The sequence below is a fragment of the Antarctobacter aquimaris genome, from assembly GCF_900184945.1.
Lineage (GTDB): Bacteria > Pseudomonadota > Alphaproteobacteria > Rhodobacterales > Rhodobacteraceae > Maliponia > Maliponia aquimaris.
Genome location: NZ_FXYF01000011.1, coordinates 54,659 through 166,000, shown reverse-complemented (window position 1 = coordinate 166,000; position 111,342 = coordinate 54,659). Strand labels below are relative to the sequence as shown.

Annotated in this window: 108 protein-coding genes (1 of these 108 running past the window's edge); 48 read left to right on the top strand and 60 right to left on the bottom strand. The window is 66.3% G+C overall.

The window, feature by feature from the left end; all coding sequences use genetic code 11:
• Window positions 1-566: 566 nt before the first annotated feature.
• Window positions 567-932: a hypothetical protein gene (locus MAA8898_RS25890; RefSeq protein ID WP_141194889.1), complete on the top strand. Its 366-nt coding sequence runs from the start codon at window positions 567-569 to the stop codon at window positions 930-932.
• Here the strand turns inward: MAA8898_RS25890 and MAA8898_RS18540 are convergent.
• Window positions 866-2,389: a class I adenylate-forming enzyme family protein gene (locus MAA8898_RS18540; RefSeq protein WP_094022518.1), complete on the bottom strand. Its 1,524-nt coding sequence runs from the start codon at window positions 2,387-2,389 to the stop codon at window positions 866-868. The genes MAA8898_RS25890 and MAA8898_RS18540 overlap by 67 nt on opposite strands.
• Before the next feature lie 167 nt (window positions 2,390-2,556).
• On the opposite strand from MAA8898_RS18540, the gene accB reads away from it, so the two are divergent.
• From accB to aat, 3 genes are all read left to right on the top strand, one after another.
• Window positions 2,557-3,054, top strand: coding sequence for an acetyl-CoA carboxylase biotin carboxyl carrier protein (gene accB / locus MAA8898_RS18535; RefSeq protein ID WP_094022517.1), 498 nt, complete (start codon window positions 2,557-2,559; stop codon window positions 3,052-3,054).
• Window positions 3,055-3,058: 4 nt separating this feature from the next.
• Window positions 3,059-4,408, top strand: coding sequence for an acetyl-CoA carboxylase biotin carboxylase subunit (gene accC, locus MAA8898_RS18530; RefSeq protein WP_094022516.1), 1,350 nt, complete (start codon window positions 3,059-3,061; stop codon window positions 4,406-4,408).
• Between the two features lie 129 nt (window positions 4,409-4,537).
• A complete protein-coding gene (gene aat / locus MAA8898_RS18525) occupies window positions 4,538-5,185 on the top strand; it encodes a leucyl/phenylalanyl-tRNA--protein transferase (protein WP_094022515.1) in 648 nt (215 codons plus the stop codon).
• Between the two features lie 2 nt (window positions 5,186-5,187).
• On the opposite strand, the gene MAA8898_RS18520 is transcribed toward aat, so the two are convergent.
• From MAA8898_RS18520 to MAA8898_RS18510, 3 genes are read right to left on the bottom strand one after another with little or no spacing between them, the layout of a single operon-like run.
• A complete protein-coding gene (locus MAA8898_RS18520; protein WP_094022514.1) occupies window positions 5,188-5,568 on the bottom strand; it encodes a DUF2155 domain-containing protein in 381 nt (126 codons plus the stop codon).
• On the bottom strand, window positions 5,565-6,014 hold the full coding sequence (mlaD, locus tag MAA8898_RS18515; RefSeq protein WP_094022513.1) for an outer membrane lipid asymmetry maintenance protein MlaD: 450 nt from the start codon (window positions 6,012-6,014) through the stop codon (window positions 5,565-5,567). The genes MAA8898_RS18520 and mlaD overlap by 4 nt, the downstream gene beginning before the upstream one ends.
• Window positions 6,011-6,394, bottom strand: coding sequence for an NADH:ubiquinone oxidoreductase subunit NDUFA12 (locus MAA8898_RS18510; protein WP_094022512.1), 384 nt, complete (start codon window positions 6,392-6,394; stop codon window positions 6,011-6,013). The genes mlaD and MAA8898_RS18510 overlap by 4 nt, the downstream gene beginning before the upstream one ends.
• A gap of 201 nt (window positions 6,395-6,595) precedes the next feature.
• Here MAA8898_RS18510 and MAA8898_RS18505 point away from each other — a divergent pair, with 201 nt between their 5' ends.
• Entirely contained in the window at window positions 6,596-8,371 is a 1,776-nt protein-coding gene (locus tag MAA8898_RS18505; protein WP_094022511.1) for an FkbM family methyltransferase, read from the top strand.
• A gap of 95 nt (window positions 8,372-8,466) precedes the next feature.
• Here MAA8898_RS18505 and MAA8898_RS18500 read toward each other — a convergent pair whose 3' ends face one another.
• Window positions 8,467-8,682 (bottom strand): hypothetical protein, encoded by a 216-nt coding sequence (locus MAA8898_RS18500; protein ID WP_094022510.1) that lies wholly within the window; start codon window positions 8,680-8,682, stop codon window positions 8,467-8,469.
• 154 nt (window positions 8,683-8,836) lie between these two features.
• On the opposite strand from MAA8898_RS18500, the gene MAA8898_RS18495 reads away from it, so the two are divergent.
• From MAA8898_RS18495 to MAA8898_RS18480, 4 genes are all read left to right on the top strand, one after another.
• Window positions 8,837-9,094: a DUF2312 domain-containing protein gene (locus tag MAA8898_RS18495; RefSeq protein WP_094022509.1), complete on the top strand. Its 258-nt coding sequence runs from the start codon at window positions 8,837-8,839 to the stop codon at window positions 9,092-9,094.
• 172 nt (window positions 9,095-9,266) lie between these two features.
• Window positions 9,267-10,694 carry a circularly permuted type 2 ATP-grasp protein gene (locus MAA8898_RS18490; protein ID WP_094022508.1) on the top strand — a complete coding sequence of 476 codons (1,428 nt, stop codon included), beginning with the start codon at window positions 9,267-9,269 and terminating at the stop codon, window positions 10,692-10,694.
• Window positions 10,695-10,706: 12 nt separating this feature from the next.
• Window positions 10,707-11,648, top strand: coding sequence for an alpha-E domain-containing protein (locus MAA8898_RS18485; RefSeq protein WP_094022507.1), 942 nt, complete (start codon window positions 10,707-10,709; stop codon window positions 11,646-11,648).
• 43 nt (window positions 11,649-11,691) lie between these two features.
• Window positions 11,692-12,489 carry a transglutaminase family protein gene (locus MAA8898_RS18480; RefSeq protein ID WP_094022506.1) on the top strand — a complete coding sequence of 266 codons (798 nt, stop codon included), beginning with the start codon at window positions 11,692-11,694 and terminating at the stop codon, window positions 12,487-12,489.
• Window positions 12,490-12,507: 18 nt separating this feature from the next.
• On the opposite strand, the gene MAA8898_RS18475 is transcribed toward MAA8898_RS18480, so the two are convergent.
• The 3 genes from MAA8898_RS18475 to MAA8898_RS18465 form a co-directional block, all read right to left on the bottom strand.
• Window positions 12,508-12,873 (bottom strand): RidA family protein, encoded by a 366-nt coding sequence (locus MAA8898_RS18475; RefSeq protein WP_094022505.1) that lies wholly within the window; start codon window positions 12,871-12,873, stop codon window positions 12,508-12,510.
• 83 nt (window positions 12,874-12,956) lie between these two features.
• Window positions 12,957-14,222 carry an ATP-dependent Clp protease ATP-binding subunit ClpX gene (gene clpX, locus MAA8898_RS18470; RefSeq protein ID WP_094022504.1) on the bottom strand — a complete coding sequence of 422 codons (1,266 nt, stop codon included), beginning with the start codon at window positions 14,220-14,222 and terminating at the stop codon, window positions 12,957-12,959.
• A gap of 175 nt (window positions 14,223-14,397) precedes the next feature.
• Window positions 14,398-15,030 carry an ATP-dependent Clp protease proteolytic subunit gene (locus tag MAA8898_RS18465; protein ID WP_094022503.1) on the bottom strand — a complete coding sequence of 211 codons (633 nt, stop codon included), beginning with the start codon at window positions 15,028-15,030 and terminating at the stop codon, window positions 14,398-14,400.
• 144 nt (window positions 15,031-15,174) lie between these two features.
• On the opposite strand from MAA8898_RS18465, the gene MAA8898_RS18460 reads away from it, so the two are divergent.
• Window positions 15,175-16,389, top strand: a complete 1,215-nt coding sequence (locus MAA8898_RS18460; protein ID WP_094022502.1) for an FAD-binding domain-containing protein — start codon at window positions 15,175-15,177, stop codon at window positions 16,387-16,389.
• A 13-nt stretch (window positions 16,390-16,402) separates the two neighbouring features.
• On the opposite strand, the gene MAA8898_RS18455 is transcribed toward MAA8898_RS18460, so the two are convergent.
• From MAA8898_RS18455 to MAA8898_RS18400, 12 genes are all read right to left on the bottom strand, one after another.
• Window positions 16,403-17,314 carry a cation diffusion facilitator family transporter gene (locus tag MAA8898_RS18455; RefSeq protein ID WP_094022501.1) on the bottom strand — a complete coding sequence of 304 codons (912 nt, stop codon included), beginning with the start codon at window positions 17,312-17,314 and terminating at the stop codon, window positions 16,403-16,405.
• A gap of 273 nt (window positions 17,315-17,587) precedes the next feature.
• Entirely contained in the window at window positions 17,588-18,850 is a 1,263-nt protein-coding gene (locus MAA8898_RS18450) for an NAD(P)/FAD-dependent oxidoreductase (RefSeq protein ID WP_094022525.1), read from the bottom strand.
• Between the two features lie 400 nt (window positions 18,851-19,250).
• Window positions 19,251-19,967: a c-type cytochrome gene (locus tag MAA8898_RS18445; protein WP_094022500.1), complete on the bottom strand. Its 717-nt coding sequence runs from the start codon at window positions 19,965-19,967 to the stop codon at window positions 19,251-19,253.
• 6 nt (window positions 19,968-19,973) lie between these two features.
• The gene (locus MAA8898_RS18440) at window positions 19,974-21,239 is read right to left on the bottom strand and encodes a c-type cytochrome (protein ID WP_094022499.1); all 1,266 of its coding nucleotides are present in this window, start codon (window positions 21,237-21,239) and stop codon (window positions 19,974-19,976) included.
• Window positions 21,223-22,500 carry a sulfite dehydrogenase gene (gene soxC, locus MAA8898_RS18435; RefSeq protein WP_094022498.1) on the bottom strand — a complete coding sequence of 426 codons (1,278 nt, stop codon included), beginning with the start codon at window positions 22,498-22,500 and terminating at the stop codon, window positions 21,223-21,225. The genes MAA8898_RS18440 and soxC overlap by 17 nt, the downstream gene beginning before the upstream one ends.
• Window positions 22,501-22,593: 93 nt before the next feature.
• Window positions 22,594-24,294, bottom strand: a complete 1,701-nt coding sequence (gene soxB, locus MAA8898_RS18430) for a thiosulfohydrolase SoxB (protein ID WP_094022497.1) — start codon at window positions 24,292-24,294, stop codon at window positions 22,594-22,596.
• Between the two features lie 98 nt (window positions 24,295-24,392).
• A complete protein-coding gene (soxA, locus tag MAA8898_RS18425; RefSeq protein ID WP_094022496.1) occupies window positions 24,393-25,244 on the bottom strand; it encodes a sulfur oxidation c-type cytochrome SoxA in 852 nt (283 codons plus the stop codon).
• A gap of 62 nt (window positions 25,245-25,306) precedes the next feature.
• Window positions 25,307-25,636: a thiosulfate oxidation carrier complex protein SoxZ gene (soxZ, locus tag MAA8898_RS18420; protein ID WP_094022495.1), complete on the bottom strand. Its 330-nt coding sequence runs from the start codon at window positions 25,634-25,636 to the stop codon at window positions 25,307-25,309.
• Between the two features lie 32 nt (window positions 25,637-25,668).
• Window positions 25,669-26,103 carry a thiosulfate oxidation carrier protein SoxY gene (gene soxY, locus MAA8898_RS18415; RefSeq protein ID WP_094022494.1) on the bottom strand — a complete coding sequence of 145 codons (435 nt, stop codon included), beginning with the start codon at window positions 26,101-26,103 and terminating at the stop codon, window positions 25,669-25,671.
• 23 nt (window positions 26,104-26,126) lie between these two features.
• Window positions 26,127-26,606, bottom strand: coding sequence for a sulfur oxidation c-type cytochrome SoxX (soxX, locus tag MAA8898_RS18410; protein WP_094022493.1), 480 nt, complete (start codon window positions 26,604-26,606; stop codon window positions 26,127-26,129).
• A gap of 412 nt (window positions 26,607-27,018) precedes the next feature.
• Window positions 27,019-27,603 (bottom strand): thioredoxin family protein, encoded by a 585-nt coding sequence (locus tag MAA8898_RS18405; RefSeq protein ID WP_094022492.1) that lies wholly within the window; start codon window positions 27,601-27,603, stop codon window positions 27,019-27,021.
• Window positions 27,604-27,666: 63 nt separating this feature from the next.
• Window positions 27,667-28,404, bottom strand: a complete 738-nt coding sequence (locus tag MAA8898_RS18400) for a cytochrome c biogenesis CcdA family protein (RefSeq protein WP_094022491.1) — start codon at window positions 28,402-28,404, stop codon at window positions 27,667-27,669.
• 138 nt (window positions 28,405-28,542) lie between these two features.
• Here MAA8898_RS18400 and MAA8898_RS18395 point away from each other — a divergent pair, with 138 nt between their 5' ends.
• The 3 genes from MAA8898_RS18395 (at window position 28,543) to MAA8898_RS18385 (ending at window position 30,412) form a co-directional block, all read left to right on the top strand.
• Window positions 28,543-28,863, top strand: a complete 321-nt coding sequence (locus tag MAA8898_RS18395; protein WP_370738630.1) for a thioredoxin fold domain-containing protein — start codon at window positions 28,543-28,545, stop codon at window positions 28,861-28,863.
• A gap of 15 nt (window positions 28,864-28,878) precedes the next feature.
• Window positions 28,879-29,223, top strand: a complete 345-nt coding sequence (locus MAA8898_RS18390) for an ArsR/SmtB family transcription factor (RefSeq protein ID WP_094022489.1) — start codon at window positions 28,879-28,881, stop codon at window positions 29,221-29,223.
• A 130-nt stretch (window positions 29,224-29,353) separates the two neighbouring features.
• Window positions 29,354-30,412, top strand: a complete 1,059-nt coding sequence (locus tag MAA8898_RS18385; RefSeq protein ID WP_094022488.1) for a YeeE/YedE family protein — start codon at window positions 29,354-29,356, stop codon at window positions 30,410-30,412.
• Window positions 30,413-30,427: 15 nt separating this feature from the next.
• Here the strand turns inward: MAA8898_RS18385 and MAA8898_RS18380 are convergent, their stop codons facing one another.
• Both MAA8898_RS18380 and MAA8898_RS18375 read right to left on the bottom strand, forming a co-directional pair.
• Window positions 30,428-32,611 carry a hypothetical protein gene (locus MAA8898_RS18380; RefSeq protein ID WP_094022487.1) on the bottom strand — a complete coding sequence of 728 codons (2,184 nt, stop codon included), beginning with the start codon at window positions 32,609-32,611 and terminating at the stop codon, window positions 30,428-30,430.
• 132 nt (window positions 32,612-32,743) lie between these two features.
• Window positions 32,744-33,331 carry a riboflavin synthase gene (locus tag MAA8898_RS18375; protein WP_094022486.1) on the bottom strand — a complete coding sequence of 196 codons (588 nt, stop codon included), beginning with the start codon at window positions 33,329-33,331 and terminating at the stop codon, window positions 32,744-32,746.
• A 97-nt stretch (window positions 33,332-33,428) separates the two neighbouring features.
• Here MAA8898_RS18375 and MAA8898_RS18370 point away from each other — a divergent pair, with 97 nt between their 5' ends.
• From MAA8898_RS18370 to MAA8898_RS18360, 3 genes are all read left to right on the top strand, one after another.
• A complete protein-coding gene (locus MAA8898_RS18370; protein WP_094022485.1) occupies window positions 33,429-34,721 on the top strand; it encodes a capsule polysaccharide biogenesis protein in 1,293 nt (430 codons plus the stop codon).
• A gap of 98 nt (window positions 34,722-34,819) precedes the next feature.
• Window positions 34,820-35,971 (top strand): polysaccharide biosynthesis/export family protein, encoded by a 1,152-nt coding sequence (locus tag MAA8898_RS18365; RefSeq protein WP_094022484.1) that lies wholly within the window; start codon window positions 34,820-34,822, stop codon window positions 35,969-35,971.
• A 6-nt stretch (window positions 35,972-35,977) separates the two neighbouring features.
• Window positions 35,978-38,014 (top strand): capsule polysaccharide biogenesis protein, encoded by a 2,037-nt coding sequence (locus MAA8898_RS18360; protein WP_094022483.1) that lies wholly within the window; start codon window positions 35,978-35,980, stop codon window positions 38,012-38,014.
• A 123-nt stretch (window positions 38,015-38,137) separates the two neighbouring features.
• Here the strand turns inward: MAA8898_RS18360 and ribD are convergent, their stop codons facing one another.
• The 5 genes from ribD to MAA8898_RS18335 form a co-directional block, all read right to left on the bottom strand.
• Window positions 38,138-39,241 carry a bifunctional diaminohydroxyphosphoribosylaminopyrimidine deaminase/5-amino-6-(5-phosphoribosylamino)uracil reductase RibD gene (gene ribD, locus MAA8898_RS18355; RefSeq protein ID WP_281252897.1) on the bottom strand — a complete coding sequence of 368 codons (1,104 nt, stop codon included), beginning with the start codon at window positions 39,239-39,241 and terminating at the stop codon, window positions 38,138-38,140.
• A complete protein-coding gene (gene nrdR, locus MAA8898_RS18350; protein ID WP_094022482.1) occupies window positions 39,238-39,705 on the bottom strand; it encodes a transcriptional regulator NrdR in 468 nt (155 codons plus the stop codon). Before nrdR ends, ribD begins: the two co-directional genes overlap by 4 nt.
• Before the next feature lie 134 nt (window positions 39,706-39,839).
• A complete protein-coding gene (locus tag MAA8898_RS18345; protein ID WP_094022481.1) occupies window positions 39,840-41,378 on the bottom strand; it encodes a zinc-binding metallopeptidase family protein in 1,539 nt (512 codons plus the stop codon).
• Window positions 41,379-41,380: 2 nt separating this feature from the next.
• Window positions 41,381-42,142, bottom strand: a complete 762-nt coding sequence (locus MAA8898_RS18340) for a DUF1353 domain-containing protein (RefSeq protein ID WP_176445219.1) — start codon at window positions 42,140-42,142, stop codon at window positions 41,381-41,383.
• Between the two features lie 87 nt (window positions 42,143-42,229).
• A complete protein-coding gene (locus MAA8898_RS18335; protein ID WP_094022479.1) occupies window positions 42,230-42,658 on the bottom strand; it encodes a secondary thiamine-phosphate synthase enzyme YjbQ in 429 nt (142 codons plus the stop codon).
• A 95-nt stretch (window positions 42,659-42,753) separates the two neighbouring features.
• On the opposite strand from MAA8898_RS18335, the gene yghX reads away from it, so the two are divergent.
• The gene (yghX, locus tag MAA8898_RS18330) at window positions 42,754-43,659 is read left to right on the top strand and encodes a YghX family hydrolase (protein WP_094022478.1); all 906 of its coding nucleotides are present in this window, start codon (window positions 42,754-42,756) and stop codon (window positions 43,657-43,659) included.
• Window positions 43,660-43,678: 19 nt separating this feature from the next.
• Here the strand turns inward: yghX and MAA8898_RS18325 are convergent, their stop codons facing one another.
• The 15 genes from MAA8898_RS18325 to MAA8898_RS18255 all read right to left on the bottom strand — a co-directional run bounded on the left by MAA8898_RS18325 (window position 43,679) and on the right by MAA8898_RS18255 (window position 61,201).
• Window positions 43,679-43,903: an RND transporter gene (locus MAA8898_RS18325; protein ID WP_094022477.1), complete on the bottom strand. Its 225-nt coding sequence runs from the start codon at window positions 43,901-43,903 to the stop codon at window positions 43,679-43,681.
• A gap of 5 nt (window positions 43,904-43,908) precedes the next feature.
• Window positions 43,909-44,193, bottom strand: coding sequence for an HlyU family transcriptional regulator (locus MAA8898_RS18320; RefSeq protein ID WP_094022476.1), 285 nt, complete (start codon window positions 44,191-44,193; stop codon window positions 43,909-43,911).
• Window positions 44,194-44,199: 6 nt separating this feature from the next.
• A complete protein-coding gene (rpoD, locus tag MAA8898_RS18315; RefSeq protein WP_094022475.1) occupies window positions 44,200-46,185 on the bottom strand; it encodes an RNA polymerase sigma factor RpoD in 1,986 nt (661 codons plus the stop codon).
• 124 nt (window positions 46,186-46,309) lie between these two features.
• Entirely contained in the window at window positions 46,310-48,262 is a 1,953-nt protein-coding gene (gene dnaG, locus MAA8898_RS18310; RefSeq protein WP_094022474.1) for a DNA primase, read from the bottom strand.
• 141 nt (window positions 48,263-48,403) lie between these two features.
• A complete protein-coding gene (locus MAA8898_RS18305) occupies window positions 48,404-48,691 on the bottom strand; it encodes a hypothetical protein (RefSeq protein ID WP_141194888.1) in 288 nt (95 codons plus the stop codon).
• A 33-nt stretch (window positions 48,692-48,724) separates the two neighbouring features.
• Window positions 48,725-49,276 carry a sarcosine oxidase subunit gamma gene (locus MAA8898_RS18300; RefSeq protein ID WP_094022472.1) on the bottom strand — a complete coding sequence of 184 codons (552 nt, stop codon included), beginning with the start codon at window positions 49,274-49,276 and terminating at the stop codon, window positions 48,725-48,727.
• Window positions 49,269-52,205: a sarcosine oxidase subunit alpha family protein gene (locus tag MAA8898_RS18295; protein ID WP_094022471.1), complete on the bottom strand. Its 2,937-nt coding sequence runs from the start codon at window positions 52,203-52,205 to the stop codon at window positions 49,269-49,271. Before MAA8898_RS18295 ends, MAA8898_RS18300 begins: the two co-directional genes overlap by 8 nt.
• Complete coding sequence (locus MAA8898_RS18290) at window positions 52,195-52,461, bottom strand: sarcosine oxidase subunit delta (RefSeq protein ID WP_094022470.1); 267 nt, start codon at window positions 52,459-52,461, stop codon at window positions 52,195-52,197. Before MAA8898_RS18290 ends, MAA8898_RS18295 begins: the two co-directional genes overlap by 11 nt.
• A 4-nt stretch (window positions 52,462-52,465) precedes the next feature.
• A complete protein-coding gene (locus tag MAA8898_RS18285; protein ID WP_141194887.1) occupies window positions 52,466-52,975 on the bottom strand; it encodes a hypothetical protein in 510 nt (169 codons plus the stop codon).
• 22 nt (window positions 52,976-52,997) lie between these two features.
• Window positions 52,998-54,251, bottom strand: a complete 1,254-nt coding sequence (locus MAA8898_RS18280) for a sarcosine oxidase subunit beta family protein (protein WP_094022468.1) — start codon at window positions 54,249-54,251, stop codon at window positions 52,998-53,000.
• A gap of 122 nt (window positions 54,252-54,373) precedes the next feature.
• Window positions 54,374-54,934, bottom strand: a complete 561-nt coding sequence (locus MAA8898_RS18275) for a TadE/TadG family type IV pilus assembly protein (RefSeq protein WP_094022467.1) — start codon at window positions 54,932-54,934, stop codon at window positions 54,374-54,376.
• Window positions 54,935-54,939: 5 nt separating this feature from the next.
• Window positions 54,940-55,476 carry a TadE/TadG family type IV pilus assembly protein gene (locus MAA8898_RS18270; RefSeq protein WP_094022466.1) on the bottom strand — a complete coding sequence of 179 codons (537 nt, stop codon included), beginning with the start codon at window positions 55,474-55,476 and terminating at the stop codon, window positions 54,940-54,942.
• On the bottom strand, window positions 55,473-57,332 hold the full coding sequence (locus MAA8898_RS18265; protein WP_094022465.1) for a pilus assembly protein TadG-related protein: 1,860 nt from the start codon (window positions 57,330-57,332) through the stop codon (window positions 55,473-55,475). The genes MAA8898_RS18270 and MAA8898_RS18265 overlap by 4 nt, the downstream gene beginning before the upstream one ends.
• 252 nt (window positions 57,333-57,584) lie before the next feature.
• Window positions 57,585-59,489 (bottom strand): TadE/TadG family type IV pilus assembly protein, encoded by a 1,905-nt coding sequence (locus tag MAA8898_RS18260; RefSeq protein ID WP_094022464.1) that lies wholly within the window; start codon window positions 59,487-59,489, stop codon window positions 57,585-57,587.
• Window positions 59,490-59,746: 257 nt separating this feature from the next.
• The gene (locus tag MAA8898_RS18255; RefSeq protein WP_094022463.1) at window positions 59,747-61,201 is read right to left on the bottom strand and encodes a Glu/Leu/Phe/Val family dehydrogenase; all 1,455 of its coding nucleotides are present in this window, start codon (window positions 61,199-61,201) and stop codon (window positions 59,747-59,749) included.
• Window positions 61,202-61,534: 333 nt separating this feature from the next.
• Here MAA8898_RS18255 and MAA8898_RS18250 point away from each other — a divergent pair, with 333 nt between their 5' ends.
• The 3 genes from MAA8898_RS18250 to MAA8898_RS18240 are packed head-to-tail and all read left to right on the top strand — an operon-like array spanning window position 61,535 to window position 64,268.
• Window positions 61,535-63,181: a TadE/TadG family type IV pilus assembly protein gene (locus tag MAA8898_RS18250; protein WP_094022462.1), complete on the top strand. Its 1,647-nt coding sequence runs from the start codon at window positions 61,535-61,537 to the stop codon at window positions 63,179-63,181.
• Window positions 63,178-63,711 (top strand): TadE/TadG family type IV pilus assembly protein, encoded by a 534-nt coding sequence (locus MAA8898_RS18245; protein WP_094022461.1) that lies wholly within the window; start codon window positions 63,178-63,180, stop codon window positions 63,709-63,711. Before MAA8898_RS18250 ends, MAA8898_RS18245 begins: the two co-directional genes overlap by 4 nt.
• Before the next feature lie 11 nt (window positions 63,712-63,722).
• On the top strand, window positions 63,723-64,268 hold the full coding sequence (locus MAA8898_RS18240; protein WP_094022460.1) for a TadE/TadG family type IV pilus assembly protein: 546 nt from the start codon (window positions 63,723-63,725) through the stop codon (window positions 64,266-64,268).
• A 52-nt stretch (window positions 64,269-64,320) separates the two neighbouring features.
• Here MAA8898_RS18240 and MAA8898_RS18235 read toward each other — a convergent pair whose 3' ends face one another.
• Together MAA8898_RS18235 and MAA8898_RS18230 are read right to left on the bottom strand one after the other, a co-directional pair.
• The gene (locus MAA8898_RS18235; RefSeq protein WP_094022459.1) at window positions 64,321-64,800 is read right to left on the bottom strand and encodes a hypothetical protein; all 480 of its coding nucleotides are present in this window, start codon (window positions 64,798-64,800) and stop codon (window positions 64,321-64,323) included.
• Between the two features lie 265 nt (window positions 64,801-65,065).
• Window positions 65,066-66,142 carry an NAD(P)-dependent oxidoreductase gene (locus MAA8898_RS18230; RefSeq protein WP_281252896.1) on the bottom strand — a complete coding sequence of 359 codons (1,077 nt, stop codon included), beginning with the start codon at window positions 66,140-66,142 and terminating at the stop codon, window positions 65,066-65,068.
• An 8-nt stretch (window positions 66,143-66,150) separates the two neighbouring features.
• Here MAA8898_RS18230 and MAA8898_RS18225 point away from each other — a divergent pair, with 8 nt between their 5' ends.
• Complete coding sequence (locus tag MAA8898_RS18225) at window positions 66,151-66,606, top strand: methylated-DNA--[protein]-cysteine S-methyltransferase (RefSeq protein ID WP_094022457.1); 456 nt, start codon at window positions 66,151-66,153, stop codon at window positions 66,604-66,606.
• Window positions 66,607-66,614: 8 nt separating this feature from the next.
• Here MAA8898_RS18225 and MAA8898_RS18220 read toward each other — a convergent pair whose 3' ends face one another.
• Complete coding sequence (locus tag MAA8898_RS18220) at window positions 66,615-67,448, bottom strand: prephenate dehydratase (RefSeq protein ID WP_094022456.1); 834 nt, start codon at window positions 67,446-67,448, stop codon at window positions 66,615-66,617.
• A 125-nt stretch (window positions 67,449-67,573) separates the two neighbouring features.
• Between MAA8898_RS18220 and MAA8898_RS18215 the strand changes: the two genes are divergently transcribed.
• The 6 genes from MAA8898_RS18215 (at window position 67,574) to MAA8898_RS18190 (ending at window position 75,635) form a co-directional block, all read left to right on the top strand.
• Window positions 67,574-68,089, top strand: a complete 516-nt coding sequence (locus MAA8898_RS18215) for a c-type cytochrome (protein ID WP_094022455.1) — start codon at window positions 67,574-67,576, stop codon at window positions 68,087-68,089.
• 272 nt (window positions 68,090-68,361) lie between these two features.
• Window positions 68,362-70,236, top strand: coding sequence for an extracellular solute-binding protein (locus MAA8898_RS18210; RefSeq protein ID WP_094022454.1), 1,875 nt, complete (start codon window positions 68,362-68,364; stop codon window positions 70,234-70,236).
• 6 nt (window positions 70,237-70,242) lie between these two features.
• The gene (locus MAA8898_RS18205) at window positions 70,243-71,403 is read left to right on the top strand and encodes a microcin C ABC transporter permease YejB (RefSeq protein WP_094022453.1); all 1,161 of its coding nucleotides are present in this window, start codon (window positions 70,243-70,245) and stop codon (window positions 71,401-71,403) included.
• Window positions 71,404-71,406: 3 nt separating this feature from the next.
• Window positions 71,407-72,588 carry an ABC transporter permease gene (locus tag MAA8898_RS18200; protein WP_094022452.1) on the top strand — a complete coding sequence of 394 codons (1,182 nt, stop codon included), beginning with the start codon at window positions 71,407-71,409 and terminating at the stop codon, window positions 72,586-72,588.
• The gene (locus MAA8898_RS18195) at window positions 72,585-74,177 is read left to right on the top strand and encodes an ABC transporter ATP-binding protein (RefSeq protein WP_094022451.1); all 1,593 of its coding nucleotides are present in this window, start codon (window positions 72,585-72,587) and stop codon (window positions 74,175-74,177) included. The genes MAA8898_RS18200 and MAA8898_RS18195 overlap by 4 nt, the downstream gene beginning before the upstream one ends.
• Window positions 74,178-74,183: 6 nt before the next feature.
• The gene (locus tag MAA8898_RS18190; RefSeq protein ID WP_094022450.1) at window positions 74,184-75,635 is read left to right on the top strand and encodes a radical SAM protein; all 1,452 of its coding nucleotides are present in this window, start codon (window positions 74,184-74,186) and stop codon (window positions 75,633-75,635) included.
• Window positions 75,636-75,659: 24 nt separating this feature from the next.
• Here the strand turns inward: MAA8898_RS18190 and hemN are convergent, their stop codons facing one another.
• Complete coding sequence (hemN, locus tag MAA8898_RS18185; protein WP_094022449.1) at window positions 75,660-77,015, bottom strand: oxygen-independent coproporphyrinogen III oxidase; 1,356 nt, start codon at window positions 77,013-77,015, stop codon at window positions 75,660-75,662.
• A gap of 65 nt (window positions 77,016-77,080) precedes the next feature.
• Here hemN and fnrL point away from each other — a divergent pair, with 65 nt between their 5' ends.
• Window positions 77,081-77,830, top strand: coding sequence for a transcriptional regulator FnrL (gene fnrL / locus MAA8898_RS18180; protein WP_094022448.1), 750 nt, complete (start codon window positions 77,081-77,083; stop codon window positions 77,828-77,830).
• Entirely contained in the window at window positions 77,831-78,736 is a 906-nt protein-coding gene (locus MAA8898_RS18175) for a PhzF family phenazine biosynthesis protein (protein WP_094022447.1), read from the top strand.
• A 13-nt stretch (window positions 78,737-78,749) separates the two neighbouring features.
• On the opposite strand, the gene MAA8898_RS18170 is transcribed toward MAA8898_RS18175, so the two are convergent.
• Complete coding sequence (locus tag MAA8898_RS18170) at window positions 78,750-79,589, bottom strand: universal stress protein (RefSeq protein WP_094022446.1); 840 nt, start codon at window positions 79,587-79,589, stop codon at window positions 78,750-78,752.
• 194 nt (window positions 79,590-79,783) lie between these two features.
• On the opposite strand from MAA8898_RS18170, the gene ccoN reads away from it, so the two are divergent.
• Genes ccoN through ccoP form a run of 4 tightly spaced genes read left to right on the top strand, consistent with a single transcriptional unit; the run spans window position 79,784 to window position 83,296 of the window.
• A complete protein-coding gene (gene ccoN / locus MAA8898_RS18165; RefSeq protein WP_094022445.1) occupies window positions 79,784-81,394 on the top strand; it encodes a cytochrome-c oxidase, cbb3-type subunit I in 1,611 nt (536 codons plus the stop codon).
• Between the two features lie 12 nt (window positions 81,395-81,406).
• Complete coding sequence (ccoO, locus tag MAA8898_RS18160) at window positions 81,407-82,168, top strand: cytochrome-c oxidase, cbb3-type subunit II (RefSeq protein ID WP_094022444.1); 762 nt, start codon at window positions 81,407-81,409, stop codon at window positions 82,166-82,168.
• Window positions 82,169-82,179: 11 nt separating this feature from the next.
• Window positions 82,180-82,374 (top strand): cbb3-type cytochrome c oxidase subunit 3, encoded by a 195-nt coding sequence (locus tag MAA8898_RS18155; RefSeq protein WP_094022443.1) that lies wholly within the window; start codon window positions 82,180-82,182, stop codon window positions 82,372-82,374.
• 13 nt (window positions 82,375-82,387) lie between these two features.
• Window positions 82,388-83,296, top strand: coding sequence for a cytochrome-c oxidase, cbb3-type subunit III (gene ccoP, locus MAA8898_RS18150; protein ID WP_094022442.1), 909 nt, complete (start codon window positions 82,388-82,390; stop codon window positions 83,294-83,296).
• 445 nt (window positions 83,297-83,741) lie between these two features.
• Here the strand turns inward: ccoP and MAA8898_RS26340 are convergent, their stop codons facing one another.
• Window positions 83,742-83,894 (bottom strand): hypothetical protein, encoded by a 153-nt coding sequence (locus MAA8898_RS26340; RefSeq protein WP_176445218.1) that lies wholly within the window; start codon window positions 83,892-83,894, stop codon window positions 83,742-83,744.
• 99 nt (window positions 83,895-83,993) lie between these two features.
• Between MAA8898_RS26340 and MAA8898_RS18145 the strand changes: the two genes are divergently transcribed.
• The 5 genes from MAA8898_RS18145 to ccoS all read left to right on the top strand — a co-directional run bounded on the left by MAA8898_RS18145 (window position 83,994) and on the right by ccoS (window position 89,219).
• Window positions 83,994-84,869 carry a LysR family transcriptional regulator gene (locus tag MAA8898_RS18145; protein WP_094022441.1) on the top strand — a complete coding sequence of 292 codons (876 nt, stop codon included), beginning with the start codon at window positions 83,994-83,996 and terminating at the stop codon, window positions 84,867-84,869.
• A gap of 93 nt (window positions 84,870-84,962) precedes the next feature.
• Window positions 84,963-86,396: a cytochrome c oxidase accessory protein CcoG gene (gene ccoG, locus MAA8898_RS18140; RefSeq protein ID WP_094022440.1), complete on the top strand. Its 1,434-nt coding sequence runs from the start codon at window positions 84,963-84,965 to the stop codon at window positions 86,394-86,396.
• Window positions 86,396-86,860 (top strand): FixH family protein, encoded by a 465-nt coding sequence (locus MAA8898_RS18135; protein WP_094022439.1) that lies wholly within the window; start codon window positions 86,396-86,398, stop codon window positions 86,858-86,860. The genes ccoG and MAA8898_RS18135 overlap by 1 nt, the downstream gene beginning before the upstream one ends.
• A gap of 1 nt (window position 86,861) precedes the next feature.
• A complete protein-coding gene (locus MAA8898_RS18130; protein ID WP_094022438.1) occupies window positions 86,862-89,048 on the top strand; it encodes a heavy metal translocating P-type ATPase in 2,187 nt (728 codons plus the stop codon).
• 12 nt (window positions 89,049-89,060) lie between these two features.
• The gene (ccoS, locus tag MAA8898_RS18125) at window positions 89,061-89,219 is read left to right on the top strand and encodes a cbb3-type cytochrome oxidase assembly protein CcoS (RefSeq protein ID WP_094022437.1); all 159 of its coding nucleotides are present in this window, start codon (window positions 89,061-89,063) and stop codon (window positions 89,217-89,219) included.
• 3 nt (window positions 89,220-89,222) lie between these two features.
• Here ccoS and MAA8898_RS18120 read toward each other — a convergent pair whose 3' ends face one another.
• Window positions 89,223-90,218: a Hint domain-containing protein gene (locus MAA8898_RS18120; protein WP_094022436.1), complete on the bottom strand. Its 996-nt coding sequence runs from the start codon at window positions 90,216-90,218 to the stop codon at window positions 89,223-89,225.
• A 112-nt stretch (window positions 90,219-90,330) separates the two neighbouring features.
• Window positions 90,331-90,789, bottom strand: coding sequence for an Lrp/AsnC family transcriptional regulator (locus MAA8898_RS18115; protein WP_094022435.1), 459 nt, complete (start codon window positions 90,787-90,789; stop codon window positions 90,331-90,333).
• Window positions 90,790-90,927: 138 nt separating this feature from the next.
• On the opposite strand from MAA8898_RS18115, the gene ald reads away from it, so the two are divergent.
• Window positions 90,928-92,046, top strand: coding sequence for an alanine dehydrogenase (gene ald / locus MAA8898_RS18110; protein WP_094022434.1), 1,119 nt, complete (start codon window positions 90,928-90,930; stop codon window positions 92,044-92,046).
• Between the two features lie 158 nt (window positions 92,047-92,204).
• Here the strand turns inward: ald and MAA8898_RS18105 are convergent, their stop codons facing one another.
• The gene (locus tag MAA8898_RS18105; protein WP_094022433.1) at window positions 92,205-93,092 is read right to left on the bottom strand and encodes a cation diffusion facilitator family transporter; all 888 of its coding nucleotides are present in this window, start codon (window positions 93,090-93,092) and stop codon (window positions 92,205-92,207) included.
• 72 nt (window positions 93,093-93,164) lie between these two features.
• Window positions 93,165-93,590 carry a large conductance mechanosensitive channel protein MscL gene (mscL, locus tag MAA8898_RS18100; protein ID WP_094022432.1) on the bottom strand — a complete coding sequence of 142 codons (426 nt, stop codon included), beginning with the start codon at window positions 93,588-93,590 and terminating at the stop codon, window positions 93,165-93,167.
• A gap of 220 nt (window positions 93,591-93,810) precedes the next feature.
• On the opposite strand from mscL, the gene MAA8898_RS18095 reads away from it, so the two are divergent.
• Window positions 93,811-95,334, top strand: coding sequence for a hypothetical protein (locus MAA8898_RS18095; protein WP_094022431.1), 1,524 nt, complete (start codon window positions 93,811-93,813; stop codon window positions 95,332-95,334).
• Between the two features lie 12 nt (window positions 95,335-95,346).
• On the opposite strand, the gene MAA8898_RS18090 is transcribed toward MAA8898_RS18095, so the two are convergent.
• The 3 genes from MAA8898_RS18090 to MAA8898_RS18080 form a co-directional block, all read right to left on the bottom strand.
• Window positions 95,347-95,796, bottom strand: coding sequence for a YtoQ family protein (locus MAA8898_RS18090; protein ID WP_094022430.1), 450 nt, complete (start codon window positions 95,794-95,796; stop codon window positions 95,347-95,349).
• A 198-nt stretch (window positions 95,797-95,994) separates the two neighbouring features.
• Window positions 95,995-98,499 (bottom strand): GcvT family protein, encoded by a 2,505-nt coding sequence (locus MAA8898_RS18085; protein WP_094022429.1) that lies wholly within the window; start codon window positions 98,497-98,499, stop codon window positions 95,995-95,997.
• A gap of 200 nt (window positions 98,500-98,699) precedes the next feature.
• The gene (locus tag MAA8898_RS18080; RefSeq protein WP_245853476.1) at window positions 98,700-99,017 is read right to left on the bottom strand and encodes a hypothetical protein; all 318 of its coding nucleotides are present in this window, start codon (window positions 99,015-99,017) and stop codon (window positions 98,700-98,702) included.
• A 326-nt stretch (window positions 99,018-99,343) separates the two neighbouring features.
• On the opposite strand from MAA8898_RS18080, the gene MAA8898_RS18075 reads away from it, so the two are divergent.
• The 8 genes from MAA8898_RS18075 to gph all read left to right on the top strand — a co-directional run bounded on the left by MAA8898_RS18075 (window position 99,344) and on the right by gph (window position 107,432).
• On the top strand, window positions 99,344-100,390 hold the full coding sequence (locus MAA8898_RS18075; RefSeq protein WP_094022427.1) for a rod shape-determining protein: 1,047 nt from the start codon (window positions 99,344-99,346) through the stop codon (window positions 100,388-100,390).
• 103 nt (window positions 100,391-100,493) lie between these two features.
• Window positions 100,494-101,414: a rod shape-determining protein MreC gene (mreC, locus tag MAA8898_RS18070; RefSeq protein ID WP_094022426.1), complete on the top strand. Its 921-nt coding sequence runs from the start codon at window positions 100,494-100,496 to the stop codon at window positions 101,412-101,414.
• On the top strand, window positions 101,407-101,946 hold the full coding sequence (locus MAA8898_RS18065; protein ID WP_094022425.1) for a rod shape-determining protein MreD: 540 nt from the start codon (window positions 101,407-101,409) through the stop codon (window positions 101,944-101,946). The genes mreC and MAA8898_RS18065 overlap by 8 nt, the downstream gene beginning before the upstream one ends.
• The gene (gene mrdA, locus MAA8898_RS18060) at window positions 101,943-103,886 is read left to right on the top strand and encodes a penicillin-binding protein 2 (protein WP_094022424.1); all 1,944 of its coding nucleotides are present in this window, start codon (window positions 101,943-101,945) and stop codon (window positions 103,884-103,886) included. Before MAA8898_RS18065 ends, mrdA begins: the two co-directional genes overlap by 4 nt.
• Window positions 103,883-105,022, top strand: a complete 1,140-nt coding sequence (gene rodA / locus MAA8898_RS18055) for a rod shape-determining protein RodA (RefSeq protein ID WP_094022423.1) — start codon at window positions 103,883-103,885, stop codon at window positions 105,020-105,022. Before mrdA ends, rodA begins: the two co-directional genes overlap by 4 nt.
• A gap of 121 nt (window positions 105,023-105,143) precedes the next feature.
• Entirely contained in the window at window positions 105,144-106,076 is a 933-nt protein-coding gene (locus MAA8898_RS18050) for a 2-hydroxyacid dehydrogenase (RefSeq protein WP_094022422.1), read from the top strand.
• Between the two features lie 25 nt (window positions 106,077-106,101).
• Window positions 106,102-106,791, top strand: coding sequence for a ribulose-phosphate 3-epimerase (rpe, locus tag MAA8898_RS18045; RefSeq protein ID WP_094022421.1), 690 nt, complete (start codon window positions 106,102-106,104; stop codon window positions 106,789-106,791).
• Window positions 106,788-107,432, top strand: a complete 645-nt coding sequence (gene gph / locus MAA8898_RS18040; RefSeq protein WP_094022420.1) for a phosphoglycolate phosphatase — start codon at window positions 106,788-106,790, stop codon at window positions 107,430-107,432. The genes rpe and gph overlap by 4 nt, the downstream gene beginning before the upstream one ends.
• Window positions 107,433-107,449: 17 nt before the next feature.
• Here the strand turns inward: gph and MAA8898_RS18035 are convergent, their stop codons facing one another.
• The 5 genes from MAA8898_RS18035 to MAA8898_RS18015 form a co-directional block, all read right to left on the bottom strand.
• On the bottom strand, window positions 107,450-107,845 hold the full coding sequence (locus tag MAA8898_RS18035; RefSeq protein WP_094022419.1) for a PaaI family thioesterase: 396 nt from the start codon (window positions 107,843-107,845) through the stop codon (window positions 107,450-107,452).
• Complete coding sequence (locus MAA8898_RS18030; RefSeq protein ID WP_094022418.1) at window positions 107,838-108,860, bottom strand: phosphotransferase family protein; 1,023 nt, start codon at window positions 108,858-108,860, stop codon at window positions 107,838-107,840. Before MAA8898_RS18030 ends, MAA8898_RS18035 begins: the two co-directional genes overlap by 8 nt.
• A 48-nt stretch (window positions 108,861-108,908) precedes the next feature.
• Window positions 108,909-110,141, bottom strand: coding sequence for an acyl-CoA dehydrogenase family protein (locus MAA8898_RS18025; RefSeq protein WP_094022417.1), 1,233 nt, complete (start codon window positions 110,139-110,141; stop codon window positions 108,909-108,911).
• Window positions 110,142-110,238: 97 nt separating this feature from the next.
• Window positions 110,239-110,676: a MaoC/PaaZ C-terminal domain-containing protein gene (locus MAA8898_RS18020; protein ID WP_094022416.1), complete on the bottom strand. Its 438-nt coding sequence runs from the start codon at window positions 110,674-110,676 to the stop codon at window positions 110,239-110,241.
• Window positions 110,666-111,342: the end of a long-chain-fatty-acid--CoA ligase gene (locus MAA8898_RS18015; protein ID WP_094022415.1), read on the bottom strand. 958 nt of this gene lie beyond the right edge of the window; 677 of the gene's 1,635 nt are visible here — the last part of the coding sequence; its start codon lies beyond the right edge, outside the window; the stop codon is at window positions 110,666-110,668. The genes MAA8898_RS18020 and MAA8898_RS18015 overlap by 11 nt, the downstream gene beginning before the upstream one ends.

Below are 111,342 nucleotides of genomic sequence, written 5' to 3'. Positions count from 1 at the left end.
GCCCAAGACCCGCTCGGGCAAGATCATGCGCCGCATCCTGCGCAAGATCGCCGAAAACGACTACGGCGCCCTCGGCGACACCTCGACCCTCGCCGACCCCTCCGTCGTCGAAGACCTCATCGAAAACCGCATGAACCGGTGACGCCTGCGGCCCGAGAACGACCGCAATCGGACATGCCAGCCGCCGGACGTCCCGGCGGCTGGCTTCGTTTCGGGTGCCGAGCCCGGCGGCGCGTCCAAGGCCGGTCCGCCGAGGTGGCGATGCGGTCGAAGATTTTCAGCCCGTAGAGGTCGTGGATGGCCCCGGAGAGATCACCGGCCAGGTTTTCCCCTTCGATCATGAACACGAAGACTGTGATCACGGCCCGGCGGAAGCGCCGAGAATCTGGACACAATTGAAGCCAACCCGCTGATCATCGCCGCGGGACGTGGTATGTTGGACAAGTTGGGGGCGCTCTGGACGGAGCAGCCAAATGCCTATGTCAGTTTCCCCGTTGCTGACCGCACCGCAGGTCACGGGCCACCCGCACGGGTTGCCCGAGCCGCAAGCCGACCGCGGTGACCGAATGCGCGTCAAACCCATCGCCGACGCCCGCAACCCCGAGGCGCGGCTGAAGGACGGTCAGGCACCTACCCAGTTCTGGCGCGCCGTCAACGGCGAACCGGATCCCAGCACCCATGCGGCGCCGCCCTCGATCATGCAGATCACCATCAGCCGGATGCTGGACGCCCAGGCGCCCAAGCCGGACGCGGCTCAAGAACCGGAGCCTGCTCCGCCCACGACCAGGGTTGAAGCAGGACAGCCCGCGCACCAGACAAGTCCCGCCGAGACCGATCCCAAGGCCGAACCAATGCCCCGCGCCGCTCAGGGGGCCGATCCGCCCTCGCCGGAAAAACCGGCGCGCAGATCGGTCTTCAACACCTTGCCGTAGTTGTTCTTGGGCAGCGCCGGCACGGCAACATAGCTCTTGGGTCGCTTGAAGCGCGCGATGCGGTCCAGGCAATGCGCGTCCAGTGCCGCCGGATCCAGCGGACCGTCGCTGACGACGAAGGCGACCACTTCCTCACCCCATTCGGGGTGCGGGCGGCCGACCACCGCGACCTCGAGCACCGATGGGTGCTCGAGCAGCGCCTCCTCGACCTCGCGCGGGTAGATGTTGGTGCCGCCGGAGATGATCAGGTCCCTGGAGCGGTCCTTGAGCGTGACATAACCCCCGGCGTCCATCTCGCCCATGTCGCCGGTCCAGAGCCAGCCGTCCTTCAGCGTCCTGGCCGTGGCCTCCGGGTTCTGCCAGTAGCCGGGCATGACGATGTCGCCGCGCACGCATATCTCGCCCACCGTGCCGGGCGGCAGGGTCTCTCCGTCCTCGCCCGCGATGCGCACCTCGACCGCCGATTGCGCCCGCCCGACCGAGCCGAGCCGTTCGCGCCAGCGCGGGTGCGTCCGGTCCGTGACGTCATGGCGCGACAGCGCCGTGATGCCCATCGGGCATTCGCCCTGCCCGTAGATCTGCACGAAGACCGGGCCGAACTGGTCCACCGCCGCGATGATGTCGGCGTTGTACATCGGTCCGCCGGCATAGACGATCGTGCGCAGCCCCTCGCCGCGCCGCCCCGATGCCCTGGCAAACCGCGCCAGGCGCTGCACCATGGTCGGCGCCATGAACATGTGTGCGCCGCCAAAGGCCTCGGCCAGGTCCAGCACCTCGCCCTCGTCAAAGCCGCCGGAGGGTGGAAAGACATGCCGCGCCCCGGCGCGCACGTGCATCATGTTGTACAGCCCCGCGCCATGGCTGAGCGGTGCGGCGTAAAGGGCAGCGTCCTCGGCGCGCACCAGCTCGCAGTCGGTCTGGTAGCACAGCGACACGATCGTCAGCATCCGGTGCGTGATGATCACCCCCTTGGGCCGGCCCGTGGTGCCGGAGGTGTAGAACAGCCAGGCCAGATCGTCGGGTGCACGATGCACCGGCGCTGCGATAGGCGGGGTGTCCAGCAGCGCAGCCCACGCCGCCGCGCCGCTTTCGATCACCGGGACCTGCGTGACCTCGGCGAGATCCGGCGCAAGGTCCGGCGTGGCAAAGACCAGCGAAGCCCCCGAGTTTTCCAGGATGAAATCCACCTCGCGCGGATGCAGCTTGGCGTTGATCGGCACCACGGCCGCCCCGGCGTACCAGGCGCCGTACTGCGCCACCAGGTAGTCGGGGACGTTCTTCATGAACAGGCCCACCCGGTCCCCCGGCGCAACCCCGCGCGCCACCAGTCCCGCCGCCAGCCGCAGCGTCGATGCGTGGAACTGGCCGTAGTCGGCCACGAGGTCCCTGCCCAGGTGCAGCGCCGGGCGCTCCGGCGTCAGCTGCGCCACCCGCGCCAGCCAGGTCGAGATGTTCATGTCCGCTCCTCCCCCGGCGGGATGCTAGGCCCGGCCGAGGGCCCCTGCAACCGCGCCGCCGCGCAAAGCTGTTCAGCATCGCTTTTCACCGCCCGCGCCTTCCCCTATAAGCCTCGCACGCCCCGCCTGCAGGCAGGCAAGGGGACCGATGACATGGCGAGGATGGCATGAGCGACAAGAAGACCGAGGCAGACGTGGCCTTCATCAAGGCCCTGGCGGAACTTCTCAATGAAAACGACCTGACCGAACTCGAGGTCATGCGCGAATACGGCGACGACGACAGCCTTCAGGTCCGCATCAGCAAGCAGGTCACCGTGGCCGCGCAGGCGCCCGCGCAGATGATGCCGCACTACGCCGCCCCCGCTCCGGCCGCCGCGCCCGCGCCGGCAGCCGCGCCGGCCGCGGAAATGCCCGAGGACCCCGCCGCGCATCCCGGCGCCGTGACCTCGCCCATGGTGGGCACCGTCTACATGCAGGGCGAGCCGGGCGCGGATCCCTTCATCGCGGTCGGCAAGCAGGTCAAGGAAGGCGACACGCTGCTGATCGTCGAGGCGATGAAGACCATGAACCACATCCCGGCCCCGCGCAGTGGCACGGTCAAGCGCATCCTCGTCGAAGACGGTGCGCCGGTGGAATACGGCGCCCCGCTCGTGATCCTCGAGTAAGCCGATGTTTGACAAGATCCTCATCGCCAACCGGGGCGAGATCGCGTTGCGCGTCATCCGCGCCTGCCGCGAGATGGGCATTCCCTCGGTCGCGGTGCATTCCACCGCCGACGCCGACGCCATGCACGTGCGCATGGCGGACGAGACCATCTGCATCGGGCCCGCGCCTTCGCCCGACAGCTACCTGTCGATCCCGGCGATCATCTCCGCCTGCGAGGTCACCGGCGCCACGGCGATCCACCCGGGTTACGGCTTCCTGTCGGAAAACGCCCGGTTTGTGCAGATCGTCGAGGATCATGACCTGACCTTCATCGGCCCCTCGGCCGAGCACATCCGCACGATGGGCGACAAGATCACCGCCAAGGAGACCGCCAAGGCGCTGGGCATCCCCGTCGTCCCCGGCTCCGAAGGCGGCGTGGCCAGCGTCGAGGACGCCAGGAAGATCGGCGCCAGCTTTGGCTACCCGGTCATCGTCAAGGCCACCGCCGGCGGCGGCGGGCGCGGCATGAAGGTGGCCCGCACCGAAGACGAGATGGAGCGCGCCTTTCAGACCGCCCGCGCCGAGGCCAAGAGCGCCTTTGGCAACGACGAGGTCTACATCGAGAAGTACCTCCAGCGTCCGCGCCACATCGAGATCCAGGTCTTTGGCGACGGCAAGGGTGGCGGTGTCCACCTGGGCGAACGCGACTGTTCGCTCCAGCGCCGCCACCAGAAGGTGTTCGAAGAGGCCCCCGGCCCCAGCATCACCCCCGAGGAACGCAGCCGCATCGGCACGATCTGCGCCAATGCCATCGCCAAGATGGGCTATCGCGGCGCGGGCACCATCGAGTTCCTCTATGAGGACGGCGAGTTCTACTTCATCGAGATGAACACCCGCCTCCAGGTTGAACACCCGGTGACCGAGGCGATCTTTGGCGTCGACCTGGTGCGTGAACAGATCCGTGTGGCCGCCGGGCTGCCGCTGTCGTTCTCGCAGGAGGACCTGAAGATCAACGGCCACGCCATCGAGGTGCGCATCAACGCGGAAAAGCTGCCGCAGTTCCGGCCTTCTCCCGGCAAGATCTCGCATTTCCATGCGCCGGGCGGCCTCGGCGTGCGGATGGACTCGGCGCTGTATGACGGCTACCGCATCCCGCCCTACTACGACAGCCTGATCGCCAAGCTGATCGTGCACGGCCGCGACCGCCCCGAGGCGCTGGCCCGGCTGAACCGCGCGCTGGGCGAATTGATCGTGGACGGCATCGACACCACCGTGCCGCTGTTCCACGCGCTGTTGCGGGAAAAGGACATCCACACCGGCGCCTACAACATCCACTGGCTGGAAAAATGGCTGGAGGCCGGCGGACTGGAATGAACGGGCGCATCGCGCCCCGGCCTTGCGCCGGGACCTCTGTCCAGGCCGGTGGCCCCGGCGCACGGCCGGGGCGGGGTCGCGCGGGCGAAACACTCCGGCCACCCTGCACAAGTCGTCTGTCCTGATCCGATGTCCGTCACCCCTGACCTCCTGCTTCACGCGTACCGCACCGGCATCTTTCCCATGGCGGAACGGCGCGACGACCCGGAAATCTTCTGGGTCGATCCGCGTCGGCGTGGGGTGCTGCCGCTGGACGGGTTTCACATCTCGCGCAGCCTGGCCCGCAGGTTGCGGCGCGGCGGCTACTCGGCGACATTGAACGCGGATTTCCTGGGGGTGATCGACGGCTGCGCCGAGCGCCAGGAAACCTGGATCAACGCCGAGATCCGCGCGCTGTACCACGCGCTGCACGTCCAGGGGCACGCGCATTCGCTCGAAGTCTGGATGGACGGCGCGCTGGTCGGCGGGGTCTACGGCGTGACGGTCGGCGCGGCTTACTGCGGCGAGTCGATGTTCTCGCGCCGGACGGACGCGTCCAAGATCGCGCTGGCCTGGCTGGTGGACCACCTGCGGCGCACCGGCTTCACCCTGTTCGACACGCAATTCCTGACGCCGCACCTGGCGAGCCTCGGCGCGGTCGAGATCACCCGGCAGGACTATCGCAGGCAGTTGGCCGAAGCCCTGGCGCGGGAGGCCGATATCCTCGCGCAACCGTTGGCCACTTCCGGCGCCGAGATCGTGGCCCGCAATGCCGCCTCGTCACGCGGCAAAGGCTGACTTCAGTTCGATCCGGTCGGAAGCCCCGTGCAGCGCAGCACCCAGACGTCGTAGCGCGGGTGGTCCAGCGGGTTCAGCGCCGGAGAGGCGGCGACCATCCAGCCGCTGAACACCGGCCGCGCCACGCCCGCCTCGCGGATGGTGAGAAAGGCATAGGCGTTGCCGGTGGGGTCGTCCTGCGGATAGCGGCATTCCTGCAACTGGACCTCCATCAGGCCCATCACCGAAGACTCGCCGTTCTGCAACGTCAGGTCGCTGACCTTGGCGTTCAGCTTGTCCAGCGCCCGAAGCACGGCGCCGCTGCCTGCCTGCACCGCCTCCTGCGCCACGCCCGGCCCCGCCAGCACAAGCGCCAGCACCGCGCCGACCGCCAGCGCCCTCATTCCTCGCTGCCTCCGCCCACATACTTGAGCAGCAGGTTCAGCAGGCTTACCGCCCCTTGGGTGTCCAGGATCTCTTCGCCCGCCTCGTAGTAGAACAGCGACCCGCCCGGCGAAATCTCGACAAAGTTGCCGCCCAGCAGGCCCTCGGACGCGATGGCGATCACGCTGTCGTCCGGCACCAGCACCCCGTCGTCCACGACCACCACGGTATCGGCACGGTACGTCTCGGTGTTCAGGGTGACGCCGGTCACGGTGCCCACCTTGACGCCGGCCAGCCTTACGTCGGTGCCGACGCTGACCCCCTCGATCGACCGGAACGAGGCGCGCAACTCGTAGCCGGTCGCGCCCAGCGCAAAGCCGGTGCTCTGCACGGTATAGGCGCCAAAGGCGATGGCGGCGGCCAGGACGGCGCCGCCAACGGCAACTTCCGCCATCGAATGGGTCATTCCGGCGACCAGGCCTCGTAATCGCGGCGCTCTGCCGGGGCCGCGCGGCGGATCGAGCCGGCCGGCGCATAGGCCAGAGCCGTGCCGGTCAGGTTTTCCACGTGGGGCTTTTCCCAGGATTTGCGCGGCAGCGGCCGGTCGGTTGGCAGGTCATCGAAGGTGTGGTGCAGCCAGCCGTGCCAATCCGGGCTGACCCGGCTGGCCTCGGCCTCGCCGTTGAAGATCACCCAGCGCCGCTTGCCGTCGCGGGTCTGGTAAAAGGCGTTGCCCTGCTCGTCCTCGCCGACCTTCACGCCTTTGCGGCTGGTGTAGATCAGGGTGTTGAGCGTGGCGCCATTCCACCAGGTCACGGCGCGCAGAAGGGTGTTGAGCATGCCCATGGACGACTCCTCGTGTCACTTGCGGCCCTGTATGGCGAATTCCCCACCCGGGGTCCAGTGTGCGGCATGACGCATCCTCCGGATCGGCACATTTACCGCGATCGCCAAAGGGTCTGGCCGGAGCCGCACCGTCAACATATTGTTAACACAAATGACTGCCACGCTAACCACGATTGGACGGGACAGGACGGGCGGACCGTGATGGATGAATGCGAGGCGGCGGTGACCTGCCACGGCGTTGGCATACCGGCATCGCCCTTTCTGACCGAGACGCGGCAGCGGCGCATCGCCGAAGGCCGCTACGAGGCCGACGAGATCGCCGGTGCGCTGGCGGTGGTCCGTCCCGGCGACCGCGTGCTGGAACTGGGCGCCGGGCTTGGCGTGGTCGGCGCGGTCATCGCGGCGCGCGCCCGGCCCTCCGCCGTGCTGTCCTATGAGGCCAACCCCGAGCTGATCCCGCACATCCGCGCCCTGCATGCCGCCAACGACCTGGGCGACCGTATCGAGGTACGCCACGCGGTGCTGACGGCCGGGCCGGACCGGCCCCCGACCCGCACCTTTCATCTGCGGAACTCCTTTCTCGGGTCGTCTCTGATCGACGTCGACAACCGCGAAACCCGCCCCGTGGAGGTGCCCACCGCCGATTTCGACGCGGTGCTGGCAGAGTTCCGACCCGACGTGCTGATCATCGACATCGAAGGCGGCGAACTGGAACTGCTGACCCAGACCCGGCTGCAAGGCATCCGCGCGGTGGTCATCGAACTGCACCCGAAGGTCTACGGCACCGAGGGCACCAAGACCTGCAAGGACCGGCTGCGCGCGCTGGGGTTCCGGCAGGTTGACAAGGTCTCGACCCGCTTCGTCTGGACCTGCACCCGCGCGGTGACGCGGCTCGAGGCGCCCAACCCCTCGGGCGGCTGGTCGGTCCAGATCGCCCGGCTGCGGCAGCCGGTGGTCGTGCCGCCCACCAGGCGCGCCCATGTTCAGCCCTCCGGCGTGCTGACCGCCGAGGGCAATATCGTTCCCCACGCGACGACCTGGCGCAACGGCCGCCTGCTCACCCCCACCCCCGACAAGCCCGCACAGGCCGAACGGCTGCCCGGGCGCTGGCTCTGGGGCGGCGTGCTCTGGCGCTACTTCCCGCACTTCGTGACCGAAAGCGTGACCCGGCTCTGGGCGCTGGAACACCTGTCCCAAAAGGACTTCGACGGCATTCTCTTCACGCCCAAGAATCCCCTGCTCGACGAGCCGCTGCCCGGCTTCCAGCGCGACTTCCTGCGGCTCATGGGCTGTGATCTCCCCATCCGCGAAGCCCGCACGCCCTGCGTGCCCGACGAGTTGATCGTGCCGGGCCAGGGCTTTGGCCTGGGCCAGATCAGCCGCGGCACCGACCGGTTCATCGCCGCCATGGCGCTACGCTTCGGCCAGGACATCGCGCCCGAAGGTCCGGAGCGGCTTTACATCTCGCGGTCGAGGCTGGGACCAAACCGCGGTGCGCTGCTGGGCGAGGAACGGCTGGAGGAGCGCCTCGCCGCCGAAGGGTACGAGATCTTCCACCCCCAGGCCCACCCGCTGGAGGTGCAAGTCGCCCGCTACAAGGCCGCGCGCGAGATCGTGGCCGCCGAAGGCTCCGCGCTGCACCTCTATGCCTTCGTCGGGCGCCCCGACCAGCGGGTGGCGATGATCCTGCGCCGCCGCTCGGGCGCGACACAGCACATCTCCTCCCACATCGAAAGCTTTACCGGACGTGCCCCGGTCTGGATCGAGACCCTGCGCCGCAGTTGGATGCCCGCGGGCCAGGTCCGTCGGCGCCTCGCGATCGGCGAGCCGGATTTCCCGGCGATGCAGGCGGCCCTGGTCGCGGCCGGCTTTGTCGCCCCCGGCGCAGCCTGGTCCCAGCCGGACGAGGCCGAGGTGCAGGCGGCGCTGGGCCCGGACTTCAGACCGGCCGACACGGAGACGCGGCTGGCCGGCTGAGCGCGCGCCGGGGCTTCTTCTCTGTCGAAATACCTCCGGGGGAGTCGCGCGCAGCGCGGCGGGGGCAGCGCCCCCTGCCTCCGGCGAAACAGCGATCAGCCCAGGAAGATCCCCAGGATCACCATCATCAGCCCGATGACCGACAGCATCAGCGCGCCCATGTTCAGCGGCACCACCTTGCGCACCACCTCGCGCAGTTCCTCGTCCGGCAGCCGGGCGCGGCGCGCCTTCCAGACCCGGACGATGCACCAGACAAGCCCGGCCAGTCCCGCCAGCGACACCGCTGCGCCACCCCAGATCAATGCCGCCATCGTCTTGTCCCCCTGCCTTCGGATGCAGCCCGCGCCTAGCGCCCCGCGGCCCGCCGCGCAACCCCCCGCGTGTCCGTCGCAAGCGCCCTTGATGGCGCGGCGCGGCTTGGGGTATCGAAGGGCTTCACCGGTCACGAGGTCAAAGAGGCAGAGCATGCAGGACACATCTTCGGACAACTACGGGGTCGCCGCGGGCGAGCTCAAATCCTTCATCGAGCGCGTCGAGCGCCTGGAAGAGGAAAAACGGGACATCGCCGAGCAGATCAAGGAAGTCATGGCCGAGGCCAAGGGCCGCGGCTACGACACCAAGGTGATGCGCAAGGTGATCGCCCTGCGCAAGCGCGACGCCGACGACATCGCCGAAGAAGAGGCGGTGCTCGAGATGTACAAGGCCGCGCTGGGCATGTCCTGACGGACGCGGGCGGGCAGGCCCCCCTGTCCGCGCGCAACCCTGCACAGGACTTGAGCACACAACCCCGGCGATCGGATGCGCTGGCCGTCGCCGACATTGCATGCCCCGTCGCACACCGCTAGCCTGATCGCGACAGGCAGTCGGACAAGGCTGCGGTAACGGGCACGCGGGAATGAGCGACCAGACAAATTTCGACGAGATGTGGGGCACGGAGCCGGGCGCGATCCGGGAACCCTACCAGCCCTTCGATGCCTGGTTCGGCGGCGAGGACCCCAAGCGGCTGCGCGCCAAGCAGCGCGAGGCCGAGGACCTCTTCCGCCTGACCGGCATCACCTTCAACGTCTACGGCCGCGCCGAAGCCGAGGAACGCCTGATCCCCTTCGACATCATTCCGCGGATCATCTCGGGGCGCGAATGGCAGAAACTGTCACGCGGCATCGAACAGCGGGTGCGGGCGATCAACGCCTTTCTCTACGACATCTACCACGGCCAGGAGATCGTGAAGGCCGGCCGCCTGCCTGAACGCATGATCAGCCGCAACATCGCCTTCCTGCCCGAGATGATCGGGGTCAAGCCGCCGGGCAACGTCTACACGCACATCGTCGGCATCGACCTGGTCCGCACCGGGCCGGACCAGTTCTATGTGCTCGAAGACAACGCGCGCACGCCCTCCGGCGTCAGCTACATGCTGGAAAACCGCGAAACCATGCTGCAGATGTTCCCCGAGCTGTTCTCGGAGAACCGGGTGCAGCCGGTCTCCACCTACCCGACGGACCTGCTGAACTCGCTGGCGGCATGCGCGCCCGAGGGGCTGGACCGCAAGCCCACGGTCGGTGTGTTGACGCCCGGCATCTACAATTCCGCCTATTTCGAACACAGCTTTCTCGCTGACGAGATGGGCGTCGAACTGGTCGAAGGCCATGACCTGCGGGTGGTCGACGGCCACCTCGCGATGCGCACGACCCAGGGGTACAAGCCCATCGACGTGCTCTATCGCCGGGTGGACGATGATTATCTCGATCCGCTGACCTTCAATCCCGAAAGCGCGCTGGGCGTGCCGGGGATCATGGACGTCTACCGCGCCGGCCGGCTGACCATCGCCAATGCGCCCGGCACCGGCATCGCCGACGACAAGGCGGTCTACAGCTACATGCCGGAAATCGTCGAGTTCTACACCGGCGAACCCGCACTGCTGGAGAACGTGCCGACCTGGCGCTGCTCGGAAAAGGACTCGCTCGCCTACGTGCTGGACCATCTCGACGAACTGGTGGTCAAGGAGGTGCACGGATCGGGCGGCTACGGCATGCTGATCGGTCCCGCCGCCTCGAGGAAGGAGCTGGCCGAGTTCCGCCGCAAGCTGGAGGCCCGGCCGAGCAACTACATCGCCCAGCCCACCCTGTGCCTGTCGACGGTGCCGATCTTCACCAACAAGGGCCTGTCGCCCCGCCACGTGGACCTGCGGCCCTACGTCCTGGTCAGCCCAAGGGGGATCAACATCACGCCGGGTGGGCTGACCCGCGTGGCGCTGAAAAAGGGATCCCTGGTGGTGAACTCCAGCCAGGGCGGAGGCACCAAGGACACCTGGGTGCTGCAGGACTGAGGGGGCCGGGACATGCTGGGCAAGACTGCAAACGGCCTCTTCTGGATGTACCGGGGGCTTGAGAGGGCGGAGAACACCGCGCGGCTGATCGAGACGGGGCAGCGCATCGCGCTGACGCGGCTGGGCAGTTCGGAAGGCGAATGGAAATCGGTGTTGCAGACCGCCGGAACGCTGGACGGGTTCCTGAAGCACAACGAGACCGTCACCAAGGAGGCGGCGATCGACTGGCTGCTGCGCTCCAAGGAGAACTCCTCGTCGGTGCTGTCCTGCATCGAGCGGGCGCGGATGAACGCGCGCATGGTGCGCACCGCGATCACGCTGGAGGTCTGGGAGGCGATGAACGGCACCTACATGCGCGCCCGCGATGCGCTGGCGCGAAAGGTGTCCGAACGCGACCTGCACAACGCGCTGGGCATGATCCGCGAGCGCGCCGGGCTGGTGCGCGGGGCGACGCATGGCACCATGCTGCGCAACGACATCTACGATTTCGCCCGGCTGGGCACCTTTCTGGAACGGGCCGACAACACCGCGCGCATCCTCGACGTGAAATACTACGTGCTGCTGCCCTCGGCGACGGCGGTGGGCAGTTCGATCGACAACGTGCAGTGGGAAACCATCCTGCGGTCGGTGTCGGCGCGGGGCGGGTTCCGCATGGAATACGGCGCCTCGACCGAGCCGCGCGACATCGCGCAGTTCCTGATCCTGAACCCGCGCATGCCCCGCTCGCTGGCCTTCTGCACGCGCAAGCTGCTGGACAACCTGGGGTATCTGAACTCGGACTACGGGTTGCGGACACCCTCCTACACCATGGTCGATCACATCGAACGCGCCTACCTGAGCTTCGACATCGACGCGGTGTTCGAATACGGGCTGCACGAATTCATCCAGAAACTTCTGTTCCACCTGGGCGATGTCGGGCGGCAGATCGAAATCGACTACCGGTTCTACGAATGACCGGGCGTTTCCGGGCGCGGCCCGTGACCATCGCGAGAGACCCATGCAGCTGACGATCCGCCACACCACCCGCTACCGCTTTGAGGAGCCGGTCAACTTTGGCCTGCAACAACTGCGCAAGACGCCGAAGTCGCGCCACAACCAGAAGGTTCTCGACTGGAAGACCGAAGTCAGCGGTGGCCAGAAGGAATTGCAGTACGTCGATCACCACCAGAACACCGTCGAACTGATCGGCCTCGCAAAAGGCACGCAGGAGCTGACCATCACCTGCGAAGGCACGGTGGAACTGGGCGAAACGCATGGCATCGTGGGCAGGCACCAGGGGCCGGGGCCGCTGTGGCTGTACCTGCGCCCCACCCCGCGCACCAAGCCGGGGGCTGCGTCGCGTGCGTTGGTGCGCGGACTGCCCGAAGGGACCGAGCTGAGCCGGGCGCACGCCCTGATGGCGGCCATCGCCGAGGCGGTCAGTTACGAGGTGGGCGCGTCAGAGGCGGACTGGACCGCCGAGGATGCGCTTGCCGAGGGCAAGGGCGTCTGCCAGGACCACACACACGTCTTCCTGGCCTGCGCGCGCGAGATGGGGCTGCCGGCGCGCTATGTCTCGGGCTACCTGTTGCTGGACGACCGGGTGGACCAGGACGCCATGCACGCCTGGGCCGAGGCGCATATTCCCGAGCTGGGCTGGGTCGGCTTTGACTGTTCGAACTGCATTTCGCCGGATCGGCGCTATGTCCGCGTGGCGACCGGGCTGGACTACCACGACGCCGCTCCGGTGCGGGGTACGCGGCAGGGCGGCGCGGGCGAGGTGCTGGACGTGGCGATAGAGGTCGCGCAGCAGTAGCGCTGCACGTCACCGCCCTCAGGCCCCGGGAGCCAGCACGGTCAGTTCGATCTCGATGCGGTACTTTGGGTCGATCAGCGCGCATTCCACCATGGTGGCAGCGGGCGGGTTGGCGCCGAACGCTTCGCGCAGGATCGGCCAGCAAGGTTCGAATTCGTGCCGGTCCGGCAGGTAGTAGGTGACGCGCACCGCGTCCGACAGGCTGGCGCCCGCCTTGTCCAGCGCCGCCTGGATGGTTGCCAAAGCGGCGCGGCACTGGTCCTGCACGGTCTCCCCCTGCCCCACCGTCCCGGCGACATGCACGAAACCGCCCGCAACAACGGCACGGCAATAGCCGATCCTTTCCTCGAAGGGGCTGCCCGAATGGATGCGGGTGATGGTCATCTGGCTGTCCTGTAACAATTGGTCTGCGGCAAAAGGAAAGGCGGGGAAAAACCCCGCCTTACGGTCGTGACATGCGCCCTGGCTTACCCGGCAGAAGCGCCCTCTTTCTTCTGATCGGCGTAGATCATCAGCGGCTTGGCATCCGAATTCACCGCCTCTTCGTTCACCACCACCTCGATCACCTCGTCCATGCCCGGCAGTTCGAACATGGTGTCCAGGAGGATGCCCTCGAGGATGGAGCGCAGCCCCCGCGCGCCCGTCTTGCGCGCGATGGCGCGCTTGGCGATGGCGGCCAGCGCGTCCTCGGTGAAGGCCAGCTTGGTGTCCTCCATCTCGAACAGGCGCTGGTACTGCTTGACCAGGGCGTTCTTGGGTTGGGTCAGGATGGTGACAAGCGCATCCTCATCCAGATCCTCGAGCGTCGCGATCACCGGCAGGCGGCCGACGAATTCCGGGATCAGGCCGAATTTCAGCAGGTCCTCGGGTTCGAGATCCTTGAACATCTCGCCGACATTGCGCTGGTCATTGTCGCGGACATCGGCGCCAAAGCCCATGGCCGACCCCTTGCCGCGCTGCGCGATGATCTTTTCAAGACCGGCAAAGGCGCCGCCGCAGATGAACAGGATGTTGGTGGTGTCCACCTGCAGGAACTCCTGCTGCGGATGCTTGCGCCCGCCCTGCGGCGGAACCGAGGCCACCGTACCTTCCATCAGCTTGAGCAGCGCCTGCTGCACGCCCTCGCCCGACACGTCGCGGGTGATCGAGGGGTTTTCCGACTTGCGGGTGATCTTGTCGACCTCGTCGATGTAGACGATGCCGCGCTGCGCGCGCTCCACGTTGTATTCCGACGCCTGCAGCAGCTTGAGGATGATGTTTTCCACGTCCTCGCCCACATACCCGGCCTCGGTCAGCGTGGTGGCATCGGCCATGGTAAAGGGCACATCCAGGATGCGCGCCAGCGTCTGCGCCAGCAGGGTCTTGCCGCAGCCGGTCGGGCCGATCAGCAGGATGTTGGACTTGGCCAGCTCGATGTCCGAGGACTTCTGCGCGTGGTTCAGCCGCTTGTAGTGGTTGTGCACGGCGACGGAGAGCACGCGCTTGGCCTTCTGCTGGCCGATCACGTAGTCGTCCAGCACATTGCAGATCTCGCGCGGCGTGGGGACGCCGTCGGCGGACTTGAGCCCCGCGCCCTTGGTCTCTTCACGGATGATGTCCATGCAGAGTTCGACGCATTCGTCACAGATGAAGACGGTGGGGCCTGCGATCAGCTTGCGCACTTCGTGCTGACTCTTGCCGCAGAAACTGCAGTAGAGGGTGTTCTTGCTATCGCCGCCTGAATTCGTTGCCATAGTGAACCTTTCCCGGTCTCGATCCCGGTTATTCCGCTTCGCCGACGGTCGGCTTTGCGCCCCACATCACCACCTGCCGCCAGTATCCGGTCAGCTTAGGCCACGTCACCGGGCGCGACAATCCGAAAATTGGCCCCGCGCCGGTCATCGGAGCGGGGCCGCTCGACACAGCGCCTTACTTGTCACCGCCTTCGCCTTCGGGCACGCGCGAGGTCACGATTTCGTCAATCAGGCCCCACTCCTTGGCCTTTTCGGCATCCATGAAGTTGTCGCGCTCCAGCGCGGCCTCGACCGTTTCGTAGGGCTGGCCGGTGTGCTTGACATAGATCTCGTTCAGGCGCCGCTTCAGCTTCAGCGTCTCCTCGGCGTGAATCATGATGTCCGTCGCCTGGCCCTGGTAGCCGCCCGACGGCTGGTGGACCATGATCCGCGAGTTGGGCAGCGAGAAGCGCATGCCCTTGGCCCCGGCGGTCAGCAGCAGCGAACCCATCGACGCCGCCTGCCCGATCACCAGCGTGGAGACCTTCGGCTTGATGTACTGCATGGTGTCGTAGATCGACAGGCCCGAGGTGACGACACCACCGGGGCTGTTGATATACATCGAGATTTCCTTGGACGGGTTCTCGGCCTCGAGGTGCAGCAACTGCGCGACCACCAGCGACGACATGCCGTCATGCACCGGCCCGTTCAGGAAGATGATCCGTTCCTTCAGCAGGCGCGAGAAGATGTCGTAGGCGCGTTCGCCGCGGCTTGTCTGCTCGACCACCATGGGCACGAGGTTCATGTAGGTCTCATACGGGTCTTTCATCACGGCCTGCCTGCTCTGCTACTTCTGGGAATGTCGTAACGCGTGTTGGTTACCCGAGTCTTAGTATCGCCCCCCGGGGGCCGCAAGGGGCGGGCGCGAAATGGGTAGCCTTGCAGGACGGCGGGACCGCCCTACCCTCGCGGCATGAGCGAACAGACAGAATTCCAGCCCACCCGGGCCGCCGCGCTGGAGACGCTGAGCCGGTTCGTGCCCCACGCCGGCCGCAGCTATGCCGCCCGTCGCAACCATGACATGGGTCCGGGGCGGCACAATGCCGTGTCGGGCCTGTCGCCCTACATCCGCCACCGGGTGCTGACCGAGGAAGAGGTGCTGGCGGCGGTCCTGGGACGGCATTCCGCGCAGGCAGCCGAAAAGTTCCTGCAGGAGGTCTATTGGCGGACCTACTGGAGGGGCTGGCTGGAAATGCGGCCCGCAGTCTGGACCGCCTACCAGGCCGACCTGCGCCGCGCGCTGGACGCGGTGCAGACCCAGGGCACGCTACGCGCCCGGTGGGAGGACGCCTGCCTGGGACAGACCGGCATCGACTGTTTCGATGCCTGGGCGCGGGAACTGGCACAAACCGGCTACCTGCACAATCACGCGCGGATGTGGTTCGCCTCGATCTGGATATTCACGCTGCGGCTGCCGTGGGAGCTGGGCTCGGATCTCTTCTTGCGCCACCTGCTGGATGGCGACCCTGCGTCGAACACGCTCAGCTGGCGCTGGGTGGCGGGTTTGCAGACGCCGGGCAAGACCTACCTCGCGCGCCCCGACAACATCGCCACCTATACCGAGGGCCGCTTTCGACCCGCCCCAAGCACGCTGGCGACCACTGCCCCGCCTGTCGACGGCCCGCCGCCCCCACCGCGCCGGGCGCTGCCGTCCCCGGCCCGCTTCGATCCGGCCCGCCGCACCGCTTTCGCGCTGCACGAAGACGACCTGTCGCCGGGTTGGCTGCTGGACCAGGGTCTGAGCCCCGCCGCTACCGCACTGCTGGGCGCCAGCGCCCGGTTGTCACCGCTGCTGGTCGCGCCGCAAGTGACCGACTTCCGCCGCGCCCTGCTGCAAGAGACCGCGACCCGCTGGCACGACCGCCTCGGCCCGCTTTCCGGTCCGGTCGAGACAGCGGAGCAGATGACGGACTGGGCACGGAACCTTGGGGCCGAGCAGATCGTCACCGCCTACGCCCCGGTCGGCCCGGTGGCCGAGGTCTTGTCGCAGGTGACAGACGTGCCAATTGTGCAGGTCATGCGCCCCTACGACGCGCAGGCTTGGCCGCATGCCACAGCCGGTTTTTTCAAGTTCAAGGACCAGATCCCGCGCCTGCTGGGCCAGATCAAGGGGTTGACCCTGGCCTGAACTGGCAATCCGCTCAGTGCCCGATCCGCCGCGCACCCGTGCAGACATGGGCGGAGCATTCCATTTCCAGCGTCACATGAGTCAGCCCGTGACGTTCCGCGAGGATAGTCTTCACCGCATCCTTGATCGCGTCGGCCCGCGCCCAGGCCCCGGTCTCGATCACCATGTGCGCCTGCAACGCGGTCTGATGCTCGTCCATCAGCCACAGGTGCGCATGGTGCAGCCCCTGCACCCCCTCGACCGCTTCGGCCGTTTCCAGGACACGCTCGGCCGACAGCCGCGGCGGGCTGCCCAGCATCAAGATGCGGATCACCCCGCCAATCTCCGACCAGGCCATCCACAGGATGTAGCCCGCGATCAGCAGGGTGATCGCCGGATCCACCCAGGTCCAGCCAAAGGCCCAGATCAGCGCCCCCGCCAGGATCACCGCCAACGACCCCAGCGCATCCGCCATGTTGTGCATGAAAGCCGCGCGGATGTTCACGCTGGTCTTCGACAGGCTGTAGGTCAGCGCCGCGGTCGCAAGGTCAACCACCAGCGCCACCGCCGCGATTGCGATCACCAGCCAGCCGATCACCTCCTGCGGATCGAAGAACCGCAGGACCGCCTCGTAAACCAGGTAGAGCCCGATCACGATCAGTGTGGTCAAGTTGATCAGCGCGGCCACGACCTCGGCGCGCGCATAGCCGAAGGTCATCACGTCGTCCGATGGCCGCCGCGCGATCCGCCGCGCCCAGGCGGCGATGACCAGGCTCGCCGCGTCGGAAAAGTTGTGCAGGGCATCGGCGATCATGGCGAGCGAGCCGGACAGGAGGCCCCCCGCGACCTGCGCGACCGTCAGCAGCAGGTTGACGCCGATGGCCGCCGCCATGCGCGTGTCGCCGGCTTCGGGGTCTACAGGGTGATGGTGGTGATCGTGGGGCATGGACCGAGGAGGCGCGGTTTTCCCGGCAGGGTCAAGCGGTGCGGAGGCGCGTGCATGCGGCAGGGCGACGCGCCGATCCACATCGGTCCTGAACGCCTGCGCGCTTTGCCGGGGTCATCGAGACTGTCCCGGGCTTCTTCTCTGTTGAAATACCCTCGGAGGACATATGCCGCCCCCGTGCCGAGGATCGAACAGGCAAACGGCGGCGGGCGCAGCCCGCCGCCGCCGGTCGCCGCGCGCCAGCGCGGCGAAACCCCTTTCATCAGGCCGGCGTCAGCCGAACATGTCCGAGGTGATCCCCGCGTACCAGCCCAGCGATTCCTCGTAGGTCGCCTTGCGCATCGCCGCGTCCTCGCCGGTCTGGCTGACAAAGCTCGACACGCTGGCGATCTTCTCCTCGGTGGGCTCATAGGCCGCGCCCACCTTCACCCCGTCGTCGGTCGCGATCAGCGACCAGCAGGTGTTGGAGTATTTCGCCGGGAAAACGCGGCTGCCGGTCAGCGCGCCGCGTACCGCCATGGCCGCCACCTTGGCCTGCGAATTGGCCGAGTAGCCGGACTTCGGCATGTCGCCCTGGTTGGTGGCGTCGCCCAGGATGTGGATGTTCTCATCCATCCGCGACACCATGCTGTGCCCGTCCACCGGCGCCCAATTGCCGTCGGTCAGCCCGGCGGCGTCGCAGATCAACCCGGCCTTCTGCGCCGGGATCACGTTGCAGACGTCGGCCTTGACGATCTCGCCGTCGATGTCGACCTCCATGGTCGCCGGGTTCACCGTGACGTTGCCGCCGCCGAAATCCGGGCCGAGCCGCTCGATCATGCCGCCATAGTGGTTCTGCCAGCCTTCCTCGAACAGCGCCTGCTTGGAATACTTGTCCTTCGGGTCGGCGATGATGATCTTGGCGGTCGGGTTCTTCTCCTTGAGCACATGCGCCACCATGCTGATCCGCTCGTAGGGGCCGGGCGGGCAGCGGTAGGGGTTCGGCGGCGCGATCATCACATAGGTGCCGCCCTCGGGCATGCTCTCGACCTGCGCCCTCAGCAGCGCGGTCTGGGTGCCGGCCTTGTAGGCGTGCGGCATGACGGTCTGCGCCGACAGATCCCAGCCCGGCACCGAACCTTCGACAAAGTCGATGCCCGGCGAGATGATCAGCCGGTCATAGGGCACCCGCCCGCCCCCGGCCAGGGCCACCGTCTTGGCATCGCGGTCCACACCCGTCGCCCAGTCGTGCACCACGTTGATGCCGTGGTCCGTGGCCAGCTTGGCATAGCTGTGCGCGAGGCTCTCCAGCGTGCGAAAGCCGCCGATGTAGAGGTTCGAGAAAAAGCAGGTGTAATAGCTGCGCGTCGGTTCGATCAGCGTGACGTCGATCTCGCCGTTCGAATCCTTGGCGACGTAGCGGGCCGCTGTCGCGCCCCCGGCCCCGCCGCCGATCACCACCACGCGCGGCTTGCCCTGCGCGCGCACCATGGGCGCCGAAAGCGCGGCCGCCGCCGCCGTGGCGCTGCCGAGAAAAGCTCTTCTGTTCAATGTCATGTCCATCTCCTCCTTGTGGGACAGTCGGTCTGGCTCCTGGGCCCCGGCTGGTTGAAGGTCCCGGGGTCGCAGGCAGGCTGGGTCGTCAAAACGAAAACCCCGCGCGGCACGGGGCAGCGCGGGGGTCTCTTCGTTTGGAAAAAGTCTTGATGGGCGTCAGGCCGCCGCGTCAGGCCGGCAACAGGCCGAGGAACGCCGCCAGCGCCAGAAGGGCGCCCAACATCACAATCCGGGTGGCAAAGGTCATCTGCATGAGTTTCCCCAAAATCGCCCGGGGCACGCGCCCCGGCTTCAAAACCGCGCGCCCGGACCTGGCCCGGACACAGGGGCGAAGCGCCCCTGACAGGCAATCTTGCTGCGAAACGGGTCTCTCTCAATTGCGGAATACCCGACCCTCCGGTCATTCGATGGTGGCGAAATAGGCGGCCAGCGCCGCGATCTCCTCGTCAGACAGTCTTCCTGCCATCATCTGCATGACCGGGTGCGGACGCAACTTCCGTTTGTAGGCGTGCATGGCGACGACGAAATCTTCCTCGTGCCATTTGACGATCGAGGGAATGCCCTCGTCCGCGCCGTCCCGCTTGTGGCAGGTCAGGCACTCCGAGGCGAGGTATTCACCGTAAGCCACGTCGCCGACGATGGCGAGGGTATCGGGCGCAAGCTCCACCTCGCGGCGGATGGCGGTCGGTGCGGATTCCGGGATGTCCTGCGGGCTGGCAGTGAAGCTGCGCAGGTAGGCCAGCACGTCTTGGCGGTCCTGCGGGTCCTTGATCCCCCGGAAAGACATGCGCGTGCCAGAGACCAGCGCACGCGGGTTCTCGATGTAGGCGTCAAGATTGCGCAGGGTCCAGGTCAGGCCGTCATTATGCGCGCGATCCATCGAGTCAGAGTAATCAAACCCCTCGATGCTGCCGGCGCGGCGACCGAAGAGGCTGTTGAGATGCGGACCGGCGCGGTTCTCCGCGCCCGGACCGACCTGGTGACAGCCGCTGCACTTCTGAAAAATTTTCGCCCCGCGATCGGCGTCACCGATCAGCTGGGCGTTCTCCTCAGCCTGTGCGGCCCCCCAGAAGAGGGGGGCCAGCGAGACGAGGGCTGTCAAGACCAGCCTCTTCATCGTGTCTTACTGCGAAAAGGACTTCAGGTAGGCGATCATCGCCGCCACGTCGCTGTCCTTCCTCAGCCCGGCAAAGGCCATCTTGGTGCCCTTCACCTCGCCCTTGGGGTTGGCCAGGAAGGCGGCCAGCGTGGCGTCGTCCCAGACGCCGCCGTGCTCGGCCATGCCGCTGGAATACTTGAAGTCATCGAGACCGCCGACCGCGCGGCCCACGATGCCGTTCAGCTGCGGGCCGACGCGGTTCGCGGCACCTTCGCCGATCTGGTGGCAGGCCTTGCACTTGCCAAAGACCTTCTCGCCGGCGGCGACAAGTTCCGGGTCCAGCGCATCGGCGGCGGGTTCGGCGGCGGGGGCCGCGGCCGGTGCCGCCTCGGCCGCGGGGGCCGCTTCGGCTGCCGGAGCAGGCTCGACCGCGGCCACAGCCTCGGGCTCCGGCGCCGGGTCGGCGGCGGCGCCCTCTTCCTGCGGCGTCACGTCCAGCACGGTGGCGCGCATGGTGATCTCGACGCTGTCCTTGCAGTTTTCCATGCAGGGCTCGGTGCGCCAGACCGTGTACTCGGTCTCGGCGCGGTCGTCGACGATGAAGCCTTCGGCGTTGGGCAGGGTGACCTGCGGCAACGTCTCTTGCGTCAGGTCAAAGTCATCCTCGATCACGTCGTTCATGTAGAGGATGTAGGCGACGATGGCATAGGTGTCGTCGACCGTCAGCGACTGCGCGTTGCCGAAGGGCATGGAGCGGTGGACGTAGTCCCAGACCGTGCTGGTGTAGGGCCAGTAGGACCCCACCGTCTTCAGCGGATCGTCGCGGTCGAGCGTGTCCATGCCGCCGGCCAGCTTGGGCCAGTTGTCGACCCCCTCGGCAAAGGAGCCGTGGCAGGCCGCGCAGTTGTCCTCGAAGATCGGCTCGCCGTCCAGCGCGTTGCCGGTGCCGACCGGCAGGCCGGTGCCGTCCGGGCTGACGTCCAGGTTCCAGGCGGCGATTTCCTCGGGCAGGGCCTCGCGGCCCAGGCCAAAGCGCAGGCCCTTGGAATCCCCGTTGTCGGCATGCGCGGCGCCAACCAGGCCGCCGTCGGCCGCCGCCGGGTCCGCAGCCGGGGCCTCGGCCGTCTGGACCGGGGCCGCGGGTGTCGGGATCGGCGCGGGCAGTTCGCCCAACATCTGCGGCTTGTCCGGGAAATGCGCGACATTGCGGTCGGCAAAGTTGTAGGCGCCCAGCAGAAGAAGGCCGATGCCGCCAACGGCTCCGCCGAAAAGATTAAGAGACTTCGACATTTTCGGCCTCCCCGTTGGTTTTCACATGCCAGGTCTGGATGCAGTTGTTGTGATAGATCGAATTCAGCCCGCGGACAGAGCGCAGCTGCGCCTTGGTCGGCTGGACATAGCCGGTCTCGTCCATCGCGCGCGACTGGATCAGCATGTCCTCGCCGTTCCAGGTGGTGTCGAGGTAGAAGCGGGTCAGCGCCTTGTCCTCGCCCGGGGCCGCGAGGCGCGCGGTCTCCCAGGTCTTGCCGCCGTCCTTGGACACGTCGACGCGGGTGATCTTGCCGTGGCCCGACCAGGCCATGCCGGTGATGACCAGCGGCCCTTGGCCATGGGTGATGGGGGCCTGCGGGCTGGGCGAGGTGATGACGGACTTGGCGTCCATCACCCAGGTCCACTTGCGCGAGGTGCCGTCGGCCAGCGTGTCGGTGTATTTCGAGGTCTCTTCGCGGCTTTCGACCGGGCCGTCGAGGACCTCGACGCGGCGCAGCCACTTGACCCACATGTTGCCTTCCCAGCCGGGAACCACCAGGCGGACCGGGTAGCCGTGCTCCTTGCGCAGCGCCTCGCCATTGGCCTTGAAGGCGACGAGGACGTCGTCCATCGCCTTTTCCATCGGGATCGAGCGGCCGTTCGACGAAGCGTCGGCGCCCTCGACATAGACCCACTTGTCCTTGAGGTCGCCCGCCGCATCCAGGCCGGCTTCGGCCAGCAGGGTGCGCAGCGGCACGCCGGTGTATTCCATGTTGTGGATCATGCCGTGGGTGAACTGCGCGCCGTTCAACTGTGCGCCCGCCCATTCCATCCCGGTGTTGGCCGCGCACTCGCAGAAATAGACGTGCTGTTCACGCGGGAACCGCTCCAGATCGGCGTAGGAAAAGACCAGCGGCTTGTCGACCAAGCCGTTGATCATCAGCCGGTAATCGTCTTTCGACAGCTCGATCGCGCCCGAATGGTGCCGCTCAAAAGCGCAGCCCTGCGGGGTGATCGTGCCGTCCAGCGCGTGGATCGGCGTGAAGTTGATCGACGAAATGGTGTCGGCGGTCAGCCATTCCACGTTGCGGCGGATGACATCGCCTTCGAACTTGATCGGCAGGCCGTAGGGCGTGGCGTCGACTCCGTCGCCAAAGCCGCTGGCCCAGGGCTGGACCTCGGTGATCAGCGGATCGGGGGTGGCGGCGCGGACGCCGGTGGCGGCCACCGCCCCTGCGCCAAGTGCCGCGGCACTGGTCAGGAACTGGCGGCGGGAGGGGCCGTTGCTTTCCTTGCTCATTGGGTTCTCCTTACGGATCATTTCATTCATCTATGTGAATGACTTGGCGAGAATTTCGGCGGGCCAAGGCCCGCCGGAAAGACGTGGGTGCGTTCAGGCGTTGACCACTTCGACGGTGTCGCGCGGTTGAACCGACACGGTCCCCATCTTACGGATGTGGCTTTCGACCACGTCCCAGATTTGCGGCCCCTCGGTGCCCTCGTTGACCGAGGCCCAGCCCGCGACGACGTAATTCTTGGCCGGGTCGATGGCCTCGCCGGTCTTGAGCAGGGTCATATTGGTGATCCGCTCGCCCTGCGGCTTGGTCACGTCGCAGCGGTAGCCCATGCCACCGATGCGGACCATGTCGCCGCCCTGCTGGTAGTACGGGTCGGGGTTGAAGATGTTGTCGGCCACGTCCTCGAGGATGATCTTGATGAACTCGCCGGTCATCTCGGTGCGGTAGGCCGCGCCGTAGGTCATCGAGGTGACGTTCCAGATGTCCTCGCGCGTGATGTCGTCGCCGGGGATCAGCGACGGACCCCAGCGCACACCCGGCGACATGGCGATGTCGGCCTCACGCTCGGACAGCAGCGCGTCGCAGATCAGGTCGTCCCAGGTGCCGTTGAAGTTGCCGCGACGGTACAGCAGCGAGTCGGTCTTGCCGATCACCTCGGACAGCTCGGCGGCATAGGGCGCGCGCTGTTCGTCGATCAGGGCGGCCATCTCCGGGTCCGGCGCGATCACGTCCGAGAAGATCGGGATCAGCTTGTGCCGGAAGCCCATCATGCGGCCGTCGCGCACGTCCAGATCGACGCGGGAGACGAATTTGCCGTTCGACCCCGAGGCGATCAGGATGGTTTCGCCCACCAGCACCGGTTCGGGCAGCGCGTCGTGGGTGTGGCCGGTCAGGATGATATCGATGCCGGTGACCTTGGAGGCCATCTTCTTGTCGACGTCAAACCCGTTGTGCGACAGGCAGACCACCAGGTCCGCGCCCTGCTCGCGGACCTCGTCCACCATGGCCTGCATGTTCTCGTCGCGGATGCCAAAGGAGAACTCGGGGAACATCCAACGCGGGTTGGCGATGGGCATGTAGGGGAAGGCCTGGCCGATGACGGCGATCTTGGCGCCGCCACGCTCGAAGAAGGTGTAGGGCGGGAAAAGATCCAGCAGCGGTTCGTCCCACTCGGCGTCAAAGATGTTCTGGCCCAGCGCGGCGAAGGGCAGGCCTTCGACCAGTTCCCTGACCCGGTCGGTGCCCAGCGTGAATTCCCAGTGGAAGGTCATCGCGTCGGGCTTCAGCCCGTTCATGACGTTGACCATGTCCTGCCCCTGCGTGTGATAGCAGGTGTAGGAGCCGTGCCAGGTGTCGCCGCCGTCCAGCAGCAGCGCGTCGGGACGGTCGGCGCGGATGGCTTTGACCACGGTCGCCACGCGGTCCATGCCGCCGACCTTGCCGTAACCGCGGGCGAGCGCCTCGAAATCGCCCGAGCTGAGCGCGTAATGCGAGGGCGAACCGTCCTCGATGCCGTAGAGCTTGCGAAAATCCGCGCCCGTGACGTGGGGCACGGCGCCGCGGTTGCCGCCGACACCGATGTTGACCGAGGGTTCGCGGAAGTAGATCGGCTTCAGCTGCGCATGGATGTCGGTGACGTGGATCAGGCTCACGTTGCCGAAGGTGTCGAATTGCAAAAGCTGGTCCTGGGTCAGCTTCTGCTGCGCGGCCAGCCGCGCCCAGTTGCCGAAGCCGGAGCCCCCGAGCATTGCGGAGGCCGCCATGGACACTTGCAGGAAATCGCGTCTTGAGATCATGGGGAGGGTCTTTCTATCTCATGACACACATGCGCATGTGTGAATGGGTTGACAAGGAGAAACCCCGCGCCAGTCGCCTGACGCGGGGTTGCCGGGATTTATTGACGGACGGAGGGTCCTTCGACGCTCAGGCCGTTGCCGCGCGACGCGACATACAGCTCAAGTGCGATGAACTCCGGCGAGCCGACCGAGAAGGTTTCGGCGCGGGTGTCGCGGATGCAGCCGCGGAAACGGTTGTGCGTCTGCACCAGGCCGGCATTCTTCAGTCGGTAGGTCGGGAAACCGTTGATCTGGCCCTGCGACAGGTGGTCGGCGCGGATGTAGTTGCCATAGTTCTGTTCGTGGCAGTTGGCACACGACAGTTCGAGCTGGCCGAATCGGGTGTAGTAGATTTCCTTGCCCTTCTCGTAGAACTCGGCGGCGGGGCCGTCGGTCGCCACGTTCACGGGCATCCCGCGCGACTGCACCGAGATCAGCGCCTCCATGGCGGTCATCTGGTCGCCGTCATACTTGTAGGCTTCGGCGCCCATCTGTTCGGTCCGGCAGTTGTTGATCTGCATGGCCAGCGTGCGCATCTCGCCGGCTTCCTCGTTCCACTTCGGATAGACCGCGCGGACACCCTTCATGCTGTCGGCTGCATCGCCGTGGCAGTCCGCGCAGGACTTGCCGGCAGTGCCTTCGGCGGTGTTCCAGGCATCCATGGCCTGATCCACGAAGATCATCCCCGGGTTGTCGAAGGTGTCGAGCTGCATGGCCTGGGTGTCATCCTCGCGGAAGTGCCAGCCCGAGATCGCGGTGTCGATGCCGGCCTCGGCCAGCGCCGGCGGCGCGGGAACCTTGGTCATGATCTCCTGCCCGTCGATCGTCAGCACATCGTCGTCGGCACCTCCGGCAAAGGCCACCGGCGCCAGCAGCAGTGCGGCCATAGCCGTCATTGCCTTGAATTTCATATAGTTACCCTCCCAATTGGCGATCCCGCCCCACGTCGCGCGGGGCAGGATTCTCTTGCCTGTCAGCCGACTTCGACGGTCTTGACGTCCTCGTAGACAGAGCCGTCATCGTCGTACCAGGTGAACTTCAGATCGCCCGTTTCCGGAATGGTCGCGTCGAATTCGAAGTACGGGTTGGTCGAGATCGCCGGCGCGAGAACGATGTCGATCACGTTCTGCCCGTTGAAGTCGCAGGTAAAGCGCCAGATGATCGAACGCGGGATCAGGTTGCCCGAGCTGTCCTTGCGCTGGCCCGACTCCATGTTGTGGGAGATCAGGGTCTTGAGGGTCACGACCTCGCCGGCGGATGCCGACTTGGGGGCCTTGACGCGGGGTTTGACATCGGATGCCATGTTTCAGAACTCCTCTGGAATGAGCCGCAGGGTCAGCCGCCGCAGCCGCCGATGGTGACCTTGACGGTCTTCATCGCGGTCACGTAGCTGCCGTCTGCCATCTTGGCGATGGCCTGCACGTCCTGCGTGCCGGCAAGGCGGATACGGGTCGACGCCACGCGCGAACCGGCGAGCGGGCCAAAGCGGAAGGTGGCGACACCCGGTGTCGGGTTGCCAAGCGCGTAGACGCGCACCTCGACCGCGCCGGGGGCGTCGATCGAGACCGGAACGGTGTTGCCGTTCTCGGCGATTTCCGGCGCGTTCAGCGTCAGATCACCCGTTCCCGCCGTCGCTCCGGCCAGGAAATCGTCGGGGTTACCGACCATCTCGGCGTCGGCGGCGGCCTGTGCAACCGCGTGCATCGGCAGCAGCGCCATCGCCGCTGCACCTGCACCCAGCGCCAGGGTTTCACGTCTCGTGAAGTCCATGGTGTTTCTCCTAGATTAGAAGGTCAGCTGTCCTGCAGCGTCAGCAGGTAGGCGACCACATCCTCGATTTCCTGGGCCGACAGGATCGGCGTCAGGTCTTCCTCTTTCGCGGCCTTCCCGGTGTAGCCATCGCCGGGACGGATAAAGCCGCTGGTCTTGTAGAAGGCCGGCATCACCGAACCTTCGAATGTCTTCTTGGCGTTGGCGAGGATGCCGCGCAGTTCGGCCTCGGAGCGATAGCCACCGACACCGTCCAGCGTCGGACCAACCTCGCCATGGAACAGCTCGTCCTTGAGGGCCGTCACTTCATGGCAGGCGATGCAGTTGCCCTTGCCGCGGTCGACCATCACTTCGCGGCCGACGTCGGGGTTGCCCGCCACGCCGGTCAGCGAAGCCTCGACCTCGCCATACTCGCCGTATTGGACATCTCCGGGAGCCACCGTCTCTGCGAACGCGGATCCGGCAATCAGAGCTGCCACCGCTGTCAGTGCTGTAAGCCTCATATTCCCTCCCTAGGCTTTATGGCCCCCTGCGAGGCCCTAGCTGATCGCTATTGCGGCGTACCGTAGGCCACCGGACATCCATTTCGCAACAACAAATTCACGGATGTGAATTATTGCTCCGTTTCGCCGCACGCTCCCGCGGCACCGGGGGCTTGCACCGGCCTGCCCTTGCTCCGATGACCCGCCAAATTCGGCAAGTTTGTCAGGGGATTGCTCGTGCGCCGTCCCCGGACCCATGTCGACGCGACCTGCCCCTGCTGCCCGCTCCGTACCGTGCGAGGCACCGACAACCACCGTGTTTGCAGCGGATCAGCACGGCAAAAAGGGCGTGGCACGGCACTCACGGCCACCCGCCATCCCGCAACCTCGAATCGCATGGCGCAGCGATAATGGCGCAGCAGCAATAGCGACCTCAGTCGAAGCTGCCGTTGCTGCGCTCCTGGATGCGACGCGCGTGGTAGCGCTGAAAATCCTCGCCGGTCTCGGCCTCCATGTCATAACGCTTTTCCGCGACCCAGGTGAACATGTCGATCGAAGTTCCCTTTCCAAAGGCACCGGGCATCACCGCGACGGCCGCCTCGACCGCTGTCACCCCTTCGGGCACCTCCTCGGGCAGAAAGACGATGTTGGGCGTGAACAGCACCCGCCATTTGCGGGCCATGTCCTTTTCGCTCAGCACCTCACCGTCGAAGTCGGTGACCTCGATGTCACCGTGCAGGTTCAACTGTACAACGAAATAGTGGTTCTCGATGTACTCGGAGATCTTCGGGTCCGAAAAGACCTCTTCGTGCATCTGGCGGCAGTAGATGCAGCCGCGCTGTTCGAAGAACAGCACCAGCCGCTTGCCCTCGGCGTTGGCCTCTTGCAGGTCCTCGCGCAGGTCCTTGAAGGTGTCGCGCATCCACGGGCTCTTGTAGAGCCCGTCGTCGCCCATCTCCTGCGCCGCCACCGGCAGCGCCATGATCACGGCCAAGGCCACCCCGATCCATGTCTTCATCCGATCTTCCTCCCTCTGGCGCGATGCGGGACAGGCGCCCACCCTCGCGGCGTTGCGTGTCCGTCAGCTCAGCGATGTCCAGGACGGGAACGTCTCGATCATCCACTGGGCGATCATGTTCACCGTATCGGTCGCGATGAGAATCGCAAAGACGATGAGCATGCCGCCCATCACCTTCTCGACATACTGAAGCTTGTTCCTGTGGCGGGCCGTCCACTTCAGGAACGGCCCGGAAAACAGCGCCGCCACCACGAAGGGCGCGGTCATGCCCACACCGTAGACCAGCAGCAGGAGCCCCCCGCGGGTGATGTCGCCCATGCCCGAGGCGATCATCAGGATCGAGGCCAGCGCCGGACCGACGCAGGGCGTCCAGCCAAAGCCGAAGGCGAGGCCCATCAGGTAGGCGCCCAGCAGCGTCGTCGGCTTGGCGCTGCTTTCCAGCCGCGCCTCGCGGTACAGCAGCCCGATCCGCAGCACGCCCAGGAAATGCAGGCCGAACAGCGCGAGAATCACCACCGCCACCCATTTCAGCGTGTCGAGGTAGTCGGCAAAGGCCTGCCCGATCGCCGTGGCCCCCATGCCCAGCAGCACAAAGATCGTGGTGACCCCGGCGGCAAACAGCACCGCCGACAGGATCAGCCGCCGTTGCGCGCCGCGCGAAATGCCGGCGTCTGCCCGCAGTTCCGCCATGGAAATCCCGGCCATGTAGCACAGGTAGAACGGCACCATCGGCAGGATGCAGGGGGTGAAAAAGCTCAGAAGCCCGGCAAATGCCGCACCGGCGAAGGATATCTCGAGCACGTCTGGCCGCCTCTGCTTGAATAATTCACATATTCAGATTAGGTTGTTCGTTGAGTTTGCGTCAATCGGTGCGACATGCGATCCGTGAAATTCTTTTTGGCCGCCGGCATTGGACTTGTTTTCAGCGCCGCGACCGCCTTGGCGTCCGACCTCCGCCTGATCATGGTGGAGCAGCCGGGCTGTGCCTATTGCGCCGCCTGGGATGACCAGATCGCGCCCGCCTACCCACACACCGCAGAGGGCCGCTTTGCGCCGCTGGTGCGCGCCGACCTGCACATGGGGCCGCCCGAGGGCGTGACCTATGCCCGCCGGGTCAGCTTTACGCCGACCTTCATCCTGGTGGAGGATGGACGGGAAATTGCCCGCATGGAAGGCTACGTGGGCGAGGATTTCTTCTGGCCGGTCTACGCCAAGCTGCTGGCACAGCACACGGCGTTCGAACCCACAGATGGCCAATGAGACAAGGCACGAACGATGGCTCTTCCGGTACTGCACGACGATCTGACCGACGCCGAACTCGACGCGATCGTGGACAAGGCGACAACCGCGTCGTCCTTTCTCAAGGCGATCAGCCACGAGGGACGGCTGATGATCCTGTGCCATCTCGTCACCGGGGAAAAGTCGGTCACCGAACTCGAGGACCTGCTGTCCGCCCGGCAGGCCGCGGTCAGCCAGCAACTGTCACGGCTGCGGCTCGAAGGGCTGGTGATCCCCCGGCGCGACGGCAAGGCGATCTATTACCGGCTGGCGGACGACAAGCCGCGCAAGATGCTGGAATGCGTCTACGACCTGTTCTGCCGCGACGACAATGACGTCTGACCTGACCCGCTGACGACCCGCGGGCCAGGGCCCGGGATCGCGCAGCCGTGCACGCCGGACGCTTGCACGCGCATCAGGTTCTTTGCATACTTTGGTGGACAATGGACGTCCGGGCGGGGAGGGCCTGTCCATGAGCGAATTCCTGACCGAACATCACATCGTGGCGCTGATCGGGCTGGTCAGTGGGCTGCTGCTGGGGCTGGCGGCGCGACTGGGGCGGTTCTGCACCCTGGGCGCGATCGAGGATGCGCTCTACGGCGACTCGACCGTGCGGCTGCGGATGTGGGGCATGGCGATGGGGCTGGCGGTGTTGGGCAGTTTCGCCCTGATGGCCACGGGCCTGCTGGACGGCGGCGCGACCTATTACCTCTCGATCCGCTGGATGCCGCTGGCCTCGGTCCTGGGCGGGCTGGTGTTCGGCTACGGCATGGCGCTGTCGGGCATGTGCGGTTACGGCGCGATCGCGCGTCTGGGCGGCGGCGACCTGCGCAGTTTCGTGATCGTGCTGGTGATGGGGGTGGCCACCTTTGTCGTGTTGTCCGGGCCGCTGGCGCCGCTGCGCGACATGGTCTTTCCGCAGGTGCCGGTCACGACCGAGGTGCCGCCGGGCATCGCACACCAACTGTCGCAGCTGACGGGCGTGCCGGTGACGGCGCTGGGCATGGTAATCGGCGCGCTCATTCTGGCCGGCTCCGCCGCGTCGCGCGCGGTCTGGGCCAAGCCGGCGCAGGCCGCCTGGGCGTCGGCGGTCGGACTGGCGGTGGTGATCGCCTGGGCGGGCACATCCTGGGTTTCCCGCACCGGGTTCGAGGACTTGCCGGTGGTGTCACACAGCTTTGCCGCGCCACTGGGCGACACCATCCTGTGGTGGATGACCGGTTCGGCCCGGCCGCTGAGCTTTGCGGTGGGATCGGTCGCGGGGGTCTGGGGCGGCGCCTTCATCGGGTCGCTGATCAAGGGGCATTTCCGCTGGGAAGCCTGCGAGGACCCGCGCGAGCTGCGCCGCCAGATCATCGGCGCAGCGCTGATGGGCGGCGGCGCGGTGATCGCGCTGGGCTGTTCGGTGGGCCAGGGCCTGTCCGCCTTTTCCGTGCTGGCGCTGTCGGCTCCGGTCACCTTCGCGGCGATTTTTGCCGGGGCGGCGCTGGGTCTGCGGCAACTGATCCTGGGATTTCAGCCGGCCGAGTGACCCCGGAGCAGGCCGCTAGACAAACAGGTCGTCTGCCAGGGCGGCCAACGTCGTGTTGAACACGGTCAGAATGTTGCCGTTGCCCAGGTCAAGCACCACATGCGCGCCCAACTGGTCGGCGGCGGCCAGGGCCTCGGCGGACGTGGCAAAGGGCACGTTCAGCAGCTGAATCCGGTCGATGCCGTCCTGAAACCCGGCGATGGTGTCCCGGTCCCAGCCATCGGCATAGATGAAGGTATCCGCCCCCGCCTGCCCGACCAGCAGGTCGTCACCCTCACGGCCGCGCAGGGTATCGTCCCCACCCGCCCCCCAGATCACGTTGTCCCCGCCGTCGCCGCGCAGGTCGTCGTCCTGGTTGCCGCCATGCAGGTTCTCGACCGACACGTAGGTATCGCCCGCTGCGGCGCCGGTGTTGAGCCCCGGCATGGCCAGATCGGCGATGAACCCGGCATCGGTGACGTAATAATGCGCCCTGTCGATGCCCGGCCCGCCGTTCAGCACATCGCCACCCGGTCCGCCGATCAGCACGTCGTCGCCGGCCTGACCCAGCAGGGTATCGTTGCCGCCGCGCCCGTGGATCGTGTCGTCCCCACCCGCCCCCCAGATCACGTTGCCCCCGGCATCGCCGCGCAGATCGTCACTCTGGTTGCCCCCGTGCAGGTTCTCGATCGAGAGGTAGGTGTCACCCCGCGCTGAAAATGTATTGACCCCCGGCATGGCCAGATCGGCGATGAACCCGGCATCGGTGACGTAATAATGCGCCCTGTCGATGCCCGGCCCGCCGTTCAGCACATCGCGTCCCACGCCGCCGATCAGGACGTCGTCGCCGTCACCTCCCACCAGGGTATCGTTGCCATGGCGGCCATGCAGGGTGTCGGCTCCGCCCGCGCCCCAGAGCACGTTCTCGAACCAGGTGCCGCGCAGTTCGTCCGCCTGGTCCGTGCCGTGCAGGTTCTCCACCTGGTAGAGTTCATCCCCCAGGGCGCCACCCGCGTTGACCGAGTTGTCGTGAAGATCGACCAGGACGCCCGGCTCGAAGGCATAGTAAAACGCCGTGTCCGTGCCGTAGCCACCCACGACATGATCCGCCCCGGGACCGCCGAACAGGAGATCGTCACCGAAACTGCCGATCAGGTCGTCGTCACCCGCCTGGCCATGCAGCACATCGTCGCCCAGACCGCCGTTGACCGTGTCGTTGCCGCCACCGGCAAAGACGGTGTCGTTGCCCGCCATGACGTTCAGCAGGTTCGGCCCCACACCGCCGTACAGCAGGTCCGCCCCGGCGGTGCCGGGCGGCGGGGTCATGGCGGGGCGGTCGTAGTCCGGGGTCACCGCCACGTGCGGCACGATCCCGTTGGCGCGCGCCCAGGCGGCAAAGGCGCCGGGCTGAAGCGCGGCATTGGACAGATGCTCGACCGCCAGGAAATCCTGGCCAAAGCCCCAGTGCGTGCCGTTGGCCAGCACGTCGGCCCAGGCCCCGGTCCCGAACTGAGACTCCATCATCAGCGCGTCGATCTGCTGAAAGACGGCAAGTGTGGCCAGCGCAGTCGCCTGGTCCTGCGTGTCCCAGCCCAGGTAGGCGCCGCCATTGATGGCGATGTAGGCGCCGGGCGCGACGGCGCGCACCGCCGAGGTGATGGCCCCCAGGAACGCGACCATGTCCTGCGCGGCCTGTGCCGTGTCGTAGGATGGATCGTTGGCCGCAGCCTGGTAGTAGCGCCCGACATCGTCGAGGAAGACACCGCTGTAACCCAGCCCGCCTTGGGCGACGGGCGTGACCAGGTGCACCGCCTCGTCGATCACCCGCTGCTGCCAGAGCGCATCGGTGTAGTCGACGATGTAGCCATGGACCGTCCCGTCGGGGTCTGTCGCATACTCGTGGTGCGATCTCAGCCAGTCGGGTGCGGTGGAGCCCGCAACGATGGGTCCGACATCCCGGTTGTTCGAGTCGGAGTATGTTACCCAGGAGTCGTTCCAGTAGGTCCGGTTGTGGTCGGTGACGGCGACGTTCAGGTAGCCGATCACGATGCGCCCCTCGCCTCTCAGCTCCGAGACAATCGCAGGATCAAGCGGGCCGTGGAACCGGGCGTCGCTGAAGGTTTCGAAAATGACCAGATCGCCGGTACGCCGGTCGGGCCGCTGGTAATAGGCCAGAATCGGATTGGAGAGATTGAGAATGAACTCCGAGATATCCGGCATGAGACGCCCCACAATACACTCATTACGTGTATCAAACCGTGCCGGGCCGGGTGGATTCGGTCAAGCCTGCCAGCCTGGATGGCCCTGCAATGCCGAAGTCGACCAGCGCAGACCCGCAAACGGCCGCTGCGATCAGGCCCAGTCCTGCAACCGCGCCACATAGCGCGCCAGGGTGTCGATCTCGAGGTTGACCTTGTCGCCCACCCGTGCGGCGCCCCAGGTCGTCACCTTCTTGGTGTGCGGAATGAAGTTGATGCCGAAATCACAGCGCGAAACTTCGTTCACCGTCAGCGAGGTACCGTTCAGCGCGACCGACCCCTTGGGCGCGATGAAGCGCGCCAGCGCCTCGGGTGCGCACAGGGTGACGCGGGTGCTTTCGCCTTCGTCCGCCATGGCGACGATCTCGGCCACGCCGTCGACATGGCCCGACACGATGTGCCCGCCCAGTTCGTCCCCGACCCGCAGCGCGCGCTCCAGGTTGATCCGCTTGCCCTCGGTCCAGCCGCCGACATTGGTTTTCGACACCGTCTCGGCGCTGATGTCGACGTCGAACCAGTCGTCGCCCAGCCCCACCACCGTCAGGCAGACGCCGTCGCAGGCGATGGAGGCGCCCATGTCGATGCGCGAGGTGTCGTAGGCAGTGCCGATCCGCGCGTGCAGATCGCCGCGGCGTTCCAGCTTGCGCACGGTGCCCATGTCGGTAACGATGCCGGTGAACATCTCCTGCCCTCCCCCGGGCCACGGCGGCCCGCAGCCTTATTTTCGCCGAACTGGAACGTTATACCAGTTGTTCAGACACCGGACATAAAGCGGCACCATGAGCAAGGCAACCGGCGACAAACGGGTCTTTCTGTTCCTCCAGGGACCCCACGGGCCCTTCTTTCACCGGCTGGGCAGCATGTTGCGCCGGACGGGGGCAGAGGTCTGGCGCGTCGGCTTCAACGCGGGCGACCGCGCTTTCTGGTTCCATCCCAAAAGCTACCTGCCCTATCGCGGCACGCTGGACGACTGGCGGGCCTGGTTTCGTGACCTGGTCGAAACACGGCGCGTGACGGACATCGTGCTCTACGGCGACGTGCGCCCGATCCACGCCCAGGCGGTCGAGGAGGCCCGCGCGCGCGGCCTGACGGTGCATGTCTTCGAAGAAGGCTACATGCGGCCCTACTGGGTCACCTACGAGCGCGGCGGCAGCAACGGGCACTCGCGGCTGATGCAGATGGGCGTGGACGACATGCGCCGCGCGCTGGAGCTTTCCGACATGGAGGCCCCCCTGCCCCCGGCGCACTGGGGCGACATGCGCCAGCACATCTTTTACGGCGCGCTCTACCACTGGTTCGTGATGTTCCGGAACGGCGACTATCGCAACTTTCAGCCGCACCGCTCGATGACCGTGTTCCAGGAATTCCTGCTGTACCTGCGCCGCCTGCTGCTGATGCCCTTCGGCTGGGCCGACCGGGTGATCGCCACCGCGCGCATCCGCATGGGCGGCTTTCCCTATCACCTGGCGTTGATGCAGCTGGAACACGACTCCAGCTTCCAGAAACATTCGCCCTTTTCCACCATGCCGGAATTCGTCGACCTGGTGATCGCCGGCTTTGCCGAAGGCGCGCCGGGCCATCACCACCTGGTGTTCAAGGCGCATCCGCTGGAGGACGGCCGCGCGCAGGTGCGCCGGGCCGTGACACGTTCGGCGCAGATGCACGGCGTGGCCGACAGGGTACACTACGTGCGCGGCGGCAAGCTGGCGCAGCTGCTGAACGATGCGCGCAGCGCGGTGACCGTGAACTCCACCGCCGCCCAGCAGGTGCTGTGGCGCGGAATCCCGCTCAAGGTCTTCGGCGATGCCGTCTACGCCAAGCCGGAATTCGTCTCGACCCAGACACTGCCGGAATTCTTCGCCCAGCCGACGCGGCCCGACAACAAGGCCTACAAGGACTACCGTCGCTACCTTTTGGAGACCTCGCAACTGCCCGGCGGCTTCTATTCGGCGCGCGGGCGGCGGCAATTGCTGCGCCAGGTTGTCGACATGATGCTGTCTCCTGACGACCCCTACGATGCCCTCAGCCACGGAACCGCGGCTCCTCGGCAACAGTTGCGCATCGTGCGCTGAGCGCCCCCTGCCCTTGGCACTGGTTTTTTGCGCCGGACTCCGATACTTTATCGAAAAAAGCTGAGGCAGTACAAAAATCAGGTCGAGGAGACCGAGCAGTGAAACTTACCCCCTCCCGGTGGGCGCGTGGAGTCGCGTTCCTGGTCGCGGTGTCCGTTGTGGCATCTTGCGGCCTGCCCCGCGTTGGCCCGAACAAGCGTGAAATCTTCGCGGGATCGGTGCAACGCCAAGGCGATGCCTTCATCGTGTCGGTCAACGACAGGGTGACACGGGCAACCGCCGTGGTGCCTGCGCTGGGCTTTACCGACACGTTCAAGAACGCCGGCGTTCTGGGGTCGGACACCATCCGGCCCGGCGACACCCTGGGCCTGACCATCTGGGAAAACGTCGACGACGGGCTGCTGGCCACCGCCACGGCCAATTCGACCGTCCTCGAAGAGGTGCAGGTAGATGGCTCCGGCTTCATCTTCGTGCCCTACGCGGGACGCATCCGCGCGGCCGACAACACGCCTGAGCGGATCCGCCAGATCATCACCGAGCGGCTGGAGGCCCAGACGCCCGACCCGCAGGTCGAGGTGCGCCGCCTGGCCGGCGACGGCTCGACCGTGAGCCTTGTCGGCTCGGTCGGCGGTCAGGGTGTCTATGCCATCGAACGGCCGACCCGGACTCTGTCGGCCATGCTGGCCCGCGCGGGCGGCATCACGATCGAACCCGAGATCGCGCAGATCACCGTCTTGCGCGGCGACCAGAAGGGCAAGATCTGGTTCCAGGATCTTTACCAGAACCCCAAGTTCGACATCGCGCTGCGCGGCGGCGACCGCATCCTTGTCGAGGAGGACACCCGCGCCTTCACCGCGCTGGGCGCAACCGGCACCCAGGCGCGCGTGCCGTTCGAAAGCCAGGTGATCTCGGCGGTCGAGGCAATTGCGCAGGTGGGCGGCCTGCTGTCCACTTCGGCGGATCCGACCGGCGTCTTCGTGTTCCGCAACGAACCGGCGGAGATCGCCAACCAGGTGCTGGGCCGGACCGACCTGATCGGCGCGCAGCGCGTGGTCTACGTGCTGGACCTGACCGAACCCAACGGCATGTTCATGGCGCGGGATTTCGTGATCCGCGACCAGGACACGCTGTACGTGACCGAGGCCCCGTTCACTCAGTGGAACAAGGTGATCGCGGCGCTGACCGGCACGCTGGGCGCGGTGGGCACGCTTTCGACCGCCGCCGACACGCTGGGCGCCTCCGGCGGCTGACGGCCCTTGCACAAAACATACGAGGGACAGGGCCACGCCGGGGGAGACCACCCCCGGCGTCTTTTTGTCTACAACGGCGGCTTTCTCTGGCAGCGCCGGCTCCGCCGCATCCTGACACTGGCCGGCTACCGCGTGACGACCGGCCGACCCGAAGACACGGACCTCGTCGGCGTCTGGGGCCAGTCGCCCTATGCCCACCGGGGCGAAGCGATGGCGGCCAGGTCTGGCGCCGGGTTGGTGCGGATCGAGGACGCCTTCCTGCGCTCCCTCCACCCAGGCCGCAGCGGCGAGCCGCCGCTGGGCCTGCTGGTGGACCATCGCGGCGTGCATTTCGACGGGCGCGGCCCCTCGGACCTCGAAGACCTCCTGAACACCCACCCTCTGGACGACACCGCGCTGCTGAACCGGGCGCGCGGGGTCATGGCGCGGTTGCGCGAAGCCCACCTGAGCAAGTATTCCGCCACCCGGCTGGACATCGCGCCACCGGACCCGGGCTACGTGCTGGTGATCGACCAGACCGCCGGCGATGCCTCGGTGCGGGCCAGCGGGGCGGATCGGTCCCGGTTCCTCGAGATGCTGTTCGTCGCGCGCGAGGAGAACCCGGGCGCGCGCATCGTCCTGAAAACCCACCCGGAAACCGCGGCGGGCCACCGCGCCGGCCATTTCCGCGAGACGGACGCGTGCGGCGACATCAGCCTGTGCGACGCCCCCTGTTCGCCCTGGGCCCTGCTGGAGGGCGCCACGGCGGTCTATACCGTGTCCTCGCAGATGGGTTTCGAGGCGATCCTCGCCGGGCACAGGCCCCGCGTCTTTGGCAAGCCGTTCTACGCCGGCTGGGGTCTCACCCTGGACGAAGACCCGATCCCGCGCCGTCGCCGCAGCCTGACCCGCGCGCAACTCTGCGCCGCCGCGCTGGTCCTCTTTCCGCTGTGGTACGACCCGCACGAGGATCGCCTGTGCGAGGTCGAGGATGTGCTGGGCATTCTCGAAGCCCGCACGCGTGCCTGGCGCGAGGATAGGGCGGGCTGGGTCGCCTCGGGAATGCGGCTGTGGAAAAGGGCGCCGCTACAGAAATTCTTTGGTCAAGGCAAACGCTTGATCTTCGAAGATGATGTGAACAAGGCTGAGGATATCGCCCTGAGGACCGGCCGCCGCCAGATGGCCTGGGCCGGAAAGGCGCCGGAAAACAGCTGCCGGGTCGAAGACGGCTTCCTGCGATCGCGCGGTTTGGGGGCCGAATTGGTGCCGCCGCTCTCTCTCGTGCTGGATCCGCAGGGAATCTACTACGATCCGACCCGCCCGTCCGCCCTGGGCGCGCTGATCCAGCGCCGTGCCGCCGGCCTGAGACCGGACCAAACCGAACGTGTCCACAGGCTGATCCGCGCGCTGGTGGAGGAAGGCTTGTCCAAATACAACCTTTCCGGAGAATTGCCGCCCCTGCCGCCGGGACACAGGATCCTGGTGCCCGGCCAAGTCGAGGACGACGCCTCGATCCTCCTGGGCAGCCCGGACATGCGGTCCAACACCGTGCTGCTGGAGCGCGCCCGGGCCGAGAATCCCGGAGCGGTGATCCTGTGGAAGCCGCATCCCGATGTCGAAGCCGGATTGCGGGCCGGCGCGGTGTCCGATCCTGGCCGCTGGGCCGATCTTGAGTTGAACCGCTGCGACATCGGTGCCCTTCTGCGCGAGGTGGACGAGGTCTGGACCATGACCTCGCTCACCGGGTTCGAGGCCTTGCTGCGGGGATGCCGCGTCGTGACGTTGGGCGTGCCGTTCTATGCCGGCTGGGGCCTGACGCGTGACCTCTGTCCCGTCCCGGCCCGCCGCCTTGCCGGTCCGCGCCCCACGCTGGAGGCCTTGGTGCATGCGACCCTGATTGATTACCCGCGCTATTTCGATCCGCTGACGGGATCAGCCTGCTCGGTCGAAACGGTTGTCAAACGGCTGAAGTCCGGCGAGATCCCTGCTGCGGGACCGCTCAACAGGATCCTGGCCAAGCTTCAAGGCCTGATGGCCAGCCGCGCGCACCTGTGGCGCCGTTAAGGCGTGTTGACAGGTATGTGATCCAGCCCCTTGAGCGAAAAGTTGTTTTCAGACTTGTCCACAGGATATTAACGTTTCGTTAATCCGCGCCATGGCCCGTTAACCATCTGGCTTTGTTGCGTTTCAGACCGGTTGCGCGCGGCGCCAGACATGGCGCACGTCGCCGCCTTCCTCAAGAACATCCACAAGCGTGAAACGCGGTGCTTCGGCCAGCCGGTCGACCCCCAGCGCGCCCACGGCGGGATGCCCCTCGGCGCCCAGCATCACCCCTGCCGAAAAGACGTGCAGCTCGTCCACCAGGTCGTTCAGCAAGAGCGAAGCGGCCAGTTGTCCACCGCCTTCGCAAAACACCCGCGTCAGCCCCTCGGCCCCCAAGGCCTGCAACAGGGCGGCCGGATCCACCCGCCCCGCCGTGACCGGAACCGGCACCAGCCGCGCGCCCAGACCCTGCCACGCGGTCTTCAATTCGCTGCGCGCGTCGGAACCGTGGCACAGCCAGACCGGCACCTGGGTCGCGGTGCGCGCCAGGTGGCTCATCAGCGGCACGTCGATCAACCGAGAGACCACGATGCGCACCGGCTGGCGATGATCGCCAAAGCCGCGCACGGTGAGTTGCGGGTCGTCGGCGCGCGCGGTCCCCGCACCGACCATCACCGCGTCATGGCTGGCGCGCAGCGCGTGCACGGCGTGCCGCGCGGCGGGCCCGGTGATCCATCGGCTTTCTCCGGTCGCCGTGGCGATCCGCCCGTCCAGCGTCATCGCCAGCTTCAGCGTGACCCAGGGCCGCCCCGTGGAAACCCGGAAGAAGAAGCCGGCATGATCCACGCGGGCCTGCTCGGCGCCCACACCGGTCGTGACCTCGATGCCATTTTTCCTCAGAAAATCAAATCCCTGCCCATCGACCCTGCTGTCGGCATCGAAAAAGGGCGCCACCACGCGGGCAATGCCCGCCGCCGCCAGCGCCTCGCAGCAGGGCGGGGTTGCGCCGTGATGTGCGCAGGGTTCCAAGGTGACATAGGCGGTGGCGCCGCGCGCGGCCTCACCGGCCATGCGCAGCGCTTCAGTCTCGGCATGGGGGCGGCCGCCGGGCTGGGTCCAGCCCCGGCCGACGACGCGCCCGTCGCGGACGAGGACACAGCCGACCGCCGGGTTGGGCCAGCACTGCCCCATCCCGCGCCGGCCGAGCGCAAGCGCATGGGCCATGTGGCGGCGGTCGTCCGAGCTCACTTTCCGGTCTTGTCCTCGGGGCGCAACTCGCTGACGAACTTGTCAAAATCGTCGGCGGCCTGGAAATTCTTGTAGACGCTGGCAAAGCGCACGTAGGCCACGGTGTCGATCCGGGCGAGCGTCTCCATGACGATCTCGCCGATCATCTTGGAGGGAATGTCGGTCTCGCCCATGCTTTCCAGACGCCGCACGATGCCGGAAATCATCTGGTCGATGCGCTCCGGGTCGATCGGGCGCTTTTGCAGCGCGATACGGATCGAGCGTTCCAGCTTGTCCCGGTCAAAATCCTCGCGTCGGCCGCTGGTCTTGATGACCACGAGGTCGCGCAGCTGCACCCGCTCGTAGGTGGTGAAACGCCCCGCACAGGCTGGGCAATAGCGCCGCCTCCGGATCGAAACGTGGTCTTCGGCGGGACGCGAGTCCTTTACCTGGGTGTCGATATTTCCGCAAAACGGGCAGCGCATGGGCCCATCCCCTCAATCTTCTTGATGTTCCTGCCTCTGGTCATGGGGTTGGCCCCCACTTATCCACAGTCACTATAGGGGAGCCGCCAGAATTTGGGTAGAGGGTTCTTGCCGCCGCAAGATAAAGGGCGCGCTCAGCCGGGGATGTGCCAATGCCGCCCGCGCGGCGTGGTGACATACTCCGGCCAGGGCAGGTCCACGGGTGGCGGATAATCGGCCAGCGGCGGGATCGGCGCGGCATCGCGGCGCTGTTCGAACTCGGCCCAGGCGCTTTGCCGTGCCTCCGGGTCGGTCAGCAGGCGCAATGCGGTCCGCGCCAGCACGCGCCCGGCGGTCTGGACGCTGGGGTCGATCAGCGCGGGCATCCCGCCCAGCGCGTTCATCGCCCATGGCGGATAGGGCCCGCCGCGCAGGGCCGGGCGCGCGATGTACAGCCGCAGTGTGGGCGCGTGCCAGCACATGTCGGTGTAGTCGTCCGAGGTGCTGTTGAGCTGCGCAGGCGGCAGGTCGCGGCGCAGGATCGCCTCGGCCTCCTGCGGGGCGATCAGGCGGGTGCACTCGGGGATCAGCGGGTCTTCGGTCACCGGCTGGCCGCAAGCGGCCTGCACTTGCCGCGCGAGATCGAGCGCCTCGGGCGTGTAGCGCGGCGCGCCAACCTGCTGTAACGCCTCCCAGCCGATCTGCGTCAGCGCGTGGTTGGCCAGGCCGGGGCGCGATTTGCAGACCCAGGTCTTTTCGACCGTGCAGCCACAGACTTGCGCAACGTGCTGCGACAGGCGGTCCAGCTGCGCGGTGATCTGTTCGGCCATGGCCAGGTCCGCGACGCGGATCATGTATTGCAGGTCGGCCTGCCGCGCGGGCAGGTTGTCGGCGGTGGCCTGGCCGGTGGACAGGATCGCCTCGGACACCGACCAGCCGCCGCGATGCGGCAGCATGGAGTCGCGCAAGGACCGCGCCATCTGGTACATCATCACCAGCGCATCGTTGGCCCCCGGCGCGCGCACGTCCGAATGGCTTTGCGGGATCGGCGGCGCACCCGCCCCGCCCCGCATCCACATCTGTGGCGCGTCACAGCGGAACCGGTAGACAAAGGAATAGGCCGCGCCGCAATGGGTGTCCCAGCGCAGGGTGTTGCACAGCGGCAGCATGTAGAACGGATGCCAGGACAGCATCGCGGCCAACCCGTCGTAATAGCCGGCAGCGGCATGCAAGGGCTTGGACCCGCGCACCTTTTCCGCCGGTTCCCCGGTGATCTGCAAGCCACCGGGAATGCCATGGGCCATCATCGCGGCCTTGGTCGCCAGCACGCCCGCCAGCGCCCCCATGCCCAGCGCCGAATGCGGATCGGTGTGCCCGGCGGCAAGCACGCTTTGACCGTCTCGCGGCGCCTCGAACGGCACCGGCGCCTGGCAGTTCGCAGGGACCGCGTCATATTCCGCATACATGCCGATGATCGGCCCATCGCCCTGCCGCCAGCGCGCGCAAAACGCGGTTGGCATCCCGGCCGAGCCTTCCTCGACCTCGAATCCCTCGGCGCGCAGCCGTGCCACGTACCACTCGGCCGAGCGGTATTCCCGCCAGGCCGGTTCGGCATAGTCGAAAATGCGGGCACATGCCTCCGACAGGTCGGAGGCATGTGTGGCGATCCAGCGGTCGGCCTCGGCTGAAGGCATGGTCAGAAGTTCCTCGGGTCCTTCGCCGGACGGAGGTAATCGGGCATCGTCTGTTCGGCCCCGGACAAAAGCAGCGTTTCGCGCTCTTCCATCCACTGCTCGATCTCTTCCGGCGCGGGATCGGTCAGCTCAATCCACTTCAGACACCATTCCATCTCCTGTTTCAACACCTCGGGAGGCAGATGATCCAGCATGCGCGCGGGTTCATCCCAGCGCGGCCCGCCCAGGATGACGGCGGCGTACATGATCTTGGCCGTCTTCGGCGAGGTGCCGTTGACCAGCAGCGCCTCGTAGAACATGCGGTGGACCTCGCGCCAGGAGCGCGTGCGGAAGGTTTCCAGCTCTTCGTTGCCGATGCCGCAATAGGCGTCGTGCAGCGCGGCGGCCATGACGTATTCCCGGCTCTGCCGGTCGCCGAACAGCGGCGCAAAGATCACCGGGATGCTGGCGCCGTCGGTCAGCGTGTTGGCCGGCGCGGTCCAGGTGGTGCCCCGCCCGTCGACAAAGTCGATCTTGACCGTCGTCGGCAGGAAGGCGTGCGAGACGTTCTCGATGTAGACCGGCTGTCCCGCCATCTCGAGCGGCCCGCCGATGAACCGGCAGATCCGGTCGCGGTCCTTCTCGGCGACCGCGAGGCAGGTGTTGGCGTATTCGACGGACTGGCGGACAAGATATTCGGGCACACCGATCAGGGCACCCGCTCCGCCGGCGACGAGCAGGAGACCAATGGCGAAGACCGCCCGACCTCTGGACTTGCGTGGCATGGGTTTGATCCCGAATGATGACATGAACAGGTGTGTTGGTGGTTCAAAGCCTACCACCGGGACGCCAGCGGACAATGGCGGAAATCCTCACCCCGTCAGCTGGACCAGGATCTCGCGCCGATGCGGGGCTGTCCGGTGCTCGAACAGGTAGATGCCTTGCCAGGTGCCGAGGCCCAGCCGCCCAGCGATCACCGGAATGCCCAGGCTGACGGGCAACAGCGCCGCCTTGATGTGGGCCGGCATGTCGTCCGGCCCTTCGCAGCGGTGGGTCAGGTAGGCCATGTCCGGCGCGTCGGCGTCGGGCACCAAACGCGCGAAAAAGGCGTCGAGGTCACGGCGCACGTCCGGGTCGGCGTTTTCCTGGATCAGCAGGCTGGCCGAGGTGTGTCGCAGGAACAGCGTGCACAACCCGTCCCCCTGCCCCTGCGTCGTCTCGGCCACCCAGGCAGCGACCTGCGGCGTGATCTCGTAGAGCCCCGGCCCGGATGTCGCAATCGTGAACCGTGTGACCGACATTTCGATTTTCCTGCGTCATCTCGCCTCTATCCTTCTGCCATCCGTCCGCCGGCAACGCAACGCAACGAACCGGCACGGGCAACAGGGAGCGTACCATGAACGATCAGACCCCGCCGCGCCGCATGACGGCCGCCGATTTCGACCAGGAATTGCTGGACCTCTACGACTTCTACGCGCACGGCAAGATCACCAAGCGCGAGTTCCTCGACCGCGCGGGCAAATTCGCCATCGGCGGCGTGACCGCCCTGGCGCTGCTGAACATGCTGTCGCCCAACTACGCCCTGGCGCACCAGGTCGATTTCACCGATCCGGACATCGTCCCGACCTACATCACGTATCCTTCGCCCAACGGCCACGGCGAGGTGCGCGGCTACCTGGTGAAGCCCGCCAACGCCACCGGGCCGCTGCCGGCGGTCGTCGTGGTGCACGAGAACCGCGGCCTGAACCCCTACATCGAGGATGTCGCGCGCCGCGTCGCCAAGGCGGGCTTCATCGCGCTGGCCCCCGACGGGCTGTCCTCTGTCGGTGGCTACCCGGGCAACGACACTGCCGGACGCGAGCTGCAAAGCACGGTCGACGGCGTGAAGCTGATGAACGATTTCTTTGCCGCCTACGAATTCCTCGCCGGCCATTCCGACACCACCGGCAAGGTCGGCTGCGTCGGGTTCTGCTATGGCGGCGGCGTCTGCAATGCTCTGGCGGTGGCCTATCCGGAACTCTCCGCCTCGGTGCCGTTCTACGGCCGCCAGGCCAGCGCCGAAGACGTGCCGAAAATCCAGGCGCCGCTGCTGCTGCAATACGCCGAACTGGACGAGCGCATCAACGAAGGCTGGCCGGCCTACGAGGCCGCGCTCAAGGAGCACGGCAAGACCTACACCGCGCATATCTACCCCGGTGTGAACCACGGGTTCCACAACGATTCGACCCCGCGCTACGACGAGGCGGCGGCAACGCTGGCGTGGGACCGCACCATCGCGTTCTTCAATGAACACCTGAACTGACCTGCGCCATCCCGGCCGGTCACTCCGGCCGGGACCGACCCAAGAGCAGCTTGAAACCCAGCAACAGCCAGGGCGCGCCGTGCAGCACCAGGTCGAAGATGTCCATCGGACGCACCAGCGTCCCGGCGGCCAGCAGCTTCAGTTTTTCCCACAGGTGCGGTTCAGGCAGGAACGGCGCAAGGCCGAGGGTGGCGCACAACAGCGCCACGATCCGCCAGTCCAGCCGGACGATCCAGCCGCGCATGGCCCTCAGACCCCGAACAGGCGCGCGCCCATCTGGTCGATCATCTGCTGCGCCTTGCGGACAGAAGCCGCCTTGGCCTCCTCCGGGTCACTGATGACGTCTGCCCGGATCATCTCGTGGCGCCGGGTTTCGCCCCCGACCTCTCCCTCGATGATGGCGCGGATGCGATAACCGCCTTCCGCGGCAAAGGGCTGCGGCGTGATGCGAAACCCTTCGTAGTCTACGGCTTCGGCGGCAGGGGCACCCTTTGCGCCCTTGCCGCCGCCAAACAGGTTCTTCCAGAACGCCATGCCGGTTTACTGGTCCAGGAAGGAGCGCAGCTTGCGGCTCCGCGATGGGTGCTTGAGCTTGCGCAGCGCCTTGGCCTCGATCTGGCGGATCCGCTCGCGGGTCACGCTGAACTGCTGGCCCACTTCTTCCAGCGTGTGGTCGGTGTTCATGCCGATGCCAAAGCGCATCCGCAGCACCCGTTCCTCGCGCGGGGTGAGCGAGGACAGCACGCGCGTCGTCGTTTCCTTCAGGTTCTCCTGGATCGCCGAATCCAGCGGCAGGATCGCGTTCTTGTCCTCGATGAAATCGCCAAGCTGGCTGTCTTCCTCGTCCCCGATCGGGGTCTCGAGCGAAATCGGTTCCTTGGCGATCTTCATCACCTTGCGGACCTTCTCCAGCGGCATCTGGAGCTTTTCGGCCAATTCTTCCGGCGTCGGTTCGCGGCCGATCTCGTGCAACATCTGGCGACCGGTGCGGACCAGCTTGTTGATCGTCTCGATCATGTGCACCGGGATACGGATGGTGCGGGCCTGGTCGGCGATCGAGCGGGTGATCGCCTGGCGGATCCACCAGGTGGCATAGGTCGAGAACTTGTAGCCGCGGCGGTATTCGAACTTGTCCACCGCCTTCATCAGGCCGATGTTGCCTTCCTGAATGAGATCAAGGAATTGCAGGCCGCGGTTGGTGTATTTCTTGGCGATGGAGATCACCAGGCGCAGGTTGGCCTCGACCATTTCCTTCTTGGCCTGGCGGGCTTCCTTTTCGCCCTTCTGGACCTGGTTCACGATGCGGCGGAATTCGCTGATGTCGAGGCCGACGTACTGGCCGACCTGCGCCATGTCGGTGCGCAGCTCCTCGACCTTGTCGCTGGAGCGTTCGATGAACATCTGCCAGCCGCGCCCGGACTTGTCGCCCATCCGTTCCAGCCAGTTGGGGTCCAGCTCGTGGCCGCGGTACTCGTCGATGAATTCCTTGCGGTTGATGCGCGCCTGGTCGGCCAGCTTCACCATGGCGCTGTCGATCGACATGATGCGCTTGTTGATGCCATACAGCTGGTCGATCAGCGCCTCGATCCGGTTGTTGTGCAGGTGCAGCTCGTTCACCAGCTCGACGATCTCGGAGCGCAGCTTCTGGTAGCGCGCCTCGTCGTCGGAGTCGAAGGACCCGTCCTCGTTCAGGGTCGCCGAGATCCGGCTGTCCTGCATCTCGGCCAGCTCTTCGTAGTCGCGGGCGATGCGGTCGAGTGTTTCGAGCACACGCGGCTTGAGCGCGGTCTCCATCGCGGCCAGCGACATGTTGGCCTGCTCGTCGTCCTCGTCGTCGTCGTCCTTGGCGATGGGGTTGCCGTCGGCGTCGTACTCGGGCTCGTCGGCACGATCCTTGGTCGTGGTCTCGACCCCGGCAGTGTCGACCACCGGCTCGCCCAACTCGCCGTCTTCCCCCAACTGCCCCGAGAACGTGGTCTCGAGGTCGATCACGTCGCGCAGCAGGATGTCCTCGGACAGCAATTCCTCGCGCCAGATGGTGATCGCCTGGAAGGTCAGCGGGCTTTCGCACAGCCCCAGGATCATCGTGTTGCGGCCGGCCTCGATGCGCTTGGCGATGGCGATCTCGCCCTCGCGGCTCAGCAGTTCGACGCTGCCCATCTCGCGCAGGTACATGCGCACCGGGTCATCGGTCCGGTCCAGCTTTTCGGCGCCGCTGGAGGACAGCGCGACCTCGCCGGCCTTCTTGGTCTCGACCAGATCGGTCGACCCCTTGTTGTCGTCGTCCTCCTGCTCTTCCTCCTCGGTGACCTGGATGCCCATTTCGGACAGCATGGACATCACGTCCTCGATCTGGTCGGACGAGACCTGATCGGGGGGAAGGACCTGGTTGAGCTGGTCGTAGGTGATGTAGCCGCGCTCGCGCGCCTCGGCGATCATCTTCTTGACCGCCGCCTGACTCATGTCGAGGCTGACATCCTCTTCCTGGTCATCGGACTTGACGTCTTCGTTGTCCTTGGCTGCCATGCGGCTCTCCTGATGGGGGGCTCGAAACCGGGAGCGATTCGTAGAAACGACTCAATAGCGCGATTGAGTGATTCGAACACCCGTTTAACCATATTTCTTTACCAGTTCGTCACCAATTCGCTGCTCACTTGCGGCCTTTGTCGAATCGGATCTGCGACAGGAGCGAATCAAAGGCAGTACGCTCCTCGCGGTCGATCTGGGCGCCGTTGGGGCCGATTTCATAGTCGGTGTCGTCCTCGTCGCGGCGGCGCCCTGCCTGTGCGCGGACCCGCGCGGCCTCGGCCAGACGCCATGTCAGCGCCTCGTCGGCGCTTGCTTCCAGGTACTCTTCGGCCTCTTTCAATTCGGCGTGCCAGCCCTCGTACGCTGCAAGCTTGGCCAGTTCCTCGGCCACGGTCAGACGCGCCAGATCGGCGTTTCCGGGCGTACGAATACAGGGCACCACGGCGACATGGCCCCGCGCCAGCAAGTTTTCAAGGGCCTCCGCGCCTATCGCCGCCTCGACCCGCGCCCTGCGCTCCTCCGGAGTACCGCTCCCGGTCACCAGGGCATCGCGAAGCGCCGCAAGTTGACCGTCAGAGCAGTCCATCGCTTCCAGTTCACCCTCGAACTCTTCGACGATCTCGGGCGCAGACAGGATCGCGGACAGGATCACCTCCTCGCGCAGGCGCCGCTCCCCGGCGTCGCCCGCGGTGACAAGAAGCGAAGCCTTGGCACCCTGGCTGGCCGGCAGCGGCGCGCCCTTGGGTCGCCACGGGGCGCGCTGGACTCCGGGCATACGTTCGGAACGCGGGGATCGGAAGGCTTCAAAGCGCATTTTCTTGAGCGCTTGACCGTAATGATACCGCAGGTTCTGGTCCTGTATCTTGCCGATGCGCAGGTCGAGAGACGCCTCCAGCGCCGCGCGGCGTTCCGGGCTGTCAAAGACCTTGCCCTCGGTTTCCTGCCGCCACAGCAGGTCGACCATGGGGATGGCGGCGTCGAGCACCTTCTTGACCGCCTCCGGCCCTTCGGCGCGCAACAGGTCGTCGGGGTCCTTGCCCTCGGGCATCAGCGCGAACCGCAGCCCCTTGCCGGATTCCAGCAGTGGCAGCGCCAGGTCGATCACCCGAAAGGCGGCGCGAAGCCCGGCGGTGTCACCATCCAGCGCGATCACCGGTTCCGGTGAAAGCCGCCACATCAGCTGCAATTGCGGCTCGGTCACGGCAGTGCCCAAGGGCGCGACAGATGCGCCGAACCCCGCCTCGGACAGGGCGATCACGTCCATGTAGCCCTCGGCCACCACCAGCGGCTGGCCCTTGCCCGAGGCCTCGCGCGCGGGCTTGAGATTGTAGAGGTTGCGCGACTTGTCGAACAGCTCGGTTTCGGGCGAGTTCAGGTATTTCGCGTTGTCGGCCGGGTCCATGGCGCGCCCGCCAAAGGCGATGGCGCGGCCGCGCCCGTCGCGGATCGGGAACATGATGCGGTCGCGGAACACGTCATAGGGCTGCCGGCCCTTCTCCGAGGTCTTGACCAGCCCGGCGGCCAGCATCAGGTCGACGGGTACGCCCTTGGCGGCCAGCGCGTTGCGCAGGTTGTCCCAGCCGGACGGCGCGAAACCGATTTCCCACCGCGCAAGGGCCGCCTCGTTCAGCCCGCGCCGCGCCAGGTAGGCGCGCGCCTCGGCCGCCGCGCCTGTCTTCAGCATAAGCCGGAAGAAGCCCACCGCCTGCTCCATGACCTCGGTTAGCTGCGTGCGGCGGTCTGCCTTTTCCTGCGCACGGGGATCCTGTTTCGGCACCTCCATCCCGGCTTCGGCGGCCAGGATCTCGATCGCCTCGATAAAGCTGACGTTTTCCGTCTCACGGACAAAGGAAATCGCGTCGCCCTTGGCGTGGCAGCCAAAACAATAGTAGTATCCTTTGCGGTCATCCACATGAAAAGAAGCGGTTTTTTCATGGTGAAAGGGACAAGGCGCCCATAGGTCGCCCTTGCCCTGGTTGGACTTTCGGTTGTCCCACAGCACCTTGCGCCCGACCACCTGTGACAGGCTCAGGCGATTGCGCAGTTCGTCCAGGAAACCGGGGGGGAGACTCATGGGGCCAATATCGGGCCAAGCCGCCGGTGAGTCCAGTGTGGCAGGCCGGTCGCTACTGGCCCATGCACGCCGCGGGTCAGGAGCGGTCAAATTTCATCAATGAAATTTGCAAATTCCGTTCGCGGAATTTGCGCGCTCCGCTCAGAGCGCCTCGCACTGGGCGCGGGCCAGCTTGCCCACCTCCGGCGTCAGCTGCGCTTCGGGCAGGGCAAAGACGAAATCCGCCAGTTGTTCCGCCGCCGTCTTGCCCATCTCCTGGGTCAGGGTCCGGCGCACCTTGCGCAGGGTATCCCCGGCCAGGCGCGCATCCACGGCCATCATGAACCAGGCCTCGGTCTGGGCGCATTTGTCGACCGGTGTGTCCGCATCCTGCGCCGAGGCTCCGGCTGCCAGAAACCCCAAAACAGCCATCATCGCCAGACCACGCATGTCGACTCTCCACAAAGCAGCGTTGCGCAGGTTCTAGCCCGCGGCCTGCCGCCCGGCAACCGAGGCCATGGCGTCGGCGATTTCATGCGCAAGCGTCCGCGCCATCGAGCGGAAGCCCATGACCCGCAGCCCCGGTCCCACCCGCCAGACGGTGACTGTCATGTGCTGGCACAGTGTCCGCGCCGCCGACCCTTCGGAAAAGGCTGCGGGCCGCAGGTCGATCGGCACCAGCCGCGCCAGCACATCCTCGATCCCTGCGCCGCTCAACTCGACCACCGCCCAGGCGTCCGACTGATCCGTGACCGAGGCAAACCGCGCCAGGCCCTCGTCCGGTGCCGGCCCCGCAAGGAAGACCTGCCCGCGCCCGGTCCAGCCGCACAGCACGCCCTCGCCTTCCACCACCCGGCCGGGTGCCGGAAGCGCCACGCCATGCGCGGCCGTCAGCGCCGCCGACAGCGCCTCTGCCTGCCCCTTGAAGGGCATCAGCGCGGTCAGCCGCCCGGGATCGACCTCGCTCAATGTCACGCCGCCCCTGGTCACCGGCAACAGCCCCGCGCAGGGGCTCAAGGCCTTCAGTTCAACCACGCAACCGCCCTCCCTCGGGATCAAAGGCCACCGGGTCCCCCACCACGCACAGCACCTCCTTGCCGCGCACATGGTCGACCAGCCGGATTTCCTCGCCATGCCGCGCCCGGCCGTTCTTCAGAAATCCCAGGCCCAGCGCCGTGTTCAGCGTCGGAGAGAAACAGACCGAGGTGACATAGCCCTGGTCGTTCACGCGCACCGCCTCGGCCCCCTTGTCGAACAAATGTGCCCCGGCGGTCAGCAGCGATCCCGGCGTCACCGGGCGCAGCCCGACCAGCTGCTCACGCGAGTCCTCGACCATCCCGGGCCGCGCCGCCAGCGCCTTGCCGATGCAGTCCTTCCGGGCCGAGATCATCCGCGCAAACCCGATGTCGAAAGCAGTGGTGCGGCCGTGGATCTCGGCGTGGGTGATGTGCCCCTTTTCGATCCGCATCACGTTCAGGGCCTCCATGCCGTAGGCGCCGCCGCCCAGTCCCTCGGCCCGCGCCACCAGCGCCTCGAACAGGCTTGCACCGAAACGCGCCGGCACCGCGATCTCGTAGGCGTGTTCGCCGGAGAAGGAGATGCGGAACAGCCGCGCCGCGACACCGCCGACCGAGACCGGCCCGCAGGCCATGTAGGGAAAGCCCGCATCCTCGACCGGCGTCTCCAGCAGTCCGTTCAGCAGCTCGCGCGCCTTTGGTCCGGCCACGGCAAACTGAGCCCATTGCTCGGTGACGGAAACGAACCGCAGGTCCATATCGCGGCAGTAGGCCTGCTTGACCCAGTCGAGATGCTTCATCACCTGCCCTGCCGCAGCGGTGGTGGTGGTCATCACCCACTGGCTGTCCGACAGCCGCGCGGTGGTGCCGTCATCCATGACGTGCCCGTCCTCCCGCAGCATCAGCCCGTACCGCACCCGCCCCGGCTTCAGCGTCGAAAAGACGTTGGTGTACACGAGGTCGAGGAACGCCCCCACATCCGGCCCTTGCAGGTCGATCTTGCCCAGGGTCGAGACATCGCAGACACCCACCGCCTCGCGCACCATCTTCACTTCGCGGTCACAGCTGTCGCGCCAGGTCTTTCCCCCCGCGCGGGGGAAGTCCGACGGCCGATACAAAAGACCCGCCTCGATCATCGGCGCGCCGCGTGCGACGCTGAAGTCATGCGAGGTGGTGAAGCGCTGCGGGGCAAATCCCTTGCCCTGCGATCCCGCGCCCATCGCCGCGATCGACACCGGCACGTAGGGCGGCCGGAACGTCGTCGTCCCCGTCTCCGGGATTCCACGCCCGGTGGCATCGGCCAGCACCGCCAGCGCCGCGACGTTGGAGCTTTTGCCCTGGTCGGTCGCCATGCCCTGCGTGGTGTAGCGCTTCATGTGCTCGACGCTGCGATAGTTCTCGGTCGCCGCCTGCTTGACGTCCTTCACCGTCACGTCGTTCTGGAAATCCAGCCAGGCCCGCCCCTTGCCCGGGACAGCCCAGAGCGGACGCACCCGGTAGGCCACGTTCTCCGCCTCGGGGATCACCGGCATCTCACCGGCAAAACCCAGCTCGGCGGCCGCCGCCAGCCCGGCCTCCGCGCCCTCGCGCAGGCAACCGGCGGTGGAAAAGGTCCCGCGCACCGCGCCGGCGACCGTCATCCCCGGCACGGCACCCGGTTTGGGGACAAAGGCGGCAAGGCCGTCATCCCAGACCGGCCGCCCGTTCAGGTGACAGGTCAGATGCACCGAGGGGTTCCAACCGCCCGACACGCCCAGCGCGTCCACCGCCAGCCGTCTGTAGGCGCCCTGGGGACCGATCAGGTCGATCGCTTCCAGCCCCTTGGCGCCATGCGCCCGGGTCACCTGCCAGCCGGGATAGAAGGGCACGTCGCCGGCCAGGTTGGTGGCGTCGTGCCGGCTGTCGACCAGCGCGACCACGCTCAGCCCCGCCGCCGCCGCGTCGCGGGCCGTGCGGTGCGCATCGTCGTTGTTGCCAAAGACCGCCACGCGCCGCCCCGGCACCACGCCCCAGCGATTCATGTAGGCCCGCAGCCCGCCCGCCATCATCACACCGGGACGGTCGTTGTCACGGAAGGCGATGTGCCGCTCCAGCGCACCGGCGCAAAGCACGGCACGCTTCGCCGCGATCCGCCAGAAGCATTCGACCGGCGCGTCGCCCGGCGTCGCCAAGTGCTGCGAGACGCGTTCCAGCGCGCCGTAGGTGCCGCCGTCATAGGCCCCCGTCACCGTGGTGCGCGGCATCACGCGGACGTTCTCCAACGTCGCCAGTTCCGCCACCATGCCCAGCGCCCAGGCGTGGCCCGGCTGGCCGTCGACCGTCTCTTCCTCGGCCTGCAAACGGCCGCCAAAGACATTGTCCTCGCAGCACAGGATCACGTCCGCGCCCGCCTGCGCCGCCGCATGCGCCGCCATGATCCCGGCCGGTCCGCCGCCGATCACAAGCACGTCGCAAAAGGCATAGGCCTTCTCATAGCGGTCCGGGTTGTGCTTGCCGGACAGCGCGCCCAGCCCGGCCGCCTTGCGGATCATCGGCTCGTACAGCTTTTCCCAAAAACTCTTGGGCCACATGAAGGTCTTGTAATAGAACCCCGCGCCAAAAAAGGGCGCGGCCAGGTCATTGACCCCCATCACGTCGAAATTCAGCGAGGGCCAGCGGTTCTGGCTGATCGCGGTCAGCCCCTCGTACAGCTCTTGCACGGTGGCGCGCGCGTTGGGGTCGGCATCCTTGGCGGTCATCACCGTCACCAGCCCGTTCGGCTCTTCCGATCCGGCCGTCAGCACGCCGCGCGGACGGTGGTACTTGAAGCTGCGCCCGATCAGCCGCTCTCCGGCGCCGATCAGCGCCGAGGCCAGGGTGTCCCCGGCAAAGCCCGTGTAGGGCTTGCCGTCAAAGCTGAACCGCAGCGGCGCCGCGCGGTCCACCCGGCCCTTGCCGTCAATCCGCATCGAGGCTCTCCACCAGCTCCATCGAAAATATCTCGTGCGTGACGGTGTCCCGCTCCACCAGCAGCCACGAGGTGCAGCCCGCCTCATGATACCACAGGTCGCGCGTCCGCCCCGCCGGGTTGTCGCGCAGGTGCAGCCAATCGGCCCAGGCCTCGGCTGGCGCCTCCGGCGAGGGGCGGTCCAGCATGATGGCGGCCCCCTGGTAGTAGAATTCGCGGCGATCCCGCTCGCCGCAGACAGGACAGGTCAGTCGCATTGCCTCACATCCCCGAACAGACGGCGTCGCCGACCCGGTTCAACCGGTACTTCACCGTGACGCCCACCTTTTCGGCAAGGTCCATCACCCCGCCACAGCCGTCGCCCTCGCCCACCATCAGATAATCGGTGGCAAAAGTCAGCCCGTCGCCGTCCTGTCGCGTCACCTCGAATCCCCCGCCGTCGCATTCCACCTGGCAGCGGGCCGTCCCCGCATCGTCAAGACAAATGAGACCCTGCGTGAACACGCGGCCATTGTTGTCGTCGCGCCGGGCATGCCCCTGGTTCGCGGCGATCACTTCCATGACCGCCTCGCGCTCTCCGGCGGCAAGTCCGTTGCCCACTTTCAGCCGCATCTGCCAGACCACCTGGTCGGGATTGTCGCGCAGGTGCTGGTCGGAATAGATGCGCTGGTAACAGCCTGCGCGGATCTCTTCGGCCACACCCTGACCCGCCAGTACCGCCGTCAGCGCCAGAACCATCGCCGGCAGCCTCATCTCTTGCCAAATACGCATGCTGTGCCCCCGCCGCTGGCCCTCAATGCAGATTGTGCTGCGCACCGGTGCCTTCCTCGTCCATGATCCCGCGCCCGGTGGTGAACCGGTCCAGCCGGAACCGCGCCGCCGGTTCGTGCGGGCGGTCCGTGGCGATCAGGTGGGCAAAGGAATAGCCCGAGCCAGGCACCGCCTTGAAGCCGCCGTAACACCAGCCGCAATTGAGGTAGAGCCCCTCGACCGGCGTCCGGTCGATGATGGGCGAGCCGTCGGGCGACATGTCCATGATCCCGCCCCAGCTGCGCAGCACACGCGCCTTGCCGATCATCGGCATCAGCGTCATCGCCGCCTCCATGACGTGTTCGGCCATCGGCAGGTTGCCGCGTGCCGCGTAGGAGGCGTAGAAATCGAGGTCGCCGCCAAACACCAGCCCGCCCTTGTCGGACTGGCTGATGTAGAAGTGCCCCATGCCAAAGGTCACCACGTTGTCGATGCAGGGCTTCAGCCCCTCGGTCACGAAGGCCTGCAGGACGTGGCTTTCGATCGGCAGGCGCATCCCGGCCAGCGCCGCCACCTGACCGGACCGGCCCGCCACGACGATCCCGACCTTTTTCGCCTTGATCGCGCCGCGCGTCGTCCGCACGCCGGTCACGCGGCCGTTCTCGATGTCGATGCCGGTCACTTCGCAGTTCTGGATCAGGTCGACGCCGCGCTGGTCGGCACCGCGCGCATAACCCCAGGCCACCGCGTCGTGCCGCGCCGTGCCGCCGCGCCGCTGCAACAGCCCGCCATAGATCGGAAAGCGCACGTTGTCGTAGTCGAGGAACGGCACCATCTCGCGCACCTGCTCGCGCGACAGCAGCTCGGCATCGTCGCCCTGGTTGCGCATCGAGTTGCCGCGCCGCGCGTAGTAGTCCCGCTGACCGTCCGAATGGCACAGGTTCAGCACGCCGCGCTGGCTCATCATGGTGTTGAAGTTCAACTCCTGCTCCATCCCCTCCCACAGTTTCAGCGAATGGGAATAGAACTCGGAGTTGCCCGGCAGGTTGTAGTTCGCCCGCACGATGGTGGTGTTCCGCCCGACGTTGCCACCGCCCAGATAGCCCTTTTCCAGCACGGCCACATTGGTCAGCCCATGTTCCTTGGCCAGGTAGAAGGCGGTGGCCAGACCGTGCCCGCCGCCGCCGATCACCACGATGTCATAGGCGTCCTTGGGCGCCGGATCGCGCCAGTGCGGCCGCCAGCCGCGGTTGCCCGTCAGACCTTCGGCCAGTATCCTGAGACCCGAGAAGCGCATCGCCCCCTCCACCTGAATCCGGACCCACCAAAGCAGTCCCGCCGCCCGGGATCAATGTCCTCGAGCGACGGGCCATGACGTTTTTGCCTGCTTCGGCTAGGCCTGCGCGCAGCTGTCGCGGATCAGCTGTCGCTCCAGACGATCTTGGGCGCAAACCGCGGGCGTGTGAAGCCGTAGTTGTAGAACAGGCCCGCATCGGTCAGCCCTGGCAGGGCAAAAGGCGGCTCGTAGTAGGTCTCGGTCTCGACCACGATCACCCGCTCGTTGTGCAGCATGGTGGGCAGTCGGTCGTGCATTTCGACCAGCTGCGCGGTCTGCAACTCGGTCATGCTGCCACGGGTCTTGGACCACTCCGTCTGGTAGGCGTTGGTGTTGCCGTCATAGCGCACCAGCGTCACCCGCAGGGATGAGTCGCCGCCGGGCCGCACGAGGAAGTTCAGCAACTCCACCATGCCGTCCAGGTAGGACGGATCGATCGGGTCCGTCTCGCGCGAGATGGCGTCGGAGATCGTGTAGGCCGCCTTGGTGTTCAGCGCCTTGTAGCGGAAGGCATCGTGCAGGGAAAAGGTCGCGCCCAGCACGAACAGGATGAAGGGAAGCCAGATCAGCGCCTCGAGCGAGATGTTGCCCCGGGTATCCCCGGCAAAGCGGCGCAGGTGGCGAAAGAGGGAGGAATGGGTCATGGCGATTACCTCGGTTCCTGGACGAAGGCCGACGTGGCGACCATCTGGGTGAAGCCCTGCTCGTCCTTTTGCAGAGCCATGCCAAAGGAGGTGCCCGGCATGGCAGGCTTGTACTTCAGGCAGGCGCGCATCAGCATCAGCTGGTTGTCGAGGCCGGGGTTGAAGTTGCGCACCGGGTGCGGCTCTTCCTCGGCGTTCTGACAATCGGCGGTCGGCGGGATCGCGGCAAAGTTGCGCGGGTCCACCTCGACCATCTCCAGCCTCAGGTTCGCGGCACAGTTGTCGACGATCACGGCCTCGTCGCAGATCTTGGCCCGCACTTCCTCGTAGGTGGGAATGTTGCCGGTGTTGAGCCGGATTTCCCGCGTGGCCAGGTCAAGGCCACGCTCCAGAAGCGCATGTCGGAGGTTCATGTACCCCATCTCGACAGATGCCGCGAGGATGAAGAAGAAGACGGTGAAGTACAGCGAGAATTCGATTGTGCTGGAACCGTCCTCATCCTTGCGGAACCTGTTCAACACATTCTTAAGACGATGGGTCATTGGATCAGCCTCAGGTTGTTGATCTGGCGCGCGATGGTGTCGAAGGTGTCGTAGATCTCGTCACCCTGGACATGGAAGTGGTGGCTGGCCGACGATGCGCAGGCGCCGATTTCGGCAGAGGCGCTGGCGCTGGTCTCGAAGGCGATGGTGAAGACCGTCACCCCGCGCTGACGCGCCAGGTTGCACTGCTTCATCAGGTTAGAGACGTTGTTGCTCTGCGCCGACATGGTGTAGTAGCTTCCCGAACCCTGCACCTGCAGTTCCACCGCGCCGTTGATGGCATCTTTCGGCTTGTTGGGACGGAACTGGTCCGTGGTGTTGCCGTCGGTCATGATGACGATGTACTTCTCGGTCTCCGGATCATGCCAATCAATTGGCCGTCCTTCGAAGCGCGGGTCGACGATGCCTTCCTGGATCAGGTAGCTCACCTCGTCGCGGTTGACCGGGTCCAGCAGCGCCAGGCCATATTTCATGCCGTACTGCGTGCCCGTGCCGTCATGCAGGCGCATCTGGGCAATGTAGTTGATCAGCATGTCCTTGTTCGACGAGTAGTACTGAACGGTCGACTCCTCGCTTGGGCACCAACCCCAGTCCATTGTCGGCGCGTCGTACGGCCAGAAATGGAAGTGGGGGATATAGTCTTTGGACGTGGGCAAAGCGGTGGTGTCGAACTCGTTGTTGGCGATCTCGACGCAGGAGGACGGCATGTTGATGTTGGTCGGGCCGTTCACTTTCTTGTTCGGGTCTTCCGAGGTCGGGTCATCCACCTGCTCGGGTATCGGCGCGACGTAGGACGTCGACCAGAGCACGTAGTCGATCTGGTTGTAGCGGTACGTTTTGCCCGGGATCTTGCCGTTGTTCTTGGTCGGGCCAAGGTCCGAGGCCGGGCCAGTCTTGTCGCCCTTGACCTGGAAGTAACGCGTCTGCTGCTTGCCGCCCTTGATGGAAATCCCGAGGAACTGGTTCGGGTTGGTCAGCTTGCTGTCCTGGGCGATCATGTAGGCCACGGCGCCCTTGTAGAAGTCATCCACATCGCGCGAGGCGCTTTCCGGGAAATCCTCGATCTTGTGGGCAACGTCGTAGATGTCGTCGTCGTCCGTGTCGAAGTAGATCACGATGTTCGAGATCGCCTGACCCCAGGGTTCGAAGTATCCGCCAACCGGCGGTCCACTTGTGGTGGTCGTCGTGGTTGTGGCGCTGCCATCGGAACAGGACGGATCGGCCAGGCCTTCGTCGTGGTTCTCGGCGTTGTTGTTGCACAGCGAGTAGCCCGGTGCATCCTGGTCGCCGTTGCCCCAGCCGTTGTTCTGGTTCAGCTTGGGACGCACACCGCGCATGTAGTCGAAAAGCGAGTCGCCCGGGTTCACACTTCCGGCGAAGGGGACGAGATTGAGCGTGGTGATGCCATTCGTTTCCTCGGCCATCACTTTCGAAACGAAGTTCTGCGCCGCCGGCTTGAGCTTGCCGATACGGTCGTTGAAGCGCATCGATCCCGAGATGTCGAGCACGAGGCTGATCTCCACGTTGGCGATCTTTTCCTCGGCGGTCGCAAGCGCGGGCGGCGACATGGTGTCGTAGCCGCTCATCCGCAGGAAAAGCGTGGGCATCGTAGTCTCGCCCCAGGCCGACACCGTGCTGAAATTCAGCCCTTTTTCAACCGCGACACCGGCCAGCGCATCGCCGAGACCGGCTTTGGCGAGGTAGTCGTTGACCACGGCCTCCGGGGCCATGTCCTGGTCGAGATCGGCCGCAGCAAGTACGGCGCGGTCCATGCTTGTCTGAAGCAGGGCGCGTTGGGACTCATATCTCATGATGTCCACCGCCGCACCGGTAACAACCAGGATCAACAGGGTCATGAACACCCCGAAGATCGTTATGTTTCCGTCCTGCCGCACCCAGAATCGGCGGGCAGTCCCCCATGAATAGTTTCTGTGTTCCAAGGTCTTTCTCCCGCAGCGTATTGCCACTCTGGCGAGAGTAAGGAATGGTTAGGAATTGAGCCGGGAATGGGGCGCAATCTGGCACAACCCGGTACAAAACCGTGAATTTTAACGAGTCAGGGCATACTTTCGGATAGGTTTCGTTAAGGAAGGTTCCTGAAAGGCTGCTCATTGGATCAGCCTCAGGTTATTGATCTGCCGCGCGATGCTGTCGAAGGCGTCGAAGATCTCGCCGCCCTGCACGTGGAAGAAGTGGCTGTCGGAGGAGGCGCAGAGGCGCATTTCCTCGGCGGCAGTGGCTGTCGTCTCGAAGGCGATGGTAAAGACGGTGACGCCCCGTTCCCGCGCCAGATCGCACTGCTGGTAAAGGTTGCCGAGGTTCACGGACCGCGCGGTGCGCACAGTGTAGTTCCCGGAGCCCTGTTCCAACAGCTCGACCTCCGCATTGATCGGCGCGTCGGGATCGGTCGGGCGGAACTGGTCGGTCACCTGACCGTCGGTCATGATGACGATGTATTTCTCTGTCTCCGGGTCGTTCCAGTCGATCGGGCGACCTTCGAAGCGGGCTTCGATCAGACCGGCGTCGATCATGTGGCTGACTGCGTCCCGCGTTGTCGGGTCCAGCAGCGCCAGGGCGTATTTCATCCCGACCTGCGCACCGGTGCCGTCGTGCATCCGGATGTCGTCGATGAACTGCGACAGGTGGACCGGATCGGCAGAGTAATACTGCACCGCCATCTGCTGGCCGGGGCACCAACCCCAGTCCATCACGCTGCGGTCGATCGCCCAGTGGTGAAAGATCGGCACATACTCGTCCGAGACCGGCAGCATCGAATTGGCGAACTCGAAATTGTCGACCTCGATGCAGGTGCCGGGCAAGTTGACGTTGACCGCGGGCGCGACCTCTTCGGCGACGGGGCCGGCATAGGCCGCTTCCCAGGCAACATAGTCGATCTGGTTGTAGGAATAGGTGCTGCCGGGGATCTTGCCGGTGTTCTTGGTCGGCCCCTGGTCCGAGGTGGCACCGTTGAGGTTGCCCTTGACCTGGAAATAGCGGTTCTTCTCGTTGCCGCCCTTGATCGAGATGCCGAGGAACTGGTCGAAATTCGTCAGGCGGCTGTCCTGGGCGATCATGTAGGCCACGGCGCCCTTGAAAAAGTCGTCGACATCGCGCGAGGCGGTTTCGGGGAAGCTCTGGATCTTGTGCGCCACGTCGTAGGCGTCGTCGCCATCGGTGTCGAAGTAGACCACGATGTTGGAGATCGCCTGCGGCCAGGCAGCAAAGAACCCCGACGCGGCGCCGTTGGTGCCATCCGCGCAGGACGGATCGGCGAGGCCCTCGTCGTAGTTCTCGGCGTTGTTGTTGCAAAGAGAATTGCCGGGCGCGTCCTGGTCACCGTTGCCCCAGCCGTTGTTGCCCTTGATCTTGGGCCGCTTGCCCAGGAAGTAGTCGAACATGATGTCACCGGGGTTCACCTGCCCGGCGAAGGGGATCAGGTTCAGCGTGGTGACGCTGTCGGTGCCGTCGGACATGACCTTTTCCACAAAGGCCTTGGCAGCAGGCTTGAGGTTTTCCAGCCGGTTGTTGAACCGCATCGACCCCGAGATATCGAGCACGAGGCTGATTTCGACGTTGGCGATGCGTTCTTCGGCGGTGGCCAGCGCGTTGGCCGGCAGCATGTCATGTCCCGACATCTTGAGGAAGATCGTCGACAGGCTGCTGTGGGCATCGGCGCTGACCGTGCGTTCGTTCAGCCCCATCTGGACATCGACCGAGGTGACGTAGCTGTCCAGCCCGGCCTTGGCGACGTAGTCGGTCACCACGGCCTGCGGGTCCTGGGATTGGTCGAGATCGGCGGCGGCCAGCACGGCGCGGTCCAGTGTCGTCTGGAGCCGGGTGCGCGATGCCTCCTGCCGCATCAGGTCGACCGAGGCCCCCGAGATCGTGAGCACGAGCAGCGTGATGTAGACCGAGTAGATCGTGACGTTCCCCGCCTCGTCCCGGGCAAAACGCTGTGCAGCGGAAATTGCCTGCGACGAGGTCGAGCGGCGGAAGATTGGAAATCGGGCCATCTTGTTTCTCCGGTTTCGCCGCGCCTGGCATTTGCGGCCGAACAGGAGCTTTTTTCGGGTAAGATTCGGTCAACCCTCCGGCCGGAAATGCGGCGGAAGAGTGACGAAAGCCGCCGATTTTCGGCAAGTTGAACGGGGTGCCGGATCGCCCCACAGGCGCGGTCCGATCCGCGCACACCCGGGCATCCTGGGTGCGCGGGCCGCCGTGGGCGATGTGCCGCAAGAGGCGCGCGCGCTGGTCGATCAGGCCTGCCGGGTCACAACCCCTTGGCGCGATAGCTGGCCGCCACCCGGCCGATCGCCACGATAAAGGCGGCGGTGCGCAGGTCGGTCACGTCCTCGCGGTCATGCCAGACCTCGCGCATCGACTGATACGCCGTGCGCATCGTGTCATCGAGCCCCGAGCGCACCAGTTCCAGCTCGTCCGCGCCGCGCAGGTAGCGCGCCTTGAAGTCGGGCGACAGCGTCCAGCCCAGGTTCTCGTCCGCCGACAGCCGCTCCAGCTCCTGCACGATCAGCAGGTGGCGGGCCTCTTCCTGCCGCCGCTGCATCCGGCCAAAGCGGATGTGGCTGAGGTTCTTGACCCATTCGAAATAGGACACCGTCACGCCGCCGGCATTGGCGTACATGTCCGGCAGGATCACCGTGCCGCGCGCCCGCAGGATGTCGTCCGCCCCGGCGGTGATCGGCCCGTTGGCGGCTTCCACGATCAGCGGCGCCCTGATGGCGCGGGCGTTCGACAGGTTGATGACGCCCTCCAGCGCCGCCGGGATGAGGATGTCGCAGTCCTGCTCCAGCACTGTTGCGCCCTCGGCCACGTGAGTGGCGCCGGGATAGCCGGTGACGCCGCCATGCCGCATGATCCAGTTGCGCACCTCCTCCACAGGCAGCCCTTTCGGATCGACCAGCGCGCCGTCGCGCTCGATGATGCCGGTGATCCGCGCGCCGTCCTCTTCCTGAAGGAACTTTGCCGCGTGGTAGCCGACATTGCCCAGCCCCTGCACGATGATCCGCTTGCCGTCCAGCGTGCCCGACAGGCCCGCCTTCATGACGTCCTCGGGGTGGCGAAAGAACTCGCGCAGGGCGTACTGCACGCCGCGCCCGGTCGCCTCGGTCCGGCCCTGGATGCCGCCAAAGGTGGTCGGCTTGCCGGTCACGCAGGCGCGTGCGTTGATGTCGGTGGTGTTCATCCGCGCGTACTGGTCGGCGATCCAGGCCATCTCGCGCTCGGAGGTACCCATGTCGGGGGCCGGCACGTTCTGGCTGGGATGGATCAGGTCGCGCTTGATCAGCTCATAGGCAAAACGGCGGGTGATCTGCTCCAGTTCCTGCTCATCGTACTGACGCGGGTCGATGCGGAGCCCGCCCTTGGATCCGCCAAACGGCGCCTCGACCAGCGCGCATTTGTAGGTCATCAGCGCGGCCAGCGCCTCGACCTCGTCTTGGTTGACCGAGGTGGCGTAGCGGATGCCGCCCTTGACCGGTTCCATGTGTTCGGAATGCACCGACCGGTAGCCGGTAAAGGTCTGGATCTTGCCCCGCAGCCGCACGCCGAAACGGACCGTGTAGGTGGCGTTGCAGACCCTGATCTTTTCCTCCAACCCCGGTGGCAGGTCCATCAGCGCCACCGCCCGGTTGTACATCAGGTCGACCGACTGGCGGAACGTCGGCTCGTTCTGCGGCACGACGGGATTGGGCTTGGACAGAGTCATCTGGGATCTCCCTTTCTGGGGCGCGACGGCCCGCTCGAACCGGACCGTCGCGGGCAGCCTAACGCGGCCGCACCAGGCTCCCAACCCCGGTTTTGTCAGAATCAGGGCAGGCCGCGCGGGGCCGCACACGGTCGGATGCGGAAAACGTGCCACCCCGGGAAACAAACCCCTCCGCACCTGCCGACTGTTCCGGTTGACGCCGCCTGACCCGTTGAAATGTGCCCTCGCCCGCCGCAATTCCGCCATCATGAAATGGCATAAAATTGTCATCAAACTGCACCGGTTCCGGTTGGGGGGGCCAACCCGGAAGTCCGGAAGAAAGGTGCCAAGTTTATGAAGACGATGACAAGCCCTGCGGCGCTGTCCGCACCCCGCGCCGTGTCGACCGCGGCCTCGCATCTGCGGGCCTTCTGGACGGACCGGTCTGGCAACATGTCCTACCTGGCGATCGTCGGATCGCTGGTGATGATGGTCTTTGGCGGTGTCGGTGTCGACATGATGCAGGCCGAACTGCGCCGTACCAAGGTGCAGAACACACTGGACCGCGCGGTGCTGGCCGCCGCTGACATCAAGAACGCCGGGGACCCCCAGCAGGTGGTGGCCCAGTACTTTGCCGCCATGGGCCTGTCCGACGCGCTGACCGATGTGCAGGTCGACCAGTCGCTGACCGCCAAGCGGGTGACCGCGAGCGGGCACTCGACAATCCCCTCAGACTTCATGTCGCTGATCGGCGTCGACACGCTGGACGCCTACGGCCTGGCCGCCGCCGAACATGCCACCGCCAACGTCGAGATCTCGATGGTGCTCGACATCTCCGGCTCGATGGGCTGGAACAACAAGATCGTGCACATGCGCAGCGCTGCCCGCGATTTCGTCGACATCCTGATGCCGCCGGACAGCGACGCGCTGACAACGATCTCCATTGTGCCGTACAACGCGAACGTGAACCTGGGGCCTGTTGCCGCCAGCTATTTCACGCTGGACACAGTGCACAACTATTCGAGCTGCGTGATCTTCCAGCCCTCCGACTTTGACCAGACGGGCATCACCCCAGATCAGACGTTGACCCGACTGGCCCATTTCGACCTCAACAGCACGAACGTGAATACCACCCAGATCCCCAGCCCCTGGTGCTATACCGGCGCGACTGGCGCGGTTCTGGCGCACAGTTCGGACGCCGCGCAACTCAAGGCACACATTGACGCACTCAACTCTGGCGGCAACACCGCCATCGATCTCGGCGTGAAATGGGGCACCGCCCTACTTGACCCGGCGGCACGCCCGGCGATCTCGGACATGGCCTATGACGGCCTGGTCGAGTCGCAGTTCGCCGCACGCCCTGCCGACTACTCGGACCCCGAGACCAGCAAGTACATCGTGGTCATGACCGACGGCGAAAATACCACCCAGTACGATCTTAAGGCGCAGTACAAGTTCGGCAACTCCAACGTCTGGATCGACGATCGCGGCACCGCCTCGCTCACCGATGACCGCTTTTCCGTGCTGGTGCGTGACAACCCCGGAACCACCCCGGATGTCTGGTACTGGCCGCGTTTCGACAGTTCTTCGGCGAGCTACCGCTACCGCAACACGCCCGACGGCGATGCCAGCGCACGCCGCATGGCCAACGCCGAGCTGTTCGCCCGCTTCGGCACCCGGGCTGTCGGCTCGAAATTCTACTCGCGGCCCTACAACGACGGCTACGTGACCTACGCCGAGTACTCCGACATCTACTATGCCTACACGTCCATTGCCGGCCCCGACCAGGCCGACAGCCGGCTCGAGGCGATCTGCGATGCCGCCAAGGCCCAGGGTGTCGTGGTCTTCGCCATCGGCTTCGAGGCACCCCAGCGCGGCCTGGACGCCATGAGCAACTGCGCCTCCTCGCCGGCCCATTTCTTCGACGTGCAAGGCGCCGATCTGACCGAGACCTTTGCCTCCATCGCCAACACCATCACCCAACTGAGGCTGACCCAATGATCCGTTCGTCCCTCAAGACCCTGCGTCGCTTCCGCGCCGAGGAAGATGGCACCGCGGTCGTCGCCTTCGCCCTCTGGGTGCCGCTCTTCGTGGCGATCATCGTCTCCTCCATCGAGGTCGGCACAATCACCGTCCGCAGCGTCCAGCTCGAGCGTGCGCTCGACCAGGCGGTGCGCGAGGTCAAGATCGGCGTCACCAACCCCACGCACGACGCGCTCAAGGCCAATATCTGCGCCAAGACCACCGTGCTGCCGGGCTGCATGCAGACGCTGCACCTCGAGATGATCCCGCTGGACATGCGCAACTACACCGCGCCGCCGCAATCGGCCGACTGCGCCGACATCAGCCAGGCGGCGACCCCGCAGCGGACCTTTCGCCACGGCGGCGGCGGCCAGCTGATGTTCCTGCGCGCCTGCTACAAGTTCCGGCCACTGACCCCGGCCGCGACGCTGAACGCCAGCCTGCCCAAGGACGCCGAAGGCTATACCGCCATCGTGTCGACCTCCGCCTTCGTCTTCGAGCCCAGCTAAGGAGCGCTCAGATGTCCATCGCTGCCATGTTCAGGACCTTCACACGCGACACCCGCGGCCACGTCAACGTCGAGGCGATCATCGTCTTTCCCGCGCTGCTGTTCATATTCGGTGTCGGCTGGACCTACTTCGACGCCTTCCGCCAGCAGGCCGTGAACCAGAAGGCCAACTACGTGATCAGCGACATGATCTCGCGCGAGACCGCGGCCATCACCCCCGACTACATCGCCAACGCCAGCCAGATGCTGCGCCACCTGACCAAGAGCACCGCCGCCGAGACCGACCTGCGCGTGACCGTGGTGCAGTACGACAGTGACCTCGGCTGGCAGGTGGTCTGGTCCGAGGAACGCGGCGACTACCCGCAGTTGCAGAACGCCGACATGCCCGCCTATGCCGGCCGTCTGCCGCAGGGTCTGCCCGGCGAACAGCTGATCATCGTCGAGACCTGGGATACCTTCGACCCGATCTTCAACGTCGGCCTCGATACCTTCGAGATCACCACCTACAGCTTTACCCGTCCGCGCTACAGCCCGCAGATCGTCTTCAGCGGCGTCTGAACGCCGGGGCTCCAGCCAGGTATCCGAAAGGCCGCGCCGCCCGCGCGGCCTTTCAGCCGTCCTTTCGCTGGATCAGCAGCTGGCTCATGATGTCGGCCACCGGCCGCGTCTGCGACCCCGCCGTGACGCCACCCACGGCGACCCGCCGGCCCATGCGCCACCACAGACCGGGCCGCCAGACCCGCGGACCGGGCTGCTTGAGGATCACCAGGAATCCGTTCGACGGCTTCATGGCAAAGGCGCTGCGATCGACCCGCTCGATCTGGTCGATCCGCGCCAGCAGCGTGCCGTCGCTGTCGGTCAGGGCCTGTTCCGTCAGGATCAGCACATGCCCGGTCGACTGCCAGGTCTTTTGCGCCAGCCACAGCGCGCCCAGGCCCAAGCCCCCAAGCGTGGCCTGCCAGAGAAAGTGCATGCCGCCGGTGGACAGCGCCATGTACAGCAGCAGCGCCCCCAGACCGAGCATGGCGCCCACCCCGATGAAGCGCCGCGGCGCCGACGCCGTGATCCGTGCCAGTTCTTCGCTTGCCATACCTGCTCCCTTTGTGCCGCGCGCCTTCCTCCTAATGCGCGCGCTGCCCGGGGGGAAGTGGCTTGGCGCCGCTTCGCGCCCGGCATTGCCCCTATCCGCCAGCAGTCCAAATGAGAGGTTTCGGATCGCCTGCCGCGATCCGACCGGCCGGGGGCGCTGCCCCCGAACCCCCCCGGGGATAATTCCGGACCAAAGATGGATGTGCCGGCGCCCATGCCTGTGCGGCGGCAGCGCGGCGGGCGCTGCGCCACTCGCGTGATCAGCATCAACGGCGGACGATCACCTCGGCGCCGATCGCCGGTGGCTGGTCATCGACCAATTCCAGCGGAAACCCGTCGGCCCGCACGTCCATCCCGATGGCGCGTTCCAGCCGCTCGATCATCCGGTCGGATTGTTCGCGCGGACCAAAGGTCCTTTGTCCATCCTGGATCATGGCGATGACCAGCGGCGAGATTTCCAGCGGCACGCCGTGCGCATCGGCCAGCCCCTGGAACAGCGAGATGTCCTTCATCACCAAGTCCAGCGTGAAGTCGACATCGCGGCTACCCGACAGGATCAGCTGGCTTTCGGTCTCGTGGACGAAAGACGTGCCCGAGGAAATCCGGATCGCCTCGTAGGTGGTGGCCATGTCGAGCCCCGCCGCCTTCATCGTGGCCAGCGCTTCGCACAGCGTCAGCAGGTTGGCCGTGGCCAGGTAGTTGGTCATCACTTTCAGCCTGGACGCGGTGCCCACCTCGCCGGTGTGCAGCACCTGCCGGCCAAGGATGGTGAGCAGCGGCAGCACCGCCTCGAAGGTGGCGCGCGGACCCCCGCAAAAGACCGAGATGTTGCCCGTCGCCGCGCGGTGACAACCGCCCGACACCGGCGCCTCGACCGCGATGCCGCCGGTGGCCGCGACCCGCGCCGCCTGTTCGACGATCACCGCCGGGTCGGTGGTCGACATCTCGACCCAGGTCTTGCCCCGGCCCATGTGTGGCAGCATCTCGGCCAGCACCGCCTCCGACGCGGCCGGGCTGGGCAGCGAGGTGATCACCGTGTCGCAGCGCTGCATCACGTCGGCAGCAGAGGTTGCCGACTGCGCGCCCTCGGCCAGGAACGGCGCCATCTTGTCGGCGTCGAGGTCGAAGACCGTCAGCGCAACGCCGTTGCGGTGCAGGTTGCCCGCCAGTTTGGCGCCCACCGCGCCCAGTCCGATGAATCCAGTCGTCATGAGGTCCTCACGTTTTTCCGGGATGCTTGCCCGGCCAGTGCGGCCCCGGCGCGTCTGGAAGCGACATCCTGTGCCGCAGGTTCCCGAAGCTGCCGTGTTCCACCGCTTGCCAAGCCGCGGACTTGGGCGCACCCTGCGACATGCCCCGCCTCTGCCTCGACACACCCACCGGCGTTTTCGAGATCACCGAAACCGACGGCGCGATCACCTCGGCCGCCTGGACCGCCAGCGGTGCGCGGGACGACACGCCGCTGCTGCGCAGGGCGGCGGCGCAGGTCGCCGACTACTTCGCCAGGCGCCTGACCGTCTTCGACCTGCCGCTGCGGGTCGGCGGCAGCGACTTCCAGCGCGCCGTCTGCGCACAGATCGCCGCAATTCCCTTTGGTGAAACGACGACTTACGGCGCCATCGCCAAGGCGCTGTCCGCCCCGGCGCAGGCGGTGGGGCAGGCCTGCGGCGGTAACCCGATCCCGCTGATCATTCCCTGCCACCGGGTTCTGGGGGCGCAGGGGCTGGGCGGCTTCTCGGGCGCGCACGGGGTCGAGACGAAGGTCTGGCTGCTGCGCCACGAAGGCGCGGGTGGCCTGCTGATCTGAGGTGACGCTCAGTCGCGCTTGGGGTCGCGCGGGTAGACGCCGAGGATCTCCAGCATGTCGGTGAAGTAGTCCAGTTCCTCGAGCGCGCGGCGGACCTCCGGATCGTCCGGGTGCCCCTCGATGTCGGCATAGAACTGTGTCGCCGTGAAGGAGCCGCCCACCATGTAGCTTTCCAGCTTGGTCATGTTGACGCCGTTGGTGGCAAAACCGCCCATCGCCTTGTAGAGCGCCGCCGGGATGTTGCGCACCTGGAAGATGAAGGTGGTCATCATGCCGTGCGTGCCGCGCCGCGAGGTGTCGGGTTCGGGCGACATCAGCAGGAAACGGGTGGTGTTGTGGGCGTGGTCCTCGATGTGGCGCGCCAGGATGTGCAGGCCGTAGATCTCGGCGGCAAGGTCGGAGGCCAGCACGCCTTCGTCGGTCAGGCCCTTTTTCGCCAGTTCGGCGGCGGCCCCGGCGCTGTCGGCGGCGGCGACACCCTCGATGCCATATTCCGACAGGAAGGCAGCGGCCTGCGGCAGCAGAACCAGATGCGCGCGCACCCGCTTGAGCGCCTCGATCTGCACGCCCGGCAGCGCCATCAGGCTGATGTGGACGCGGACAAAGGCCTCGTCGACGATGCGCAGCCCCGACTCCGGCAACAGGCGGTGGATGTCCGCGACCCGTCCGTAGGTCGAATTCTCGACCGGCAGCATGGCGAGGTCCGCGCGGCCGTCACGCACGGCGCGGATCACCTCCTCGAAGGTGCGGCAGGGCAGCACCTCGGCGTCGGGCCGCGCCTCGGCGCAGGCCTGGTGGGAATAGGCGCCCAGGTCTCCCTGGAAGGCGATCCGTTGTGTCATCTCAGGCCCCTTGTCGCACAGCCCGCCGCAAGCGGGCGATTGGTCGCGGCTTCTAACGCTTGCCCAGGGGGATGGAAAGCAATAGATACCCGCGCGACACCGACATAAACCAAGCAGGGCTACCCATGTTCGATACCATGACCTTTACCAAGATCGTCGGCGGCATCTGCGGCGCCTTGCTGATCTTTCTGATGGGCAAATGGGCCGCGGAGAGCCTGTACCACACCGGCGGCGGCCACGGCGGCGAAGAGCACGCCTCCGGCTTTGTCATCGCGGTCGAAGAGGGCGACGCCCCGGTCGAAGAGGCGGCCGCCGATTTCCCGACGATGATGGCCGCGGCCGATGCGGAAAAAGGCGAGAAAGTCTGGGGCAAGTGCCGCGCCTGTCACAAGCTGGACGGCACCGACGGCACCGGTCCGCACCTGAATGGCGTGGTCGATCGCGCGGTGGGCAGTGTCGGCGGCTTTGGCTACTCGGGCGCGCTCAGCGCCGTGGCCGAGGTCTGGACCACGGAGAACCTGTTCCACTTCCTCGAGAACCCCAAGGGCTTTGCGCCGGGCACCTCGATGGGCTTTGCCGGTCTGCCCAAGGCAGAGGACCGCGTGAACCTGATCGCCTACCTGCAGACCACCGGCGGCTGACCGTCGACGTCAGCGTCTGGACATCGGGCCGCTCCCACATCGGGCAGCGGCCCTTTTCTTGTCTGCCAGGGCCGTTAGCCCGTCACCCGCCCCGCGCAAGGGCGACACGCCCCGCTCACGGTGATTTCATCCCGGCGCGGGCGCATTCGGTCCTTGAATGTGGTCGAACTCCACCCTTAGCTTAAATCCACAAGATACGGCAGCGAACCGATCACACACAGGAGGTCATCCGGCTCATGTTGGGAAAACGCGCACAGCCTCAGGCCCGGGTCATGGCACGCAGCGCCGAACGGCCACGCTGCGCGGCGCTGGCCACCGCCCTCATGGCGCTGGCGATCGGCGTCGCGGCGCTGAGCGTCTCGGCCGAGGAAACCGTGATCAAGGCGCATGGCGTATCAACCTTCGGCGATCTCAGATATGGCCCGGACTTCACCCATTTCGACTACGTGAACCCGGATGCGCCCAAGGGCGGCGAATTCTCGACCTGGGCTTTCGGCACCTTCGACAGCCTCACGCCCTACATCCTGAAGGGCAACGCCGCCGCCGGGTCTACCGTGTTCTACGACTCGCTGCTGACCGGCAACCTCGAAGAGCCCGACGCGATGTACGGCCTGGTGGCCGAAAGCCTCGAGTACCCGGAGAACCGCGAATGGGTGATCTTTCACATGCGCCCCGAGGCCAAGTTCCGCGATGGCACACCGGTCACCGCGCAGGACGTGGTCTTTTCCTACAACGTCCTGCTGGAAAAGGGCACACCGACCTACAAGACCACCTTTCAGTTCTTCAAATCGGTCGAGGCGCTGGACGATCACACCGTCAAGTTCACCTTCGATCCCGAAGGCCCGCTGCGCGAACTGCTGATGACGGCCGGCGGCATCCCGATCTTCTCCAAGGACTACTACGCCGACCGCGATTTCGCCGAGTCGAGCCTGGAGCCGCCGATGGGATCGGGCCCGTTCGACCTGCTGGAGGTCGATCCGGGCCGCACCGTGGCCTACAAGCGGCGCGATGACTACTGGGCCAAGGACCTGCCGGTCAACGTCGGCCAGAACAACTTCGACGTGATCAAGTTCGAGTATTTCGCCGACTACACCACCGCCTTCGAGGCCTTCAAGGGCGGCGCCTACCTGTTCCGCGAGGAGTTCTCCTCCAAGGTCTGGGGCACCTCCTACGATTTCCCCGACATCGCGGCCGGTCACGTCAAGGTCGAGACGCTGCCTGACGGCCGTCCGGCAGGCACGCAGGGCTTCTGGTTCAACCTGCGCCGCGACAAGTTCTCCGATCCGCGCGTGCGCGAGGCGATCGGCATGGCCTTCAACTTTGAATGGTCGAACGAGTCGCTGTTCTACAATCTCTACGCCCGCACCGACAGCTTCTGGGAAAACTCGCCCACCCTTCAGGCCGAAGGCATGCCGTCCGAGGCCGAACTGGCGCTGCTGGAGCCGCTGCGCGAATTCTTCCCCGAAACCGTGTTCACCGAACCGGCCTATTCGCCGCCCGCCTCCAACGCCGACAACCTGGCGGACCGCCGCGCGCTGCGCGCCGCGGGCAAGCTGCTCGAAGACGCGGGATGGATCGTCGGCGACGATGGCATCCGTTACAAGGACGGGGTCAAGCTGGAGATCGAGGTGCTGAACGACAGCCCCAGCTTTGACCGGATCATCAACCCCTACATCGAGAACCTCAAGCGGCTGGGCATCGCCGCCAGCGCCAACCGGGTGGACCCGGCCGAGGCCCAGGAGCGCGAAAAGAACTTCGACTACGACATCGTCACGCAGCGCTTTTCCATGAGCCAGACGCCGGGTGAGGAGCTGAAGCAGATCTTCGGCTCGGAATCCGCGAATGTGCCCGGCTCGGTCAACGTGGCCGGCCTGCAAAACGAAGGCGTGGACAAGCTGATCCGCATCATCGCCGACGCCAAGAGCCGCGAGGAACTGGACACCGCCGTCCGCGCGCTGGACCGCGTCCTGCGCGCCATGCACCTCTGGGTGCCGCAATGGTACAAGGGCGAACACAACATCGCCTACCGCGACGTGTTTGGCCGCCCCTACACCGACACGCCGCCCCCTCTGGCCATGGGGCAGACCTCCATCTGGTGGTGGGACGAGGAAAAGGCCCAGGCCCTGCGCGCCGCCGGGAAGCTCTGATACCCGATGGCCGCCTATATCCTCCGCAGACTGCTGCTGATCATCCCCACCCTGCTGGGGATCATGATCATCAACTTCACGCTGGTCCAGTTCGTGCCGGGCGGCCCGATCGAACAGATCATCGCCCAGATCGAAGGTGAGGGCGATGTCTTTCAGGGCATCGCCGGCGGCGGCGCCGAGGTGGAGGCCAGCACCGGAGGAGAGGACAGCGTCGGCCGCCGCGGCCTGCCGCCCGAGTTCATCGCCGATCTCGAACGCCAGTTCGGTTTCGACAAGCCGCCGCTGGAGCGCTTCCTGAACATGATGTGGAACTACATGACGCTCGACTTTGGCGAGAGTTACTTTCGCTCGATCAGCGTCATCGACCTGGTGCTGGAAAAGATGCCGGTGTCGATCTCGCTGGGCCTGTGGTCAACCCTGATCGCCTACATCGTGTCGATCCCGCTGGGCATCCGCAAGGCGGTGCGCGACGGGTCGGGGTTCGACACCTGGACTTCGGGGGTGATCATCGTCGCCTACGCGATCCCCGGCTTTCTCTTTGCCATCCTGCTGCTGGTGCTGTTCGCGGGCGGCAGCTATTGGCAGATCTTCCCGTTGCGCGGGCTGCTGGGCGACGGGATCGACGCCAATGCCTGCGCGCCGCTGGCGTTCCAGCGCTGGTGGCTGATCCTGCCGATCTACCACTTCAACGCGAATTTCCAGCCGCTCTATTGCCTGGGCACCGTGATCCCGGACTACTTCTGGCACCTCGCGTTGCCGATCATCGCCTCGACGATCTCGGCCTTTGCCACGCTGACCCTGCTGACCAAGAACAGCTTTCTCGACGAGATCAAGAAACACTACGTCATGACCGCCCGCGCCAAGGGCCTGTCGGAAAGCCGCGTGCTCTATGGCCACGTCTTCCGCAACGCCATGCTGATCGTGATCGCCGGCCTGCCCGGCGTTTTCATCGGCGTGTTCTTTGGCGGGTCGATCATCATCGAGACGATCTTTTCGCTCGACGGTCTCGGCCGGCTGGGGTTCGAGGCGGCGGTGGCGCGCGATTACCCGGTGATCTTCGGCACGCTGTTCATCACCTCGATGATCGGGCTTTTCATCGGGCTGCTGTCGGACCTGATGTACGTCTTTGTCGATCCGCGCATCGACTTTGAAAAGCGGGAGGGTTGAGCAATGGTCGCCAATCCCCAGCCCAAGCCAGAGACCGCGCCCGCCTACACCCTGCCGCCGGAGCCGAAGAAGGGGCTGTTCACCCTGTCGCCGCTCAACCGGCGACGCTGGAACAACTTCAAGCGCAACCGCCGCGCCTTGTGGTCGCTGTGGATCTTCATGTTCCTGTTCGGGCTCTCGATGTGTGCCGAGTTCCTGGCCAATGACAAGCCGATCCTCGTCAGCTACCGGGGCGAGCTTTATGCCCCGATCTTCACCTTCTACCCCGAGACGGAATTCGGCGGCGACTTCAGGACCGAAGCCCCCTACCGCGATCCCGAGGTGCGCTGCCTGATCATCACTGGCGGGCTGGAGGACTGTTTCGACGATCCCGCCGGCATGATCGAGGACGCCGAGGCAGGCGTTCTGACGGCGGACGGCTTTCACAAGGGCTGGCTGATCTGGCCGCTGATTCCCTACAGCTTTGACACCCCAGTGGACCGCCCCGGCGCGGCACCCCTGCCCCCGAACGACCAGAACTGGCTGGGCACCGACGACACGAAACGCGATGTCGTGGCCCGGGTGATCTACGGCTTTCGCCTGTCGATCCTGTTCACCCTGATCGTCACGGTCTGCGCCTCGATCATCGGCATCGTCGCCGGAGCGCTGCAGGGGTATTTCGGCGGCTGGCTGGACCTGATCTTTCAGCGGGTGATCGAGATCTGGGGCGCGACGCCCTCGCTCTACATCATCATCATCCTCTTCGCGATCCTGGGGCGAAGTTTCTGGCTGCTGGTGTTCCTCACCATCCTGTTCGGCTGGACGGCGCTGGTAGGGGTTGTGCGGGCGGAATTCCTGCGCGCGCGCAACCTGGAATACGTCCGCGCCGCCAAGGCGCTGGGCGTGTCGAACCGCACCATCATGTTCCGCCACATGCTGCCCAACGCGATGGTCGCCACGCTGACCTTCCTGCCCTTCATCGTCACCGGCACCATCAGCACACTGGCGGGTCTCGACTTTCTCGGCTTCGGCCTGCCCTCCTCGGCGCCCTCGCTGGGCGAACTGACCTTGCAGGCGAAACAGAACCTCCAGGCGCCCTGGCTGGGATTTACCGCCTTCTTCGTCTTTGCTCTGATGCTGTCGCTGCTGGTCTTCATCTTCGAAGGCGTGCGCGATGCCTTCGACCCCAGAAAGACCTTTGCATGACAGCCCTTCTCCAGGTCCGCGATCTGCGCGTCTCCTTCCGGCAGGACGGCATCGACGTGCCCGCCGTCAAGGGGGTCTCCTTCGAGATCGAGAAGGGCGAGACCGTGGCGCTGGTGGGTGAGTCCGGTTCGGGCAAGTCGGTGACTGCCCTCAGCACCGTGTCGCTGCTGGGCGACTCGGCGCGTGTCTCGGGCTCGGTCAAATACGCCGGGCAGGAGATGATCGGCGCGGATCGCAAGCGCTTGCGGCAGGTGCGCGGCAACGACATCAGCTTTATCTTCCAGGAGCCGATGACCTCGCTCAACCCGCTGCACACGCTGGAAAAGCAGATCCGCGAAAGCCTGGAGCTGCACCAGGGCCTGACCGGCGAGGCGGCGCGCGCACGGATCATCGAACTGCTGACCAAGGTCGGCATCCGCGAGCCGGAAAGCCGCCTGTCGTCCTACCCGCACCAGCTGTCCGGCGGGCAGCGGCAGCGCGTGATGATCGCCATGGCGCTGGCCAACGGGCCGGACCTGCTGATCGCCGATGAGCCGACCACCGCGCTGGACGTGACGATCCAGGCGCAGATCCTCGAACTGCTGGCCGAGCTCAAGCGCGCCGAGGACATGAGCCTGCTGTTCATCACCCACGACCTGGGCATCGTCCGCAAGATCGCCGACCGCGTCTGCGTGATGAAGGACGGCGAGATCGTCGAACAGGGGCGCACGGCCGAGATTTTCGCCAACCCGAAGCACCCCTACACGATCAAGCTGTTGTCGGCCGAAAGCACCGGCGTCCCTGATCCGGTGGCGCCCGAAGCCGTGGAGATCGCCCGCACCGACAACCTGAAGATCTGGTTCCCGATCCAGCGCGGGCTGATGAAGCGCACGGTGGGTTACGTCAAGGCGGTCAACGACGCCTCGATCGCCGTGCGGGAGGGCGAAACCGTGGGCATCGTGGGTGAATCCGGTTCGGGCAAGACGACGCTCGCGTTGGCGATCATGCGGCTGATCCGCTCCGAAGGGGGCATCACCTATCGCGGCGAGGACGTGAACGCCTGGTCGACCAAGCGCCTGCGCAAGCTGCGCGCCGAAATGCAGATCGTGTTCCAGGACCCCTACGGCTCGCTCAGCCCGCGGATGACCTGCGAACAGATCATCGCCGAGGGGCTGGAGGTGCACGGCGCGCCGGACGGCCGCAGGCACCGCGATCTCGTGGCCGAGGTCATGGCCGAAGTCGGCCTCGATCCGATGAGCATGCACCGTTATCCGCACGAGTTCTCCGGCGGCCAGCGCCAGCGCATCGCCATCGCCCGCGCCATGGTGCTGCGGCCCCGGTTGCTGGTGCTGGATGAGCCGACCTCGGCGCTGGACATGACGGTGCAGGTGCAGATCGTGAACCTGCTGCGCGACCTGCAACGCAAGTACAACCTGGCCTATCTCTTCATCAGCCACGACCTGCGCGTCGTGCGCGCCATGAGCCACAAGGTCATCGTGATGAAGCAGGGTGACCTCGTGGAATACGGCACCGCGCAGCAGATCTTTGACGCGCCGCAGACGGAATACACCCGGGCGCTGCTGGCCGCGGCCTTCGACATCGTGGCCTGAGGCGGCATGGCGGACGGGCCGTTCAACCTGAAACACCCGCATCCGAGCGCGTTCCTTGTTCCGGATGACGGGCGGCCCAAGCGCTGCAAATGGATCGAGGACAGTCTCACCATCCTGTCGGACGGCCATGTCACCTGTGGGCTGGACGATCCGCACGGCCTGCGCAGCTTTGGTCACGTCGGACGGCAGAGCCTTGCGGAAATCTTTGCAAATCCCGAATTCGACCGCCTGCGCGAAGGGTTGCGCAACGGATTGAAATGCCGCGATTGCGGTCTGGCCGAACCTCTCGACGGTCCCCGCACCGGACCGCTGCCGCCGCGGCCCGACCTGCCCCGCCGCGTGGTGATCGAGCCGACGATCCGCTGCAACCTGCGCTGCCCACAGGGGTCATGCATCCCCAACAACGACCCGGCCATCCGGACACGGGACGTCGATGACCTCACGCCGGAATTGCTGCGCCGCATCCTCGAGCAGGTCGACGGCACTCTCGAGGGGGTCTACTTTTTCAACTACGGCGACCCGTTCCTGCACCGTGGCGCGCCACAGATGATCGCCGACATCCGGGCCGCCGCGCCGCAGGCCCATATCGTCACCAGCACCAACGGCATCCCGCTCGCATCGGCGCGCAAGGCCGAGGCGGTGGTGATGGCCGGTTTGGACGAGATCGTGTTCTCAATCAGTGGCATGACCGAGGACAGCTATGCGCGCTACCACGTAAATGGGCGCTTGGCCACGGCGCTCAAGGGCCTGCGCCAGATGTGCGAGGCGCGCGCCGCTGCGGGATCCGCACGGCCAAGGATCGTGTGGCGCTATCTCGTGTTCCACTGGACCGACAGCCGCGACCAGATCGACGCGGCCATCGCTCTTGCCCAGGAACTGGGTGTCGACAGGTTTTCCCTGCACCTGACACAGCACCCGCACGATGCACGATCCTTCCGGATCGTTCCCGGCTCGAAGGAGTACATGCGTTACAGGCGCTACATCGATACGGCACACGGCTACGACCGGTCACAGGGGTCCGTCACCGGCCTCTACCCGGCAGAGCGGCATCCGGGCCCGCTGCTGGTGCGCTGGACGGGCCCTCGCGCCCGCGTGCCGGCGGTCACGCGACCTGACGGCAGCTTGCGGCTGTACCTGACGGCCAGTGCTCCGGACGAAACCGAGGCCAGCGGGACATGGGTGGTGCTGCGCACGGCGTGGCGGCAAGGCTACCGGGTCTTCGTCCCCTACCGGCGCTGGGGGGAATTGCGTCTGCCCGTGCCGCCACGGCTGCATCATCGCCCGTACCAGCGCGTGACCCTCGTGGCGGAAACGCCGTGGTGCCCCGCAGAGGCATGGCCGGGCACGCCCGACCCCCGCTGGCTGGGGGTCATGACATCCGTGCGCCCACCCGGCACCGAGGTCGAACCGCTTGTCCCGCAGCGGGCAACCCTGCTGCAGCACCGGATCGCCCTCTGAGAGGATGCAAGCCGGAGCCTCCGGTCAGATGGCGCTGGAATGGCCCGCCTTGGACAGGTCGTAGGCGTCGAAACTGCGGGCAACCATCCGCGTCAGCGGCCGGACCTCCTGCGGGATGTAGAGCCCGTCCTCGGTGATCTGGAGCAGGTTGTCGAACCTCGCGTTGGCCTGGCGGAACATCTCGTACAGGGCCTGCCGCGAGATCGCGAAGCTGTCCAGGATCTCGGCCGCATCGATCCGGAAGTCGCACATGACCGCCTCGATCAGGCGGCTGCGCAGCAGGTCGTCACCCTTGAAGACGTGCCCCCGCGCGGTCGAGAAGTCGCCGCCGCGGATTGCCGCCACGTGTTTCGACGTGCTCGACGCATTCTGGGCAAAGCCTTGCGGAAACTTCGAGATCGACGACGCGCCGACGCCGATCAGCACCTCGGAGGTGTCGTCGGTATAGCCCTGGAAATTGCGCCGCAGCGTGCCGTTCTCCTGCGCCTTTGCCAGACCGTCGCCGGGCACGGCAAAGTGGTCGATGCCGATTTCGCGGTAGCTGTCCCAGAGAAACAGCCGGCGCGCGGTCTCGAACAGGTCCAGCCGCTCCTGCGGGGTCGGCAGCGCGTCGGACGGCAGCATCTGCTGCCGCTTGGCCATCCAGGGCACATGCGCGTAGCCATAGAGCGCAACCCGGTCCGGCGCGAAACTCACCAGTTTCTGCACCGTTTCGGTGATGCGCGCCTTGGACTGGTGCGGCAGGCCGAACAGGATGTCGGCGTTCAGGCTGGCAACGCCCCGTTCGCGGATCAGGTCAACCGCCTGCCGGGTCAGGTCATAGCTCTGTTCGCGGCCGATCAGGCCCTGGATCTCGGGGTCGAAATCCTGCACCCCGATGGAGGCGCGGTTCATCCCGCCCGCAGCCAGGGCATCGAGGCGCTCGGCGTCGATCTCGTTCGGGTCGATCTCGACCGAGAATTCATAGCCTTCGGCGAATTCCGCAGTCTGCCGCACCGAGTCGATGAGCCGTTTCATCAGGTCGGGCGACAGCAGCGTCGGCGTACCCCCGCCCCAATGCAGGCGCGACAGCTTGACCCCCCGTGGCAAGGCGTCGCGCAGAAGGGAAAGTTCCTTTTCAAGATCACCGACATACGCCTCTACGGGCGCAAGCGTGGCCGTGCCTTGTGTGCGACAGGCGCAAAACCAGCACAACCTGCGGCAAAATGGTACATGCAAATAGAGAGATACGTTACCATCTTGAGGAAGGGCCTGGATCCATTCACGGAACCGCGCAGGACCAACATCGCCGTCGAAGTTCGGGGCGGTCGGATACGAGGTGTATCTGGGCACTTTGGCGTCGAAAAGACCCAAGCGGGCGAGTTGAGTTCGGTGCTGCATATGCGTACGGTTAGGCCATGAAAATGACGCGGGCTTTGACGTAGATCAATTGAGGGGCAGAGCAGATGCTGAACGAACGAAGCCTGGCGGCAAACCCGGATTGCAGCGACTGCCCGATCCGGCACCGTGCCGTCTGTGCCCGTTGCGAATCCGACGAATTGGACCGGCTGGAACAGATCAAGTATTACAGACGGTTCGAGGCCGGGCAGTCGATCATCTGGGCTGGCGATCGGATGGATTTCGTCGGCTCTGTCGTGTCGGGAATCGCCACGCTGAGCCAGGCGATGGAGGACGGCCGCACGCAGATGGTTGGCCTTCTGCTGCCCAGCGATTTCGTCGGCCGCCCGGGACGCATCACCGCCGCCTACGACGTGGTCGCCACGACCGATCTGGTCATGTGCTGTTTCCGCCGCGCGCCGTTCGAGGAAATGATGTCGCGGACGCCGCATATCGCGCAGCGGCTGCTGGAAATGACGCTGGACGAACTGGACGCCGCCCGCGAATGGATGCTGGTGCTGGGGCGCAAGACCGCGCGCGAAAAGATCGCCTCGCTGCTGTCGATCATCGCACGGCGCGATTCCACGCTGAACCTGCGGGACGGCCGCGACGCCAAGGTCGTCTTTGACCTGCCGCTGACGCGCGAGGCGATGGCCGACTACCTGGGCCTGACGCTGGAAACGGTCAGCCGCCAGATTTCCGCGCTGAAAAAGGACGGCGTGATCGAGCTTGAGGGCAAGCGCCACGTCACCGTGCCGGACATGGCCCGCCTGATGGAAGAGGCCGGCGACGACGGCGACGGCGGCATGCTGGTCTGAATGCTGCGATTCGTCACCTGTGACGTGTTCACGGAAACGCCCTTTGCCGGGAACCCGCTGGCCATCGTCGAAGGTGCGGACGGGCTGAGCGATGCGGCGATGCAGACCATCGCCCGCGAGTTCAACCTGTCGGAGACGATTTTTGTCCAGCGTCCGGATGAGTCGGCGCACACGGCCAAGGTGCGGATCTTCTTTCCCACGGCCGAAATCCCCTTTGCCGGTCACCCCACGATCGGCTGCGCCATTCATCTTGCCCTGACCACGGCGCCCGAGGGCGATTTCAGCACCGAAATCACGCTGGAAGAGGTCGCAGGCCTGGTCCCGGTGCAGGTGCAGCGCGTTGCCGGGCGGATCAGCGCCGAACTGCGGGCGCCGGTGCTGCCGCACGCCTGGACCGGCGGCGCCTGCCCTTCCGTCGCAGAGATCTCCGCCGCGCTGGGCCTCAAGGCCGAAGATATCGGATTCGACGGACATCTTCCGGGGGTGTGGCAGGGCGGACCCGGCTTTGCCTACATCCCCCTGCGCGACGAACCGGCCCTGACCAGCGCCCGCCCCTCGGGCGCCGCCTGGGAAGACCTGTGCAGGGCGACCGGGCTGAATAATGCCTATGTCTACACGGCCGGGCAGGACGGCAGCTATTCCGCCCGCATGTTTGCCCCGGGCGACGGCATCCCCGAGGACCCAGGAACCGGCTCGGCCTCGGCCATCCTTGCGGCGCAACTTCTGGCCTGCGGCGCGCTGCCCGAAGGTGAGACGCGCCTGCGCCTGGAGCAGGGGCGCGCCATGGGCCGCCTCTGCGAGATCGGGCTGCGCGTCCTCGTCGTGGACGGCGCCCTTTCGGCCGTCCACGTCAGCGGCTCGGCGGTGCGGATCAGCGAGGGCCACGTCGCCATTCCCGGCGCGTGACCCCACTTCCCCTTTAGTGCGCCATGAACACGGACACCTTTGTCTGTTCCAGCATGTTGCGCGTCGCGCCACCCAGGATCGCCTCGCGGAAGCGCGAGTGCCCGTAGGCACCCATCACCACCATGTCGGCATCCAGGTCCTCGACATGCCGCATCATCACGTCCGACACCCTGGGCAGGGTCTTGGCCAGCACGTCGATCTCGGCCTTGACGCCGTGACGGGCGAGGAACTCGGACAACATGCCGCCGGGGTCCGAACGGTTGGGCCCGTGGCGCGGCGGGTCGATGACCACCACGTGGACTGACTCCGCCTTGGCCAGCAGTGGAATCGCGGCGCGCACGGCGCGCAGCGCCTCGTTGCTTTCGTTCCAGCCGATGACGACCTGGCGCGGCATCGTTGCCGGCTCGACGCTGTCCGGAACGATCAGGACAGGCACCTGCCCTTCGAACAGCGCGCCTTCGACCACCGGCTCCATTTCCACGCCCCTGCCCTTGCCATAAGGCTGCGGCAGCACGACCAGGTCCGAGAACCGGGCCCGCGCCGCGACGTGGCGTCCGATGTCCGCCAGCTGCGCGACGCCGTGATCGACCCCCCAGAGCGCCGCGGACTTGCCCAGTTGCTCACGCGCAATAGCGGCCAGAGCCTCCGCCTCCTTGGTGGCCCGGGTCAGCGTCTCTTGCAGGACCATGGCATTGGCGCCCGCGTAGTAATAGCCGGTCTGGGTGCGGTCGACGCCGAAGCAAAGCGCATCCAGATGTGCGTTGTAGGACTCGGCCACGGTCGCGGCATGGGCAAGCGTCGAGGCCGCCAGGTCGCGGTCCGTGACCACCGTCAGGATGGACTTGTAATACATGAATGTCTCCGTCGTCTTCATCGGGTCAGGCTACCCCTGCGCCAAGTGTCGCACATTGACCCGCGTCAAGGCCCGCGTCCTGTTCCATTGATGCAGATCAAGGATGCCTTTCCACGAACCTCGTTAACACGGGCCCAGTCTGATAACCGCCCCTGCGGTGAACGAATCGTGCGGGTAAGACGAAGGGACGAAAAATGTTGAATTACCTCAAGCTCATCGTGCTTGGCGTGATCGCGATCTTTGCAATGATCGCGACCAATTACGCACGGGATGTGGCTTACATGGTCCATGCGATTATCATCCTGGCGGTCTCCGCCGGGCTGTTTCTGTGGGTCCTTCGCCACACCGACGAACCGGTCACGCCGGCTCCGCAAAACGAATACATGGACGGCGTGATCCGCTACGGGGTCATTGCCACCGCCTTCTGGGGCGTGATCGGGTTCCTCGTGGGCACCTGGATCGCAACCCAGCTGGCCTTTCCGTCGCTGAACTACGAATGGGCGGAGGGTTACATGAACTTCGGCCGGCTGCGGCCGCTGCACACCAGCGCGGTGATCTTTGCCTTTGGCGGCAACGCGCTGATCGCCACCTCCTTCTACGTGGTGCAGCGCACCTCCGCGGCACGGCTCTGGGGCGGCAACCTGGCCTGGTTCGTGTTCTGGGGCTACCAACTGGTGATCGTGCTGGCGGCGACGGGCTATGTGCTGGGCTCCACCCACGGCAAGGAATACGCCGAGCCGGAATGGTACGTGGACTGGTGGCTGACCGTGGTCTGGCTGGCCTACCTGGCGGTCTTTGTCGGCACCATCGTGAAGCGCAAGGAGCCCCACATCTACGTGGCCAACTGGTTCTTCTTGTCGTTCATCATCACGGTGGCGATGCTGCACGTGTTCAACAACCTGGCCATCCCGGTCTCTATCTGGGGATCGAAATCGGTGCAGGTGTTCTCGGGCGTGCAGGACGCCATGACGCAGTGGTGGTACGGCCACAACGCGGTGGGCTTCTTCCTGACCGCCGGCTTCCTGGGCATGATGTACTACTTCATCCCCAAGCAGGCCGAACGCCCGGTCTTCAGCTACAAGCTGTCGATCATCCACTTCTGGGCGCTGATCTTCATCTACATCTGGGCCGGTCCGCACCACCTGCACTACACCGCGCTGCCTGACTGGGCCTCGACGCTGGGCATGGTGTTCTCGGTCGTGCTGTGGATGCCCTCCTGGGGCGGCATGATCAACGGCCTGATGACCCTGGCCGGCGCCTGGGACAAGCTGCGCACCGACCCGGTGATCCGGATGATGGTGATCTCGGTCGGCTTCTACGGCATGTCCACCTTCGAAGGCCCGATGATGTCGATCCGCGCGGTCAACTCGCTGTCGCACTACACCGACTGGACGATCGGCCACGTGCACTCGGGTGCGCTGGGATGGAACGGCATGATCACCTTCGGCGCGCTCTACTTCCTCGTGCCCAAGCTGTGGAACCGCGAGCGGCTGTATTCGCTCTCGATGGTGTCCTGGCACTTCTGGCTCGCCACCATCGGCATCGTGCTCTACGCCGCCTCGATGTGGGTGACCGGCATCATGGAAGGCCTGATGTGGCGTGAAGTGGATGCGAACGGCTTCCTCGTGAACAGCTTCGCCGACACCGTGGGGGCCAAGTTCCCGATGTACGTCGTGCGCGCCCTCGGCGGCGGGCTCTTCCTCACCGGTGCCCTGATCATGTGTTACAACCTGTGGATGACCGCAACCCGGTCGCCGGCCGTCGAGGCCCGCGCCGCCGCGGCCCATGCCACTCCGGCCGAATAAGGAGGACCGGACATGAGCATTCTCAAGAAACACGCGATCCTGGAAAAGAACGTCACCCTGCTGGCCATCTTCGCCTTTCTCGTGGTGACCATCGGCGGCCTGGTGCAGATCGTGCCGCTGTTCTATCTCGAGAACACCATCGAGGACGTCGACGGCATGCGGCCCTACACGCCGCTGGAACTGGCCGGACGCGAGGTCTATCTGCGCGAGGGCTGTTACGTCTGCCACAGCCAGATGATCCGCCCGATGCGCGACGAGGTCGAACGCTACGGCCACTACTCGCTGGCGGTGGAAAGCAAGTACGACCACCCGTTCCAGTGGGGGTCCAAGCGGACCGGGCCGGACCTGGCCCGCGTCGGCGGCCGCTACTCGGACGACTGGCACGTCGACCACCTGCGCGATCCGCAGTCCGTGGTGCCGGAATCGGTGATGCCGAAGTACAGCTACCTCGAGCAGCGCATGCTGGACGCCGGTGGAACGCTGCAGAGCGGACACATCACCGCCGACAGGATCGGTGACATCATGTTCACCAACAGCCTTGTCGGGGTGCCCTACAGTGACGAGATGCTGGAAATGGCCGCTGCCGATTTCACCGCCCAGGCGGACCCGGACAGCGACTATGACGGCCTGCTCGAACGCTACGGGGAAAACGTGAACGTGCGCAACTTCGACGGGCAGCCGGGTGTGTCCGAGGCGGACGCGCTGATCGCCTACCTGCAGATGCTGGGCACGCTGGTCGACTTCTCGACCTTCACGCCCGACGCAAGCCGCTGAGGGAGGGACATATGGAAACCTATTCCTTCCTTCGGCAGCTGGCAGACAGCTGGGCGCTGCTGGCGATGTTCGGCTTCTTCGTGGCGATCGTGATTTGGGCCTTCCGGCCCGGATCGGGAAAGATCCACGAGGACACCGCCAACATCCCGTTCCGCAACGAAGATCGTCCCGCGCCCCAGCGGTCCGACAAACCCGCCGCAAACTGAGGAGGCCGGGAAAATGAGTGACAACAAGAAGAACGACGATCTCGACTACGAGACGACCGGACACGAGTGGGACGGCATCAAGGAGTACAACAAACCCCTGCCCAAGTGGTGGCTGTGGACCTTCTACGCCACCATCGTCTGGGCGGTCGGCTATTCCATCGCCTACCCCGCCTGGCCGGGGATCTCCGGGGCGACCCCGGGCCTGCTGGGCTTCTCGACCCGCATGAACGTGGAAAAGGCGATCGAGGACCACACCGCCGAACTGGGTCCGATCAACCAGAAGCTGGCCTCGACCGAACTGACCGAGATCTCGCAGGATCCGGAGCTGCTGACCTATGCCAACAACGCCGGCGCCGCGGTCTTCCGCAGCTGGTGCGCACAGTGCCACGGCTCGGGTGCGGCGGGGTCCAGCCAGGCGGGCTGGGCACCGGGCTACCCGAACCTGCTGGATGACGACTGGCTTTGGGGCGGCTCGATCGAGGATATTCACACCACGATCACCCACGGCATCCGCCAGCAGGCGGACGCCGACGGCGATTACCTGCGCCAGTCCGAGATGCCGGCCTTTGGCCGTGACGAACTGCTGGCCGAGGAAGAGGTCGTGCAGGTGGTGAACTACGTCCTGCAAATGTCCGGCCAGGCGCCGCAGGACGCCGAAGCCGCCGCAGCGGGTGAAGAGGTCTTTGCGGCCAACTGCTCCGGCTGCCACGGCGAGGACGGCAAGGGCGACCGCCTGCAAGGCGCGCCCAACCTGACCGATGCCATCTGGCTGTACGGCGGCGGCTACGACCAGGTCTACGAGTCGGTCTACAACGCGCGCGCCGGCGCGATGCCTGCCTGGGGCGAGCGTCTGTCCGAGGCGCAGATTCGCGCCGTGGCAAGCTACGTGCACGGCCTGGGTGGCGGCGAAGCCACCGAGTAACCGGCTGACCCGGAACAACGACAAGGCCCCCGCCGTCACCGGCGGGGGCCTTTCTTTCGTCCGCTCGGCAGCACCGGGGCCAGCGCACTCCTTCGCCCGGGTCGCAAGGAAAATTCTGTATGGCCGGGCAAAAAATTCGTGTCGAGAACGGGTCTGTTTGACCCAAGTCAATGCGCCCGCCGCCGGCCCTGTTATGATTTCCTTAACGGCATCGAGGTCTCGGCCCCGATGTCCGGTTCCCCGCCCTCAGGGGTGGGGTAAGGCGCTGGTGTCCTGTCCTGTTCGCGCGTTTCCTGGGACACCAGCGCCCTTTTGCCTTTCCCACCCAAAACGATCCTCTCAGCGCCCCGAGGGGCCGCGGACCAGCCTGCGCCGGGGCGGCAGGGTCCAGCCCTGCCAGGGCCAAAGACCCGCCTGCCACAGACGTGGGTGAAAGACGACCGGATCAATCATCCCTGCGCGCCTTCCAGATGCCCTGATGGCGACCGGAACCGCCAACTGGCGCACGCAGGCGCGGCAGGTCGTGGCGCACCGGGGTTTCCTGGTCGGGGGCGGTACGGGTGGCGGTCATGAAGCTTCTGGCGAAAATGCTGAACATGGGGATCTCCTCGACAAGGTGTCTGATGATCCGATCTTGACCCGGGATGGCGGTTCATGCGACTCAGGAAAACATCTCTAATGTAAGCCTGCATTACACATGAACTGGTCCGCCCTGCCCCCGCTTTCAGCCCTGCGTGCCTTTGCTGCCTATGCAGAAACACGCTCCGTCAGCAGTGCCGGCGCATTGCTCAATGTTAGCCATGCTGCCATAAGCCAGCAGATGCGCGCATTGGAGGGCCACCTGGGCCTTGCCCTGTTGGACCGCTCGGGCCGCCAGATGGCGCTGACCCCCGAGGGCGAGACCCTGGCGCGCACCCTGGCCGAGGCCTTTGGCAGCATCGCCCTCACGGTCGAGGCGCTGACCGGGGCCGACGCCGCGCGCCCGTTGCAGATCTCGACCACGCCGACCTTTGCCGCCGCCTGGCTGATGCCGCGTCTGCACGGCTTTCGCGAACGGCACCCAGAGATCAACCTGATGATCGACCCTTCGGCCCAGGTGCAGGCACTGGAACCGGGCGGCATCGACGTGGCGCTGCGCTACGGCGACGGTCACTGGCCCGGGCTCGAGTCCGAATTGCTGGTGCGGTCCCCCATCGTCGTGGTCGCCGCGCCCGAGCTCGTCGGCACGCGGCAGATCGCCTCGCCCGCCGACCTGCGCGACGAACACTGGTTGCAGGAACTGGGCACCAGCGAGACCACCGACTGGTTCAAACGGCACGGCGTGGACCGCGACGCCGGGCGCGGCTATACCGCTCTGCCGGGCAACCTGATGATGGAGGCCGCCCGCGCCGGACAGGGGTTCGCCATCTGCGCCGGGGTCTTTGTCGAACAGGACATCCAGGCGGGCCGTCTGTGCAAGCTCTTCGAGGACACGCGCAAGTCCGGCTACCACATCGTCACCCGTCCCGGCGTGCCGCGCCCGCCGCTGAAAGCCTTCCTGACCTGGCTGCGCCGCGAGGCCGCGAAAAGCTGACTATGAAATTCAGAAATTGATGCAGGTCAAAGCTGCGGCGCGGCATCTTTGGGAAAAGCAGCTCAAACCCGTATCCAACGGAGCGATTCCCCCGTGTCCGACGACAATTCCCCTGCCCCCTCCCTCTACGCCTCGCGCGAACCGATCTTTCCCCGGCGGGTCAGCGGCAAGTTCCGCAATCTCAAGTGGGTCATCATGATCGTGACGCTGGGGATCTACTACATCACCCCCTGGCTGCGTTGGGACCGCGGGCCGCAACTGCCGGACCAGGCGGTGCTGATCGACCTTGCCCATCGCCGCTTCTTCTTCTTCTGGATCGAGATCTGGCCGCATGAATTCTACTTTGTCGCCGGCCTGCTGATCATGGCGGGCCTTGGCCTGTTCCTGTTCACCTCGGCGCTGGGGCGCGTCTGGTGCGGCTACGCCTGCCCGCAGACCGTCTGGACGGACCTCTACATTCTGGTCGAGCGCTGGATCGAGGGGGATCGCAACGCCCGCCTGCGCCTGCACCGGCAAAAGAAGATGGACGCGCGCAAGCTGCGGCTGCGGCTGACGAAATGGATCGCCTGGTTCCTGATCGGTCTCGCCACCGGGGGGGCCTGGGTCTTCTACTTCGCCGATGCGCCGACGCTGTTCATGGACCTCATCACCGGGCAGGCGCACCCCGTCGCCTACACCACCACGCTGATCCTGACGCTGACCACCTTCTTCTTTGGCGGCTTTGCGCGGGAACAGATCTGCATCTATGCCTGCCCCTGGCCACGCATCCAGGCCGCGATGATGGACGAGGACACGCTGACCGTCGGTTACCGCGACTGGCGCGGAGAACCGCGCGGCAAGCACCGCAAGAGCGAAGGCGCCGACAAGCTGGGCGATTGCATCGACTGCATGGCCTGTGTCAACGTCTGCCCCATGGGCATCGACATTCGCGACGGCCAGCAGATGGAGTGCATCACCTGCGCCCTCTGCATCGACGCCTGTGACGACGTCATGGCCAAGATCGGCAAGCCGCGCGGGCTGATCGACTACCTGGCCCTGTCGGACGAACCGCACGAACGCGCCGGAAGCACCCCGCGCCCGATCTGGCAGCATGTCTTCCGCGCCCGCACCATCATGTACACCACGTTGTGGAGCCTCGTGGGCATCGGCCTCGTCTTTGCGCTGTTCATCCGTCCCGACCTCGAGATGACGGTGGCCCCGGTGCGCAACCCGACCTTTGTCACCCTCTCGGACGGCTCGGTCCGCAACACCTACGACGTGCGCCTGCTGAACAAGCATGGTGACGACCGCCCGTTCCGCATCACGCTCAAGGGCGACCTGACGCTGCGGGTCCAGCTGGAAGGCACGCCCTACCAGACCGTCACCGTGCCCGCGAACGAAACCTTCCTGCAGCGCGTCTATGTCATCGCGCCCAACGGCTCGGCCCCGGCCAATGCCGAACGGACCGAGTTCCGTTTCTGGGTCGAGGACCTGACCACCGGCGACCGCGCGCACACCGACACCCTCTTCAACGGAAAGGCGAACTGATGACCAAGAAGGAATTCCGGCTGACCGGCTGGCACGCGCTGGGCATCTTCGGCGGCGCCTTTGCGGTCATCATCGGGGTCAACATCGCGCTGGCCGTCAACGCGGTAAAGACCTTCCCAGGGCTCGAAGTCTCGAACTCCTACGTCGCCAGCCAGACCTTCAACGCCCGCCGCGCCGCACAGGTGGCGCTGGGCTGGACGGTCAAGGCCCGGCTGGACGAGGATTACCTGATCCTCTCCATCACCGACGCCGACGGCCGCCCGGTACAGGCCGCCGACCTGGCGGCCAAGGTCGGCCGCCCCACCAACGTCAGCGAGGACCGCGAGCCGGTCTTTACCTTCGACGGCCGCGACTATGTCGCGCAAACCGACCTGCGCCCGGGCAACTGGGACGTCTGGCTGACCGCGACCGCGCCGGACGGCACCATCTTTGAACAGCGGCTCGAACTTACGGTGGCCAACTGACATGACCGCCACCCTGCGCCCCCCGGTATCCGCCTGCCCCGCCTGTTCTGCGGCCCCGGCCGCCGAGGCGCTGGCCGCGCTGGACACCCCCACCGACGCGCACATCGTCCTATCGCTGCCGACGATCCATTGCGCCGCCTGCATGTCCAGCGTCGAACGCGCGCTGAACGCGCTGCCGCAGGTGCATTCCGCCCGCGTCAACCTGACACTGAAACGGGTCACCATCGAGGCCGACCCGGACGTCACCGCCGAGGACATGATCCCGGTGGTTCAGGCGGCGGGCTACGAGGCGCACGAGCTTGACAACACCGCCCTGGCCGCCACCGCCACGGACAAGGCCGGGCGTGACCTGCTGATGCGGCTGGCCGTCGCCGGCTTTGCCTCGATGAACGTCATGCTGCTGTCGGTCGCGGTCTGGTCCGGCGCCGAAGGACCGACGCGCGACCTGTTCCATTGGATCTCGGCCGCCATCGTGCTGCCGGCGGTGGGCTTTTCGGCGATGCCCTTCTTCCGCAACGCCTGGACTGCGCTGTCGGCGCGGCGGCTGAACATGGACGTGCCGATCAGCCTGGCCATCCTGCTGGCGGTGGTCACCTCGCTGTGGGAAACCTCGCTGTCCGGCGAACACGCCTATTTCGACGCCGCCATCGCGCTGACCTTCTTCCTGCTGACCGGCCGCTACCTCGATCACCGCACCCGCTCCATGGCCCGTTCTGCGGCCGAGGAACTGACCGCGCTGGAGGTGCCGCGCGCCTGGCGGCTGACCGATGACGGCGAAGAGCAGGTTTCCGTCAGCGCCCTTGCGGTCGGCGATCTGGTCCGCGTCCGCCCCGGTGGCCGCATGCCGGTGGACGGCGAGATCGTCGCCGGAACATCGGAGCTTGACCGCTCGCTGCTGACCGGCGAGACGCTGCCAGTCTTTGCCGAACCGGGCCGCGCCGTCAGCGCGGGCGAGGTCAACCTGACCGGCCCGCTGACCATCCGCGCCTCCGCCGTCGGCCGCGACACCTCGTTACACCGCATGGCGGACCTGGTCGCCATCGCCGAATCCGGCCGCTCGCGCTATACCTCGCTGGCCGACCGCGCGGCCAAGCTCTACGCGCCGGGCGTGCACATCCTGTCGGCGCTGGCCTTCCTCGGCTGGCTGGCCTGGACTGGCGACATGCGCGTGGCGGTCAACATCGCCGCCGCCGTGCTGATCATCACCTGCCCCTGCGCGCTGGGTCTCGCCGTGCCGGCCGTCACCACCGCCGCCTCGGGCCGGCTGTTCCGCCGCGGCCTGCTGATCAAGGACGCCACCGCGCTGGAACGGCTGGCGCAGGTCGACACCGTGGTCTTTGACAAGACCGGCACGCTGACCGCGGGCACGCCCGAAGTGACCAACCTCGGCGACTTCACCCGCCGCGACCTCGAGATCGCGCTGGCGCTGGGCGAAGGCTCCAGCCACCCGCTGTCGCGCGCCCTGACCGAAGCGGCCCGCGCCGCCGGGATCAAGCCCGCCGCCGTGACCGATGTCGCCGAGGTGCCGGGCCACGGCACCACGGGCACCTGGCACGGGCAGGAGGTGCGGCTGGGCCGCGCCGCCTGGGTGGGTGGCGGACGCACCGACCAGACCGCCGCCTGGCTGCGCGTGGGCGACGGCCCGGCGCAGGCCTTCACCTTCACCGACCGGCTGCGCGAGGGTGCCGAAACCACCGTCCGCCAGCTGACCGAAGCGGGGCTGAAGGTCGTCCTGGTCTCCGGCGACACCACCCCGGCGGTCGAATCCCTGGCCCGGCGCCTGGGCATCACCCATTGGGTCGCCGAGGCGCTGCCGCAGGACAAGACCGCGCGGATCGACCTGCTGACCCGCGAGGGCGGCACCGTGCTGATGGTCGGCGACGGGCTCAATGACACCGCGGCGCTGCGCGCGGCGCATGCCTCGATCTCGCCCGCCTCGGCGCTGGACGCCGCAAGGGTCGCCTCGGACATCGTGCTGCTGGGTGGCTCGCTCGACCCGATCCCCGAGGCGCTGCGCACCGCGCGCAAGGCCACCCGCCGCATCCGCGAGAACTTCACCATCGCCACCTGGTACAACGTGATCGCCGTGCCGCTGGCTGTGGCCGGGCTCTGCTCGCCTCTGATTGCCGCATTGGCCATGTCGATCAGCTCGATTACCGTGTCGGTCAATGCCCTGCGGCTGCGCTGAAGGAGGCCCGCGATGAACGTCCTGACCTACCTGATCCCGATCTCGCTGGTGCTGGGTGGGCTCGGCCTCGCCTTCTTTGTCTTTACCCTGAGGTCGAACCAGTACGATGACCCCGAAGGGGATGCCCGCCGCATCCTGTCGGGCGACTACGACGACAAGCCCAAGAGCTGACGGTCAGATCTGCGCCATTTCACGCTCCGGCACCCGCCGCAGGGGCGCGATCAGCGCACCTTCGGCGCGCCGCAGCAACGGCCTGCAAGGCGCGCCATCGAATCCCGCCGTCACCGAAGAGATCGCGGCACGGTCCTCGGCGCTCAGCAATTCGCGGGTGCGCAGACCGGGAAACAGGCTTTCGCAGGGGGCCCCTTCGGCAATCAGGATGTCGTGGCGGTCCAGCAGGATGTGCACATAGGTCACCGTCTCCTTCTGCACCTGGCGCACGTTCTTGCCGTCCACCAGGGAAATCGCGGGCACCAGGACCTCGGACGCGCCGAATTGCAGGTCGGCCTCTGGCGCACTTATCAGCACGCGATGCTGCGGCGACAGCTTGACCGTGGCGAAATTCCCGATGGTCCCCTTGGCAAATCGGACCGGCGCCATCGACCCGGTGCCATCGACGGACTTGTGCCCCAGCCAGCGCACTTCGCGCTTGGTCCCGCCCCAGGTGCAGACGGTCTGGCCAACCTCCAGCTTGTCCACCCGCACATAGCCCCGGGGGGTCGCCACGCGAACCGATTGTTCGAAACAGATGTACTCGTGGGTATAGTTCGAATCCATGTCGTTGTAGTAGAACTGTGGCGGCGTGCCCTGAGTGAAGTTGGTCCAATACCAGTTTTCGAGATCCACGTTGGGGGTCCAGACGACCTGGGTCAGCGCACCGTTCTGATCGGTTCCCTCGAACACGATGACGCCGGTATCCCCGCCTCTGGTGTCGCTCCGCAACACCACGGCATCCAGCAGCTTGGTCCCCCCGCTCCCGCCAAAGCTGATGTCGTAGGTATCGCCGACTTCGAACAGACGCGGTTCCGCATCTCCGGCCTTGGTCGTGATGACCAGGTCTTTTGACACGTTGGGATTGTCGTCGAAACGGGACCGCATCGACGTCGCACGCACGTTGCTGCCCGTCGAAACCGCAAAGCTGTTGTCCTCGGCATAGATACTGAAAGGCATCCACCATCTCCGTCTTTGCAGAGGGTCTGGCAGGAATATCGAAAAAGAGGACTAAATCAGGCGTCTTCGCCTTGAACATTCTGCGAAAAAATCGACGGAAACCAGCATTTTCTCATATCGGCAGGGCTGTCGTCTTGAACACCGTCTTCAAGGCAAACGAGCTTTGCATCTGCGCCACGCCGGGCAGGCGCGTCAGGTACTGGCGGTGGATGCGGGCGAAATCCTCGGTGTCCTCGGCCACGACCTTCAGGATGTAATCGGCCGTCCCGGCCATCAGGTGGCACTCCAGCACGTCGGGCACCCGCGACACCGCCTTTTCGAAGGCGTCCAGCACCTCGTTGGCCTGCGCGGTCAGCTTGATCTCGACAAAGACCGTGGTAGGCAGGCCCAGCCGCCGTTCGTCCAGCAGCGCGACGTAGTCACGGAGATAGCCCTCTGCCTCCAGCCGCTGCACCCGCCGGTGACAGGCCGAAGCCGACAGGTGCACCTCTTCCGACAGGTCCGCGTTGGAAATGCGCCCCTTGCGCTGCAACACCCGCAGGATACGCCGGTCCGTCTCATCCAGCTCCATCTGCGCAAGAACCTCCACCGTTCGCGGCCATTCTTCGAACAAATGTGCGCCGCCCGCCCGAAGAGAAAGCAAGCTTGGAATCGGTTTGCAAGCCCTTGCTGGCATACTTTCGGCAAACCGCGATAAAGGATGCCTTCCATGAAGATCGGATGCCCGACCGAAATCAAGCCGCAGGAATTCCGCGTCGGCCTGACACCCAACGCCGCGCGCGAGGCCGTGGCCGCCGGCCATGAGGTGATCGTTCAGAAGGGCGCCGGGACCGGCGCAGGCTTTACCGATGCCGACTACACCGCCGCCGGCGCGCATCTGGCCGACACCGCACAGGAGATCTTTGCCACCGCCGACATGATCGTGAAGGTCAAGGAACCGCAGGCCCCCGAGCGCGCCATGCTGCGTGAAGGCCAGGTGCTGTTCACCTACCTGCACCTCGCGCCCGATCCGGAGCAGACCAGGGACCTGCTGGCTTCGGGCGCCACCTGCATCGCCTACGAGACGGTCACCGATGATCGTGGCGGCCTGCCGCTGCTGGCCCCGATGTCCGAGGTGGCCGGGCGGCTTGCGCCGCAGGTCGGTGCCTGGACCCTGCAGAAGGCCAACGGCGGGCTTGGCGTGCTGATGGGCGGCGTGCCCGGCGTGCGTCCCGCGAATGTGGCCATCATCGGTGGCGGCGTCGTCGGCACGGCGGCGGCTAGGGTGGCGGTCGGCATGGGCGCCAACGTCACCGTGCTGGACCGGTCGGTGCCGCGCCTGTCCTATCTCGACGATGTCTTCATGGGACGGCTGACCACCCAGTATTCCGATCGCGGCGGACTGGCCGAACTGCTGCCGCGCATGGACCTGGTGATCGGCGCGGTGCTGATCCCCGGCGCCGAGGCGCCCAAGCTGATCAAGCGCGCGGATCTGGCCACCATGAAGCCCGGCGCGGCGCTGGTGGACGTGGCCATCGACCAGGGCGGCTGTTTTGAGACCTCCAGGGCCACCACCCACGCCGACCCGGTCTACGAGGTCGACGGCATCATGCATTACTGCGTGGCCAACATGCCGGGCGCCGTGGCGCGCACCTCGACCATCGCGCTGGGCAACGCCACCATGCCCTTCATGCTGGCGCTGGCCAACAAGGGTTGGCGGCAGGCCTGCGCCGAAGACCCGCACCTGCTGAACGGGCTGAACGTCCACGCCGGCAAGCTGACCTACTACGCCGTGGGTGTTGCGCAGGGACTGGACGTGACCTCGCCGCAACTGGTGATCAAGGGCTGATCAGAGGGGTGTCGGATCGCTGGCGCGATCCGACAGGCCGGGGGCTCTGCCCGTCGCCATTGGGCTTGAACCAATGGCGCTCCACCGGCGCCCCCCGAGGTATTTCAAAAACCGAAGAAGCCGCGAAAGCACGATGGCCGACGTGCAAGGCGGCCGTTTCAGAGCACGACGATGCCGTTGTGCTTGGCCTTGTGGTCGGGTTCGACGTGGATGGTGATGCGGCTGCCTTCGAAGGCAGCCTTGAGCGCCGCCTCGATCCGGTCGCAGATGTCGTGCGCGGCATCGACCGACATCTCGCCCGGCACCACCAGGTGAAACTCGACAAAGGTCGCCTGCCCGGCATGGCGCGCGCGCAGGTCATGCGCCTCGACCGCGCCATCGGCATTGGCCGAGATGAGGTCCCGCATCCGCTCGAGGTCGGCATCGGGGACGCTGACGTCCATCAGCCCCGCCACCGATCCGCGCACCACCTGCCAGCCGGACCACAGGATGTTGAGTGCGACCAGCCCCGCCAGCAGCGGGTCGAGCCAGAGCGCGCCCGTCAGCACCGCCGCCACCACGCCGATGCCGACCCCGACCGAGGAGACCACGTCCGTCATCAGGTGCTTGCCGTCCGCCACCAGCGCCGGCGAACGCAGCGCCCTCCCTTCGCGCATCAGCACGAAGGACCAGAGCGCGTTGATCGCCCCCGCCACGGCGATCAGCGCAAGGCCGACAAAGGGCGCGTCGATGGCGCGCGGCGCCTGGTAGGCGCCCCAGGCCTCGTTCAGGATGAAGACGGCGGCGACGACGATCAGCACGCCTTCCATGACCGCGCTGAAATACTCCGCCTTGTGATGGCCAAAGGGGTGCTGGGCATCGGCCGGCTGCGCGGCGATTCGCACGGCGACAAAGGCGGCGACCGCCGTGGCGACGTTGACGATGCTTTCCAGTGCGTCCGACAGCAGGGCGACGGAGCCGGTCAGCCCCCAGGCCGCCAACTTGACCGCCAGCACGACCAGCCCGACCAGGATGCTGCCCAGGGCGATCTTCACGGCTCTCGGCATGGCGACTCCCGGCAGGCTGCGTCGAGGGGCCTGATAGCCAAGCCCCCCGGTTGGCGCAACCCGTGCGCCGGTCTACTCGCGCTTGAGGCTGTCGCGGATCTCGAGCAGCACCTCGAGTTCGGTCGGGCCCTTGGGCGCTTCGGGCGCGGCGGCCTCTTTCCTGGCCGCGGCATCCTTGATGCGGTTCACCATCTTGACGAGGATGAAGACCACGAAGGCCACGATCAGGAAGTTGATCACCGCCATGATGAACTGACCGATGGCAAAGACCGGCGCGCCGGCATCCTGTGCCGCCTTGATCGAGGCATAGTCGTTCCCGTCCAGCGCGTAGAACCAGCCGGAAAAATCGATGCCGCCGGTGAACAGCGCGATGATCGGGTTGATGATGTCGCCGACCAGCGACGTGACGATCGCGGTGAAGGCCGCGCCGATGATGATGCCCACGGCCATGTCCATGACATTGCCCTTGGCGATAAAGTCCCTGAATTCCTTGATCATGGTGTGTCCCCTCGTGATTCCGGGCGTTTCTGCCCGCCCCATTCATCGTGTGACAGGGCAATCGCACAAAGAATTGCCTCTGGCACCGGGTAAAACAGCGCCCGCTTTCCCCCACCGCCCTTGACGTCACCTACGACCCCGCTGCGCCGCCTTGTCGGGCTTGTCCGCAGCGGGATTGCGAATTAGCCTGCCTGCCGAGCAAGCAATTGAAAGGATTGGAATGATCCGCGCAATCGTCCTGTTGGTGATCCCTCTCATGGCCCCTGCCGCGCATGCCGCCACGCTGGAATCCGTCGACTCGCCCCATTGCCTCGCCCGGTTGTCCGGGCAGATCGCGAACGGGGATTCGCAAAAAATCCTCGAGGCGCTGCCCGAATGGAAAGCCCGGGCGGAATTCCCGCGCGACCTGGCGCTCTGCCTGGACAGCCCGGGCGGATCCTTGCTGGAAGGCACCAGGATCGCGGCTCTTGTCGAGGAAAACCGCATCGGCACGGTGATCGACGACGGCGCGGTCTGCCTGTCCGCCTGTTCCATCATCTTCATGCTGGGGGCGATCGACGGGGGCGAGTTGACGGCGGATATCGGTGACAACCGCGTGCTGCTCGAGTTTTCGCGCCGCTTGCACGTGAACGGCACGCTGGGCTTTCACCGCCCGTCGTTCGAGGCACCGGACAGGTCCTACAGCCGCATGGACATCCAGAAAAGCTTTGACCTGGCCATCCTGTCGTCGCTGGAATTCATGCGCATGGCCAACCGCTGGAAGCCCGCCGAGGGCGCACCGGCGATGAAGGCCGACCTTGTCGAAGCGTTGCTGGAGCACAAGGGACAGGATTTCTTTTACATCGACACGGTGGACAAGGCCGGGCGATGGGACATCACCGTGTTTGGCTACGATGCACCGAGACGTACCAGCGCGCGCGAGGCGCTGAACGCCTGCGACAACCTGTCGAACTGGCACGTGGGCGGCACGCCGCCCCCGGTGCGCAACGCCGACACCGACACGCTGAAGCGGCTGACGACGCGCTACGCGCAGGGCTCGTTGCGCGCGGGCGAGCCGGTGGAAATCTTTACGCCCATCTACAGCGTCTCGGGGCGCGACGCCTTCTTTCATGCCGACGGACGCATGGGAGAGCGCTACTGCCAGATCGACATGGACACTTATGACGGACCGGACGGCGAAAGGGTGATGACGGTGGGCGCCTGCGGCGGGGACTCTGTCCTCGGCACGTCTTTCTTCGAATACTGCGGCCCGCAGGACGTGACGCCGGTGATGGAATTCTACGACACGATCACGATCTTTCCGTCCGAAACACCCCTGCGCGACCTGCCGCAGATGGCGCGCCGGATCGAGGCCGAGGCCGACGAGATCGAAACGGGCCTGATGCCGCCTGCGGGCCTGTCCTGCGGCGCGGCCGAGGATCACATGATCGGCGTTGTTGCGCCCGAAGGACACGTCATGCTGCACGAAAGCCCTGACCCGACCTCGAAACAGGTTGGCAAGGCCTACAACTACAGCCGCCTCTGGCGCGGCAAGATCTCCGGCAAGCTGTTCGGGACGGAGGAAGAGCGCGCCACGTGTCTTGACGCCTGCACCGGCTGGGCCGATGCGGCAGAGCTGCCGGCAGACGCACGGCAGCAGATCATCGACACGATCACAGCCTGTTTCAACAACGATGTCGTCTGGTGGAACGCCGACCTGGGGCACGGCAAGGAGGGCTGGGCCAGCGCCAGATATCTGCGCTGACCCCGCCCGGGATCATCCGGGCAAGGTGCCGGTGAGCACGTAGCGCAACACCTGCACCACCTGCTCGGGGGTGCGGGCCACGGCGAGGGCGGCGGCGTCCACTTCCTTCAGCGCGTGGTCGTGCTCGGGCGGTTGCAGGATGATCAGCGACTTGCCCAGCGCGCTGGCATAGCCCGCGTCAAAGGCGGCGTTCCACTGCTTGTACTTGTCGCCGAAGCGCACGACGACAACATCGGCATCGGCGATGCCCTTGCGGGTGCGGATCGCGTTGACCATCGCACCCTTGTGGTCGTGCCAGTACTTGTTCGGCTCTTCGCCCAGGATGGCGACGCCGCAATCGTCGCTGGCGGCGTGGTCAGTCACCGGCGCGCCAAAGGTGATGTCGAGGCCCTGCGCGCCGGCGATGATCTGCTCGCGCCAGTCGGTGTGAATTTCTCCCGAGAGATAGACGGTGAGTCCCATGTCGCTCCTTTCAAGATCAAGGGCGCTTGGGGCGCCCTTGTCCGGAGCAACATATCGGTCGAGGCGCCCGTGGCAAGGCTGAGGGGGGGCGCTGCCCCCGTCTCCCTCCGGTCGACTCCCCCGGGTGTATTTGGACAGAGAAGAAGCCCTCGGCGCAAGCCTGGACCCGCCCGGCGCGCGCCGGGTCGGGTGGCTGGCTCAGCCGTCCTTGCGGATCACCGCGTTGGACGGATCATAGGGGCTGTCCTCGGTCACGGTGGCATCCCAGAGCGCGTTCAGCATCTTGACCTTCAGCTTCTGTCCCGGCACGGCGAGATCCGGCCGGACGTAGCCCATGCCGATGGACTTGCCGAAGTGGACCGAGTAGCCGCCCGAGGTCAGCCGCCCGACGCGGGTGCCGTCCTCGAGGTACAGCGCCTCGCGGCCCCAGGGATCGGCATCCGCCGGTCCGTCGATCAGAAGGGTGCAGCATTTCGACCGAACACCCGTTTCCTCCAGCCGGGCCTTGCCGTGGAAGTCCTTGGTCAGGTCGACGAACCGCGGCAGGTCGGCCTCCAGCGGGGTGGCGTCGCGGCCCAGTTCGTTGCCGAAGGCGCGGTAGCTTTTTTCCTGCCGCAGCCAGTTCTGGGCGCGGGCACCGACCAGTTTCAGCCCGTGCTTTGCGCCGGTCTTCATCAGCTGGTCCCACAGGTTGTTCTGCATCTCGATCGGGTGGTGCAATTCCCAGCCCAGTTCGCCGGTGTAGGCGACGCGGATTGCCATGGTCGGCACCATGCCCAGTTCGATGTGGCGCATCGACAACCAGGGGAACCGCTTGTTGCCCAGCACGGTTGCGGGATCGGCGTCCTTGACGATCTCCTTCAGCACGTCGCGCGATTTCGGCCCGGCGATGGCGAATACACCCCACTGAGTGGTGACATCATGGCAGGAGATCCAGCCGAATTCGGGGATCTTGTCCTCGATCGCCTTGCGCAGATAATCGCCGTCATAGGCCGTCCAGGCACCGGCGGAGACGAGGTAATACCTGTCCTCGGCCAGGCGCACGATGGTGTATTCGGTGCGCGTGGTGCCCTGTCCGGTCAGCGCGTAGGTCAGGTTGATGCGGCCGACGCGTGGCAGCTTGTTGCAGGTGAACCAGTCGAGGAACTGCGTGGCGCCCGGCCCTTCGACCAGGTGCTTGGTAAAGGCGCTGGCGTCGATCAGGCCGACACCTTCGCGGATCGCCTTGGCCTCTTCGACGGCGTATTGCCACCAGCCGCCGCGGCGGAAGCTGCGGGCGTCGTGGTCGAAATTCTCGGGCGCGTCGAGCGGACCGTAGTAGTTGGGCCGTTCCCAGCCGTTGACATGGCCGAACTGCGCGCCGAGCGCCTTTTGCCGGTCATAGGCCGGCGCGGTGCGCAATGGGCGGCAGGCCGGGCGTTCCTCGTCCGGGTGGTGCAGGATGTAGACGTGTTCGTAACATTCCTCGTTCTTGCGCGCGGCGTATTCCGTCGTCATCCAGTTGCCGTAGCGCTTGGGATCCAGCGAGGCCATGTCGATCTCGGCCTCGCCATTGACCATCATCTGGGCAAGGTAATAGCCGGTGCCGCCCGCCGCCGTGATCCCGAACGAAAACCCTTCGGCCAGCCACATGTTGCGCAGACCGGGCGCGGGGCCGACCAGCGGGTTGCCGTCGGGGGTGTAGCAGATCGGACCGTTGAAATCGTCCTTCAGGCCGCTGTCTTCACAGGACGGCACGCGGTGGATCATTGCCATGTATTGGCCTTCGATCCGCTCCAGGTCCAGCGGGAACAGATCGGCGCGAAAGCTGTCGGGCACACCGTATTCGAAACAGGCCGGCGCGCCGCGTTCATAGACGCCAAGGATCCAGCCGCCGCGTTCCTCGCGGACATAGCTCTGCGCATCGGCGTCACGCACCACCGGGTGCTCGCGGCCGCCTTCGGCGCGGTATTTCATCAGGGTCGGATCCTGGTCCAACACGATGAACTGGTGTTCGACCGGGATCGCCGGGATCTTGATGCCCAGCTTTCTTGCGGTGGTCTGGGCGTGGTTGCCGGAGGCGGTCACCACATTTTCGGCGGTGATCACGATCTGTTCGTCCGAGGCGACCAGGTTGCCGCCCTTTTCCACCATCCGCGTCGCCGTGACTTCCCAGGCCGAGCCGGTCCAGTGGAAGGCATCGGCCTGCCACCTGCGCTCGATCGCCACGCCGCGCTGACGGGCGCCCTTGGCCATCGCCTGGGTCACGTCGGCCGGGTTAATGTAGCCGTCGGTGTTGTGGTACAGCGCGCCCTTCAGGTCTTCGGTGCGGATCAGCGGCCAGCGCTGCTTGATCTGGTCAGGTGTCAGGAATTCATATGGCACGCCGCAGGTTTCGGCGGTGGTGGCGTAGAGCATGTATTCGTCCATGCGTTCGTCGGTCTGTGCCATGCGCAGGTTTCCGACGACCGAAAAACCGGCGTTCAACCCGGTCTCCGCCTCCAGCGTCTTGTAGAACTTGATCGAGTAGTCGTGGATGTGGGTCGTCGCGAAAGACATGTTGAAATAGGGCAGCAGGCCCGCCGCGTGCCAGGTGCTGCCCGAGGTCAGTTCGTCCCGCTCCAGCAGCATGACATCGCTCCAGCCCGCCTTGGCCAGATGATAGGCAATCGACGTGCCGACGGCGCCTCCGCCGACGACCAAGGCTTTGACATGGGTTTTCATGACGCGACTCTCCCGTTCGTTCGGTCCCTGTCTAGCGCGCCGCCTGTCCCCGCGCCGCGCGCGCCCGACACGTCATGCGGGGAAAACGACGCGCACCCCCGGCAACGGACCACGCAGCAAAGACAAAAGCCGCGGGCACCCGGTCCGCGGCTTCCTTTCTCTCGACATAGGCCCGCCGGAGGCGTGCCGCCCCCGCCGTCTCAGCAGTTGTAGCGGTAGGTGAAGACCAGCGTGTCGCTGGTCCAGCGCCCGGTCGGCTGGCAGTACTCGTAGACCTCGCGCCGCCCCGAGACCTGTACCCGCAGCGGGTTTTGCAGCACCGGCCCCTCGACGTAGTATTCCAGCGGGCTGCCGGGGCAGGACGTGGAAAAGACGCGCGCCGTGCCGCTGTACCATTCGCCGTTCTTGGCGCCGTTGAACAGCAGGGTGCCGGGATAGACGCCGGCCTGCGCTTGCCAGCGGTGCGGCGTCGTCTCGTACCAGAACCATCGATTGTTGCCCTGGTCGGTCAGGCGCATGATCGACCCGTTGTGATCCCAACAGGAATCCGCAGCGGCCTGACTCGCCATGAGACCCGCCAGGACAAGAGAAACAAACCGCATCATCATCAAGCCTTTCGTCAGAAATCCATCAGGCAAAGCCTGCGCTGCCGGGGTACAGCTGTCAATCTTCATCCCATCTCAACGCCTTATGCGCCCGGCCCGGACAACCTGTCGCGCTGCGGCGGTTTCACGCCCATTCGGGCCGGTGACCCCCTTCCGCATCCGGGACCACAGCCCTATAACAACGAAGGTCCCGGCTCTCGGAGTCGTGGGCCCTTGAGGCAATTGGGGCATAAAAAAGAATGTTTGGCATGGACCGCATCCTGGGCCTGTTCTCGTCGGATATGGCCATCGACCTCGGGACGGCGAATACGCTTGTCTACGTGAAGGGCAAAGGTGTTGTCCTGTCGGAACCCTCCGTGGTGGCTTATCACGTCAAGGACGGCGTCAGAAAGGTACTGGCCGTCGGCGAAGACGCCAAATTGATGCTGGGGCGCACTCCCGGCAGCATCCAGGCGATCCGCCCGATGCGTGAAGGCGTCATCGCGGACTTCGACACCGCCGAAGCGATGATCAAGGAATTCATCCGCAAGGTTCACCGCCGCTCGACCTTTTCCAAGCCCAAGATCATCGTCTGCGTGCCGCACGGCGCGACGCCGGTCGAAAAGCGGGCGATCCGCCAGTCGGTGCTGTCGGCCGGCGCGCGCAAGGCGGGCCTGATCTCGGAACCCATTGCCGCGGCCATCGGCGCGGGCATGCCGATCACCGACCCGACCGGAAACATGGTCGTCGACATCGGCGGCGGCACCACCGAGGTAGCTGTGCTGTCGCTGGGCGACATCGTCTATGCGCGCTCCATCCGTGTCGGCGGTGACCGCATGGACGAGGCGATCATCAACTACCTGCGCCGCCAGCAGAACCTGCTGGTGGGCGAATCCACCGCCGAACGCATCAAGACCAGCATCGGCACCGCGCGCATGCCCGACGACGGGCGCGGCTCGTCGATGCAGATCCGCGGCCGTGACCTGCTGAACGGAGTCCCGAAAGAGACCGAGATCAGCCAGGCACAGGTGGCCGAGGCGCTGTCCGAAACCGTGCAGGCGATCTGCGAGGCGGTGATGACCGCCTTGGAGGCGACCCCGCCCGACCTCGCGGCCGACATCGTCGACCGCGGCGTCATGCTGACCGGCGGCGGCGCGCTGCTGGGCGACCTTGACCTGGCGCTGCGCGAGCAGACCGGGCTGGCCGTCTCCATCGCCGACGAGTCGCTGAACTGCGTGGCGCTGGGCACCGGCAAGGCGCTGGAATACGAAAAACAGCTGCGTCACGCCATCGACTACGACAGCTGAACCCGTCCGGGAGGCACCCGGCGCGGCCCTGCCGCCCGGGACCTCCGACTGTACCTGACCCGCGGCCTCTTGTAGCATCCGGCCACAGTGACGTGAGGGACCCTTGGCCAGCGATCGTTCCGCCTCTGCCGATTTCACCGGCCCGCTGCGGCGCCTGCTCTTCATCGTGCTGGTGCTTGTGCTGTCGGGCGTGTTCCTGCTGTGGCGCATCGACAGCCCGCGGGTGGAACGGTTTCGCGCGCATGTGGTCGACGCGGTGGTACCGCGGATGGACTGGGCCATGGCACCGGTGACGGCCACCGTGCGGCTGTTCCGCGATTTCCAGAGCTACCAGCGCCTGCACGAACAGAACGAGGAACTGCGCCGCGAGCTGCGCCAGATGACGGCTTGGAAAGAGGCGGCGTTGCAGCTGGAGCAGGAAAACGCCCGCCTGCGCGACCTGAACAACGTCCGGCTGGACCCCCGCCTGACCTACATCACCGCCGTGGTGCTGGCCGACTCGGGTTCGCCCTTCCGTCAGTCCGTGCTGATCAACGTCGGCAGCCGCGATGGCATCGTCGACGGCTGGGCCACGATGGACGGCATCGGCCTAGTCGGGCGTGTCGCCGGTGTCGGGCGCAACACCAGCCGGGTGATCCTGCTGACCGACGCCACCAGCCGCATCCCGGCCGAGATCCAGCCTTCGGGGCAGCGGGCCATCGTGGCGGGGGACAACACGTCGGCGCCGCCCATCGACTTTCTCGAGAACCCCGCCCTTGTCCGCCCTGGCGACCGCATCGTCACCACCGGCGACGGCGAGGTCTTTCCCCCCGGCCTGCTGATTGGACAGGTGGCCGAGGATCCGGGCGGCCGCCTGCGCGTGCGGCTTGCCGCAGACTACGAGCGGCTGGAGTTCCTGCGCGTCCTGCGTGACCACGGCGCGCGCCGGGTCGATGCGCCCTCGGCGCTGATCCTGCCCGATGCGCTGCCCGACGCGGGCGAACCGCCGGCGCCGCAGCCCGCGGAGACCGGCGGCGATGGCTGACAACAGCCCGGCGCGGCTCTGGACGCTGCGCGCAACCTACTTCGGCATCGCACTGCTGGTCTTCTTCGTCCACCTGCTGCCGCTGCACGTGGTCCCGCCGCGCATCGCCGGGCCGGACGTGCTGACCGCGTTGACCTTTGCCTGGGCGATCCGCAGGCCCGACTACGTGCCGATGCTGTCCATCGTCGCCGTCATGCTGATGGCCGACCTGTTGTTCCACCGCCCTCCCGGCCTCTGGGCGCTGCTGATGCTGCTGGCCACCGAATGGCTCAAGGCGCGGGGCCGCCAGGTGCGCGAAAACACCTTTGTCGCCGAATGGGTCACCGCCGCGACGGCGCTGCTGTTCATCACGATCGTGTACCGCATCGTGCTCGCTCTCTTGATCGTGACCCCGGGAATGCTTTCCTTGTGGGTGATGCAGTATGGTATGACGGTGGCGGTCTACCCGCTGGTGACCGCGATCAGCTACCTTGCCCTCGGCGTGCGCCGCAGCACGCCCGGGGAATATGACCACACGGGGCGCCCGCTATGAGACGTTCGCCAAGAGAATCCGCCGATTCCGCCCGCCGCATCACGCGGCGCGGCCTGATGCTGGGCGCGGCGCAGGTCGGCTTTGCCGGGGTGCTGGCGCTGCGGATGCGTCACATGCAGGTGGACCAGGCCGACGAGTTCCGCCTGCTGGCCGAAGAGAACCGTATCAACATCCGCCTGATTCCCCCCTCGCGCGGGCGCATCTTCGACCGCGAGGGCCGGTTGATCGCCGAGAACGAACAGACCTACCGCATCACCATCACGCGCGAGGATGCCGGCGACGTGGGGCAGGTCATCCAGCGCCTGGGCCAATTGGTCGAGCTGGACGAGGACGACCTCAACCGCGCCCTGATCGAGATGGAGCGCACCGCGCCGTTCTTTCCCGTCACCGTCGCCGACCGGGTCACCTGGGAGGACATCAGCCGCGTCGCGGTCAACGCCCCCGCCCTGCCCGGCGTCACGCCCGAGGTGGGCCTCAGCCGGTATTACCCGCAGCGCGAGCTGTTTGCCCACGTGGCGGGCTACGTCGGTCCGGTGTCCGAACGTGACCTGGCCCGCTACGAGGACCCGCCGCCGCTGCTGCGCATCCCGCGTTTCCAGATCGGCAAGGTCGGGGTGGAGGCGAAGTACGAGGAACAGCTGCGCGGCAGCGCCGGGGCCAAGCGGGTCGAGGTCAACGCCGTCGGTCGCGTCATGCGCGAGCTGGACCGCCGCGAGGGCGAGGCCGGCGCCGACCTGCAACTGACCGTGGATGTCGCCCTTCAGGACTACGTGCAGGCCCGTCTGGGCCAGGAAAGCGCGTCGGTCGTGGTCATGGACCTGGAACACGGCGACCTGCTGGCAATCTGTTCGGCCCCTTCCTACGACCCCAACAAGTTCGTGCGCGGCATCTCGGTCAAGGACTACGGCGAACTGCGCGACAACGATCATCGCCCGCTGGCCTCCAAGACCGTTCAGGACGCCTATCCGCCCGGGTCGACCTTCAAGATGGTCACCGCGCTGGCGGCGATGGACGCCGGCATCATGTCGCCCAACGATACCTTCTGGTGCCCCGGGCACCTGGAGGTCAGCGGGCGCAGGTTCCACTGCTGGAAACGGGTCGGCCACGGCCACATGAACCTCGAATCCAGCCTCAAGGAAAGCTGCGACGTCTATTACTACGAACTGGCGCTCAAGGTCGGGATCGAGCGGATCGCCGACATGGCCCGCCGGCTGGGCATGGGCCAGGCGCATGACATCCCGATGTCGGCGGTGACCAGCGGCCTGGTGCCCGACAAGCTCTGGAAGCGGCGCGAACGCGGCGCGGAATGGGTGATCGGCGATTCGGTCAACGCGGCCATCGGACAGGGCTTTGTGTTGGCCTCGCCGCTGCAACTGGCGGTGATGACCGCGCGGCTGGCCACCGGGCGCGAAGTCACGCCGCGTCTGGTCAAGAAGATCGACGGCATCGAGACGCCGCGCCCGCCGGCGGCGGACCTGGGCCTGAACCCCAACCACCTGCTCCAGATCCGCCGCGCCATGTTCTCGGTCTCGAACCACCGCCACGGCACGGCCTACGGGTCGCGGATCGACCAGGACGCGTTCCGCATGGCCGGCAAGACCGGCACCAGCCAGGTCCGCAATATCACCGCGGCGGAACGCGCGCGCGGCGTCACCTCGAACGACGATCTGCCCTGGAACCGCCGCGACCACGCGCTGTTCGTCAACTTCGCGCCGTTCGAGGCGCCGCGCATCGCCGTTTCCGTGGTGGTCGAACATGGCGGCGGCGGCAGCGCGGCGGCGGCCCCCATCGCCCGCGACGTGACCTTGCAGGCGCTCTACAACGGCGATCCGCCGCTGGAGGCCTACCCCAGCGCCGACCGGCGCCGCATCAAGGCCCAGCAGGAGCGGCTCGCGCGCGAACGCGAGGAACGCCGCCTCTTCGGGAGCGACAGCGCGTGACCTATCTCGAGTACAACCTCAAGACGGTCCCCACGGGCTGGCGCAAGATCCTCTATGTGAACTGGCCGCTGGTGGTGCTGCTGATCGCGGTCTCCGGTGTCGGGTTCCTGATGCTCTACTCGGTGGCGGGCGGGTCGTTCTCGCCCTGGGCGGAACCGCAGATCAAACGCTTTGGCCTGGGCCTTGCGGTGATGTTCGTGGCCGCCATGGTGCCGATCTGGTTCTGGCGCAACATGGCGCTGCTGGCCTACCTGGGGGCGCTGGGCCTGCTGGTGCTGGTCGAATTCTTCGGCAGCATCGGCATGGGGGCGCAGCGCTGGATCGATCTCGGCTTCATGCGGCTGCAACCGTCGGAAGTGATGAAGGTGGCGATGGTGATGCTGCTGGCGGCCTATTATGACCGCCTGCCGCTGAACAAGACATCGCGCCCGCTGTGGGTGCTGGTGCCGATCGCCATCATCCTGCTGCCCACCGCGCTGGTGCTGACGCAGCCGGACCTGGGGACCGCGCTGCTGCTGATGATCGCGGGGGCGGCGATGATGTTCCTTGCCGGGGTGCACTGGCTCTATTTCGCCACCGTGGGCGGCATGGGGGTCGGGACGATCTGGGCCGTGTTCCAGAGCCGCGGCACCGACTGGCAGCTGCTGAAGGATTACCAGTTCAGGCGGATCGACACCTTTCTCGATCCCTCGACAGACCCGCTGGGCGCCGGCTATCACATCACCCAGGCCAAGATCGCGATGGGATCGGGCGGCTGGACCGGGCGCGGCTTCATGCAGGGCACGCAGTCGCGGCTGAACTTCCTGCCGGAAAAACACACCGACTTCATCTTCAACACGTTGGCCGAGGAATTCGGCTTTGTCGGCGGCGTGTCCCTGCTGGCGCTCTACACGCTGATCCTGCTGTTCTGCGTGGTGGCGGCGCTGCAGAACCGCGACAGGTTCTCGTCGCTGCTGATCCTGGGTGTCGGGCTGACCTTCTTTCTGTATTTCGCGGTGAACATGTCGATGGTCATGGGACTTGCCCCCGTGGTCGGCGTGCCGCTGCCGATGGTCAGCTACGGCGGGTCGGCCATGCTGGTCCTGCTGCTGGCCTTCGGCCTGGTGCAGAGCGCACACATCCACCGCCCGCGCTGAAACGCCCTTCGAAGGGCGTTGGCAAGCGGTTTGCAAACCGCTTGAAAAGCCGCTTCGAAGCGGCTTTCCTCCCCCGGCCGGTCTGGGACAGAGCCCGGCACCGCCGGAAAGGACCACCGCCATGCCCAACATCCTCTTCGCCGCCCGCTCTGAACGCTGGGACGACTACGAGGCGCCGCTGCGCACGGCGCTCGACGCGGCCGGTCTGACCTACACCCTCGCGCCCGAGATGCCGCCCGAAACGGTGGACTACATCGTCTACGCGCCCAACTCGGACGTTCAGGATTTCACCCCCTACTCCCGGCTCAAGGCGGTGCTGAACCTCTGGGCCGGGGTCGAGGGCATCGCCGGCAACCCGACGCTGACCGTCCCTCTGACCCGCATGGTCGACGATGCGGGGCTGACGCAGGGCATGGTGGAGTGGGTGACCGGCCACGTGCTGCGCCATCACCTCGGGATGGACCGCCACATCGTCAACCCCGGCCATGTCTGGGACCCGTCCGAGCCGCCGGTCGCACCGCAGCGCCCGGTGACGATCCTGGGCCTTGGTGCGCTGGGCCAGGCCTGCGCGCGGGCGCTTCTGGCACTGGGGTTTCCGGTCAGCGGCTGGAGCCGCACGCCCAAGGACGTCGCGGGCGTCCGCTGTCTGTCGGGCAAGGATGGGTTGCGCGACGCGCTCTCGGGTGCGCAGGTTGTCGTGCTGCTGCTGCCCGACACGCCGGCCACCCGCAATGTCCTGAACGCCGAAACGCTGGCCCTGACCGCCCGGGGCGCCTTTGTCATCAACCCCGGACGAGGCGCGCTGATCGACGACGACGCGCTGATCGCCGCGCTGGACAGCGGGCAGATCGCCCATGCCACGCTCGACGTCTTTCGCACCGAGCCGCTGCCGCAGGACCACCCGTTCTGGGTGCATCCCGGGGTCACCGTCACCCCGCACATCGCCGCGACCACCCGCCCCGACGGCGCCGCCCGCGCCGTGGCCGAAAACATCCGCCGGGGCGAAGCGGGCGAGCCGCTCCTGAACCTTGTGGACCGCGCCGCCGGATACTAAGCAGGCCGCAAAAGGAGATACGCCCATGCCCTTCGACCGCAGCATCAAGATCGCCCCCTCGATCCTTTCCGCCGATTTTGCCGACTTCGGGCGCGAGATCGAGGCCGTCGAGGCGCAGGGCGCCGACTGGATCCACGTCGACGTGATGGACGGCCACTTCGTGCCGAACCTCACCTTCGGCCCGCCGGCGGTCAAGGCGTTCCGCAAGCATGTGAAAACCGTGATGGACGTGCACCTGATGATCGCCCCGGTCGATCCCTACATCGACGCCTTTGCCGAAGCGGGTGCCGACATCCTGACCGCCCATGTCGAAGCCGGGCCGCACATCCACCGCACCCTGCAGGCGATCCGCGCCGCCGGGATGAAGGCTGGCGTGGCGCTGAATCCAGGCACCCCGGCGCAGGCTGTCGACAGCCTGCTGGACCTCGCCGACCTTGTCTGCGTGATGACGGTGAACCCCGGCTTCGGCGGGCAGAAATTCCTCGACATGACCGACAAGGTCCGCGCGCTGCGTGCGATGATCGGCGACCGCCCGGTGCATATCGAGATCGACGGCGGCGTCGACCCGACCACCGCGCCGCTGGTGGTGAGCGCCGGCGCCGACGTGCTGGTTGCGGGCTCCGCCGTGTTCCGCGGCGGCTCAGTCAACAACCCCGCGCCCTATGGCGAGAACATCCGCGCCATCCGCACCGCCGCCACGACCCTCGCCGCATGAGCACCACCATCGCCTTCGACCTGGACGGCACGCTGATCGACAGCGCGCCGCACATCCACCACGGTGTCAGCCTCGCGCTGGCGGAAATGGGCCTGCCGGGCCTCGCGACTGAGACGACCAAAGGCTTTGTCGGACGCGGCCTGCCGATCCTTCTGCAACGGGTGCTGGATCACATCGGCGCACCTCAGACGCTGCATTCGGACCTGTCGGAACGGGTGATGGTCCACTACGTGAACCAGCCCTCCGATCCCGCGTCGATCTATCCCGGCGTGCTGGACGCGCTGACCGCCCTTGCGCAGGCAGGCCACCGGCTCACCCTCTGCACCAACAAACCCTATGAGGCGACCCGCGCCGCGCTGCGCGACACCGGACTCGCGCCCTTCTTCGACATCGTCATCGGTGGCGACAGCCTGCCCAGCCGCAAACCCGACCCGGCGATGCTGCGGGCCGCGCTCGACGGGGCGGACAGCGCGCTCTACGTCGGCGACAGCGAGATCGACGCCGAAACGGCCGAGCGTGCGGGCATCCCCTTCCTGCTCTACACCGAAGGCTACCGCAAGACGCCGGTGGAACAGCTGACCCACGCCGCCCGTTTCTCGCACTGGCGCGACCTGCCCGAACTGGTGCGGAAACAGCTGTAGGACGGGGGTCTCCCCGCTCAGGCGCGGTACTTGAACACGCCAGTCCCCTTGGCAATCAGTTCGCCGGTCTCGTCGGCGATCTGCGCCTCGGCAAAGAAGGTCGACTTGCCGCCCCCGGTCTTCCACCCTTGCCCCTTCAGCACCTGGCCACGCGGGCGCGACAGGTACTGCACGTTCAGGTTCAAGGTCAGGCACAGCTGGCGCCGGTCCGGATCGCCGGTCCAGCACCCGGCATAGCCCATCACCGTGTCCAGCAACGACGCATGCACCCCGCCGTGCGGGTTGCCGTGCCGGTTCATCAGGAAGGCTTCCAGCGGCAGGTCGAAGGCGGCATAGCCCTCGCGCCACTCGGTCATCACCATGCCGATGTGGCGCGCAAAGGCGTAAGGGTCCTCGCGAAAGGCGTCATCCATAGCGACCCCGCGCCTCCAGTCCCAAACGTGCGAATTGCGGCACATAGGCCCCCAGCGTCAGGGCCTTCTCCGGGTTGGCCGCATTGCCGTCCAGCGCCCGCTTCTTGACCCCCTGAAGGATCGCCGCCATGCGAAAAAAGGCAAAGGCGACGTAGAAACCCAGCCCCTCGATCCCGCCGATGCCGCGCCGCGCGCAATACTGCGCGACAAAATCCTCGTCCGAGGGCAGGCCCAGCGCCGCCCGGTCCACGCCCGCCAGCCCGCGCCCCTCGGTCCCCGGCGGCAGCTGCCACTGCATCAGCACGCCGGCGAGGTCCGCATAGGGATGCCCCAGCGTCGACAATTCCCAGTCCAGCACCGCGAGGCAGGCCGGCCCATCAACCGCGAACAGCATGTTGTCGATGCGGTAGTCGCCATGCACCAGAGTGCGCTGACCGTCATCCGCGGGCAGGGCCCCCTCCAGCCAGGCGATCAGTGCCTCCATGTCCGGCACCGGGCCGGTCTCCGACGCCCGGTACTGCTTGGACCAACGCCCCAACTGCCGGGCATAGTAGTTCCCTGGCGCGCCGAAATCCGCCAGCCCAACCGCCGCCACGTCGACGTCATGGATTGCCGCCAGCACCCGGTTCATCTCGTCCATCAGCGCCGCCCTCCCCGCGGGCACCTCACCCGGCAAGGACGGGTCGACCAGGTTGCGTCCCGCCACATACTCCATGACGTAGAACATCGACCCCAGCACGGACTCGCGCTCGCACAGCGCCAGCATGCGCGGCACCGGCACCGAGGTCCCGGCCAGCGCCCGCTGCACCCGGAACTCCCGGTCGACCGCGTGGGCGGACTTCAACAGCTGCCCGGGGGGCTTGCGCCGCAGCACGTAGGATCCGGACGGGCTGTCCAGCCGATAGGTCGGGTTGGACTGGCCCACGGCGAATTTCTCCGCGCTCAGAGGCCCCTCGAACCCCGGCACATGCCGCGCCATCCAGGCGTCAACACGCGCCAACTCCTCCGCGTTCATCCCGCCCCCTGTTTCTTCTCTGCCCAAATACCCCTGCGACAACCGCCGTCAGGGCGCGTCATTGGCATATTTGCGCAGTTCCGCCCGCGCCACCTGCCGCCGGTGCACCGCGTCCGGCCCATCGGCAAAGCGCAATGTCCGGATATGCGTCCACATTGCGGCCAGGTCGTAGTCCTGGCTGATGCCGCCCGCGCCATGCATCTGCATCGCCTCGTCCACCACCCTGCCAGCCATCAACGGCGCCACCACCTTGATCTTGGAAATCCACGGCTGCGCCGCGCGCACGCCTGCGGTGTCCATCATCCAGGCGGCCTTGAGGCACAGCAGGCGCGCCATCTCGATTTCCATGCGCGCATTGGCGATGATGTCGTAGTTGGCGCCCAGGTCGGCGATCTTCTTGCCGAAGGCCTCGCGCGACAGGCCCCGCCGGCACATCATCTCCAGCGCCTTCTCCGCCTGCCCGATCGCCCGCATGCAGTGGTGGATGCGCCCCGGCCCCAGCCGCCCCTGCGCCACCTCGAAACCGCGCCCCTCGCCCAGCACCACGTTGCGCACCGGAACCCGGACATCGGTAAACCGCAAATGCATGTGGCCGTGCGGCGCGTCGTCGTGGCCAAAGACCTGCATCGGCCGCAGCACCTCGACCCCGGGCGTATCGGCATCCATGACGAACATCGTGTGGCGCCCATGTTTGCCCGCACCCGGGTCGGTGCAGGCCATGACGATGTACAGCGCACAGCGCGCATCGCCCGCGCCGCTGATCCACCACTTCTCGCCATTCAGGACGTAATCGTCGCCGTCGCGCTGCGCCTCAAAGGCCAGCTGCGCCGCATCCGAAGAGGCGACGTTCGGCTCGGTCATGACATAGGCCGAGCGGATCTCGCCCTCCAGCAGCCGCGACAGCCAGCGCTCCTTCATCCAGTCCGCGCCATAGCGCTCCAGCACCTCCATGTTGCCGGTGTCGGGCGCGTTGCAGTTGAACACCTCGGCGGCGATGCCGACCTTGCCCATCTCCTCGGCGAGATAGGCGTATTCCACCGTGGTCAGGCCGTAACCCCGGTCCGACCCGGTCAGCCAGAAGTTCCACAGGCCACGCTCCTTCGCCAGCGCCTTCAGCCCGTCCAGGATCTCTAGCTGCCGCGCGGTGTGGTGAAAGCGGCCCTTGGGGTGCTTGCCCACCTCGGCCTGGAAAGCGGCGTCCAGCGGCGCGATCTCGTCCTCGATCATCCGGCGCACGCGCGCCACCAGCGGTTTCACCCGCTCCGTCATCCCCAGGTCCATGCCTTCTCCTCGCTCGTCATAGCCGCCGGCGCGCAGAGCGGCGCGCGCGGGGTGGGTGGGTGGGCGCCGCGCCGGTCTGCGCGCCGGCGGCGTCCCGTCATGCCAGGTACACCCGCGTGATCCAGTTGGCGACAAGGGCCGGCTTTTCCTCGCCCTCGACTTCGACCTCCACGTCCCAGTGCACCCCCAGCCATCCTTCGCCCTCGTCGACGCTGGCCACGACAAAGCGCCCGCGCACCCGCCGCCCCACCCGCACGGGTGAAACAAAGCGGATCCGGTCAAAGCCGTAGTTGATGCTGGACGACATCCCCTCGATCCCCTCCATCACCTGGTAGGACATCATCGACAGCATCGACAGCGTCAGGAACCCGTGCGCCACACAGCCGCCAAAGGGCGTCTGGGCCGCGCGCTCCTCGTCCAGGTGGATGAACTGCCAGTCCTCCGTCGCATCGGCAAAGGCGCGCACGCGGCCTGCGTCCAGAGTGATCCAGCGCGTCTCGAACGAGGGCAGGTCGCGCAGGTCGTCAGCCAGCATCGGGCAACACGTAATCGGCATAGCGTTCGCGCAGCGTCAGCTTGGACACCTTGCCGGTGGCCGTCAATGGCAGCGCATCCACCAGTTCCATGGCGTCCGGCAATTGCCATTTTGCCAGGTGCTCCAGCATCATGCCGTGGATCTCGCCCAGGTCGGGCGGGTCATCCGCGTCGCGCGGCACCACCACCAGCAGCGGCCGCTCGGCCCACTTCGGGTGCGGCACCGCGATCACCGCGCAGTTCGCCACCTTGGGATGGGCTATGGCGATGTTCTCGAGGTCCAGCGAGCTGATCCACTCGCCGCCCGACTTGATCAGGTCCTTGGAGCGGTCCTGGATCGTCAGGAAGCCCTGCGGGTCGATCACCGCCACGTCCCCGGTGCCGAACCAGCCATCGTCGTCAAAGGCGCCCTCGCTGGCCTCCGGGTTGTTGAAATACCCCGAGATGATGGTGTTGCCGCGCACGTGCAATTCGCCCGAGGATGTACCGTCCTGCGGCAGCGGCTTGCCGTCCGGCCCGTTGACCCGCATCTCGACGCCGAAAATGCGCCGCCCCTGCCGGGCCTTCAGCGCCATCTGCCGTTCGAACGGCAGGTTCAGCATGGGTTGCGACAGCTGGCCATGGGTGCCCACCGGGCTCATCTCGGTCATGCCCCAGGCGTGGCAGA

Coding starts and splice junctions, on each gene's coding strand:
- MAA8898_RS25890 (WP_141194889.1), top strand. CDS start 567: ATGCGCGTCAAACCCATCGCCGACGCCCGCAACCCCGAGGCGCGGCTG.
- MAA8898_RS18540 (WP_094022518.1), bottom strand. CDS start 2,389: ATGAACATCTCGACCTGGCTGGCGCGGGTGGCGCAGCTGACGCCGGAG.
- accB (WP_094022517.1), top strand. CDS start 2,557: ATGAGCGACAAGAAGACCGAGGCAGACGTGGCCTTCATCAAGGCCCTG.
- accC (WP_094022516.1), top strand. CDS start 3,059: ATGTTTGACAAGATCCTCATCGCCAACCGGGGCGAGATCGCGTTGCGC.
- aat (WP_094022515.1), top strand. CDS start 4,538: ATGTCCGTCACCCCTGACCTCCTGCTTCACGCGTACCGCACCGGCATC.
- MAA8898_RS18520 (WP_094022514.1), bottom strand. CDS start 5,568: ATGAGGGCGCTGGCGGTCGGCGCGGTGCTGGCGCTTGTGCTGGCGGGG.
- mlaD (WP_094022513.1), bottom strand. CDS start 6,014: ATGACCCATTCGATGGCGGAAGTTGCCGTTGGCGGCGCCGTCCTGGCC.
- MAA8898_RS18510 (WP_094022512.1), bottom strand. CDS start 6,394: ATGGGCATGCTCAACACCCTTCTGCGCGCCGTGACCTGGTGGAATGGC.
- MAA8898_RS18505 (WP_094022511.1), top strand. CDS start 6,596: ATGGATGAATGCGAGGCGGCGGTGACCTGCCACGGCGTTGGCATACCG.
- MAA8898_RS18500 (WP_094022510.1), bottom strand. CDS start 8,682: ATGGCGGCATTGATCTGGGGTGGCGCAGCGGTGTCGCTGGCGGGACTG.
- MAA8898_RS18495 (WP_094022509.1), top strand. CDS start 8,837: ATGCAGGACACATCTTCGGACAACTACGGGGTCGCCGCGGGCGAGCTC.
- MAA8898_RS18490 (WP_094022508.1), top strand. CDS start 9,267: ATGAGCGACCAGACAAATTTCGACGAGATGTGGGGCACGGAGCCGGGC.
- MAA8898_RS18485 (WP_094022507.1), top strand. CDS start 10,707: ATGCTGGGCAAGACTGCAAACGGCCTCTTCTGGATGTACCGGGGGCTT.
- MAA8898_RS18480 (WP_094022506.1), top strand. CDS start 11,692: ATGCAGCTGACGATCCGCCACACCACCCGCTACCGCTTTGAGGAGCCG.
- MAA8898_RS18475 (WP_094022505.1), bottom strand. CDS start 12,873: ATGACCATCACCCGCATCCATTCGGGCAGCCCCTTCGAGGAAAGGATC.
- clpX (WP_094022504.1), bottom strand. CDS start 14,222: ATGGCAACGAATTCAGGCGGCGATAGCAAGAACACCCTCTACTGCAGT.
- MAA8898_RS18465 (WP_094022503.1), bottom strand. CDS start 15,030: ATGAAAGACCCGTATGAGACCTACATGAACCTCGTGCCCATGGTGGTC.
- MAA8898_RS18460 (WP_094022502.1), top strand. CDS start 15,175: ATGAGCGAACAGACAGAATTCCAGCCCACCCGGGCCGCCGCGCTGGAG.
- MAA8898_RS18455 (WP_094022501.1), bottom strand. CDS start 17,314: ATGCCCCACGATCACCACCATCACCCTGTAGACCCCGAAGCCGGCGAC.
- MAA8898_RS18450 (WP_094022525.1), bottom strand. CDS start 18,850: ATGACATTGAACAGAAGAGCTTTTCTCGGCAGCGCCACGGCGGCGGCG.
- MAA8898_RS18445 (WP_094022500.1), bottom strand. CDS start 19,967: ATGAAGAGGCTGGTCTTGACAGCCCTCGTCTCGCTGGCCCCCCTCTTC.
- MAA8898_RS18440 (WP_094022499.1), bottom strand. CDS start 21,239: ATGTCGAAGTCTCTTAATCTTTTCGGCGGAGCCGTTGGCGGCATCGGC.
- soxC (WP_094022498.1), bottom strand. CDS start 22,500: ATGAGCAAGGAAAGCAACGGCCCCTCCCGCCGCCAGTTCCTGACCAGT.
- soxB (WP_094022497.1), bottom strand. CDS start 24,294: ATGATCTCAAGACGCGATTTCCTGCAAGTGTCCATGGCGGCCTCCGCA.
- soxA (WP_094022496.1), bottom strand. CDS start 25,244: ATGAAATTCAAGGCAATGACGGCTATGGCCGCACTGCTGCTGGCGCCG.
- soxZ (WP_094022495.1), bottom strand. CDS start 25,636: ATGGCATCCGATGTCAAACCCCGCGTCAAGGCCCCCAAGTCGGCATCC.
- soxY (WP_094022494.1), bottom strand. CDS start 26,103: ATGGACTTCACGAGACGTGAAACCCTGGCGCTGGGTGCAGGTGCAGCG.
- soxX (WP_094022493.1), bottom strand. CDS start 26,606: ATGAGGCTTACAGCACTGACAGCGGTGGCAGCTCTGATTGCCGGATCC.
- MAA8898_RS18405 (WP_094022492.1), bottom strand. CDS start 27,603: ATGAAGACATGGATCGGGGTGGCCTTGGCCGTGATCATGGCGCTGCCG.
- MAA8898_RS18390 (WP_094022489.1), top strand. CDS start 28,879: ATGGCTCTTCCGGTACTGCACGACGATCTGACCGACGCCGAACTCGAC.
- MAA8898_RS18385 (WP_094022488.1), top strand. CDS start 29,354: ATGAGCGAATTCCTGACCGAACATCACATCGTGGCGCTGATCGGGCTG.
- MAA8898_RS18380 (WP_094022487.1), bottom strand. CDS start 32,611: ATGCCGGATATCTCGGAGTTCATTCTCAATCTCTCCAATCCGATTCTG.
- MAA8898_RS18375 (WP_094022486.1), bottom strand. CDS start 33,331: ATGTTCACCGGCATCGTTACCGACATGGGCACCGTGCGCAAGCTGGAA.
- MAA8898_RS18370 (WP_094022485.1), top strand. CDS start 33,429: ATGAGCAAGGCAACCGGCGACAAACGGGTCTTTCTGTTCCTCCAGGGA.
- nrdR (WP_094022482.1), bottom strand. CDS start 39,705: ATGCGCTGCCCGTTTTGCGGAAATATCGACACCCAGGTAAAGGACTCG.
- MAA8898_RS18345 (WP_094022481.1), bottom strand. CDS start 41,378: ATGCCTTCAGCCGAGGCCGACCGCTGGATCGCCACACATGCCTCCGAC.
- MAA8898_RS18340 (WP_176445219.1), bottom strand. CDS start 42,142: ATGCCACGCAAGTCCAGAGGTCGGGCGGTCTTCGCCATTGGTCTCCTG.
- MAA8898_RS18335 (WP_094022479.1), bottom strand. CDS start 42,658: ATGTCGGTCACACGGTTCACGATTGCGACATCCGGGCCGGGGCTCTAC.
- yghX (WP_094022478.1), top strand. CDS start 42,754: ATGAACGATCAGACCCCGCCGCGCCGCATGACGGCCGCCGATTTCGAC.
- MAA8898_RS18325 (WP_094022477.1), bottom strand. CDS start 43,903: ATGCGCGGCTGGATCGTCCGGCTGGACTGGCGGATCGTGGCGCTGTTG.
- MAA8898_RS18320 (WP_094022476.1), bottom strand. CDS start 44,193: ATGGCGTTCTGGAAGAACCTGTTTGGCGGCGGCAAGGGCGCAAAGGGT.
- rpoD (WP_094022475.1), bottom strand. CDS start 46,185: ATGGCAGCCAAGGACAACGAAGACGTCAAGTCCGATGACCAGGAAGAG.
- dnaG (WP_094022474.1), bottom strand. CDS start 48,262: ATGAGTCTCCCCCCCGGTTTCCTGGACGAACTGCGCAATCGCCTGAGC.
- MAA8898_RS18305 (WP_141194888.1), bottom strand. CDS start 48,691: ATGCGTGGTCTGGCGATGATGGCTGTTTTGGGGTTTCTGGCAGCCGGA.
- MAA8898_RS18295 (WP_094022471.1), bottom strand. CDS start 52,205: ATGCGGATTGACGGCAAGGGCCGGGTGGACCGCGCGGCGCCGCTGCGG.
- MAA8898_RS18290 (WP_094022470.1), bottom strand. CDS start 52,461: ATGCGACTGACCTGTCCTGTCTGCGGCGAGCGGGATCGCCGCGAATTC.
- MAA8898_RS18285 (WP_141194887.1), bottom strand. CDS start 52,975: ATGCGTATTTGGCAAGAGATGAGGCTGCCGGCGATGGTTCTGGCGCTG.
- MAA8898_RS18280 (WP_094022468.1), bottom strand. CDS start 54,251: ATGCGCTTCTCGGGTCTCAGGATACTGGCCGAAGGTCTGACGGGCAAC.
- MAA8898_RS18275 (WP_094022467.1), bottom strand. CDS start 54,934: ATGACCCATTCCTCCCTCTTTCGCCACCTGCGCCGCTTTGCCGGGGAT.
- MAA8898_RS18270 (WP_094022466.1), bottom strand. CDS start 55,476: ATGACCCATCGTCTTAAGAATGTGTTGAACAGGTTCCGCAAGGATGAG.
- MAA8898_RS18265 (WP_094022465.1), bottom strand. CDS start 57,332: ATGACCCTGTTGATCCTGGTTGTTACCGGTGCGGCGGTGGACATCATG.
- MAA8898_RS18260 (WP_094022464.1), bottom strand. CDS start 59,489: ATGGCCCGATTTCCAATCTTCCGCCGCTCGACCTCGTCGCAGGCAATT.
- MAA8898_RS18255 (WP_094022463.1), bottom strand. CDS start 61,201: ATGACTCTGTCCAAGCCCAATCCCGTCGTGCCGCAGAACGAGCCGACG.
- MAA8898_RS18250 (WP_094022462.1), top strand. CDS start 61,535: ATGAAGACGATGACAAGCCCTGCGGCGCTGTCCGCACCCCGCGCCGTG.
- MAA8898_RS18245 (WP_094022461.1), top strand. CDS start 63,178: ATGATCCGTTCGTCCCTCAAGACCCTGCGTCGCTTCCGCGCCGAGGAA.
- MAA8898_RS18240 (WP_094022460.1), top strand. CDS start 63,723: ATGTCCATCGCTGCCATGTTCAGGACCTTCACACGCGACACCCGCGGC.
- MAA8898_RS18235 (WP_094022459.1), bottom strand. CDS start 64,800: ATGGCAAGCGAAGAACTGGCACGGATCACGGCGTCGGCGCCGCGGCGC.
- MAA8898_RS18225 (WP_094022457.1), top strand. CDS start 66,151: ATGCCCCGCCTCTGCCTCGACACACCCACCGGCGTTTTCGAGATCACC.
- MAA8898_RS18220 (WP_094022456.1), bottom strand. CDS start 67,448: ATGACACAACGGATCGCCTTCCAGGGAGACCTGGGCGCCTATTCCCAC.
- MAA8898_RS18215 (WP_094022455.1), top strand. CDS start 67,574: ATGTTCGATACCATGACCTTTACCAAGATCGTCGGCGGCATCTGCGGC.
- MAA8898_RS18210 (WP_094022454.1), top strand. CDS start 68,362: ATGGCACGCAGCGCCGAACGGCCACGCTGCGCGGCGCTGGCCACCGCC.
- MAA8898_RS18205 (WP_094022453.1), top strand. CDS start 70,243: ATGGCCGCCTATATCCTCCGCAGACTGCTGCTGATCATCCCCACCCTG.
- MAA8898_RS18200 (WP_094022452.1), top strand. CDS start 71,407: ATGGTCGCCAATCCCCAGCCCAAGCCAGAGACCGCGCCCGCCTACACC.
- MAA8898_RS18195 (WP_094022451.1), top strand. CDS start 72,585: ATGACAGCCCTTCTCCAGGTCCGCGATCTGCGCGTCTCCTTCCGGCAG.
- MAA8898_RS18190 (WP_094022450.1), top strand. CDS start 74,184: ATGGCGGACGGGCCGTTCAACCTGAAACACCCGCATCCGAGCGCGTTC.
- hemN (WP_094022449.1), bottom strand. CDS start 77,015: ATGCAGCACCGAACTCAACTCGCCCGCTTGGGTCTTTTCGACGCCAAA.
- fnrL (WP_094022448.1), top strand. CDS start 77,081: ATGCTGAACGAACGAAGCCTGGCGGCAAACCCGGATTGCAGCGACTGC.
- MAA8898_RS18175 (WP_094022447.1), top strand. CDS start 77,831: ATGCTGCGATTCGTCACCTGTGACGTGTTCACGGAAACGCCCTTTGCC.
- MAA8898_RS18170 (WP_094022446.1), bottom strand. CDS start 79,589: ATGTATTACAAGTCCATCCTGACGGTGGTCACGGACCGCGACCTGGCG.
- ccoN (WP_094022445.1), top strand. CDS start 79,784: ATGTTGAATTACCTCAAGCTCATCGTGCTTGGCGTGATCGCGATCTTT.
- ccoO (WP_094022444.1), top strand. CDS start 81,407: ATGAGCATTCTCAAGAAACACGCGATCCTGGAAAAGAACGTCACCCTG.
- MAA8898_RS18155 (WP_094022443.1), top strand. CDS start 82,180: ATGGAAACCTATTCCTTCCTTCGGCAGCTGGCAGACAGCTGGGCGCTG.
- ccoP (WP_094022442.1), top strand. CDS start 82,388: ATGAGTGACAACAAGAAGAACGACGATCTCGACTACGAGACGACCGGA.
- MAA8898_RS26340 (WP_176445218.1), bottom strand. CDS start 83,894: ATGTTCAGCATTTTCGCCAGAAGCTTCATGACCGCCACCCGTACCGCC.
- MAA8898_RS18145 (WP_094022441.1), top strand. CDS start 83,994: ATGAACTGGTCCGCCCTGCCCCCGCTTTCAGCCCTGCGTGCCTTTGCT.
- MAA8898_RS18135 (WP_094022439.1), top strand. CDS start 86,396: ATGACCAAGAAGGAATTCCGGCTGACCGGCTGGCACGCGCTGGGCATC.
- MAA8898_RS18130 (WP_094022438.1), top strand. CDS start 86,862: ATGACCGCCACCCTGCGCCCCCCGGTATCCGCCTGCCCCGCCTGTTCT.
- ccoS (WP_094022437.1), top strand. CDS start 89,061: ATGAACGTCCTGACCTACCTGATCCCGATCTCGCTGGTGCTGGGTGGG.
- MAA8898_RS18120 (WP_094022436.1), bottom strand. CDS start 90,218: ATGCCTTTCAGTATCTATGCCGAGGACAACAGCTTTGCGGTTTCGACG.
- MAA8898_RS18115 (WP_094022435.1), bottom strand. CDS start 90,789: ATGGAGCTGGATGAGACGGACCGGCGTATCCTGCGGGTGTTGCAGCGC.
- ald (WP_094022434.1), top strand. CDS start 90,928: ATGAAGATCGGATGCCCGACCGAAATCAAGCCGCAGGAATTCCGCGTC.
- MAA8898_RS18105 (WP_094022433.1), bottom strand. CDS start 93,092: ATGCCGAGAGCCGTGAAGATCGCCCTGGGCAGCATCCTGGTCGGGCTG.
- mscL (WP_094022432.1), bottom strand. CDS start 93,590: ATGATCAAGGAATTCAGGGACTTTATCGCCAAGGGCAATGTCATGGAC.
- MAA8898_RS18095 (WP_094022431.1), top strand. CDS start 93,811: ATGATCCGCGCAATCGTCCTGTTGGTGATCCCTCTCATGGCCCCTGCC.
- MAA8898_RS18090 (WP_094022430.1), bottom strand. CDS start 95,796: ATGGGACTCACCGTCTATCTCTCGGGAGAAATTCACACCGACTGGCGC.
- MAA8898_RS18085 (WP_094022429.1), bottom strand. CDS start 98,499: ATGAAAACCCATGTCAAAGCCTTGGTCGTCGGCGGAGGCGCCGTCGGC.
- MAA8898_RS18080 (WP_245853476.1), bottom strand. CDS start 99,017: ATGCGCCTGACCGACCAGGGCAACAATCGATGGTTCTGGTACGAGACG.
- MAA8898_RS18075 (WP_094022427.1), top strand. CDS start 99,344: ATGTTTGGCATGGACCGCATCCTGGGCCTGTTCTCGTCGGATATGGCC.
- MAA8898_RS18065 (WP_094022425.1), top strand. CDS start 101,407: ATGGCTGACAACAGCCCGGCGCGGCTCTGGACGCTGCGCGCAACCTAC.
- mrdA (WP_094022424.1), top strand. CDS start 101,943: ATGAGACGTTCGCCAAGAGAATCCGCCGATTCCGCCCGCCGCATCACG.
- MAA8898_RS18050 (WP_094022422.1), top strand. CDS start 105,144: ATGCCCAACATCCTCTTCGCCGCCCGCTCTGAACGCTGGGACGACTAC.
- rpe (WP_094022421.1), top strand. CDS start 106,102: ATGCCCTTCGACCGCAGCATCAAGATCGCCCCCTCGATCCTTTCCGCC.
- gph (WP_094022420.1), top strand. CDS start 106,788: ATGAGCACCACCATCGCCTTCGACCTGGACGGCACGCTGATCGACAGC.
- MAA8898_RS18035 (WP_094022419.1), bottom strand. CDS start 107,845: ATGGATGACGCCTTTCGCGAGGACCCTTACGCCTTTGCGCGCCACATC.
- MAA8898_RS18030 (WP_094022418.1), bottom strand. CDS start 108,860: ATGAACGCGGAGGAGTTGGCGCGTGTTGACGCCTGGATGGCGCGGCAT.
- MAA8898_RS18025 (WP_094022417.1), bottom strand. CDS start 110,141: ATGGACCTGGGGATGACGGAGCGGGTGAAACCGCTGGTGGCGCGCGTG.
- MAA8898_RS18020 (WP_094022416.1), bottom strand. CDS start 110,676: ATGCTGGCTGACGACCTGCGCGACCTGCCCTCGTTCGAGACGCGCTGG.